Origin of the sequence: Wenzhouxiangella sp. 15190 (assembly GCF_003417465.1) — a bacterium.
Classification (GTDB): Bacteria; Pseudomonadota; Gammaproteobacteria; order Xanthomonadales; family Wenzhouxiangellaceae; genus Wenzhouxiangella.
This window is the reverse complement of record NZ_QVMV01000020.1, coordinates 1-115343: the sequence shown is the minus strand read 5'-3', so window position 1 is coordinate 115343 and position 115343 is coordinate 1. Positions and strand designations below refer to the sequence as shown.

The following is a 115343-nucleotide window of genomic DNA, read 5'->3' as shown; positions in this document are numbered from 1 at the left end:
CTGGACCGCCGCCTGGCACCTGATGCAGTCACAGGACCTGGAAAAGCCACCCTGCACGGTCACGATGGAATACGCCGTCAAACTGAGAAAACCCACACCCTCGGACGGCCCGCTGCATCTGGAAGCCTGGGTGACCGACACCGACGAGAAAGGCATCGTCAGCGTCGAGGCGGAACTCACCGCCGGCGGCGAAGTGTGCGACCGGGCGACGGGGAAGTTCGTCGCCGTCAAGCCGGGACACCCGGCCTACCACCGCTGGTGATCAAAATTATGTAACCACGGAAAACACGGAAAAACACGGAAAAAAAAACCGCGTCCGTAAAGAATCTTCCTTTTCCGTGTATTCCGTGTCTTCCGTGGTTTCTTGCATGTTTTCAGGCCAATTCCCGCAAGCGGGAACAATCCACCGCATGGCCGTTGACGATGCAGCTAGCGGATCTCGATGCCATAATCGAAGATTCCACGATACGCGGAGATTGCAATGTTGGTTACGAACCTGCTTCGTTTTTGCCTGGCCCTCATCATCGCCTGTGCGCTTGCTGCCTGCCAGGAGCAGGCTCCGGAGACAACCGAAGATTCGCCGGCCGAGGCCGTGGAAAGTGAAGAAGTTGAAACGGACAATGGCGACAACGACTCCGCCGAGGGCAAGGACATGACCGAAGCCAAAGTTGATCGAATGGGCCTGGAAGAAGCTCTGCAAGCCGCCCGGCGGGATCTGGCCGAGCGTAGCGGTGTCGAGGCCGATGATATTGGCATCGTCAAGGCGAGGGCGGTGACCTGGCGCGACGGCGCGTTGGGCTGTCCCGAGGAAGGCATGATGTATACCCAGGCCCTCGTCGATGGCTTCTACATCGTGCTCAGCGACGGCGACGATGAACACGCCTACCACGCCGGCCGCGACGGCAAGCCCTTCTTCTGCCCCGCCAAGCGCAGCCAGCCGCCGATGGACGACGCCGACGACAAAGCGGACATGTAGCCGGCTTCTGCCGCCAGCGAGCCTAACCCGCTCAGCCCAGTTGATGCATGCCGGTACCGCCGGTCATGGTGCCGGCGGTCAGGATCAGCCCGAGGATGATCTGAATGATCGCGGCAGCCACGATGGTGACGATGAAGTGCGTCGCCCGCTTGCTTTCGGGAACGTCCACCGCCAGCGGAATGATCTTGTAGAGAAACACCAGGCCGGTGATCATCCCGGCGAGTTGCAACAGGCTGCCGATGAACGGAATGCCGCTGACGGCCGCGCCGAGCCAACCGGGGATGATGGCCAGCGACACGCCGGCAAAGGCGCGGTCGAAATTCGACTCGCCGCCGAATCGCCCGGCGAAGAAACCGACGAGAAAGCTGAGCACGGTCACGCTGATGGCGGCCGCGATCAGTCCGAAGACCAGTGCGAACACGGCACCGCGACCGTAACCGAAGTAGAAATACCCGCCCAGCAAAATCGACAGCAGCCAGCCAATCACAATGGCCACGACGATCAGCGGCACCGTCAGTTCCATGGCGGTCCGCTGCCAACCGGGGTTCTCGCCCAGATAGGATTCCCAGGTCGCGCGCGGATTGCTCAAGCTGCCGGATACCAGCTCGATGGTCTTGCTCGGATTGAACATGTCATCCTCCCAGGTTGCAAAGTGGCCCTCTTGCGCCACCAGTGTACAAAATCGATCCCCCAGGCGATGGGGTGGGCAAAAAAAACCCCGCGCGTGGCGGGGTTTCCGTTACCTTTTGTGAAGTGGTTCGCTTCAGGCGGGCTGCACGTTGGCAGCCTGCGGACCCTTCGGGCCTTCCTGGATATCGAAAGTCACTTTCTGACCTTCGGCCAGCGTCCTGAAGCCGCTGCCCTCAATCGCGGAGAAGTGAACGAAAACGTCCTTGCCGCCATCGTCCTGGCTAATGAAACCGAAGCCCTTGGCTTCGTTGAACCACTTGACTGAACCTGTTGCCATGATCTTGTTACCTGTATGAAAAATAGAACAAACGTGCCGGGGAAATGAAGGATGGGATTTTGGCGATGTCCTGCCAGAAGGGAGGGGTCGACCAGAATTCGCAAGCGCCATTTACCGCAGGCAAAGTCCATTGTACGCCCGCTTTCAGGCAATTTCTACCGGAATATTCATCCGCCGAAACACCCCCTCCCGGTGCCTGTTTCGGTAACGATCAGCCTTGTTCGCCACTCACCGGGTCCTCCGCGGCCCGTTCGTCGAGTTCACGCGCCAGCTCGGTCAACGCACTAGCGCGCGAGTTCGACACCCCGCCATCGGCATTGAGGGCCGACCAGCGCGGATGATGGCGGGCACGCCGGACCGTACGCGGCAAACGGCGATCCAGCGCCTGTCCGGTGCGTGCACGGATGCGTGCGGGATTGCCGTGACCGCGCCGCACGAGGGCGGCGAGCAGTTCCATGGAGCGGGCCATGAGCAGCCGCACGACGGCATCGTCCACCTGCAGTCGCTCGCGACCGCGCAGTTGGTTGACCAGGCGCGAGCCGGCACTGCGCACGAGACCTGCTCCGGCACCGATTGCCGCCCCGGTCATCGTTCCCGCACCCAGCGACAGCCCGCCCGTTCCGACATCGATGGCCGCGCCGGCACCCGCGCCGAACGCCGCATAGCCCGAAGCCCGGATGCCATAGTGACGAAGCGTCTCGGGATCGAACAGGTCGGCTTGCCAGCGCCCTTCGCTGACGGGCAGTTGTTCGTCGTCGTAGTCCTCACGGCCGAAGCGATAGAGCTCGAGCAGGGTATCCACGCAGGCCTGTTCGCGGCGATGGATGGTCTCGCGCATCTCGCGCCAGGTTCGTTCTTTCGCCGCGTCGTTGTCGGAGTCCACCTCACGGACGAAGGCGGCGACGTCCAGCAGCAGACTCGCCACGGCTTCCAGCGCCGCCTGCCGGCGGCGGTGTTCTTCCGCCCGTCGAAAATCAAGCCAGGCCGAAAGCACGTCCGCATGACGGTCGAGCTGACTTTTGAGCTTCTCAAACAGCGCCAGTTCCGTGGCCGGATCGCGCACGGCGGCATCAAAGGCCAGCACGGTATGCAATTGCACCCGCGCCAGGGCATCGCGCCACTGTGCCTCACGACTGTCGGTCGAGGCCGTGAAATTGAGCACGGCCACGATGGGCCGGGCGCACAGACCGAGCACGGCCAGTTCGTCCTGGTACTTTTCCAGGACGGGTTCGCGCGCATCGATGACGTACAGGGCGACATCCACATCCAGCATCAGTTCGAGCACGCGCGATTCGTGGTCGAATCGCACGGCAGCGTCCGGATCGTCGATCAAGCGGCGGATGCGGGCCGGGCCGTCATGCCGATCGCCGGCCTGACGGTCCAGCCAGTCGATCAGTTCGGGCGCGTTTTCCAGCCCGGGTGAGTCGAACAGCTCGATGCGTGCGCCACCGTCGGCGACCAATTCGCTCGCGACGATCCTTCGCGTCGTGCCGCCCCGGTCACGCACCTCGCCGAACGCCCGGTTATGGGTGAGTGTGCGCACCAGGGAGGTCTTGCCGGTGTTGGTGTGGCCGACCACCGCGATTCGCAGCTTCCCGACACTCATGCCCCGCCCTCTTCTTCGCTGAGCCCGCCATGCAAGCGCGCCAGCTCACCCGCCTCGGGCGCATCGCGGTCGATGAAGACCGCCTGCCCGCCGGCGCGTTCGGCCAGGGCCTGCCAGTCGCGGCGACGGGAACCGACATCGCCCCCGCGCGCTTCGAGCCGGCCGCCCTCGTCGAGCACCAGCCACAACGGCGCCCCGGCCGCTTCGGCCAGCTGCGCGAGAAAACGCTCGGTGCCGGCATCGGGCGTCCTGAGCATGGAACATACGCCCAGCACGGCCGCAGCGGGGCGACTCAGCCGCTGGGCGGTTTCCAGGGCGGCATTACGCCCTGCCCGGTCGTCAGCGCTGCCCAGATCGATGACTTCGATGCCGGGCACCAGACCGGCAAGATCCGCCTCGTCCCGCTCGAGTTCGATGGCGACCGCCAGGATACCGACGGCATTCGATCGTCTTCGACGCCGGGGGCGTTCCGCCACATCCGGCAGCGGCCGGCCGAGGGTTTCCGACCCGGTTCGCGCCGGCGACAGATCGGCGGCCAGGCGCAGGTAGCCGGGATGGGTGGTGTCGAGATCCATGCGGCGACCGGCCACGGCGGACACGATCAACGAAACGACGGTGAGCACCGCCCGCGGAACGATGGCCCAGGCGGCGATCATTGCCAGCAGAAAGCGCGCCCACTGGGCCCGGGCCGAGGCGTCGCCGGTCCCTTCACGGCCGGCCGCGATCCAGGCCTCGTCCGCCCCGGACATGAAGCCGAGCCACTCGGGCCACCAGGCCAGCCACTCGACCAGGCTTATCACGCTGCGATCGCTCAACAGTGTGGTACCCCAGGTGAGTTCGTACTGGACGACGGAGAAGAACACGAACAATGTCGCAAAGGCACCGACTGCATACGCCAACCAGAAGCCGTGTGAAATGGCGCTCAAGCGCCAGCGCCCCCATCGCGTGGCCGCGGTACCGGCAAAGGCAGTCATCACGTCGGCGGCATGGGGTGAGGAAAGCAGGCGCGGCCCGAGCCAGCGCAGCGTGCCGAACGCCACCCCGCCGGCCAGGCTTCCCGATCCGCCGCGTCGTTCACCCAGCAGCATGACGACGCACCAGACCACGAGCATCTGGCTCGGCACCAGCAGCAGCGCGGCGGTCGCCAGGAGAATGTCGACCTGGCGGTCGGCGATGGTGGCACGCGCAGCGATGGCACCCGCCACGATCCCGACAACGGCCAGCCCGATGGCAAGCCATCCCAGTGCTCGGCGCAGGCGGCGAATGTCGGCGCGCACTGCCGGCGCCTGCGCCAGTGCCGCGGCCCGGGTCCGGAGGCGTCCGGGCAGGTCGCCGCCGCGGTCGCGTGCAATCGCAAGGGCCGCTTCGTCGGGCTGGCGCCCCACGCGCTCCTCGAGACGCCGGAAGGACTCGGCCAGCAGCCAGTCGTTAACGGTCAGGCGACTCATGCGAAGCTATAGGGAACAGTGTGCGTAAGGATTCATCGCGGCAATCATACCGCCTGCGCCCTGGTTTGATTCTGATCAAGATTCAACGTCTGACAATATCGATAATCCGCAGCACCCCGACCAACAACAAGGAATCCACGATGGCGCATTCCACCACCTATAACGACCGCGTGGTCCGGCAGTTTGCCTGGGTCACCGTGATCTGGGGCATCGTCGGCATGCTCGTCGGCGTGATCATCGCCGCCCAGCTGATCTGGCCCGAGCTCGGCGCCGGCATCCCGTGGCTCAGCTACGGCCGCCTGCGCCCCCTGCACACCAACGCCGTGATCTTCGCCTTCGGTGGTTCAGGCCTGTTCGCCACCAGTTACTACGTGGTACAGCGAACCTGCCACGCCCGCCTGTTCTCCGACAAGCTCGCGGCCTTTACCTTCTGGGGCTGGCAGGCCGTGATCATCGGCGCCGTTGTCACGCTGCCGCTGGGCTACACCATGAGCCGCGAGTACGCCGAGCTGGTCTGGCCGCTATCGGTCCTGGTCGCGCTCGTCTGGGTCGCCTACGCCATCGTGTTCTTCGGCACTATCGTCAAGCGCCAGGTACGCCACATCTATGTCGCCAACTGGTTCTTCGGTGCCTACATCCTGACGATTGCCGTGCTGCACATCGTCAACAACCTGGCCATCCCGACCAGCTGGATGCATTCCTACCCGGTCTATTCCGGCGCCGTCGACGCCATGGTGCAGTGGTGGTACGGCCACAACGCGGTCGGCTTCTTCCTGACCGCCGGCTTTCTCGGCATGATGTATTACTTCGTGCCCAAGCAGGCCGGTCGCCCGGTCTACTCCTACCGACTGTCGATCGTGCACTTCTGGTCGCTGATCGCCATCTACATGTGGGCCGGGCCGCACCACCTGCACTACACCTCGCTGCCCGACTGGGTGCAGTCGCTGGGCATGGTGTTCTCGGTAATGCTGCTGGCGCCGAGTTGGGGCGGCATGATCAACGGCATCATGACGCTGTCGGGTGCCTGGCACAAATTGCGCACCGATCCGATCCTGCGCTTCATGATCGTCGCGCTGTCGTTCTACGGCATGTCGACCTTCGAGGGTCCGATGATGTCGATCAAGACGGTCAACGCCCTGTCGCACTACACCGACTGGACCATCGGTCACGTGCATGCCGGCGCGCTGGGATGGGTGGCGATGATCACCGTCGGATCCCTCTACGGTCTGTTCCCGCGTCTGTTCGGGGTCGAAAAGATGTACTCCACCCGGCTGATCGAGTGGCACTTCTGGGTCAGCACCATCGGCACCGTGCTCTATATCGTCGCGATGTGGATCGCGGGCGTGATGCAGGGCCTGATGTGGCGCACCTTCAACGACGACGGCACGCTCACCTACACCTTCATCGAGGTGCTGCAGCAAACCGAGCCGTACTACATCCTGCGCCTGTTCGGCGGCCTGGTGTTCCTGTCGGGCATGTTCATCATGCTCTACAACGTCTACAAGACCTGGCAGATGCGTTCAACCGATGATCTCGAAGTGCCGGTCAAAGCACCGGCCCACGCCTGATCCGATACGGAGACTGACTCATGGCAATGCATGACAAGATCGAGAAACACGCCGGCCTGATGGCCGTCCTGATCGTGGTCGCCATCAGCTTCGGCGGCCTGGTCGAGATCGTCCCGCTGATGTTCAAGGCCGCGGTCGTCGAACCGGCCGACGGCGTGGAGCCCCACGGGCCACTGGAACTGGCTGGCCGCGATGTCTACGTCTCGGAAGGCTGCTACAACTGCCACAGCCAGCAGATCCGCCCGTTCCGCTCCGAGACCGAGCGCTACGGACACTACTCGGTGGCCGGCGAGTTCGTCTACGACCGACCCTTCCAGTGGGGCTCGAAGCGCACCGGCCCGGACCTGGCCCGGGTGGGCGGACGCTACAGCGATGCCTGGCACGAACTGCATCTGATGGATCCCCGCGCGGTCGTGCCGGACTCGAACATGCCGGCCTATCCCTGGCTGGCCGAGCGCTTCGTCGATCCCGAGTCGATCCAGGCGCGGATGCGCGTGCTCAAGGGCCTGGGCCATCCCTACACCGACGAGCAGATCGAAGCCGCCGCCGAAACAGTAGCAGGGCGAACCGAACTCGAGGCGGTGATTGCCTACCTGCAGGGCCTGGGCACCCAATGGACCGGCCAGGATGCCGCACCGCCATCATCCGGCGAGTCGGCGGGAGGTGACTCATGAGCAGCGGGCTGATTACGGCTTTTGCCATGATCGCCTTCGTGGCGATCGTCATCTGGGTGTTCGTGTTCAAGCGCAAGGAAGACTTCGACGAACAGGCCAACCTGCCGCTGGACGAAGACGATCGAAGCCGGCACGACACGGAAGAAAAGGACAAGGAGAGTTCATCATGAGCGCGTTCTGGCACTGGTTCGTCGTCATCATCACGCTGGGCTTCACCGCCGCCATGGTCTGGCTGTTCATTGCTACCGGCCGCGCGAAGGTCAACAAGCAACCGGGCGGCGACGAAGGTGAAACCACCGGGCACGTCTGGGACGAAGACCTGCGCGAGTACAACAATCCCATGCCGCGCTGGTGGCTTTGGCTGTTCTATCTGTCGGTGGCCTTCGCGCTGGGCTACCTGGTGCTTTATCCGGGGCTGGGCCGCTACGACGGCACGCTGGGCTGGACGCAGGAGAAGCAGTACGAAGCCGAAATGGAGCAGGCCGACGAGGCCTTCCGGGCACAGTTTGCCGAACTGGCCGATCAGCCGATCGAGCAGCTCACCGATAACGCCGAAGCCCTCCGCGTGGGACGCAACATCTTTGCCCATAATTGCTCGACCTGCCACGGCTCCGACGCCCGTGGCGCCGAGGGCTACCCCAACCTGACCGACGACCACTGGATCTGGGGCGGGGCGCCGCAGCGCGTGCTCGAGTCAATCCAGGCCGGCCGGCAGGCGGTGATGCCACCACTGGGCGACAATCTGGGCGAGCAGGAAGTCACGCGCACGGCCGTCTACGTGCAACAGCTGGCGGGCAAGCCGGTCGACGCCAGCATGGCCGCCGCGGGCGAGAAACTCTTCCAGCAGAACTGCGCGGCCTGCCACGGTCCCGAGGGCACCGGCAACATCCACCTCGGCGCGCCCGACCTGACCGCGGGCGTCTACACTTACGGTGGCGACCTCGACAGCATCCGCGAGACCATTCGGGAAGGGCGCAACGGGGTCATGCCGGCGCAGATGGAGCTGATCGGCGAAATCCGCACGCGTCTGGTCACCGCCTACGTCCTCAACCTGAGTCAGAACGACGATGCCGAGAACTGATCGCGACATTCCACCGCGTCCCCTGGCCCAGCGCCTGGGGGCGATCCTCTGGCCCTCGTTCTTTGCCGCTGGCGTGGCGACGATGGTGTTCTTCACCATCGTCGATCCGCTGATGCTGCGCGACATGACCTTTCCTGAACTCGAAATGAGCCGCATGGCCGGCTACACAATCGGCTTCTTCCTGTTCTGGTCGGCCACGGCCGCCTCCAGCCTGTTCACCTGGCTGCTTCTGCGACCGGCCAACCGCTTCAATGGCGGGATCGGAGAATGAGCAACGGCGCCAACACCGAAGCGATCCCGCTCTACGTCAAGCAGCCCAAGGTCTACCCGCGCGAGGTCAAGGGCCGCTTTGCCCGCCTGCGCGTGATTGCCGCCTGGGTACTGCTGGGCCTTTACTACGTATTGCCCTGGATCAGCATCAACGGGCAGCAGCTCGTGCTGTTCGACCTGGTCAACCGCCAGTTCCACATCTTCGGGATCACGCTTTGGCCGCAGGACCTGATCATCCTGTCGCTGCTGCTGGCCATGGCCGCGCTCACCCTCTTCTTCTTTACCGCCCTGGCCGGCAGGCTGTGGTGCGGCTATGCCTGTCCGCAAACCGTCTGGACCGAGGTCTTTTTGTGGATGGAGCGGGTCACCGAAGGTCGCCGCAACAAGCGCATCAAACTCGACCAGGGACCCTGGAACCGGGAGAAGATCGCGCGCAAGTCGGCCAAGCAGTTCCTGTGGATCACCTTCGCGCTGTGGACCGGCTTTACCTTCGTCGGCTTCTTCGTGCCGATCCGGGAACTCGGCATGCGCCTGATCGAGTTCAACCTGGGCGGCTGGGAGACCTTCTGGCTGTTCTTCTACTCCTTCGCCACCTACGGCAACGCGGGCTACCTGCGTGAGCAGGTCTGCAAGTACATGTGCCCGTATGCGCGCTTCCAGTCGGCCATGTTCGACGACAACTCGCTGGTCATCTCCTACGACGAAGCCCGCGGCGAGCCGCGCGGCCCGCGCAAGAAGTCCGACGACCGGCACGAGCTCGGCCTGGGAGACTGCATCGACTGCATGGGCTGCGTCCAGGTCTGCCCCACCGGCATCGATATCCGCGACGGCCTGCAGATCGAGTGCATCGCCTGTGCGGCCTGCATCGACGTGTGCGACGACGTGATGGATCGCATGGGTTATCCGCGCGGTCTCATCCGCTACACCACCGAGAACGCCCTCAACGACAAGCCGACACGCATCCTGCGGCCGCGCATCTTCATCTACATCGCCGCCCTGCTGGCCCTGGCCACGCTGATCGGCCTGGTGCTCACCGGCCGCGATCCATTGCTGGTCGACGTATTGCGCGATCGCACCGCATTGCACCGGGTCACCGATCAGACCCTCGAGAACCCCTTTACGCTCAAGTTGTCCAATCGAACCGATCGCGAGCTGGCGGTGCGTATCGCCGCCGAGGGCCTGCCCGGCCTGCGTGTCATCGAGCCGACGGCGCCGGTCAGCATTTCCCCCTCGCAGGTCGCCAACCAGCCCCTGACCATCGGCCTGCCGATCGAGCGGGCCAAGGCCGGCATGCACGACATCATGATCATCACCACCGATGCCGCCGGAGAGGTGCTCAACGAAACCGAAACGCGGTTCTTCATCCCGGCCCGCGCACTGGAGTGAAGCGATGGACATGACCGAAACGACAATACGGCCCTGGTACCGCGAGTTCTGGGTGTGGTTCATACTCGCCATTCTGAGCATGGGTGTCGCATCGGGCACCGGCGTGCTGGTCATCGGCATCAAGCATGCACCCCAGATGGTTACCGGCGACTACCAGCCCCTGGGCAAGGTCTTGATCGACACCCGCGAGCACGCCGAGCGGGCCTCGAGCCTGGGGCTTAGCGCGGAGCTGGCGGTCGGCGACGATCTCGCCGAACTGACGCTTCGTGCCCACCGCATCGATGCTCTGCCCGACCAGCTGTTGCTGCGATTCCAGCATCCCACCGATGCCGGACGTGACGTCTCGGCCGTGGCCCGCCGCGTCGACGCCGGGCGCTGGCAGGCCGACCTGGGCAGTATCCAGCCCCCCGGTCGTTCCCGGGTGATCCTCAGCGACCTGGAGCAGACCTGGTGGCTGGCCGGGCGCTATGCCGGTCGAGTCGCGGGCGAAATCGGGCTCGATCCGGAGCAGCTGTGAGCCACGCAGCATCGCCGTCGTGCTGGCACTGCGGCGAACCGGTGCCCGCCGGCGTCGACCTGCAGGCGACCGTCGGCGGCGAGGCTCGGCCGATGTGCTGCCACGGCTGCCAGGCCGTGGCCACCCTGATCGACCAGGCGGGCCTGGACCGCTACTACGACTTTCGCGACGCGCTGCCCCAGCGCCCCGACGCCGCTGCCCATCCCGACGACTACAGCGCGTGGGACCGCGATGCCATCGGGCGTCATTACGCTCGAACCGACTGCGACGGGATGTCGCAGATCACCCTGGTGCTCGAGAACATCCACTGCGCCGCCTGCGCCTGGCTGATCAAGCGCTTCGTCGGTGAACTCGAGGGCATAGCGGAAATCCAGGTCGACATCGGCGACGGGCGGGCCCGGCTGCATTTCGACCCCGAGCGAGCCGCGTTGAGCGAGATCGCCACCCGGCTGGCGGCACTGGGCTATCGCCCGCACCTCGACTCGCCCCAGGCGGGCGAACAGCGAGACCGTGCGGAACGCCGCCGCCTGCTCAAGGCCATTGTCGTCGCCGGTCTCGGCATGGTCCAGGTGATGAGCTACGCCCTGGCCGGCTACATCGGCGCCTTCCAGGACATCGACCCGACCAGCGAACGCTTCTTCCAGCTCGTCAGCATGATCGTGGCCGTACCCGTCGCGTTCTACTCAGGGCGGGTCTTCTACGCGTCCGCCTGGCGGACGCTGAGACAGGGACGCATGGGCATGGACGTGCCCGTCGCCGCGGCCATGCTGCTGGCACTGACGGCCAGCATTGTCATCACCCTGCTAGACGCCGGCGAAGCGTATTTCGATTCGGTCGTCATGTTCATCTTCTTCCTGTTGCTGGGCCGCTATGCCGTGCTGGTCACGCGTCAGCGGGCCGGTTCCGTTCACTCGGCCCTGGCGCGCTCCCTGCCGGCCGCCGCCCGGCGAATGAACACCGACGGCATGCTCGAGCCGGTGGCACTGGTGGAACTCGAACCGGGCGACCGCGTGCAGGTCAGCGCCGGCGAGACGGTTCCGGCCGACGGCCGCATCGTTTCGGGCCGGGCCATGATCGACGAGTCGCTGCTCTCGGGCGAGTCCAGCCCGCGCCGGCGCGGCGAAGAAGAGTCGGTTCTGGCCGGCTCGATGCTGCGCGACGGCCAGCTGGTGATCGAAGTCGGCGAGATCGGCCAGTCGACGGTCCTGGCCGGCATCGTGCAGATGCTCGAGCAGGCCCGCGACCACAAGCCGCGCCTGGCGCAGGTCGCCGACCGCATTGCCGGGGTGTTCGTCGCCTTCGTGCTGACCGGGGCGGCCGTCACCGCGCTCGCATGGTGGCAGATCGATCCGGGCCGGATATTGCCGGTCGTCATTGCCGTGTTGGTGGTCTCCTGCCCCTGCGCCCTGGCGCTCGGCACACCGGTTGCCCTGGCCTCTGCGGGGCGCGGGTTCGCGCGTCTGGGCATTCTCACGACCGGCAGCGACGTACTCGAAAAGCTGCCGAAGATCACCCACGTGGTCCTGGACAAGACCGGCACGCTGACCCAACCGGACATGAGTGTCGCCGAAATAGCCGTCGAGGACCGCGAGCTGGGACAAGCGGCAATCCTGCGGCTCGCGGGACGCCTGGAACGCGTCAGCCGACACCCGGTGGCCAGCGCCTTCGAAGGTCACGACGACGGCGGCGAGGTCGAACAGGCCGAGGCCGTCATGGCCGCCGGCGTGCGCGGCTCGATCGACGGCAGGGACCTGGCCCTGGGCAAGCCCGCCTGGATCGCCGAACGGCTCGGTCGCGAAATCACGCCGCCCGGTCCAGGTCAATGGATCGCCCTGGCCGATGCCGACCGCCTCCTCGCCTGGCTGCGGCTCGACAGTCCCCTGCGTGAAGGCGCAAGGGAACTGGTCGAGCAGCTGAAGGCGCGCAACATCAAGGTGATGCTTGCCTCCGGCGACCGGAGCGAGAACGTTGCGCAGATGGCCTCGCGGCTGGATATCGATCATTTCGAGGGTGATCTGAAGCCCGCCGACAAGCTCGAACGGGTCCGGCAACTGCAGGCCGAAGGCGCACGGGTGGCGATGGTCGGCGACGGCATCAACGACGCCCCGGTACTGGCCGGCGCCGACGTTTCGCTCGCCCTGGCCGAAGGCGCCGATATCGCCCGCACACAGGCCGACCTGGTGATCACCGGCCGAGGCCTGGACCGGGTCAGCCACGCCTTCGAGCTGGCCCCGCGCGTGGTCGGCGTGGTCCATCAGAACCTGGCCTGGGCGTTCGCCTACAACCTCGTCGCCCTGCCCCTGGCCGCCACCGGTTTCATCCCGCCCTGGGCGGCGGCCATCGGCATGTCGATCTCCAGCCTGCTGGTCGTCGCCAACGGCCGCCGTGCCGGTAAACTGCCCCGCCAAGTCGCACCCCTGCGAGAGACCAGGCGGGAGAGTGGTCCGACGAGTCCGGTGGCCGAAGTCTGAAGCGGGTGGTCTGTGGTCTGTGGTCTGTGGTCTGAAACCGGAAACCGGAAACCGGAAACCGCTATTTTCCCTGCCCCCTGAAACCTTCACACTTAACACTTAACACTTCACACTTTCAGACCAACACTTCACACTGACCCGGATGAACATCATCTACGTCCTCATTCCCCTGTCGATCCTGCTGATGATCCTGGCCATCGGTGCGTTCTTCTGGGCGGTGCGCAACGACCAGTTCGACGACCTCGACACCCCGGCGCTGGACATCCTCGACGACGACGAGGAGTTTGCCGCGGGCAAGCGATCGAAACAGGGCGCTGAGGCAAGTCATGACACGGAAGATCAAAACCTGAAAAACGCAAAGACGCAAAGCAGCAAAGAACGCGAAGAAAAGACGAAAAACCGATGACCGCGGAATGGGAGAATTTCCATTTCGAAATGAAAACGGGTATTCCGTGTCCCTCCGTGTCTTCCGTGGTTTTATTCTTTTTAACTTTGCGTTCTTCGCTGCTTTGCGGCTTTGCGTTTTAAAGGTTTTCATCTCCAATGCGCTCGACTGACTCCGCCCCATGAACGTTGAAACGGCACTGCTGACGGGATTGCTGGCCGGCCTGTTCGGGTCGACGCATTGCCTGGGTATGTGCGGGGGGATCGTCGGCTTGCTGCACGCGCAGATTCCTTCGGGGCGCGGTGCGCTGGCCATCGGTTTTCATGTCGGCCGTATCTCGAGTTACCTGGCCATCGGGCTTGTTGCCACCGGCCTCGGCATGCTGCCAGCCGCCGCCGTGCCTGACGCCGCCCCGCAAGTCATGCGCTGGATTCTCGGCGGCATCATCGTGTTGATGGCCGTCTACATCGCATTGCCGGGACGCTTCCGCGACGTTGTCGGCCAGCTCGCCGCGCCGCTGACCAGGCGCATGATGCCCGTGTTCTCGAAGTTCCTGCCGGTACGCTCGCTCGACAACGCCATCGGCCTGGGCCTGCTCTGGGGCCTGCTGCCCTGCGGCCTGCTCTACACCGTCATCGCCACCGCCGTGATGCTGGCCGACCCGCTGGCCACAACCGTCATGATCCTGGCCTTCGGCATCGGCACCGTACCGCTGCTGCTCGGCGGCGGGCTGGTGATGCTGAAGTTCCGCTCGGCCATCAATCGTCCGGGCCTGCGCTGGCTGGCTGCTTCGTTACTGGCGCTGACGGGGCTGCTGATCGCGGCCGGCCCCTGGCTGGCGCACGCGATCGACCACCCCTGGATGCAGTTCCTGGTCGAATGCGTCAGTTAGAGACGCTCTGGAGGTGAGCCGCACGCAGAGTTGCGGAGAACCAAAAACATTGAAACCACGGAAGCACACGGAATGTGAACTCTGATTCTTATTAAATTAGTTCCTTCTTCCGTGTCATTCCGTGCTTTCCGTGGTTAATGTCTTTGATTTTTTCTTCGCAGCTCGGCGGCTCTGAGTGAGTCAAGGCAAACCGACTACGACTCCGGATACAGGTGCTGCCACCACTCCGGCTCGTCCTTGAGCCACTTGTCGTACCAGGCCAGGATGCTGTCCCACCAGACGTAGCGCTTCTCGCGGTCGAGGATCCAGTGGTCTTCGCCCGGGAACTCGACCATCTCGACTTCGCGGCCGAGCAGCTTGAGCGCGGTGAACATATTGTCGCTCTCGCCCGGCGGCACGTTGGTGTCGGAGTCGCCGTGCAACAGCAGCAGCGGCGTGGTGATCTCGTCGGCGTTGTAGACGGGACTTTGCTCGACGTAGAGTTCCCGGCTATTCCAGGGGAAACTGCCCTGGCTGGCGATACCCGAGTAGGAATAGCCCCACCAGCCTTCGCCCCAGTAGCTGGTCAGGGCGCTGATACCGGCATGCGAAATCGAGGCGGCGAACAGGTCGGTCCGGGTGGCCAGGTACATGGTCATGAAGCCGCCGTAGCTTGCTCCAATGTTGCCGATACGCTCGCCGTCGACGAAGTCGTGAGCTTCGACGAACTTCCGCGTACCCTCGATGATGTCGTCTGCGGCATACTCGCCCCAGGCATTGACGTGTTTGGCCGAGAAATCCTGGCCGTAGCCGATGGCGCCCCGAGGCTGTACGACGTAGATCACGTAGCCGTTTGCGGCCCATAGATTGAACGGGTAGCGGCCCGTGAACTGGCGGTTCACCGGCATGGTGCCGCCGTAGTAATAGACGATCAGCGGGTACTGCTGCTCCGGATCGAAATCCGGCGGCAGGTAATAGCGGCCGTCGATTTCCACATCGTCGGCATTGGTGAATGTCCAGTCCCGCACTTCTCCCAGCACGACATCGGCGTATGCCGTCTCGCGCGAGTCGACCAGCACTTCGTTGCCGCCGTCGAGGCCGACGCGATGCACGCGTTGCGGGGCGTCGGCGTCGCTGCCACGCACCACCACCGTCGGCGGCGAGGTACGCGAGGCGACGAAGGACTCCATCACCGCGACGCCGCTGTCGACGATCCTCGGACCGTCGGCATCGCGGTCGAAATGAACCAGTACGGATTCCTCGCCGCTGACGGCCGACAGCAGCAGGTTGCCGTCGGCGAGGCGCTCGATACCGCTGAAGGCGGGATCGAAATCCCGGCTGACGCTGACCGCCTCTGTGCCGTCGACGGAGAGATGATAGAGTTGCGTGTCGTAGTCGTTCGGCGTCACGTCTTCCGCGGTCGTGTCGCCGTCGCCGATTGCCAGCCCGGGACCGGCCAGCAACCAGTAGCCCTCTTCGGCGTAGCGGATATCGTTAAACCGGCGCAGGCGGGCGATCTCGCGCCGCTGGCCGTCTTCGAGGTCGAGCTCGAACACGCGGGTCAGGCCATGCGGCGGCTCGGCATAGTCGATCACGCTGTGCGAAAGCAGAACGCGGCCATCGACGACATCGTGCAGATTCACCGAGTGCTCCTCGGCGGTCAGCGCCCGGACGATGCCGCTGTCGACATCGACCTGGTAGAGCTGGCTGATGTCGCGGAAACCGGCCCAGCGATCTTCCAGGGCGCGCAGGCGACGACGCTTGTCGGTATCGGTCTCGTCCTTCTTGACCCAGCTGAACAGGATGGAACGCGAATCCGGATGCCAGCGCCAGCTGCCGATGCCTTCGTGCTCGAGCAGCAGCGCACGGGCCCGGCCGGATTCCCGGTCGTGGAGCCACAGGCTCTCGCCCGTCTCCAGGGCCAGTTTCGAGCCGTCCGGGCTCCAGGCCAGGGCCGACGGCCGCTCGGCGGTCCACTGCCGCACGATGCGGTCGGTCTGAAGGTCGCGGATCTCGAGGCGGCGGATATCGGCATCGGCCGCTTCGTCGCGGCGATCATGGGCCAGGGCCAGGTAGCGGCCGTCAGGAGAAATGGCGAGATCACTGACGGTCTCGGCATTGGTCAGGCGCTGCGCGGAAACGCGGCGTTCGGACCGGGTATGGGCGACGGCCCAATCCTGTTCGGAACGCCCCTTCCAGGCCAGGGCGGGCTCGCCTTCTTCGGCGGCGCCTTCATGCACGATCCACACCTGGTGACTGCCGTTACGCAGATCCAGGGCATGGCCTTCCTCGCCCCCATCGACTTTGTCGCCGTCGACATAGACGGCGGCATTGCGCAGATCCTCGACCTTCAGGTGACCGCGCACGAAACGATCTGTCTCAAGCTGGAACCACCACAACTGCAGCGCCCGCTCCGAATCCAGCGTGTCGGGTGAGACGGGTTGCCACTCCCAGGTCTTGCCGAAGGCGGTTACAGACTGACCGTCACGCGGTAGCGCGCCTTCGCCGACCTGCCCTACCAAGGCCCGGCGCAGGTCATCGGCATGACCCGCCTTGTCCATCATTTCGACATCGACGGGCAGCGCTCCGAGTGCGAGGACTTCGTCGATGGCGACCGGTTCGGTTGCTGTTTCTTCGGCCAGAACGAGGGAAAACGGTAGCTGGATAATGAGGGCGAACAGGCAATATCGAATCACTGCGGGCTCCGGAATCGGCTTGAATGCAGCCGAGGAATGTAACAGAAGCGGTGGCCGACGGCATCGGACCTTTTTGACGGTAGTCAATTCGATGCCGCCGTTTCGGGACTAATCTGACGCCCTAATCGAATCAACCGCTTGCGGCAGAACCACCATGTCAGAATTGATGCGTCCCAACTTCGATGCCGAGCTGATCGAAAACTACGGCGGCGAGGGGCCCCGCTATACCTCCTATCCCACGGCCGTGCAGTTCAGCGAGGACTTCGGGCCGACGGAATACGACGCCGCCATTGCCGAGAGCAACCGGCTGCCGATCCCGGCCGACCTGTCGATCTACGTGCACGTGCCGTTTTGCACCAGCCCCTGTTTCTACTGCGCCTGCAACCGGGTCATCACGCGTTCGACCACCGCTGGGCAGGAATTCCTGGTCAACCTGGAAAAGGAATTCAGGCTCGTCGCACCGCGCTTCGATCGCGACCGGCCGGTACGCCAGCTTCATCTTGGCGGCGGCACGCCGACCTTCCTGCGCACCGACCAGATCCGCCAGCTCATGGCCCTGCTGCGCACGTATTTCCATTTTGCGCCCGACGCCGAGTTGGGCCTGGAGATCGACCCGCGCACCATCGACCCGGCCGGCATCCGTGAACTCAAGAACATCGGTTTCAACCGCCTTTCCGTGGGCATCCAGGATCTCGACCCGGACGTACAGAAGGCCGTCAACCGCGTCCATGACACCGCCATGGTCGGCTCAATCATCGGTGCCGCGCGCGGCGTGGGATTCGACTCGATCAGCGTCGATCTGATCTACGGTCTGCCGATGCAGACCACCGCCGGCTTCTCGAAGACGATCGAATCGATCATCTCGATGAACCCCGACCGGATCTCGCTGTTCAACTACGCCCACCTGCCGCACCTGTTCAAGGCGCAGCGCCAGATCGACATCGAACAGATGCCCAGCCCGGCGACCAAGCTGGCCGTCTTCCGCAACACGCTCTCGCGCCTGCTCGATGCCGGGTACGAATTCATCGGCATGGATCACTTCGCGCGTCCCGACGACTCGCTGGTCAAGGCCAAAAGAGACGGGACCATGGTGCGCAACTTCCAGGGTTACGCCACCCACGGCGGCCTGGACCTGGTCAGCTTCGGTCCCAGCGCGATCAGCCAGGTCGGCGACAGCTTCGCCCAGAACCACCGCAAGCTCGAGGACTGGACGGTGTCGCTCATCGAGGGCCGGCTTCCGACCGCCCGCGGATTGACGCGTAACACCGATGACCGCATCCGCGCCGACATCATCGAACGCATCATGTGCGACGGTGAACTCGTCTATCGCGACATCGAGCGCGACTACCAACTGGTGTTCCGGCGTTATTTCGCCAATGAACTCGAGCGACTCGAACCCCTGGCCGAAGACGGCCTGATCCAGTTCACCGACGGCGGCTTCAAGGTCACGGCCAATGGCCTGCTCTTCCTGCGCGCCATCGCCAAGGTCTTCGATGCCTACCTGGCTCCGGCAAGCCAGTCGCGCGGCCGTTTTTCACGCATCGTCTAGGAGCCACGTGAGCGCAAACAGCGACCAACCCAAGCTCGCGGGAGGGGAATCATCCTGCAACGATTGCGTCCTGTTCAGCCTTTGTTTCGCCCAGGATATCGACGCCGATGCGCGCGAGCGACTCAGCGATGTCATCCAGCGGCGGCAGGGTGTGCAGCGCAGTGCCCACCTTCATCACGGCGGTCAGCCCGCCCGGCAGCTGACAGTACTGCGTTCGGGCTCGATCAAGGCTTACGAGGTTTCACGCGAGGGCGATGAACTGGTCACCGGTTTCTACCTGCCCGGCGACGTCGTCGGCCTCGACGCCTTTTCGATGGGGCACCATGCCGGTTCGGCCGTGGCGCTTGAGGAATGCCGCCTGTGCGAAATTCCCGTTGCCGACTTCCAGAAGATGCTGGGCGAAAGCCCGCGGCTCAACCAGGTGATGCTACGCCTGCTGGCCGAGGAAATGGCCGAAGCGCGCAAGCTGCTGCTGGTCGTCGGCCGGCTGGATGCACGCACTCGCGTGGCCCTGTTCCTGCTCAGCCTCTCGCGCCGTTTCGAGCGACGCCAGCTCGACCCGGATCTGTTCCGCCTGTCAATGGACCGGCGAGACATCGCCAACTACCTGGGGCTGACCATCGAAACCGTTTCGCGCACGCTCTCGGCCCTGCAGCGCGACGATGTCATTCACATCCGGGGCAAGCATGTGCGCATCCTGGACCGGGAAGCGCTGGCCGAGCAGGCCCATGTCGAGGAAGCCAGTCCATCACGGCAGGCGGTGGGCTAAGCGGCCTTCCGTATCGTCCCGGCCGAAGAGCCGGGACCCCGCGCGCTTCAATCCTGCATGGCCCGTCCAAGTGTCGGTGCCCCGTTTCGCCGGGAGGTCCCGGATAGCCGCTACGCGGCTTCCGGGACGACAGGCTTGGCGGGTCATTCGTAGTCAGGCAGACGAGTCGGGGAGACAAGCTGACTGAAAAACAGCGCATTGGCGAACAGCTTCTCCCCACCGCGCCAGTAGCCACGGAACAAGGGTTCGTCGGCGATCCGCACCACCGTTCCGCTTCCGTGCCGGCTGACACTGATGGCCGGCGTACCCGCCAGGCCTTCGCGATTCTTTTCCGACAAATACCCGGCAGCCAGGGGGTCGTCGGCATAGACACCCACTTGGGCGTAAGCGTTGTCGACGGCCTTGAGCTGGTGCCGTCCCTGGCGGAACAGCACGAGTTCGTCGTCGGCATAACCCCAGGCCAGCGGATGGCTGCGATCGATGTCGACACGCAGGGCCGTGCCGCCGATCAGTTCACGGGCATGGTCCTGCCTGTAGTCGCCGTAGGGCTTGCGTTCGAGCTCGGCGTCTTCCTCCTCACCGTTTTCTTCGACCAGGTCCCAGCCGAGGTCCAGCGACTCGGCCATTTCAGCCGCCTCACCAAAGGCCACCAGGGTGCCGCCGCCGCGGACGAAGTCGACGATCGTCGACTTGACCGAATCACTCAACGAGCCGTACCAACCCGGCGGCACGATCAGGTGCGTCCGGTCTTCGAGATCGCCGCTGCTGAGGGAAATTGCCTCGATTTGACTCACCGGCTCGGCCAGGCGCGTATCGAACCAGTGCCAGACCGCACCGGCGGCGTAAGCGCTCACGCCGTGGCCGGTCAGTACGGCCGGGCTGACCGGTTCGAGCACGGGTACCGAGGGCGAGCCGAGATCCACGCCGTCGATGGCCATACCCTGCCCGGCAGCGATAACGTCGACAGCGTGTCTCTCCGAGAGCTCGGCCAGGCGCGGGCCCACCGGATCGAGCTTATCGGGCTGAATACCTGAATGAATCACCAGGCTGCCGCGCCCGAACGACCGTTCACCGGTTTCTTCGACCGCGACGGTCAACGGCTCGGTTGTCACCTGGACCCGGTAACCGTCGCCAAGCAGGTCGGCCAGCAAGGCGTCGGCACGATACTGGTTCCAGTGCACCAGCCAGGCCAGTGCACCGGTATCGACGGTGGCCGGTTGGTGCTGCGGCACCCCGGACAGGGATTCGCCCATCTCGGGCAGCCGACGCGCGGTCGCCAGGGGCAGGTCGTGGGCCATGGCCATCGGCCAGGCCGAGACGTCGTAGAAGGTTTCGACGTCCATTTCCGTGACCGCCTCGAATACCGACTTCAGCAGCAGATACGCGCCCTGCTCGGCCGGGATGACCCAGGCCGAACCCGGCTCGAAACTCTGCTCGCCGATCGAAACCGTCTCCTCGACCGGATGAACCGTGACATCGTGGTTGAGCAGCATGCCGATCAATGCGTGGGCGCGCGCGGGGTCCCCGCCGTCGCCCAACAGCCAGCCGGCCTGACTCCAGTCGCCGGCGCGCTCACGCGCGTCATCGAAGAAATCGCGCTGATAGGCGACCAGGTCATCGGCGCGAGCGAGTGAGCCGTCCAGCGTCGAAATACTGGTGCGTACCTGGTTAGCGACGGTCTCGGCAAAGCGCTTGAGCCCGTATTCGCTTTCCTGAACGACGCCGCGGCTGGAGCTCTGCTCGAACAGGATGCCGATGCCGCCGGTCACGTCCGGGTAGGTCGAGCCCTTGCCGATGTAGAAGTCGTCGAAGGATTCGCGGGCGTAGAAGGGCTGCCCGGCAGCATCCAGCTCGCGGCCATGGAACTCCGCGATGGCGCCGGTCAATTCCTGGTTGGCCTCGGAGATGAGCGGATTGGCGCGCTCGGGAATGCCGGGCTGGAAGAAGAAGGTGCTGTCATTCCCCATCTCGTGGTGATCGGTGATCACGTGCGGCCGCCACAGATGGTAGTGGCGCAACCGATTCTGTGAAACCGGATGAACCACCGGCAGCCAGTCGCGGTTGAGGTCGAACCAATAGTAGTTGGTGCGACCGTCGGGCCAGCCCTCTTCGTGTTCACGATCGTCCGAATCGGAGGAAGGATGCTGGCCGCGATGCATGTTGACCCAGTGCGCGAAACGGTCGATGCCGTCGGGATTGATCGCCGGCTCCATGACCAGAATCATTTCGTCGAGCCAGCGCGTTACGCGCTCGTCCTGCCCGGCCGCAAGGTACCAGGCCATGACCAGTGCCGCACTGGCACCGGAGGCCTCGTTGCCGTGAACCGAGTAGCCCATCCAGACCACCGGCGGGCCCTCGCCGTTGCGGGCGGCCTCGTGGCGTCCGTCACGGATTTCGTCGATTTCATCCAGGCGCTCGGGGCGGGCGAAGGTAAGCAGAATCTGTGGACGCCCGCCGTGGCTTTGACCGATCTCCTCGAGTTTCACTCGATCGGAGGTCTCGGCCAGGCGGCGCATATAGGTCACGATCTGGTCGTGTCGCGGATGGCGCTCGCCGGGCTCGAAGCCGAGCACCTCCGCGGGCGTGGGCACGGAATCGTCGATCTCCACGTCGTCGGGCAGGCCGGGCGCGGCAGAGACCGAAAAAGGCACGAGCAACAGGAACGGAATAAGCAGCTTCTTTGTCATCAAGGATCAGAACAGTCTTCGAGTGAGGCTGGTAAGCTTAAACCACATGGAATTCGCAGACCGAGAAGGAGTTCACATGCAGCTTCAATCCCAAGATCTCAGCGACGGTGCGCCCATCGATCCGCGCTATGCCTTCGCCAAACAGGATCCTGAATCACACATGGTGCTGTCGGACAATCTCAGCCCGCACCTGGCCTGGTCCGGGGCACCGGAAGGCACGCGTTCATTCGCCGTCGTCTGCATGGACCCCGACGTTCCCTCCGAGGCAGACGATGTCAACCAGGAAGGCAAGAGCCTGCCGGCCGACATGCCGCGCGTCGACTTCTGCCACTGGGCCATGGTCGACATCCCGGCCAATGTGACGGAACTGGCCACCGGCGAGTGCTGCGACGGCATCACGCCCAAGGGCAAGCAGGACCCGCCGGGGCCCGACGGGGCGCGACAGGGCCTGAACGACTACACCAACTTCCTGGCCGGCGATGCGGACATGGCGGGCAACTACTTCGGCTACGACGGCCCCTGCCCGCCCTGGAACGACGAACGCCTGCATCACTACGTGTTCACCGTCTACGCGCTCGATACAGAAAACCTGGATTTGCCGGAAACATTCACCGGCCACGATGTGGTCGAGGCCATCGAAGGTCATGTGCTCGACCAGGCCAGTCTCACCGGTACCTATTCCCTCAATCCGGCCGTATCGGGTTAGCGTTGGAAACGAGTGCGCTCAAATGTTGAACAAACCGTGGCCAAAATGTTCATACCCTGAACAACACTGAGTGTGCGGAGCCCGCAACGACGGGCTCCGCATCCTGGCACGGCACGTGCAACAAGGACGGCGATCCTTCACTTACACATTCGAAGAGGTAGCAAGCCGATATGGCCGCTGAAGACATCATCAAGAGAATCGCCGACGAGGAAATCCAGTTCGTCGACCTGCGCTTTTCCGACACCCTGGGCAAGGAGCAGCACGTCACACTGCCGGCTCACACCATCGACGAGGAATTCTTCGAGGAAGGCAAAATGTTCGACGGCTCGTCGATCGTCGGCTGGAAGGGCATCAGCGAATCCGACATGGTGCTGATGCCGGATACGGAGACCGCCTACGTCGATCCGTTCTCGGAGTTCGCCACACTCAACCTCACCTGCGACATCCTCGAACCGGACACCATGCAGGGCTACAGCCGCTGCCCGCGTTCCCTGGCCAAACGCGCCGAGGCCTTCCTGCAGTCCAGCGGACTGGCCGACGAGGCCTATTTCGGCCCCGAGCCCGAGTTTTTCGTGTTCGACGATGTACGCTGGAAGAACGATATCTCCGGCTGCTCGTTTGAAATCGATTCCGAGGAAGCCGCCTGGAACACCAACAAGACCTACGAGGACGGCAACTACGGGCATCGACCGCGCGTCAAGGGCGGTTACTTTCCGGTACCGCCCGTCGATGGCCTTGCGGACCTGCGCAGCCTGATGTGCGCAACGCTGGAAGCCATCGGAATCCCGGTCGAGGTCCATCACCACGAAGTCGGCACTGCCGGCCAGTGCGAGATCGGTACACGCTTCAACACCCTGGTGCGTAAGGCCGATGAAATGTTGATGCTCAAGTACGTGGTGCATAACGTGGCACACCGCCAGGGCCAGACGGCTACGTTCATGCCCAAGCCTCTCGTGGGCGACAACGGTTCGGGCATGCACGTCCACCAGAGCTTCTCCAAGGGCGGCAAGAACATGTTCGCCGGCGACGGCTACGGCGGCCTGAGCGAGACCGCCCTGCACTACATCGGCGGCATCTTCAAGCATGCCCGCGCCATCAACGCATTTGCCAACTCCACTACCAACAGCTACAAGCGCCTGGTGCCGGGCTTCGAGGCACCGGTTCTGCTGGCCTACTCGGCGCGCAACCGCTCGGCCTCCTGCCGGGTGCCCTGGGTGGGTTCCGACAAGGCCCGCCGCATCGAGATCCGCTTCGGCGACGCCGCCGGCAACCCGTACCTGACCTTCGCCGCCATGCTGATGGCCGGCCTGGACGGGGTGATCAACAAGATCGATCCCGGCGCGCCGATGGACAAGGATCTCTACGATCTGCCGCCGGAAGAAGAACGCGACATCCCTCGCGTGTGTCACGCCCTCGACCAGGCACTGGACGCGCTCGACAAGGATCGCGATTTCCTCAAGGCCGGCGACGTGTTCACCGACGACCTCATCGACGGCTACATCAAGCTCAAGATGGACGAAGTCACGCGCTTCCGGATGTCGACGCACCCGGTCGAATTCGATATGTATTATTCGAGTTGATGGGCACGAACTCCGTCATCGATGGGGGTCGCCGTCCGGCGTCCCCGACGGCTAGAATATCGACAGACTGGTCAATTGAGGTGTACATCATGAACAAGCTGCCGATCATCCTCGCCGCGTTGCTGGCAACGCTGGCCTTCACGACCAACGCCCAGGATGTTTATCGGGTCGTCGACGAAGACGGCAACGTGACCTATACCGACCAGAAGCCCGATGACAACGCCGAGCCGATGGAGTTGCCGGAACTCAATGTGCTCGAGGGCGATGCCGAATCCCTGCCCGGAACCGATAGCGACGATCCCGTGGCGCAGGGCGAAGCACAGCCCATGAATTTCCGTATCGAGCAGCCGGCCGACGACGCCGAGATTACGCCCGAAGGTCAAAGCATCAACGTAGTCATGGGAATCGACATCGAGGTGCCACCCACCGCCCAGATCACCCTCGTCCTCGACGGCGAGGAACTGACCCCGGTGCGGACGCTCGAGACCGATATCCCGGCACCGCAGCCCGGCGAGCACCGCCTGTTCGCCCGTCTCGAAACGCCATCCGGGCGCGTTCTGGGCACCACCGATCCGGTCACGTTCACCACGGTGGCCCCCGCCGGCGACTGAATGCAACACTTAATGACACCGTCATTGATCCTGCCACATTCAGCTTATCTCTCTCGGCGTTCGTCCAAAGCGTCGGTGCGCCAGCACAGGCAACGAGGGAGTGCGGTTTCGCGCAGCAAAGGAGCGCTCCTGAGGCGCCGTTGTGCGCGTAGCCGGACTCCTGAATGAGGCAGGATTAATGACGGTGTTAGTAGACCCGGACGAACTGGCTACCGGTCTGGTTCGGGTCGCCGCCGATGGGCGAATCGAGTGGTTCAACCGCTCGGCCAACGCCCTGCTGGCACCACCGGGCGCCAGCCTGAAGCAGCACAGCATCCAGCAGTTCTCTTCGGCCCTGGGCGAGTGGGTGCGCCAGGTCTGCACGCAGGGACGCTCGCTACACGCGCCCGAAGCCCTGCTCGAGGACGGCACGACCGTCGTCGACGCCTACCTGCACCCGGTGGAGCATTCCATCCTGATCGAACTGCACCCGATCGCCGAGCGCGTGCGCCAGCGAGAGATGGCCGAGCGGGCCGATCGCCAGCAGGCGCTGTCGCTGATGACCCGCCGCCTGGCGCACGAGCTGCGCAATCCACTCGCCGGTGTCCGCGGTGCGGCCCAGTTGATTGCCGCGCGCGGCAATGACGAAGCCAGCGGCCGGCATGCGGCCATGATCCAGCGAGAGGTCGATCGCATCACCGCCCTGATCGAGCGCTTCGCAGGCAACGGGGAACGACATGCCTCGCCGATCAATCTCCACCGCGTGCTTGGCGAGGCCGCCGAACTGGTTGCCGCCGAGCAACACGGCAGCCTGCGCATCGAACGCGATTTCGACCCCAGCATCCCCGAACTGAGCGCCGACGAGGGCCAATTGCACCAGCTGTTTCTCAACCTCCTTCGCAACAGCGCCCAGGCCGGCGCTGGCGTCGTTCGACTGACCACCCGCATCGAGCACAACTCGCCCCTGCTCGACCGCCCGGGCGGGTACGCCGTGCGTATCGACCTCGACGACGACGGCTCCGGCGTGCCCGGGACGCTGCGCGAGAAGCTGTTCCTGCCGCTGGTCTCCGGCCGCGACCAGGGCTCGGGCTTCGGCCTGGCCATCGCCCAGCAGATCGCCCGCAGCCACGGCGGCCTGGTCGAATACCGGCCGCTCGAACACGGCAGCCGCTTCCGGGTCCGCCTGCCGCTCGAGCCGGACGCCAACCCGTCCGACCAGGAAGACCGCGATGACTGAGCGAATCTGGATCATCGACGACGACCCCGCCATCCGCTACGTGCTGGCGGAATATTTCGACAGCCAGAACATGCAGGCCCGCAGTTTCGCCGATGGCGCCAGCCTGACTGCCGCACTCGACGAAGACGCGCCCGACCTGGTCATGGCCGATGTGCGTCTGGACGGTGAAAGCGGCCTGGATGTCATGCAGCGCCTGCGCGAGCGCCACCCCGATTTGCCGGTCATCGTCATGACCGCCTATTCCGACCTGGACTCGGCCGTGCGCGCCTTTCGCGGCGGCGCCTTCGAGTTCCTGGCCAAGCCCTTCGATCTCGACGAGGTCGGACGGCTGGTCTCCAAGGCACTCAGGCGCGCGCCGGAACCTCGGGAGACCTCGGCCGGCGACACCGAGTTGATCGGGTCCTCACCGGCCTTCCAGCACCTGGTGCGCATGATCGGCCGCCTTTCGGCCAGCGATGTGCCGGTGCTGATCACCGGCGAGACCGGCACGGGCAAGGAGCTGGTCGCCCGCGCGCTTCACCGTCATTCTCCGCGCGCCGAGCGGTCGTTCGTGGCGATCAATACCGCCGCCATTCCCGAGGATCTGCTGGAATCCGAACTCTTCGGCCACGAGAAGGGCGCCTTCACCGGCGCGGAAGGCCGTCGACCGGGCCGATTCGAGCAGGCCGAGGGCGGCACGCTGTTTCTCGACGAGATCGGCGACATGCCGCTGAAGCTGCAGACGCGCCTGCTGCGCGTGCTGGCCGAGGGCGAGTACTACCGCCTGGGCGGCCACGACCTGATTCGCGCCGATGTGCGCGTGATTACCGCCACGCACCGCGACCTGTCCGAACTGGTGCGAAAAGGGCGCTTTCGCGCCGATCTCTACCATCGATTGAAGGTCATCGAATTGAAGGTGCCGTCGTTGCGCGAACGCCGCGAGGACATACCCGCGCTGGCGAGTCATTTCCTGCAGGAGGCGGCAGCCGAGTTCAACCTGCCCGAGCGCAGCGCCGACCAGGCACTGATCCGGCACCTGGCCGCCCTGCCCTGGCCGGGCAACGTGCGCGAGTTGCGCCATCTCTGCCAGTCCCTGGCAGCCCTCGCCCCGGGCGAGGTCATCGGCACCGACGACCTGCCCGAGGAATACCGCCACGTCCAGTGCGGGACGGACACCGAATCGCCCGGCTGGACCCGGCAGATGGAGATGGCGTTACGCCAGCGCCTGGCCGGCGAGGAAAACGACCTTCACGGGCAATTCCAGGCGCAGTTCGAAGCCAGCCTCGCTCACACCGCCGTCGCCGCCTGCGACGGCAACCAGTCCGAGGCCGCCCGCCGTTTGGGCATCAGTCGGAATACGCTGGCGAGGATGTTGAAAGAAGTGTGAAGTTTTAAGTGTGAAGTGTTCAGTGTGAAGTGTTAAGAATCAATGAGATGGCTGTGCGCTAACACCTAACACGGAACATCTAACACGCCCACCGCAAGCCGCAAAATAGAAAACATGGCCCCCGGGGCCTAACGCCCGCCACTTCACACTTCACACTGAACACTTCACACTTATTCAATTCACCTCGATCCAGAACGTCACCGGCCCGTCGTTGACCAGCGCCACCTGCATGTCGGCGCCAAAGCGGCCGAACGCGCTGTTCGGCCAATCGCGTTTCACCTGTTCGGCGAGCGCCTCGAACAGCGCCTCACCCTCGGAGGGCGGCGCGGCGGGTGTGAAGCTGGGGCGGTTACCCGAATTCGTATCAGCCGCCAGGGTGAACTGCGGCACAACCAGCAGGCCGCCGCCGGCATCGCGCAGGCTGACGTTCATCCGCCCCTTGTCGTCGGCGAAGACACGGTAGTTGAGCAGGCGTTCGATAAAGCGCGGAATCCGTTCGGCCCGATCACCCTGGCGAAAACCGGCCAGGACCAGCAGGCCGGGGCCAATTCGGCCCACGGTCTCGCCATCGATCCTCACGGAGGCCTCGCTGACGCGTTGGAGCAAGCCGATCATCTCTCTGCAAGGTCTTTCGGAGGAATCACCCGCAATAGGATGACAGATCGCTGGTGACGGCTCGTTCCTCCGATTCACTCTGGAGCCATATTCCCTGGCTACGGCCATCCACCTCGGAAACCGTGCAGCGATACGTCACCTCCAGCATCTGACCACAGCTCGCATCGGTGGCGCGGGCCGTCCACTCGGCACCCGGACGCAGGCCGGAGCAGGTCGTTTCCGCAATCGCATCGGGGTTATCCGCAACACGGTTACGTTCAAGCTGAGAGGCGACTTGATCCACGAGATCCTTGAGTCCCGCAGGATTCGTTTGGGCCGTCTCGGAGAAGTTGTAAGGTATGTCGATAACAGCCGACGTGCTGTTCGCCTGCATCTCCTCGCGAGTCTGACCGACCGGCAAGCCTCGCATGGCGTCACCTTCCACCAACATCCGCCCGTCTTCGATCAGCGTCAGCTTGAAGTCGACCGCCAGCCCGCGGTGATGAGGTTGACCGATCGCAACCATGGCCCGAACGAGTTCAATCGGCTCCAGATGGCCCGCAAAACCACCGGGCCAGCCGGCGCCTGTCTGAGCCGTCGCCGGAGAACAGAAAAAGACGCCCGCCCACAGGGCCGCACACATCAAAATGGTCTTCATCAACAAACTCCTCTACCGTATCCCCTTGCGCTCCTCTTAGAATAGACTGCAGGATCGAAGCGGCGCAACAAGGACAATCCGCACCCGGCAAACACCGTGCGACTACGCCGATGCATCCCACAGAACTCGCCGTATGACCCGATTCTTCGCCATCGCCCTGCTTCGTTTGCTGTCCTGGATGCCGCTGCGCTTTCTGCATGCGCTGGCGGTGCCCTTGGCCTGGGGCATGCACTTCATGCCTTGGCGCGGTCACGCCGTCATCCGCAAAAACCTCGAGCTGTGCTTTCCCGAGTTCGACGAGGCCGAACGCGAGCCTATCTACCGCCACCACCTGGTCGAAACACTCCGGTTGGTCCTGGAGTCGGGCGCGATCTCCTACTGGTCGGCCGAACGGCTGAAGCGGCACGTGCCGACCGTCGAAGGCTGGGAGACGACGCGCGAACTCATCGACAGCGAGCGCGGCGTCATCATCGTCGGTGCGCACTTCGGCAACTGGGAAGTCCTGCCGCTGTGGCTCTCCATCCACCGCCCGCTCACGGCGCTTTACAAATCGCCGAAACGGCCCGAACTCGAGCGCCTGATCACCACCACCCGCAGCCGCTTCGGCAGCCGCATGATCCCCAGCGGCTCACCGTCGATGCGAAAGATGCTGGCCGCTCTGCGTGACGGCGAGATGATCGGCATCCTGGCGGACCAGCAACCCAAACAGGGCGAAGGCGTGTTCGTCGATTTCTTCGGCCGGCCGGCGCTGACCATGACGCTGGTCAATCGCCTCGCGCGCCGCACCGGCGCGGCCGTGGTTTTCATCAGCGCCGAACGCCTGCCGAAGGGACAAGGCTGGGCATTGCGACTGAATCCCGCTGACGAGCGCATCGCCGACGATGACCCGAAGACCGCCCTGGGCGTCATGCACCGCTGGCTGGAACACGAAATCCGCCGCAATCCCGCACAGTATCTCTGGAGCTACAAGCGCTTCAGCCTGCAGCCCGACGGGCAACCTTCGCCGTATCCGAAACGGAACGAGCGCTGAAAAGACGCCGCCTCAGTCGAGCCGTTTGAGGAAGACGGTCATGACCTTCTCGGCCTGCTTGTCACCGTTGTCGCGGGCGACCTCCAGACCCTTTTCCCAGGCGCCCCGCGCCGCCTCGTGGCGGCCCGATTCATTGAACGCCTTGCCCAGTTCCTGCCAGGCCGTGGTCTGTTCCGGCTGGTGGCCAGTGGCCATCTCCAGGTGTTCGATGGCCAACGCCAGGTCGCCTTCCTTCAGCCGCGCCTGTCCGGCCGCCAGGCGGGACTCGTATGTATCGCGGCCCTGGTCGATGAGTTTTTCGATTGCTTGTGGATCCATGGAGATAGTGTGAAGTATTAAGTGTGAAGTGTTAAGTGTTAAGAATCAATGAGATGGCTTTACGCTAAGACCTAACACGTAACACCTAACACGAACCACGCCACCCGCAAGCCGCAAAATACAAAACATGAACCACCAGTCTAACGCCCGCCACTTCACACTTCACACTGAACACTTCACACTCAATTCAGTGCTTCCAGTAGGCCGGCGTCAACAACACCAGGATGGTGAAGATCTCCAGCCGGCCGAGCAGCATGGCGAAGCTCATCAGCCACTTGGTGGCGTCGGCCAGGCCGCCGTAATTGGATCCAGCCTGGCCCAGCGCCGGACCGAGGTTGTTCATCGATGAAAAGACCACGGAAACGGCTGTGACCAGGTCCCGCTCGATGCCGGAGACGACCAGGGTCAACACCACCACGCACAGAATGTAGAGCGACACGAAGCCCCACACGGCGTTGGCTACTTCCTGATTCAGTGTGCGGCCGCCGAGCTTGAGCGGCACGACCGCGCGCGGGTGGACCAGTCGTTTGAGCTCACGGACGCCCTGCTTGGTCAGCAAATATACACGGATGATCTTGAAGCCACCCGTGGTCGCCCCGGCACAGCCGCCGAAGGCACTGATCAGCAACAGCAACAGCGGCAGCGTGCCTGGCCAGGTATAGACCTCGGCAGTGGCGAAGCCGGTGGTGGTCATATAGGAGACAGACTGAAAGACCGCGTGGCGCAGTGAATCCCAGAAACTCGCATACACATCCTGCTGCCACAACAGCAGCGTGGCCACTACCGAGATCATCAACAGCAGCAACACGAACAGCTTCAGTTCCGGATCGCGAAGATAGACCTGGGCCGTGGCACGACGCAGGGCCAGATAATGCAGGCCGAAGTTGAGGCTGGCAACGAAAATGAAGAAGACCACCAGCCAATCGATCAACGCACTGTCGAAATGACCGATCGAAGCATCGTGGGTCGAGAAACCGGCCGTGGCAATGGTTGAGAAACTGTGCCCGACAGCGTCGAACAGCGACATGCCCGCCGCCCAGTAGGCCGCCGCGCACAGAACGGTCAGGCCGATGTAGATCAACCACAGCGCCTTGGCCGTCTCGGCAATGCGGGGCGTAAGCCGGCTCTCCTTGACCGGCCCGGTGACCTCGGCCTTGTAAACCTGCATGCCGCCGATACGCAGCATGGGCAGGATGGCCACGGCCAGCACGATGATGCCCAGCCCGCCCATCCACTGCAATTGCTGGCGGTACCACAGAATCGATGTAGGCATCTCATCCAGCCCCGTGAAGACGGTCGCGCCCGTGGTGGTGATACCGGAGGTGGATTCGAACACCGCGTCGGCAACGGAAGCATCGATCGCCAGCACGAACGGAACGGCGCCCGCCAGGCACACTGCTCCCCAGCAGGCCACGACGACCAGGAATCCGTCGCGAATACGCAGATCACGGCGAGATTGCCGGACGGGCAAGTACAGGGCCACGCCGACGGCGGCAACGATGAAGAGGCTGATCGAAAATGCCGACAGCGTCCCGTCATCGGAGAACAATGCAAACAGCATCGGCGGCAGAAAGCCGAGGCTGAGAAAGATCAGGAGAACCCCGACGATGCGCTGGACCGGTGCGTAGGCGCTGACCTTCATTGTCTCTCGCTAGACGAACATGGCTTCGACGGCGAACAGCCGCTCGACGCGCCGGATGGATCGCTGATCGGCCACGAACAGGATGACGTGATCGTCGGTCTCGATGACCACATCATGGTGGGCGATGATCACCTGGTCGCCACGGATGATGCCGCCGATGGTCGTCGCCGGGGGCAGGTCGATTTCCTCGATGCGCTTGCCCACGACCTTCGACTGCGCCGGCGTTCCGTGGGCGACGGCCTCGATGGCCTCGGCCGCGCCCCGCCGGAGCGAGTGCACGCGAACCATGTGCCCCTTGCGGATATGCGTGAGCAGCGCACCGATGGTGACCTGCTGCGGACTGACGGCCACGTCGATGCGGTCGGACTCGACCAGGTCGACATAAGCCGGCCGGTTGATCAGGGTAATGACCTTGTCGGCGCCCATGCGCTTGGCCAGCATGGACGAAAGAATGTTGGCCTCGTCGTCGTTGGTCAGGGCGCAGTAGACGTCGGTCTCGTCGATGCCCTCCTCGTGCAACAGGTCCTCGTCGGCGCAATCGCCGACCAGCACGATGGCGGTGTCGAGATCCTCGGCGATCCGTTCGGCCCGGACCGGATCGCGCTCGATCAGCTTGACGTGATGGCTGCGTTCGAGCCGGCGCGCCAGGCTGGCGCCGATGTTCCCGCCGCCGGCAAGCAGGATGCGGTGCCCCGGTTCGGTCATTCGCCGCAGTTCGCGCATCACCACCGGAATGTCGTCGCGGGCGGCCAGGAAGAAAACCGTGTCGTCGACCTCGATGACGGTATCGCCCTCGGGGATGATCGGTTCGTCGTTGCGGAATATCGCGGCCACCCGCGCGTCGACATCGCTGGGCAGCTTTTGGCGAAGCGCGCGCAATTCGTGACCGACCAGCGGCCCGTCGTGGAAGGCACGGGTGCCGACGAGCTGGGCGCGACCATCGGCAAAATCGAGCACCTGCAGGGCGCCCGGGTACTCGATCAATCGCTGGATATGATCCGTAACCAGGCCCTCGGGACTGATGAGCACGTCGATGGGCGTGCTCTCCCGCTTGAACAGTTCCGGATGCGCCAGGTAGTCGGCGGCCCGCACCCGGGCCACCTTGGTCGGCGTATTGAACAGCGAGTAGGCAACCTGGCAGGCGACCATGTTGGTCTCGTCGGAGTTGGTCAGGGCGATCAGCAGGTCGGCATCCTCGATACCCGCGCGAATCAGCGTCTCCGGATGGGATGCGTGGCCGAGCACGGTACGGATGTCGAGCTTTTCCTGCAGCTCGCGCAATCGCTCGCTGTCCATGTCGACCACGGTGATGTCGAAGTTCTCGGCCGACAGGCTGCGCGCCATGCCGGTTCCAACCTGCCCAGCGCCGAGAATGATGATCTGCATGGCTCGCCTCGTTCTAGAACTGTTTGGGATCGATACCCAGTTGCTTGAGCTTGCGGTAGAGGTGGGTGCGTTCCATCTCGACGCTTTCGGCCAACTTGCCCACGCTGCCCTCCACCGACTGCAGTTTGAACGTCAGGTACTGGCGTTCGAATTCCTCGCGCGCCTCTCGCAACGGCAGGTTGAACAACGCCGGTGTCTTGCGGTCACCGACCGTCTCGCCGGTATCGGACTGGGCCATGGCCTCCTCGACCTCGGCCACCGTCACCTCTTCGCCCCCGCCCAGGATGAGCAGGCGCTGCACCAGGTTACGCAGTTCGCGCAGGTTGCCGGGCCAGTGGTACTGGCGCAGCCGATTCTGGACCGCCACCGGGAAATGCCGGTAGGGCGTGCCATCGCGACCGGGGTAGAACTCCGCGTAGAAACGGATCAGGTCGGGCACGTCTTCCTGGCGCTCGCGCAGGGGCGGAATCTCCAGCGGCAGTACGTTGAGCTGGTAGAACAGGGACTCGTCGAAGCGACCCTCGCGCACGAGTTTTTCCAACGGCTGGCCGGTACCAGCAATCACACGCAGGTCGAGTTCGCTGCTGTCGGCCTGGTCGGGGTCGACACGACCCGACTCGAGCACCTTCAGCAAGACCGTCTGCGCACCGCGGTCGAGGCGCGAGACATCGTCGATGAACAGCACGCCGCCCTGCGCTTCCGAAAGCAGGCCCTCGCCGCTTCGCTCGCCCATCAGCAGGGTCCTGAACGAAGCGCCGTCGAGGCGCGTGGCCGCGCTGACGAAAGGCCCTTCGCTGCGCGCCGAATGGGCGTGAATCCAGCGCGCGGCTTCCTGCTTGCCCACGCCGGGCTCTCCGGCGATCAGCACCGGCGCGTCGTGCTGGGCCACACGCTCGAGACGCTGGCGCAATTGCTGCACGACCGCCGAGCGGCCCAGCGGTTCGAGCACCGTCGGCTGGCTTCGCTTGAGACCCTCGTTTTCGCGCTTGAGCCGACCGGCCTCGAGCGCGTTTTCGATGGTGACCATCAGCCGCGCCATCGAAACCGGTTTTTCGACGAAATCGAAGGCCCCCAGGCGCGTGGCCTCCACGGCCGTTTCCACCGAACCATGGCCGGAAATCATGACCACCGGGCATCTCAGTACACCGGCGTCGCGCCACTCGCGCAACAGGCTGATGCCGTCGGTGTCGGGCATCCACACATCGAGCAGGATCAGGTCGGGAGCCGACTCGCGCAGGCGCGCGCGCGCTTCGGCGGCATTGCCGGCAAGTTCGGTCTCGTGGCCCTCGTCGCGGAGGATCTCGCCGATCATCTCGCGGATATCGGGCTCATCGTCGACGATCAGGATGCGTGCGCTGCTCATTGCTTCATTTTCGCACCGATTCGGGACCGAGAGGATACCCCACAGGGAGTCGGGTCAACCGGCCGGGAGCCAGATTCGCACCTCGGCGCCCCTGTGTTGTTCGACATTGTCCACGGAAATGACGCCGCCGTGATCCTCCACGATGCGCCTCACGATCGCCAGGCCCAGGCCCGAGCCGCGTGGCTTGGTGGTGACATACGGCTCGAAAATGCGCGAGAGAACTTCCTCGGAGAACCCCGGCCCGTCGTCACGAAGGACCACCTCGACACCTTGCTGGCCATTCCGGATCAAGCCCTCCAGCGCGATCCGGATCCGGGGCTGACCGTCGGGATGGGCCTCCTGCGCGTTTCTCACCAGGTTGATCAGCAACTGGCGGAACTGGCCGGGATCGGCCGTCAATGTCAGCGGCTCCTCGGGCGAAATCAGTTCGAACTGAATCGGGACGTCACCGCTGGCATACAGGTCAACGACCTCCTTGACGATCCGGAGCGGGTCGACCTGCTCGAGCTTGAGCCGGGCCGGACGGGCATAGTCGCCGAAGTTGTCCACCAGTCGGCGCAAGGCGTCGACCTGCGTGCGGATGGTCTGGGTGGCGCGCGAGAGCAGCTGGCGCTGCTCGTCTTCCAGCACCGGCTCGAGTTTCCAGGCCAGGCGCTCGGCTGCCAGCTGAATGGGCGTTAGCGGATTCTTGACCTCGTGTGCCAGGCGCCGGGCAACCTCCGCCCAGGCGGCTTCGCGCTGCGCCTGGTCGAGCACGGTGACGTCGTCGAAAACCACCACATGCCCACCGGTCTCGGCCGGCAGGTCGGATCCGCGACAGACGAGCACCAGCGGCTGCTCGGCCGAGCCCAGCTTGATTTCCTGGCGCCAGTCCGCGCCGGGCGCGGCGTGCCGGTCGACGATCAGATCGACCAGCGGGGCCAGATGCGGGTGGCGCTCGGCGAGTTCGGACAGAGTGAGCCGGCTGTCGATTTCGGGATCGAGCCCGAGAATACGCGAGGCCGAATCATTGAAAGCACTGATCCGGTCATCTTCGTCGATGGCCAGCACACCGGCCGAAAGCCGTCCCAGCACGATTTCGAGATAGCGCCGCTGGGCCTCGAGCTGCTGGCGGCTGCTGGCCAGCTCGTGCGTCATGGTGTTGAACGATTGCACGAGGAAACCCAGCTCGTCGCGCGTGGTGACCTCGAGATCGCCTGGAAAGCGGCCGGCGGCCAGCTCTTCGGTGGCCTGGGCGAGCTCGCGAATCGGCTGGGTGAGTCTGCGGGCGGCATTGAAGGCCAGCAGCATGGCCAGCAGGACGGTCAGCAGGAGGACCAGTGAAAGAATCAGGATCAGGCTCTGCTGCAGCCTCGCACGCAGGTAGGCGACGTTCTGGTAACGGTGATAGGCGCTCTCGATTCGCCCGGCGAGTTCACTGAATTCCTCGGGAAGCGGATAGATTGCCTGCAACAGGAGCGTATCGCCTCCGAGTGTGCGGTTGCCCAGGCTGTGCAGCACCCGGATGCGGATACCGTCCTCGGCCGGCTCGGCAGCAGCGTACTCTTCATCCTCGAGCGCCTGGCTGAGTGCGAAATCCCCGGGTCGCTCGGACAGGATCCTTCCCGGATCGATACTGGCGCTGACGGTCGATGAGCCCGAGGCGTCGACCACCGACAGGTCGGTGGGGCCGGCACTGGAGACATGGCGCAGGAGCTGGCGGAACATCCGGTCTTCGTCGCCGGTATCGAGCTGCTCGGCCAGGCGGCCGATCTCGTCGCGCACGTCCCGGGTACGCAGGTCCAGAAACAATTGCCCCAACTCGATCGAATCGGCCAGGGCCTGCTCGGCGCGGGTATCCATCCAGCCGTCGATCGTGTCGCTGAGAAACTGGATGGCAAACAGGTAGAGAATGACGACGGGGAGCAGGGTCAGTGCGACGAAAACCGCCACCAGACGGGCGGTGAGGCGCGCACCGGGCGCTTCGGCCCTGAGCCGGCCGAACAGTCGCACGGCCCGGCCGACGATCACACCGAGCAGCACCAGCACCGCCACACCGGTCAGGGCAAAGATCCACTGGGCCAGCCTGCCCAGCTGCGTGGCTTCCTGCTCGACCGTCGAGACCAGGTACAGCGCCGAAAGCAGCAGCACCAGGACGGCGGCAATGGGAATCGCACGCAGGATGCGCAATCGACCGCGCCTACCGATCATTCGCTTCCCCCACGGCATGGTCGGATGGATCATCGGGCGGCGTCAGCCGCAGCCAGTCGCTGTCGAGATGCCATTGTGCTTCGAACCAGGTCGGCAGGCGCATCGGCGAGGGCAGACGCGTACGGTCGAGCCGGATGCGGGCACGCACCAGCGACGCCGTCTCGTCCGGTGCCAGCGGGATGCTCCAGGAGCGCGGCTCACGCAGTGCCTGGATGAGCATGTTCAGCCTCGGGTATGTCGCACGCGTGGCATTGTGCAGGTCATCGAGCTGGTAGTGCCGACTCAGGGGCAGGTAGCTGATGCGGAATCGGTGGCGACGCCGTTCGTCCAGGCCCGGGAGCCAGATTTCGCCCGATGAAGCGCGCAGCGCGACCAGGAAAGTGATGCTCACGCCCCGCTCGAGCGCTTCGAGCATGGCCGGACTGGGATCGAGATCGACACCGGCGACGACCTCCAGCCCCTCCTCGGTCCGAATCAGCCGCGGCTCGATGAAGTCGACATGCCAGTCAGTCTCCTCCTCGCTGCGGCAGCCTGCGAGCGGCAAAGTAATAAAAACCATCGCAGCCATGCTCGCCAGGCAGAATCTGGCGGCCCGGCCGGGCGGGCCAACCGGGCTTGTCGTCGTTGTCGATCTCGCGGGCATCAGCATGGCGCTCCAGAAAGGCGCGGGCCTGTTCGTCGTTTTCGACCCTCAGGATCGAACAGGTCGCGTAGACAAGGATACCGTCCGGCTCGAGCAGCGGCCACAGGGCATCGAGGATGGCACGCTGGGTTTCGGCCAACCGGTCGATATCCTCGCTGCGGCGCAGCCAGCGGATGTCGGGATGGCGCCGTATGACGCCGGTGCCCGAGCAGGGTGCATCGACCAGGATGCGATCGAAGCGCCGCCCGTCCCACCAGTCCTCCGGCCGCGCGGCGTCGCCTTCGACCAGGCGGGCCTGCAGCCCGAGCCGCTCGAGGCCGCTGCCGACGCGGGCCAGGCGTTCGCCATCGATGTCCAGCGCGGTCAGTTCGACATCGGCCCGTTCGAGAATGTGCGCCGTCTTGCCGCCCGGCGCGGCACAGGCATCGAGTACCCGCTGTCCATCGCTCAAGTCGAGATCGTCGGCCACCCGTTGCGCCGCACCGTCCTGGATGGACACCAGCCCGTCTTCGAATCCCGGCAGATGACTGATCGCCATGCGTTCGGCCAATACCAAGGCGTCGTGAAAGCCGTCGGGGCTGTCTGCCTCGATCCCCTCGCGGACCAGCCTGTCACGGTAATCGTCGCGAGCAATGCGGCGCCGGTTGACGCGCAGCCACAGCGGCGGCGGCGCATTGCCGGCGGTCAGGATATCCGGCGCCCCGGCGCCATGGTCGTGCTCGATCACGCGCACCAGCCAGCCGGGATAGCCGAAACGAACAACGGGCGTGTCGGGCAGTTCGGCCAGCAGGGCGTCACGCCGTCGGCCGAAGTTCCTGAGCACGCCGTTGACCAGCCCGGTCAGGCGCTGCCCGCGCAAGGTCCGGGCCGCCGCCACGGCCGCATGCACCACGGCATGGTCGGGCTCGCGCCCATCGCGCAACTCGTGCAGGGCCACGGCGAGCAGAAAGTGCAGGCTGCGATTGCGGCCCTTCAGGGGCTTTTCCACGAGTTGCCCGATCAACCAGTCAAGCGCCGGCCAGTCGCGCAGCACGCCGTGGCTCAGGCGCCGGGCGAGTGCACGATCGCGCGCGTCACTCAGCGGCTCGAGCAGGCTGGTCAGGGCCGTGTCGAGCGCACGGCCGCCGTCGAGCACGGCCATGACCGCCTGCGCGGCCACCTGTCGGGACTCCGAGCCGTCGTGTTTCATGGGGCCACCGCTCGTTTACCCGATCATTGCTTGCCGCGCCGCGCGTTGAACCAGTCGCGTGCGCTCACCGGTTTGCGCCCCGGACCCTGGAGCTCGAGAATCTCGAGCACGCCTTCACCACAACCCACCGCCACCACGTCGGGGCCGCGATTCGTCACCAGTTCGCCGGGTTCGGCCCGCCCCGCTCCGGCACGGGCACGGTGAATGCGCCAGGTCTCGCCCTCGATTTCGCCGAAGGCCACCGGCCAGGGATGGTAGGCACGGACCATCCTGGACAGTTCATCGGCCGGGCGCGACCAGTCCAGGCGGGCATCGTTCTTGTCGATCAAGGGGGCGTACGTGGCCAGGGCCTCGTCCTGTGCGCTCGCCGCCGGGAGCGTGCCGCGGTCGAGCCGAACCAGGGCATCGACGAGCACCTCGCCGGCCAGATCGGCCAGGCGGTCGTGCAGCTCGCCGGCCGTCTCTTCGGCACCGATCGGCGTGGAACGCTGCAGGATGACCGGTCCGGTATCGAGACCGGCGGCCATCTGCATCAGGGAAATCCCGGTCTCGGCATCGCCTGCCAGGATGGCCTGGTTGATGGGGCTGGCGCCGCGCCAGCGCGGCAGCAGGGAGGCGTGCAGGTTCCAGCAGCCCAGCGCCGGCATGTCGAGAACGGCGCGCGGCAGGATCAGGCCATAAGCGGCGGTAACGAGCAGGTCGGGCCGGCAATCCGCCAGGGCGGCCCGGGCATCAGGATGCTTGAGTGAGGCCGGCTGCAGCACGTCGATACCGGCATCCACGGCCAAACGCTTGACCGGGCCGAAGCGTCGCTTGCGACCACGGCCCACGCCCCGGTCGGGCTGGGTCAGGACCGCCACCGGACGCCAGACCGCGCTGTCGATCAGCGCCCGCAACGCCGGCACCGCAAAATCCGGCGTGCCGGCAAAAACGACTCTCATATACGCACGCTGGTGCAATCTGCGGGCTACGCCGTGACTTTTTCGCGGCTGCTTTGCTGCTTGCGCAGCTTCTTGCCGATCATGCGGCGCTTGAGCGGCGAGAGGTAATCGATGAACATCTTGCCGTCGAGATGATCGATCTCATGCTGGATGCACACCGCCAGCAGACCGTCGGCGTCCACCTCGTAGGGCTTTCCGTCGATGTCGAGCGCTCGCACGCTCACGTTCTCCGGCCGCGTCACTTCGGCGTAGAAACCGGGTACGGACAGGCAGCCTTCCTCGCAGGACTGACTGCCGCTGCGATCGGTGATCTCGGGATTGATGAACACCTGCGGTTCGTCACGGTCCTCGCTGAGGTCCATCACGACCACGCGGATGTCTTCGTCGACCTGGGTCGCCGCCAGGCCGATACCACGCGCGTCATACATGGTTTCGAGCATGTCTTCGGCCAGCTTGCGCTCGCGTTCGCCGACGGATTCAACCGGCCGGGCGACGCGTCGCAGGCGGGGATCGGGGTATTCGAGAATCTTGAGTTTTGACATGAGAATTTAAGAAAACCACTTAAGGGTGCGTTTTGCAATGATAATGTTTATGATAGTCTGCGAAAAATCAAGCCTGTGGGCATTGCTGGAGGGAGTCGCTCCGTGAAACGCTTAATATTTCTGACCGTCATTATACTGGCGGCGTTCACTGTACAGGCTCAGGACGTGGAACTGCGCGAGGATCATCCTCGCGAGTATGTCGTAAAGGAGGGGGACACGCTCTGGGACATCGCTGGTCGTTTCCTGACCCGGCCGTGGCAATGGCCGGCCATTTGGGACGCCAATCCGCAAGTCGAGAATCCGCACCTGATCTATCCCGGTGACGTCATTTCGCTGTCGTTCGTCGACGGCGAACCGCGCCTGACGGTCGATGACTCGGTGCGACGCCTGTCGCCCGAAATCCGGCGCGAGCCGGTCGAGGGGCCGATCTCCACCATTCCGCTCGACGCGATCGAAACGTTCCTGCGCAACCCCAGGATCGTCTCGGCCGAGGCCTACGAACAATTGCCCTACGTCATCGCCAACAACGAACAGCGCGTGCTGTCCGGACCGGGCGACCATACCTACGTGCGGGGGCTCGACGACGTCGCGGTGGGCGAGGAAGTCATGCTGGCGCGCGTCAGCCATCAATTCGAGGACCGTAGCGCCAATCCGAACAACGACAAGGATCTCCGGGTCAACCGCATCCAGTCGCGCGGTGGTGCGGTCCGCTCTGACATGCGCCCGATGAGTTCTTTCTGGCGAGGGACCATCGGCCAGATCGATCGTTTCAACTACCCGATCATCGGCTACGAGCTCTGGGAAACGGCGCGCGCCCGTGTCGTGAAGACCGGCGACCCGACCACCCTCGAAATTCTCTCCGGTCGCAAGGCAACGATGGCGGGCGATCGGGTACTGCCGATCGACAATCACGTCTACGACGCCACTTTCCATCCGCGGGCCATGGATTCGATCCCGGACGACGGGCGGGTGATCGCGATCGCCAACAACCGCTACGGCGCCGGGCACTACCAGATCGTGGCCATCAACAAGGGCACGGCTGACGGTGTCCAGTCCGGCCACATGTTCTCGGCCTTCCGCCCGGGTGAACGAATCCGGGACGAAAGAAACTACCCGCTGATGAGTCGGGCGGCCTTCCGCGAGCCGGAAAAGCGCTACGTCGACCTGCCCGACGAGTTCGCGGGCCGGATCATGGTCTTCCGCCCCTTCGAGCGGGTCAGTTATGCCATCGTGCTCGAGGGTAGCGCCAACACGATCAAGGTCGACGACATCCTCGCACACCCCGACCGGAAACTCTGATCCAGAGGCCGTGCCCGCACCGGAGCATGCCCGGGACTGGCTGAGCCTCGTCCTCGTCGACGGGCTCGGGCCGAAACGTTTCGCCGCGCTGGAAGAACGCTTCGCCAGCCCGATCGACTGGCATGATGCCAGTGACCAGGCATTGCGCGAGGCCGGATTGTCCGGCAAGTATATCGAGCAACTCCGTCGCCCCGACGAGGACAAACTGGAGCACTGCCTCGACTGGCTTTCCGGCGATCGGCGGTGGCTGGTCACCCGCGACGACCCGCTCTATCCCCCCCTGCTCAAACGCATTCCCGACGCGCCCATCGCCCTGTTCGTCGCCGGTGACGCCAACGCCCTGGTCACCCCCCAGATCGCCATCGTCGGCAGCCGCAACGCCAGTTCGGGCGGCCTTCGGCATGCCCGCTCCTTTGCCGCCACCCTGGCGAGGACCGGCTTCACGATCACCAGCGGGCTGGCCGAGGGCGTCGACGGGATGGCACACGCCGGCTGCCTGGATGCCGGGGGTGCGACGATTGCCGTGGCGGGCACCGGGCTCGACCAGGTCTATCCGGCCCGGCACCGCGACCTGGCGCGCCGGATCGCCGAATCCGGAGCCCTGGTCAGCCAGTTTCCGCCGGGCATCGGCCCGCTGAAAGGCAACTTTCCGGCGCGCAACCGCATCATTTCCGGCATGAGCCTGGGTGTACTGGTGGTCGAAGCCAGCCTCAAGAGCGGATCACTGATCACCGCCCGACTGGCCAATGAGCAGGGACGCGAGGTTTTCGCCATCCCCGGCTCGGTCCACAACCCGCTCTCGCGCGGCTGTCACCGGCTGATTCGAGACGGGGCGCGGCTGGTCGAGACCGCCGACGAGGTCGCCGGGGACCTGGCCCCCTTGGCGCGGGAACTGGCCGAGGAGATCGAGCATCTGCTGGCGCCACAGCCGGCCGATGTGCGCGTTGGCCTTGAGGAATCGTCCAAGCCACCGCATATGAAGGATGATCCCGAATACGAGCGACTGCTCGAAGCCGTCGGATTCGACCCCACCCCGGTTGACGAAATCATCGAGCGCTCACAGTTGACGCCCGCGGCGGTATCCTCGATGCTGCTGATGCTGGAACTGGACGGTCAAGTCAGCGCACACGCCGGCGGCCGCTACAGTCGCAATGCCTGAGGAAGGAAGTGAATGAAGGAAAACGTGCTCGACCTGCTGATGTATCTCTTCGAGAATTACATCTATGATGAACCGGAGGAGGAGCCCGACCGCGATTCCCTGAGCGAAAGTCTCGAGGAAGCCGGCTTTTCGGGCGCAGAGATCGATCGCGCTTTCGCGTGGCTCGACGGACTGGCCGAGCAGCGCAGGCTGCCCGAACTGGGCGGACACGAGAGCAACCCCATCCGGGTCTTCACCGAGGACGAGAGCCGGCGCCTGGACGTCAACGCCCGCGGATTCATCCTGTACCTGGAAAATGTCGGCGTACTCGACCCGCTTCGTCGCGAAATGGTCATCGACCGCTTGTCCGCGCTGGAAACCGACGACATCAACCTCGAGGATGTCAAATGGGTCATCCTGATGGTGCTGTTCAACCAGCCGGGCCAGGAAGCCAACTACGCCTGGATGGAAGAAATGATGTTCGACGAGGAGGGAGAGTATCGGCACTGAGGTCGGGCACCTTGCCGTGCCGGGGCCATGGCTGGATTTGCCGCCCTCGCCGAGTTGAGGAGAGAATAGACACGAGAAAATAGTAAATAGAAAATAGAAAATAGATTTGCTTCGAAGAGCCAATTGACGCCGGGAAGTGACTTGGCACCTTTCAGCGCAATAGGCGACTTCCCGGGAATAACCATCAGGCCTCCCGAAAGCCACCCTCTATTAACTATTTTCTATTTTCTATTTTCTTCCCAAGGGGCAAGGGCCCTCCACTGATTTCGCCGCTGGCCCGTAACCGGCACTAGCGCAAACAGAAAGAACCACATGTCAAAAAATCTGCTGATTGTCGAATCGCCCGCCAAGGCGACCACCATCAACAAGTACCTGGGGCCCGATTTCCAGGTACTGGCTTCCTATGGTCACGTGCGCGACCTGGTGCCCAAGGAGGGCGCGGTCGATCCCGAAAACGGGTTCGCCATGCGCTATGACATCATCGAGCGCAACAAAAAGCACGTCGACAAGATCGTCGCGGCCGCGAAGAAGGCCGATGCGGTCTATCTCGCGACCGACCTCGACCGAGAAGGTGAAGCGATCTCCTGGCATATTGCCGAGATCCTCAAGCAACGCGGCGTCAATTCCGGCAAACCGGTCAAAAGGGTCGTGTTCTCCGAAATCACCGAGCGCGCCATCAAGAAGGCGCTGGAAGAGCCGCGCGACCTGGCCGAATCCCTGGTCGACGCCCAGCAGGCGCGACGCGCGCTCGACTACCTGGTCGGCTTCAATCTCTCGCCGCTGTTGTGGAAGAAGGTGCGCCGCGGGCTGTCTGCCGGCCGCGTCCAGTCGCCGGCGCTGCGCATGATCGTCGAACGCGAAGAAGAGATCGAGAAGTTCGACCCGCAGGAATACTGGACCATCGAGGCCGACCTCGGTGAGAACGAGGACGAAGCATTCAACGCCAACCTGGTCAAGCTCGACGGCAAGAAGCTCGAACAGTTCGACATTACCGACCAGGAACAGGCCGGCAAGCTCAAGACGCAGGTCGAGTCGGCCGCCGACGGCCGCTTCAAGGTCGCCCGCGTCAAGAAGAGCCAGCGCCGGCGCCGACCGCAGCCGCCCTTCATCACCTCGACGCTGCAGCAGGAAGCCGCGCGCCGACTGCGCTTCACGACCCAGCGCACCATGCGCATTGCCCAGCAGCTCTACGAGGGGGTCGACACCGGCAGCGGCAGCCAGGGCCTGATTACCTACATGCGAACCGACTCCGTTTCGCTCGCCGGCGAGGCGATCAACGAGATTCGAAAGACCATCGCCTCGGAATTCGGCGAAAAGCTGGCGCCTGAGAAACCCAATTTCTACCAGTCGAAGTCCAAGAACGCGCAGGAGGCCCACGAGGCCATCCGGCCGACATCGGCGACGCTGACCCCGATCAAGTTGAGAAACTACCTCAGCGATGACCAGTACCGACTCTACGAGCTGATCTGGAACCGTGCCGTAGCCAGCCAGATGATTCCGGCCGTCTACGATACGGTCAGCGCCGAGTTAGACGTCGGCGACACCACCTTCCGCGCCTCAGGCTCGACCCTGATCGAACCGGGCTTTTTGAAGGTCTACGGCGACTCGCGTACGGAGGCCGACACGCGCCTGCCCGAGATCAACGAGGGCGACGAGATCCCGCTTATCCGGGTTCGGACCGAACAGCATTTCACCGAGCCGCCGCCGCGCTTTTCCGAAGCCAGCCTGGTCAAGACGCTGGAGGAATACGGCATCGGCCGACCTTCGACCTATGCCTCGATCATCCAGACCCTGAAGGATCGCGAGTATGTCGAGCTCGAAAACCGGCGCTTCACGCCGACGTCCACCGGTCGGGTAGTAGCCAAGTTCCTGTCGCAACACTTCGACCGCTACGTCGACTACGACTTCACCGCCCGGCTCGAGGATGAACTCGACGCCATCTCGCGCGGCGAGCACGACTGGGTGCCGCTGCTGGAAGAGTTCTGGCAGCCGTTCATCGATCGCGTCAAGGAAAAGGACGAGACCGTCAGCCGCAAGGAAGCCCAGCAGGCGCGGGAACTCGGCACCGACCCCAAGACCGGCAAGCCGGTCATCGTGCGTCTGGGCCGCTACGGACCCTTCGCCCAGATCGGCAGCGCCGAGGACGATGAAAAGCCGCAATTCGCCGGCCTGCGCCCGGGCCAGAAGATGGACACCATCACGCTCGAGGAAGCGCTGGAGCTGTTCAAGCTGCCGCGCCACCTGGGCGAGACGCCCGAGGGCGAACCGGTGCAGGCCAATATCGGCCGCTTCGGCCCCTATATTCGCTATGGCCAGCGCAACTTCGTCTCGCTCAAGGAACACGACCCGCACGAAGTGACGCTCGACCAGGCCTTGGAACTCGTTGCCGAACACAAGCAGCGGATGAAGGAACGCATCATCCAGGAATTCAGCGACGAGGGCATCCAGGTGCTCAAGGGCCGCTACGGTCCGTTCGTGACCGACGGCAAGCGCAATGCCAGCGTACCCAAGGACCAGGAGCCGGAGAAACTGACCCTCGAGGAATGCCAGAAGATGCTGGCCGAGGCGCCTCCCAAGGGCAGCCGCGGCAAGTTCGGCAAGAAGGGCAAGAAGAAGGCCGGCGGCAAGAAGTCGGCGGCCAAGAAGACCGGCAAGAAGAAAGCGACAAAGAAAAAGTCTTCGAAAAAGAAGAAGAAGACCGCAAAGAAGAAGGCGTCGGCGTAGGTCGCGGTTACATCCGCGACGGACAACAGACCGGCCCTGTTCGCACACAACTACGCGTGATCAACACCCGGAATGACCTACAACGAATCCAACGTCGGCGCGGTCAAGAATTATCTCCTCGACCTCCAGGAACGCCTGTGCGACGCCTTCGAGGCCAGCGATGGACAGGCCCGGTTCCACGAGGATGCCTGGGATCGACCCGAAGGCGGTGGCGGCCGCACGCGGGTGATCCAGGACGGCGCGGTATTCGAAAAGGGCGGCGTCAACTTTTCGCATGTCCATGGCACCGAACTGCCGGCGGCAGCCAGCGCACGCCGTCCCGAGCTGGCCGGTCGCAGCTTCCAGGCGCTGGGCGTGTCGGTGGTCATGCACCCGGTCAACCCCTACGTCCCGACCAGTCACGCCAACGTGCGCTTTTTCATTGCCGAGAAAGACAACGAGCCGCCGGTTTGGTGGTTCGGCGGCGGCTTCGATCTCACGCCCTACTACCCATTCGACGAGGACTGCCGCTTCTGGCATCGAACGGCGCATGAACTTTGCGCACCCTTTGGCGAGAACGTCTATGCCGAACACAAGCGCTGGTGCGACGAATACTTCCATCTCAAGCACCGTGACGAAACACGCGGCATCGGCGGGCTGTTCTTCGACGACCTCAACGACTGGGACTTCGACACCTGCTTCGCCTACATGCGCGCCGTCGGTGACGGCTACCTGGCCGGTTATCGGCCGATCGTGGAAAAGCGCAAGCACCTTGATTACGGACAGCGCGAGATCGACTTCCAGCGCTACCGCCGCGGCCGCTACGTCGAGTTCAACCTGGTCTACGATCGCGGCACCCTCTTCGGCCTGCAGTCCGGCGGGCGCACCGAGTCGATCCTGATGAGCCTGCCCGCCGTCGCCCACTGGCGCTACGACTGGCAACCGGAACCTGGGTCACCGGAAGCTGATTTGAATGATTACCTCAAACCCCGAAAGTGGCTATGAAGGTCTTTGCACGTGCCGCCCTGGCATTTCTCCCGATTCTCATGCTTGCATCCGTGCCTTCGCATGCGAGCGAACAACCCACCACCGCACCCACGTCAATAGGCGACCTGCCATCGCACGGCGTGATCGTCTTCGGCGAGCTGCACGGCACCAGGGAAATCCCCGCTTTCTTCAGCGAGCAGGTCGAAACCTTGCTGGAGACGGGGCACGGTGTCCATGTCGGACTGGAAATGAGCGCTTCCGAACAGGACGATCTTCTGGCCGCCATGACGCTGCCTGAAGCAGCCCAGCACAGAGCACTCCTGAAGCTTGATCAGTGGCGAAACGGCAAGGACGGTCGCAACTCGGTGGCCATGGCAAAGATGCTGAGACACCTGGGCCACCTTGGTGCCCGTTTTCAGGGTCGCCTGTCGGTATTCAGCTACGACATACCTTCCGACTGGCGGGGCGAAAGCAACGACCGGGATCGGTTCATGGCCGACACCATTGGCCGGAAGCGAGATCGCGCTCCCGATGACGAGTACCTGCTCGTGCTCGCCGGCAATGCGCATGCTTTCGGCGTTCCGGGAGCCCCCTGGGATCCAGATTTTCGCTCGATGACCGTGCAACTCAAGGAAAGCTATCCAGTTGTCTCCCTGCGAAACCTTCAGTCCGGTGGCGAAGCCTGGATCTGCACGCCCGAATGCGGCGCAAAGACGATCCAGGGACTGGGCGAGTCGCGATCCCGGGGAATCTTTCTGGAACCGTTCGCCATGGACTGGTCGGAAGAGCCGGTTCACGATGGCGTGTATTTCCTGGGTGAACTCTCGGCATCCAAACCGCTGCCGGCGGACGCCGGGCTGGGGGAGAGTCCATCTCTTCGGAATTGAAGTCGGCAGGACGAGAGCTCGTCCATCGAGAATGCGGCGCCGACCTACACATCCGCGGGTTGCTGCCGGGAACACTCTAGTCGGTCATGGCGGCTGACACGATACTTGCTGCCAGGCGTTTGATGCGATCGAAGTCGCCGCCCCGGGATGGCGGGGTCGGGTCGGAGGTGATCACAATGGTGAGAGCCACGTCGGGGATCACGAACAGGGCCTGCCCGCCGTAGCCGCGGCCGTGGTAGGAGCGATCACCGGCGAGCTGCGTGATGAACCAGCCATAGCCGTAGCGATCACCGCTCCAGGGCGAGCGGCCCCTCGGCGTCCACGACGCTTCGATCCACCATTCGGGAATCACGCGCCGGCCGTCGATCACACCCCCCAGGCGATAGAGTTCGCCGAAACGAGCCAACGCCCGTGGGCTCAGCTTCATTTCGTTGCCACCGAAGTGGATGCCTTGCGGGTCCTGCATCCAGTCGGGAACTCGAATATTCAGTGGCTCACCCAGCCAATCGCGCGCCAGCGCCAGAAGTGAACGGCCGCTGGCTTCGACCAGCGCTGCGCCAGCCAGATGGCTCGATCCGGTGGAATAGATCATTCGCCCGCCGGGTGAATCGACCATCGGACGCGTCAGCGCATGCGCGACCCAGTCTTCGCTTTGCACCCAGGCGCCATAATAACGCCCGGAGGTTTTTCGCAGGCCGGTCTGCAGCGAGAGTGCATGGCCAAAGGTGATGTCACGAACCTCCGGTGCTACTTCATCGGGCACCCGTGAACCGAGCAGTTCTACAAGCGGCTGATCGGTGCCGTCGACCAGTCCGCGTTCGATGGCGATGCCGGCCAGTGCCGATAGCACGGTCTTGGACAGGGACTTGATGTTGGCCGGCGTCGACAATCCCGGCCCGGTGCGCACATGTTCGACCACGGCTTCGCCTTCACGCAGCACCAGCAGGCTGTGCAGCCGGGAAATCGAATCCGCACGGTCAACGATGGCCTGCCGCTCGGTCGCCGAAATTTCGCCAGCCTGAACCGAGCCCGCCAGACCCAGCGATAGAATGAAGCAAAGGCCAAGTAATTGCATGGCCGCCTGGTTTCGGTAGCTAGTGAAATATTGCATGGGTACGAGCATGACCACCTCCGGTCAACTTTTTGACAACGTCGACACGAGGGGTTCGGCCGAACGTCTCTCCGAAGGCGCCGTGTTGTTTCACGGACGCATCACCGAGCAGGCCGAAGCCGTCGTCGAGACAATCCGCGAAATCAACCGGCAGGCACCGTTTCGTCACCTGATCACCCCGGGTGGCCACAAGATGTCGGTATCAATGACCTCCTGCGGGGAACTCGGCTGGATGACGGACCGCAAGGGTTATCGCTACACCTCGACCGATCCGCGAAGCGACCAGCCCTGGCCGGCGATGCCCGGGCTTTTCAGCGAATTGGCGCGATCTGCCGCAGAAGACGCCGGCTTCCCGGGCTACGAGCCGGATGCCTGCCTGATCAACCGCTACCGCCCCGGCGCCAAGTTGTCATTGCACCAGGACAAGGATGAGCGGGACTACGCCCATCCGGTGGTGTCTTTTTCACTCGGCCTGCCGGCGACCTTTCTTTGGGGTGGGTTCCGCAGGAAGGACAAGCCCGATCGGCTCCTGCTCGAACACGGCGATGTCCTGGTCTGGGGCGGCCCGGACCGCCTGCGCTACCACGGTATCCTGCCGCTGCCCGAGGGCGAGCACCCGCTATTGGGCGCCCAGCGCATCAACCTGACCTTCCGCAAGGCGGGCTAGGGGTTGGTGAGGATGGTGGGTGGGGGTGGCTTTTTCGGGCAGTGCAGCGAACGCGCTCGTCGAGCCCTTGGTTATCGGGGGCTCTTGGGTGCCGACCACATATCCACATCGCAGCTTTAAGGAAATAGGCTCCGATTGGCCGGTGCAACCTCTTGAAATACGGGGAGCGCGATGCCCGCTTCCGCGCTGCGCTGCCCGAAAAAAGCCACCCCCACCCACCATAGGGGAGGATTGGATGTTTATAACACCTTTCAGAACGGGTGGTGCCGGGCCGGGCGTGAGCGGGCAGAAGTCGGCCCGGCGGCGGGCACCGTTACAACCGCATTCGCGGATGCGGCAAGGCAGGATAGATAGCTGCGATCGAGGCTGGGCACCCAGTCAATCTTGCCGGTACCAAAGCGCCACCTTGCTTAAAGCAGCTGCGGGCGCCGTTGGCCGACTGGCGCCCGCTCACGCCCGGTACTGCCCGTTCCACTCCCACACCTTCACGCGCCGGCGTCTCAGTCGAGATCGGCCGGATAGGCGCCGTCTTCGCCGTGGACTTCGCGGCCGGAGACCGGCGGGTTGAACACGCAGACCATGCGCATGTGCGAGCCCTTGTTGGCGCGCAGGATGTGCTTGTCGTGCTGGTCGAGCGCATAGATGGTGAAGGCTTCCAGCGGATAGACCTTCCCGTCCTCGACCGTCTCGATCTCGCCCTTGCCTTCAATCAGATAAACCGCCTCGAGATGGTTCTTGTAGTGCATGTGCAGCTCGGCGCCTTCCTTGATGATGGTGTCGTGCACCGAATAGCCCATCCCGGCGTCCTTCAACAGGAGCCTGCGGCTGTTCCAGCCTTCGGTATCGACGTCGTCCTCGGTGCCGAGAATGTCCTGCAGTTTCTTGACGATCATGTTTGTTGCCTCCTGAAATTGGATAAAAAATAAGTCGCGCCGGGGTTCCCCCGACGCGACTATTGCAAGTTGACTTGCGTCGAGCGAGACGGCTCGGTGCCGCCTCCAAAAGCGGGTCAGGCCACTTTCTGATCCGGCGCGGCGCCGTTCGCTACCTTCGTTACCGCTTCCTCGATGATCGACAGGCCCTTCTCGAGGTCCTCGTCGGAAATCGTCAGCGGCGGCAGCAGCTTGAGCACCTGGTCGTCGATACCGGCGGTCTCGATCACCAGTCCGTGCTCGAAGCACTCTGCCGAGGCCTTGCCGGCCAGCTCGGCATCGTCGAAGGCGATACCCTGGATGAAGCCGCGACCGCGAAGGGTGGCATCGACCGGGATGCGCTCGACCAGCGCGCCCAGGCGCGACTCGATGATCCCGGTCTTGCGCTTGACCTCTTCGGTCAAGTCGTCATTGGTCCAGTAGTCCAGCGCCTTGGTGGCGGTCACGAAAGCCAGGTTATGCCCCCGGAACGTGCCGTTGTGCTCACCCGGCAACCACTGGTCCAGCTCGGGCTTGAACAGCGTGACGGCGAACGGCAGGCCGAAGCCGCTCAACGACTTCGACAGGCAAACGATATCGGGCTTGATGCCGGCCGGCTCGAAACTGAAGAACGGACCGGTGCGGCCGCAACCGACCTGGATGTCGTCGACGATCAGCAGCACGTCGTGACGCTTGACGATCTCGGCCAACTCCTTGAGCCACTCCATGCGCGCGACATTGACGCCGCCTTCGGCCTGCACCGTTTCGAGAATGACGGCCGCCGGCTTGTCGACACCCGAACCCTCGTCACCGAGGATGTGTTCGAGCAGTTCCAGGCTGTGATCGCTGCCCTGCTCCAGATAGCCGTCGAACGGCATCTGCGAGGCGTTGGCCAGCGGCACGCCGGCCCCGGCACGCTTCATGGCATTGCCGGTCACCGCCAGGGAACCGAGGGTCATGCCATGGAAACCGTTGGTGAACGAAATGACGTTGTGGCGCCCGGTGACCTTGCGCGCCAGCTTCAGGGCCGCCTCGACCGCATTGGTGCCGGTCGGCCCCGGGAACTGGACTTTGTAGTCCAGCTCACGTGGCTTGAGGATGACTTCCTCGAAGCGCTCCAGGAACTGCGCCCGCGCTGTACTTGCCATGTCCAGGCTGTGGACGATGTGGTCCTCGGCCAGGTAGTCCATCAATGCGGACTTGATCTCGGGGTTGTTGTGACCATAGTTGAGCACGCCGGCACCGGCGAAGAAGTCGATGAATTCTCGGCCGTCTTCGTCAGTCAGGCGGGCGCCACGCGAATGCGTGAACACGGTCGGGAAATTGCGCACGTAACTGCGCACTTCCGATTCGAGTCGATTGATGGTGTCTAGATGATGACTCATGGTTGTTTTACTCACTACTTCAGATTGAATTCGGTTCAGTTGGATTCAAATGGTCCGATTCGGAACAACTCTTCCGGCTCGTGACCGTCCGGAAAATGCTCGGCCAGCATGAATATACTCACCTGGCAGTCGACGCCGTGATCGCGGGCCACTGATCGGAACAGCTTGCGCGAGGCCGTATTGCTCGGTGTGACCGAAGCTTCCAGCCAGCGTGCATCCGGATTCTGCGCCAGAAATGCTTCCAGCAGACGGCGCGCCATGCCCCGCTTGCGCATGAACGGCGCCACACCGACCTGCCAGACAAACACCGTGTCCTGGCGCTCCGGCGGCCGATGACCCAGCACGAAGCCGGCCATCTCGCCCTCGACCTCGGCGACCACGCAGGTTTCGGCAAAGTCGATGCAGAACAACACATAGAAATAGGCAGTGTTCAGTTCAAGACCGCCCATCTCCTTGACCAGCTCGTACATGCGGGCCCCGTCTTCGGGACGCGCCTTGCGAAACACCGGTTCCGCCAGTGCTTGTGCGCCTTTAGGCGACATCGGCCACCTCGGTGTCGGTGATCTCAAAACGATCATGAAAGATCTGCATGGCACGCTCCACGGCATTGCAATCGATCAGGCAGGTCACCGCGTGCTCGAAACGCATGACCTCGTGTACGGCAATGCCCTCGGATTCCAGTTCCTTGCGGGCAATCTCTTCCGCACCTTCCTCGCTGCCGGCCTTGTAGCCAACGGCCGAAACACTGGCAATCGGTCCGCCCACGACCACGCCGGTATCGAATTCGTCGCGAATCGACTGGGCCAGCCCCTCGTCGTCGGCCAGCTGGCCGATGGAGATCAGGTAGCGACCGGATTTTCCTTCAGCCAATTCGGGCACGAAGATGTCGAGGTCGTCCAGGCGCTCGGCCAGGTTGGTGTGGTCGGCCGACTCGTCGAACTCCACCTGCAGCAGTTCGTCGTGGCAGGCCACGCCGACGATGCGCGAGCGGCCCAGCCCCGGTTCGGCGCGGACGATCGTCTCGCCGCCTTCACCGTGCGCCTTACGGCAGACGATGGTCACGTCGTGCTCGATGGCATAGTCGATGGCGCGTTCGTTGAGCACACCGGCGCCGTGATGGGCCAGCGTCTTCATCTCGGCCAGGCTGATCATGCTCAGGCGCGTGGCGTCTGGCACCTTGCGCGGGTCGGCGGTGTAGACACCGTCGACGTCGGAATAGATCTCACAGCGCCCGGCGCCAACCGCCGCGGCCAGGGCAACGGCCGTCGTATCCGACCCGCCGCGACCAAGCGTGGTGATGTCGCCTTCCGGGCTCTCGCCCTGGAAGCCGGCAACCACGGCAATCTTTCCTTCCTCGAGGGTCTCGAGCATGCGCTCGGGATCGACGCACTTGATGCGCGCATTCATGTGCGCATCGCAGGTCTTCACGCCCGCCTGCGGACCGGTCAGGGACACGGCTTCGTGACCCAGATCGTGCAGCGCCAGGCTCAGCATCGAGGCCGAAGCCTGCTCACCGGCGGCGAGCAGCATGTCGAGCTCGCGATGCTCGGGATTCGAGTTCAACTTGCCGGCACGCGCCAGCAACTGGCTGGTGGTCTTGCCTCGCGCGGAGACGACAACCACCACGGCCTTGCCTTCTTCGCGGCAGCGAGCCACGCGTTGGGCCACCGCCCGGAGTTGTCCGTCTTCCGCAAGCGAGGATCCGCCATATTTTTGAACGATGATATCCATCTTTTCCAACGTCTTTATGTATTTGAGTGTAAGAAGTTCGTTTGATTCAACTCTTGCCCGGATGCATCGGCGACAGGGCGGAGCCCTCGTCCTTGGTATGCAGGATGTCGACCAGCGCCTCCAGGCCTTGAGTGAGCTCATCGAGCTCGTCCTCGCGCAGGCGAGTGAGCGCGTCGAGCAGCGCACCCTGGGCCGGCAACGGCGCGGTCGCGAGCAAATCGGCACCTTCATCGGTGACGAATAGCTGCACCACGCGTTGATCCGGACCCTGACGCGATCGGGTCAGCAGGCCCTTGCCCTCGACCTTGTCGAGCAGGTTGCTGGCCGTCGCCGGCTTGATCGACAGGCGGCGTGCGATCTCGGAGACGCTCATGCCGGGCGAGCGATCCACTTCCCACAACGCCCACAACTGAGCGGCACTGAGACCGCACTGCTTTTCCACCCAGGCCGAATGCGCCTGCACCGCGCGAACGGCGACGCGGAAATTCCGCACCACGCCCATCACACGCGGGTCGTCGGGTTCATTGACCAACGGCCCGTCCGTCGCGGTCTTCAGCGGCGGGCGGGTGCCGTTGGCTGCAGTCTTGTCGTTTTCGTTTGATCTCATTTGCGGCTAATTATATGCCAAAAAACAAGTTTGTGGCTAAAGATTTGCCAAAAAACCAATTTCGATCACCGAAAATGGAGATAAAACCGGAAAATTCAAGTGGATAACGCAAGTTCCCTGCTGCGGGCCCTTGTTCAAGACGGCGGCCCGGGGGCTTCCGGCTGCTCCCGACGCCCCTTCAAGGCCGCGCCCTATCGCATTCGGCTACGCCGGCTGCCCCAATAGAGAATCAGGCCGAAGCCGAACAGCATGCCGCCGAGGTGGGCGAAATGCGCCACACCGGCCATGGTGCCGGTCATGCCGAAAAACAGCGTCAGCAACCCGTAGCCGATCACGAAGTACTTCGCTTTCATGGGAATGGGCGGAATGAGCAACATGATGGTGCTGTTGGGAAACATCATTCCGAAGGCCAGCAGCAGGCCGAACACCGCGCCCGAGGCACCGATCGTCGGATAGACTTCGCCGGTAACCGCGGCAACCGTCAGCTGGATAACCGCCGCACCGATCATGCAGACGAAGTAGTAGACGAGAAATCGACGCGCTCCCCACACGCGCTCGACCGGCAGACCGAACATGTACAAGGCGAACATGTTGAAGAAAAGGTGCCCGATCCCGCCGTGCAGGAAACCGTAACTGACCAGTTGCCAGGGCGCGAAGCCGGTCGCCATCGTGTTGCCATCGCCGAAGCGAATCAGATCGGGCGTGGCAAGCGGCCACAGGGCGAACAGACGAATCACGTCGCTCATCGCCGTCATCTGCACGAAATACATCACCACCGTAATGCCGAGCAGAATCATCGACACCGGCGGATTGCTCTGGCGCTGGAACGGGAACGGCTGATTCATGGCAACTCCTCGAGCATAAGATCGACGTCTTCCCGGCCTTCGGGCATCTGCCGGCCGGCCAGCACATTTCTCAAGCCGGCCACGTCCTCGCCGGTCCAGGCGATGTCTTCATCCGACCAGCGAGCCTTGAGGTAGCGCACGATTTCGGCTACCTGGTCATCGTCGAGATGCTGCATGGGCGGCATGTAGCCGGCATAGGCCCGGCCGGCCACCTCGATTTCACCGCGCAGCCCCAGCAGGATGATGGCGGTCAGTCCCTCCGCCGGCAGGTCAAGCCACTCGGAGTCTGCCAGTGGCGGGAAGTTCGGCGGACGGCCCTGACCCTGCATCCCGTGACAGCCGGCGCAATGCGGGCCGAAGGCCGCCTCTCCCGGCGACGCGTTTTCGTCGGAGCCGTTCTGTTCTCCGCAACCGGCCAGCAAAACCGTCAAGAGCAGCGCGGCGATCGCCGTCTGTTTACAATGAGCCATCATTATCGACCTTCGTAATCCGAGTCCATTCATGTCCATCAAGAGCGTAACGGTCTATGCGGCTTCCAGCCAGGCGCTGGAGCCGATCTACATCGACGCGGCCGAGCGCCTGGGTCGAACACTGGGCTCGGCCGGCCTGCGTATCATCTACGGCGGCGGCAGCACGGGCCTGATGGGCGCGATGGCCGATGGTGCACTGGCCGAGGGTGCCGAAGTCCTCGGCATCATCCCCGAGTTTCTCACGCGTGTCGAGCGCGGGCATCAAGGACTGCGTGACCTGGAGGTCGTGTCCGACATGCGTATTCGCAAGGCACGCATGCTCGATCAGGCCGATGCGGTCGTCGCCCTGCCCGGCGGCTGCGGTACGTTCGAGGAACTGTTCGAGGCCATGACGCTCAAGCGACTGGGACAGTTTCTGGGCCCGATCGTGCTGATCAATACGGAAGGCTACTACGATCGCTTGCTGGATTTTCTCGGCCACAGCGTAAAGGAACGATTCATGAACCATACCCACCTGGACATGTGGCAGACCGTCGAGCAGCCCGAGGATGCGCTCCGTGCCATGCGCGAGGCCGTGGCCTGGTCAGCGCACGAGGCACTCGAATCAGCCGCGGTGCGCCGTACGCCATGAGTGCTCCTGACTACAGAAAGCGCGGTTTCGCCGCCGGTCTGCGCTGGCTGCCGGCCGCCGCCGAGCTGTTGTTCTCCGGCTTTCGGCCACTCGCCGGTCTGGCTGCCTTGTGGCTGCTGGTGTCGATGATCGCCGTCGTTCCGATCGTGGGCCAGCTGGCCGTGATGCTGATCACCCCCCTGCTCACCGCCGGTGCCATCGCCGCCTTCGCCCAGCTCTCAGCCGGCCGCCGGCCGGCGCCGACCATGCTGTTTGCCGCCTGGGGCCGGCCGGAACTGCGCAATCGCCTGTTCGCCCTGGGCGCCTTCGGAATCATGGGCAGTCTCCTCGTGCTGCTGGTGGTTGCCAGCTGGCTGAGCGGCCAGGTGACGCCCGATCAGATCCAGGCTGCCCAGCAATCCCAGCAGGCGATGGCCGAAATGCTCGAGCAGATCTCGCTGGGGCCGATGCTGCTGGTCGCCGCCGCTTTGCTTGCCGTCGTGATGGCGGCGATGTACTTCGCCATTCCGCTGGTCATGTTTCGCGATATCACCACTGCCAGCGCCCTGGCCGGGAGCCTGCGGGCGGTCGTCGCCAACTGGTCGGCCTTTCTGGGCTTCGGCCTGGCGGTCATCGCGATGGTCGTCGGCCTGGGCTTCGTGTTCGGTATCGTCCTGATGACCCTGGGCCTGGCTCTGGGCACCACCGCCCAGATGATCGCTCAGGTCGTCTTCATGCTCGTGGCGATGCTGGTCCAGGTGTTGATGGCCGGCAGCCAGTGGGTGGCCTTTACCGATGTATTCGGATCGCCTGGCGGGAACCGCCAGGAACCCGACGATCAATTACTGGCCTGATCGTCGGACTCGGCCGAGCGTTTCACCAGCACACGTGAGGCGATGATACCCAGCTCGAACAGCAGCAGCACCGGCAGCGCCAGCAGCGTTTGCGAAATCATGTCCGGCGGGGTGATCAGCATCGCGACCGTGAAAGCACCGACGACCACGTAGCCGCGCATCCGGCCCAGCGCCTTGGGCGTGGTGATGCCCAGGGCGACCAGGATGATCGTGGCCACGGGCACCTGGAAGGCAAGCCCGAAAGCGATGAACAGCGTCAATACGAAATCCAGGTAGCGGTTGATGTCGGTCATCATCGCCACGCCCTCGGGCGCCATGGAGGCGAAGAAGGCGAACACCACCGGAAACACGACGAAGTAGGCGAATGCACAGCCGACATAAAACAGCAAGACGGCCATCCCCAGCAGGGGGCGGGCCAGGCGCTGCTCCTGGCGATACAGGCCCGGCGCGACGAAGGCCCAGAGTTGGTAGAGGACGTAGGGCATGGCGATGAGCAGCGCCAGGATCAGCACCAGCTTGAACGGCGTGAGGAAGGGCGAGGCCACGTCGATGGCGATCATGCTCGCGCCTTCGGGCAGATGACGAACCAGCGGTTTGGCGAGAATGCCGTAGAGCTGCCGGGCGAAGGGGGCGAGAACCAGCAAAACGACGATGATCGCCGCCACCGCCCGCAACAGTCGGCTGCGCAACTCGACCAGGTGATCGATCAGGGACAGTTCGGGATCAGTCCGCGTCGTCTCTTCGCTCATGCGGTTCCCGTTCGAAGCATTCGGACTGCTTGTGGGCCTCCGTGGCCTCGAGAATGCGCCGGTTGTGGTCGCGGTCCATCTCGTCCTGGAATTCGGACTTGAGGCTGGCCCAGGCGCTGCGCGCGTGGCGCGTCCAGCGGCCGACGGTACGTGCGATCTCGGGCAGACGCTGCGGCCCGACAACCAGAAGCGTGATCAGGGCCAGCAGCAGCAATTCGCTGAAGCCGACGCCGCCCACCGATCAGTGCTCCCGCTTGGAGGTTGAATCGTCCTGCTCTTCGCTTTGTGACGAGGACTTTTCCTGCGAGTGGTCGTCTGCAGACTTTTCGTTTTCGTCCTCGTCCTCGTTCTCACCCACGCCCTTTCGGAACTCGCGAATCGCGCCGCCCAGATCGCTGCCGATGTTGCGAATGCGCTTGGTGCCAAAGATGAGCAGCACGATGACGAGAATGACCAGGATTTGGGGCCAACTGATGTTGCCGATACCCATGCGCTAGACCTCTGATACTGGGCCGTATCGGCCCGATAGGGGAAAACTGAAAGTCTATCAGTTCGCGCCGAGCCGACGAAGGGGCACGGCGGCCAGAGCCAGTACTAGCAGGACCAGCGTCCACAGTGCCGGCGCGGAAAGTACGGGAACGGGAATTGCACCGGTCCCGGCGAGCGCGCCGCGACCACAGTCGTCCGGCGGCGCGATGGCCAGGGACTCGAGGCCGATCAGGCTGCCGCCGTCATCGGTCGAAGAAACGTCGGCCACGCGCTCGGCCTGGCCGGTGGCCGGGTCGATGCGGAGCACCTGGCTCGAACGGGAAGAATCTCGATCCGATTGCTGGCGCCGGTCCGTCACGGCCCAGAGCGTCCCGTCCGAATCGGCGGCCAGTCCCGCCTTGTTGTAAAGGCCAGCCTCCTCACCCAAGGCGCCGACCAATTCGGCTCGACCGGTCGCGGTGTCAATCCGATAGAGATTGGGGGCGGCCCCGTTGGCGTCGGTTGCCATACCCCGGCCGATACCGTAGACATGGTTACCCAGGCTGGTCATGTCGACGATGGGCGCGCCGAGGTCGCCGATCCGCTCGGTCTGCCCGGTCTCGGGATCGGCCTCGTAGAGCGACAATCCGAGCGACTCGGAATCGGTCGATATCAGCAATCGGCCTTCGCAGGTGAAGGTCATGCCGAAATCGTGATTGCCCGAAGGCAGTCCAAGGTTGCCCATTTCCTGATTGACGGCAATCGCGTTGCCGCTCGAGGTACCGATGCGAATCAGGGTATTGGTGTCGTCGTCGATACCGTAAAGCTGCCTGTCCAGGCTGAACGACAGACCCTCGATGTCCAGAAACTGCTGGATGCGCGAGCGATCCTCGAGTCGGGCATCGCCGCTGGCAAGGTCGAGTTCCCAGAGCGCGCCGATCTGGTCTTCCTCGGAGAGATAATCGCGGGAATTGATGACCCATCCCTGCGGTTGCGCCCACACCCAGACGCTGGCTGTCAGGGTGACGGCCAGAACCACACTTCTCCACCAGAGAGGCGTGCGAGGGCGCATTCTTTTTGTAATCCTTTTACTCCGACAAGCAGCATCATAGCAAAAAAGTCCAGAAATCCCCAGTCGCGACCGCACCACCCTGCGTGATCACTGACCGGTCACGCCGCGGAAGGTACAATTTCGAACAACCATTCTTCTTCCAAAGAGCGCTTCATGTCCGCTTCCCCAGAACATCACGTCGAAACGGTCGACGCCACACGCCAGGTCACAGCCCACCGTGAGGCGGCGCGTGCCGCCGTGCTGATGGTCAACCTGGGCACCCCCGAGGCACCCACGGCCAAAGCACTGCGCCCCTACCTCAAGCAGTTTCTCTCCGACCGGCGCGTTATCGAGGCGCCGAAACTGATCTGGTGGTTCATCCTCAACGGCTACATCCTGCCGTTTCGCTCGCCGCGCTCGGCCGAAGCCTACGCCCGGGTCTGGACCGAGCACGGCTCACCCCTTCTGGTCGACAGCCGCAGCCTGGCCCACAAGCTCGAGTCGGACTTCAAGGAGGATCTGCCGCGCGTGAAAGTGATGCTGGCAATGACCTACGGCCAGCCCGACATCGATTCGGCCATCGACCGGCTTCGACGCGAGAACATCCAGCGAGTCCTCGTACTGCCGATGTATCCGCAGTACTCGGCCACGACCACCGCCTCGGTCTTCGACCGGGTGACCGAATCGCTGCGGCGCCTGCGCTGGCTACCGGAAGTGCGCTTCATCAACAACTTCCATCACGACGAGAACTGGCAGGCGGCCGTGGCCGAATCGATCCGCCGTTTCCGGAAGACGCGCGAAAAACCGGACAAGCTGCTGTTTTCCTTCCACGGAATTCCGAAGAAAAATCTGCTCGCCGGCGACCCGTACTACTGCCAGTGCCAGGCCAGTGCCCGGCAGATCGCCGAACGCCTGCAACTCGGCGACGAGGAATGGATGGTGACGTTCCAGTCGCGCCTGGGACGGGCCGAATGGCTCAAGCCCTATACCGACAAAACCCTCGAGGAACTGGGCAGACAGGGCGTGAAGAAGCTGCAGGTCGTCTGCCCCGGTTTTTCGGTCGACTGCCTGGAGACCCTGGATGAAATCGCCGTCGAGGGCCGCGACGAGTTCATGGCCGCCGGCGGCGAATCACTGGAGTACATTCCCTGTCTCAACGACTCGCCCGAACACGTGAAAGTCCTGAGCGCCCTGTGCCGGAAGCACGGTCAGGGATGGCCGGAATTCGCCGGCGGCCGCGATGCGGGTGAGACGGAACTGGAAGCGCGCGTCGAGCGCTCGGCAGACGCCGCCAGGCGTCTCAATCTGGGGTGAGTCTGGAGTGCGGCGCTTCGGCAACTACCTAGAGACGACCGCGGCAGGGCCTGATAGCGTGATCGGTCCATGTCAACCACGTTCATTGAATCATGAAGAAACATCTGGGCATTTCCCTATTCATCCTTCGCGTCAGCGTGTTCATCGTGATGGCGATGTGGTCGCTCGACAAGCTGCTCAACCCGGGGCATGCCGCCGCCGTATTCGAGAACTTCTACTTCCTCGCCGGCATGGGCAGCACCGTGCTGCTGGTGATCGGCCTGGTTCAGCTGGCGATCGAAATCGCCTTCGTACTCGGCTTGTGGAAGTTCTGGACCTACGGTTTTGTGCTCGTCACCCACACCATCTCCACGATCTCGTCGTGGCAGCAATACATCGATCCGTTCAACAACATGCTGTTCCTGGCTGCCATCCCCATGCTCGGGGCATGTATCGCCCTGTTTCTGCTGCGTGACGACGATCAGTATCTGTCACTGGGTTAGCGGGGACGCAAAGACCGCTTCGGTATCCGATTCACTCGCCCACCCACTCCGGACTCTTGGGCTCGCTTAGCCGGATCGCCGTGCTCCAGGCGGCGGCCACGCTGGCCCTGGCGGGTGCGCCGGTGTTCTGGCTTCAGGGCCGGAACGTTCGCCGACGGACAGCCCGGCTCGAGGAAGCGAACGGCGAACGTGCGGGAACCCTGGCCGGGGCCGCCCCGGCCCTCCGGATCATTGGACTGGGAGAATCTCCGATGGCCGCCGTGGGACTGGCGGACCAGTCACTGGGTGTCATCCCGCGGCTGGTCGCTGAACTGGCTGCCGCATCGGGACAGCGGGTCGAGTGGCAAACGGCCGCGAAAAGCGGCGCCACCGCCCGATTCACTACTGAAAAACTGCTGAGGCGAGTCGATAAGGGCCCGACGGACCTGGCGGTCGTCGGCCTGGGCGTCAACGATTGCCTCGCACTGCATTCGGCAAGACGTTGGCAGCAGGACCTGCAGCAACTCCTCGATGCCGTTCGTCGGCGGCTCGAACCGAATCGGATCATTCTTACCGGCATCCCGCCGATGCAGCATTTCCCGGCACTGCCGTTTCCGCTCTCCTCGATGCTGGGCTTGCGCGCCGCCCTGCTCGACTCGGTCTCGCAGCGAGTTGCTGAACACGAATCCGACGTGGTGCACGCACCCATGAACTTCACCGAACGAGCCGGCGGCATGTTCTGTTCCGACGGCTTTCATCCCGATGCGACCGCCCACGAAGCATGGGCGCGGCAACTGGCGCGACTGCTCTAGGGAACCTCTGAATAACTCTGCGCGGGCGCGCCGGGTCTTTGCGGGAGGCTCCGGTCCGGCTTCGGCGAGCGCGGTTTAGTGGTTCCAAATGAGTGAGCCGAAACGGGGCGGAGACCCCGCAAAGGCCCGTCCCGAAAGGTTTTGCCGGAGAAGCCGCATCTCGCGCGTTGCGCCACTCGGCCGTAGCTACGGCTACTGTCACTCGCGTCGCACCACACGATCTGCGGCTTCCCCGACAAAACGCGCTCCGTGCAGAGTTGTTCAGAGGTTCCCTAGGTAAACCCGTAGCCGGGCTTCCGGTATCCTGTGTGCTGCGATAATAGACTGGGCCGACATGAGCGACACCGAGCGTTTTCAGCCCCCGCCCCGATCCAGCAATACCGACGGTTCGACCCGTCGCGTGGGTATCGAGATCGAGATGGCGGGGTTGCGCCCGGAGCAGGTGGCCGAGGCGGTCACCGACAGCATCGGCGGCAGCGTCGAAGTCGACAGTGCTTTCCTGACGCGAATCCGGGGCACGGAATTCGGGGACTTTCATGTCGAACTCGACGCCGATCTGCTCAAGAGTCGGCAGTATCAGAAGCTGCTGGCCGAGCTGGGCATCGATATCGGCGAAGGCGATGAACGCGAACACATCGAGTCGCTGATCTCGCGCGTGGCCGGCCTGGTCGTTCCGCTCGAGCTGGTCGGCCCGCCCGTTCCCTGGACCGAACTCGAAACGCTCGACGGTATCCGCGAGCGACTCCATCGGGCTGGCGCGCGTGGCACACAATTCTCGCCGCTTTACGCCTTCGGCATGCAGCTCAACATCGAGGCGGCGAGCCTGCGAGCCGACTACCTGCTGTCGATCATCCGTGCCTTCCTGCTCAGCTACGACGAGCTGATCGAAGCCGAACGCGTCGACCTGTCCCGGCGGATTACCCCATACGTCCAGCCATTTCCCGAGGAGTACCTGGCCCACGTTCTCCAGCCCGACTACTCGCCGGAGTTGGAGGAACTGATTGATGACTACCTGTACCTGACCCCGACGCGAAACCGGCCGCTCGATCTACTGCCGCTGTTCGCCTTCCTCGACGAAGCTCGGGTCATGAACGCGCCGGTGGAGACCCACCTGATCAAGGCCCGGCCGGCCTTCCACTACCGGCTGCCCAATTGCCTGATCGACCAGCCGGACTGGTCGCTTGCCACGGCCTGGAACCGCTGGGTCAAGGTCGAGCGCCTGGCCGACGACAGCGAGCGACTGGAGCGCAAACGGGTGCAACGACTGTCCAGTTCCAGTTCCCTGCGCCGCTGGCTCTCGCAGGCCTGGCGCAAGCTGCGCCGATGAGCCGTCGACCGGTGATCGGCATTACCGGCCCGGACCGGGGCGGGCTGGCGGCGTGGTGGTTCTCGGCGCTGGCCGTCAGGCGAGCCGGCGGTCGACCCGTTCGCATCTGTCCCCGCCGACCCGCGGAAATCGAGCAGCTCGACGGCCTCATCCTCGGCGGCGGCGCGGACGTCAGCCCGGGACTTTATGGGCAACAGCACCAGCCGCGGCCCCGGCACATGACCGACCAAAGCGCCCGGGGCTGGCGTCGCCTGCTCGGACTCGTCCTGTTCCCGCTGGTAGCCGGCATTCGGCGGTTGCTCACGACCAAGCACGGCGGACCCGACCAGGCCCGTGACGAGCTCGAATACAGCCTGATCAGACAAGCGCGCGAGAAAGGATTGCCGATGCTCGGCATCTGCCGCGGCATGCAGTTGATCAATGTCGCGCACGGCGGAAGCCTTCACCAGCACCTGGTCGGCTTCTACGACGAGTATCCGGCCGTCCGTTCCGTGCTGCCCCGCAAGCGAGTGAAAATCGAACCCGGGACCCACATCGCCGATCTGCTCGGGGAAGGACCATGCTGGGTCAATGCGCTGCACTCCCAGGCGATCGATCGACTCGCCGACGACCTGGTCGTCGGCGCCGTGGAGGCCAACGGCATCATTCAGGCCACCGAACGCCGCAGCGAACCGTGGCTGATGGGCGTACAGTGGCACCCGGAATACCTGCCCCAGCGAAAACGGCAGCAGGCCCTGTTCCACGCCCTGGTGGAAGCAGCTCGCCTGGACAAGACTTCATGAAACGAAAGCTTCAATCAATCGATTCGGACCTGCTTCGCTCGCATTGCCGCTTTGTGGCCGAGGCCTGGCGGCGATTCGAACAGGCACCCGATCCGGCCGAAGCGGTCGAAGCGCCCGGTCCCGAAACGATGGCCGCCGACCCGGCACGGGCCATCCGCCGTTTCCGGCAACTTCAGTCGGTCCACCTCCTGTGGCGCGATCTATCCGGCGAAGCCGGCATCGCCGAAACGGGGCAGGGGCTGTCCGCTCTGGCGCGAACGTGTATCGAACTGGCCCTGTCGGCCGCCGAACGCCAGGTTGCCGAACGGCACGGCTGGGTCGAGGACGAGCAGGGCGAGCGGGCGCGACTGATCGTATTCGGCCTGGGCAAGCTCGGCGGCGACGAACTCAATTTCAACTCCGACATCGACCTGGTCTTCGCCTACGATGCAGAAGGCCGCAGCAGCGGCCCCAGGCGCGTCGATGCGGCCGACTGGATGAAACGCGTTGCGCGCGAACTCATCCGGCTGCTCGATACCGTCGATGAAAACGGCCGGGCCTGGATCGTCGACGCGCGTCTGCGTCCATTCGGTGAATCCGGCGCCCTGGTCTGGTCCGTGCCTGCAATGGAACAGTACTTCCTCAGCGAAGGTCGCACCTGGGAACGCTACGCCTGGCTCAAGGCCGCGCCGGTGGCCGGCGATCTCGCAGCCGGCCGGAAACTGATCGAGGCGTTGCAGCCGTTCGTGTTTCGCCGCTATCTCGACTACGGCATCTTCGAGAGCCTGCGCGAGCTGCACCGGCGAATCGACGCCAATGCCCGGGCCCGCAGTGACCGCGAAGACATCAAGCGCGGCCGCGGCGGCATTCGCGAATTGGAGTTCCTGGTCCAGAGCCTGCAGATCCTGCGCGGCGGGCGTGAGCCGCGATTGCGCCAGACCGGCTTTCTGCCGGCCCTCGAAGCCTGCGCCGACCTGGGCGTGATGCCTGCCGAGGAAGCGGAAGAACTGCGCTGTGCTTACGGCTTCCTGCGCATTCTCGAAAACCGCTTGCAGGCCATGACCGCGCGCCAGGGCCACGAATTGCCGACCGACCCCGAAGACCGGCAGCGACTGGCCGAACTGATGGACTTCGACGACTGGGGCGAGCTGACCGAGAAACTCGGCGAGCACCGGCAAACCGTCACCCGCCATTTCAGTGAGCGCTTTCGCGACCCGGACGCCGGCTCGTCCGAACCGAGCCCGCTCTGGCCGCCCGGAGACGACATCGTCCAGCGCCTGGACGAAGCGGGTTTCCAGCGACCCGAGGAAGCGGCCGAACACCTCGAACGCAGCCACGCCGAGCTCGAGCGGCGAGCGCTCAGCGCCGAGGGCCGGGAGCGGCTCGAGCGGCTGATGCCCGGTCTGATCGAGGTCGTCGGCCGCCAGCGCCCACCGGATACCGGCCTGACCGACCTGCTGCGGCTCATCGACCAGGTTTCGCGCCGGTCGGCGTATCTCGCCCTGCTGCGGGAGCGTCCGGAAACGCTGGAGCGACTGGTGCGGGTGTTCCACGTCAGCCAGCGCGTGGCCGAGTGGATCATCGCATCGCCGCAGCTGCTCGACGATCTGCTCGATCCCATCAACGGCTTTGAGCTACCGGCCGCCCCAACGCCCGATCCGAACGACAAGGAAGCCAGTCTCTGGGCCCTGTCGCGCTGGCGTCAGGCCGGCTTCCTGCGCACCGCCCTGGCCGAGCTCGACGATCGACTGGATGCCGTCGACGCCGGACGACAGCTGAGCGCAATGGCCGACACCATCGTCGATCGTGCGCTGGCGCTTACCGGCGGGGGTGATTCGGATATCGCGGTGATCGGCTACGGTAATCTCGGTGCCAGCCAGCTGCACTTCGAGTCCGATCTCGATCTGGTCTTTCTGCATCGCTCCGGTGAGGCACCCCACCGCATCGTCCAGCGTTTGGTCAGCGCGCTGCAGATGCCGCTGCCCGGCGGGCGATTGTTCGAAATCGACACGCGGCTGCGCCCGAACGGGCGCGCCGGAATGCTTGTGTCGACGCTGGACAGCTTTGACGACTACCAGCGCAACAAGGCCTGGACCTGGGAACACCAGGCCCTGATCCGGGCACGGTGGATCGCCGGGGATCAGGCGCTCGAAGATGCGTTCGAAGCCATCCGCAAGCAGGTGCTCACGCAGCGCCGCGATGACCGCAGCGTCGCAGAGGATCTGGCCGGGATGCGCGAACGCCAGCGCCGTGAAAGGCGCGAGTCGCCCGTCAAGCGGGCCTTGACCGACCTGCAGTTCCTGGCCGAACTGGGTGTGCTCACGCAGGCGGCCGACCATCCCGCACTGGTCGATCATCGTGACACCGGCGCGCAACTGGAAGCGCTGGCGCAAGCACGATGGATCGACGATGAGCAGGCTCAGGAACTGGCCGAAGCCTGGCGGAAACTGCTTCAGGCCCGGCACCTGGACTGGCTGCGACGCGAGCCGGCATCCTTCGACACGGAGAACTTGCGCCCTGTGATCGACGCGGCCTGGACCACCCATTTCGACCGCTCAACGAACGGGAAGGACTAGTGCCGGACACCCAGATGACCTCGCGGATCGACACGCAAGCCCTGAAGGAGCGCCAGCGGCAGCTGGCGAGACAGGTCATCGACCAGGATGACCTGCGTCTTCCACCGCAGCTGGTGGCGGGGGTGGACGCCGCTTTTCCCGACGGGGGGCGCACGACGCGGGCAGCGGCAGTGCTGATGCGGTTTCCCGGTCTCGAACTGATGGACGAGGTCGTCCACGAACAGCCAACCGAATTGCCCTATATCCCCGGGTTCCTGTCTTTCCGCGAACTGCCGGCCATCCTCGGAGCACTGGAACGGTTGTCGGTGCCGCCTGAACTGGTCTTTTGCGACGGCCAGGGCCGCGCCCATCCACGCCGGTTCGGCATCGCATGCCACCTGGGCGTAACAACCGGTCTGGCCACCATCGGGGTCGGCAAGAGCCGCCTGTGCGGCCGACACGAAGAGCCGGGGCCCGAAAAGGGCGATGCCGTGGCTTTAAGCGACGATGATGAAGTGATCGGCCGGGTCCTGCGGTCACGGTCGCGCGTGCGACCGCTCTATATTTCGGTGGGCCACCGCGTCAGCCTGGAAACGGCTGTCGAACTGGTGCTGGCCTGCACACCGACCTATCGGCTACCGGAACCCGTGCGCCGTGCCGACCGCCTCGCCGGTCATCGCTGAACAGAAAGGCCCATCAGCAGGCGATTTCTCAGTCTTCGCCGAGATGCTCGCGATAGGCTTCGGCATCCATCAGATCGTCGAGCTCGCCGGAATCGTCGAGCTTGACCGAAAACAGCCAGCCGTCGCCGTAGGGGTCGTTGTTGACGATTTCCGGCGTGTCGGCCAAGGCCTCGTTGACCACGGTCACCTCACCGGATACGGGGCAATAGATGTCGGAGGCCGCCTTCACGGATTCAACCACGGCGCAGGCATCGCCCCGTCCGAAGGTCTCGCCTTCTTCCGGTAGTTCGACGAAGACCAGGTCGCCCAATTGTTCCTGGGCATGCTCGCTGATGCCGACCTTGACCACGCCTTCTTCTTCCTGGCTGACCCACTCGTGGCTTTCCGCGTAGCGCAGATCGGAAGGAATGTCGCTCATGAAGCCGTCCCTTGAGAATTTGCGAAGATTCTATCAGCAAATCCGCGGCCTGCCGAGCCGCGCGAACCAGTTACGGGGCAGGCTGTAGACAGACCCCGCGTCCACGCCGCAGATTGAGCCAGTGCCCGACGACCAGGGTCACCCCGCCCACCGAGGTTACCGCCGATGCAGCCAGCGGCGAGAGCACCGTCGCCTCGAGTACGGCGGCTGCCAGCACCAGGGCGAGCCCGGCCAGGCCGGTCAGCAGCAGACCCAGGCTGCCGTGACGGCGATAGCCCAGCCAGAAGGCGGCCACACCGATCGGCAGGATGACCGAGAGCAGAAGTCGATGGAACAGGTCGCTGCCAAAGATACCCAACGAAACCACGGGAGCAAGCACGATCACCAGACTCAGGGCCAGGCATTGCAGCAAGCACAGCACGGACACGCAGATACCGGCCCGATCCAGCAGGCTGGCTGCCATACTCCGCTCCGGGGATTTGAAAACTGCGGCCATGGTCACGGTCGAGGATTGCCTGAAAAGCGTATGATATAACATTTTTGGTTCACGGTGAACCCGTGTATAGAATGGCGGCTTTTCCACCCAGGGGCGCATGAGCGACTTCACCCTATCGGCGATCGAGCCGGCGCAGATCGACTGGCAAGGCGATACGCCCCATGCATCGCCGTATGGTGACAGCTACTTCATGCCCGGCCATGGCATGGCCGAAAGTCGCGCCGTTTTCATCGAGGCCAGCGACCTTGCCCGCCGCTTCGTCGCCCTGCCCGGCGACGGTGTGTTCGTGGTCGGGGAGACCGGATTCGGCACGGGGCTGAACGCGCTTCTGACGGCCGAGTGTTTTGCGCGTCATGCCCCGGCGACCGCGCATCTGCATTTTTATTCGGCCGAGCTGCACCCGCTTCCGAGGGAAGACCTCGCCCGGGGGCTGTCGCACTGGCCCGAACTGGAGCCATACGGGCGTCGCCTGCTCGAAGCCTGGCCCCTGCCCGCGCCGGGCTTCCATCGCATCCGCCTGAGCGATCGCATCGAGTTCACGCTGATGTTCGGCGACGCGGCAACACTGTGGCATGCCGGACCCCACGGGGTCGACGCCTGGTTCCTCGACGGCTTCGCACCGTCGCGCAACCCGGACCTCTGGACCAACGGTTTGTTCGAAACAATGGCCGCCCGTTCCCGACCCGGAACGAGCGTTGCGACATTCACCGCCGCCGGTGCGGTTCGGCGCGGCCTCTCGGCCGCGGGATTTGCCGTCGAGCGCCGCCAGGGATTCGGAGACAAGCGCCATCGGCTTTCCGGCGGCATACCCGGCCGCTGGAAACCGCAACGGCTCAAGCGAGGCAGGGCCGTCGTGGTCGGTGCGGGATTCGCCGGCTGCGCCACGGCCAGGGCACTGGCAGAACGCGGCTGGCACGTCCACGTCGTCGACCCCATGCTGGCCCGGCCGGCGCCGCCCGAACTGGCGGCCGTGCTCTATGCCACGGCCAGTCACCATCTCAACGCGCAAAACCGTTTCTATCTCGGGGCCCTGCTTCACGCACAACGTTGGCTCGAAGACCTGGGTTTTCCGCGCAACGCATCCGAGGGCCACCTCGACGGCGTCATTCAACACCTAGTCGATGGGCGAGTGGCCGAGAAGACACGGCAGGCGATGGACACCGGCACCTGGCCGCAGGAGTTGCTGTCTTCGGAAGGGGGCAATCGGGTTCGTATCGAGGGCGCTGGCTGTCTGCGGCCGAGCCACTGGTGCCGCTTTCTGCTCGATCATCCCGACATCACGGCAACGGCCGATCGGGTCGGGTCGATCAGCGGCGGGAAGTCGGCCGTACTGGAACTGGAATCAGGCGATACGCTCGAGGCCGACGCCGCCGTCTTGTGTACCGCCGGCGCCACCAGCCGGTTCAGCGGCCTGGGCTGGCTGCCGCTTCGCCTCGTTCGCGGCCAGGTCACTTTCTGTCGCGCGACCGAAGCCAGCAGCCGCTGGCGCGAGGCGCACTGTCACGCCGGTTACGTCACCCCGGCGTTCGACGGGGTTCATTGCGTCGGTGCCACCTTTGATCGCCAGCGCCAGTCTCCAGTGATCGACCCCATCGACGACGAGCGGAATCTGTCCGAACTGCAGCGCAATGTTCCGTCGCTTTGGGAGGATCTCGGCGGCAGCGCGATCGAAGTGGTCGGTCATCACGCCGGTCTCCGCTGCCAATCAGGTGACTGGCTTCCCCTGGTAGGCCCCTGCCCGGATCCGTCGAGCAATCCGTACACCCTCGACGAACGCATCTGGCTCAACATCGCCCATGGCTCGCGGGGATTGACCCACACACCACTGTGCGCGGACCTCATCGCCGACCGACTCTCCGGCCACCCGGCGGCCATCGATACCGAAGTCATGGCATCATTCGCTCCCGAACGCTTCATCGAGCGCTGGCGCCGGCGCGATCCCGACTGGAGGCCCTGACATCACTGGAACCCCGGCTTTCCGACCTGCTCCGGGCGTTGCGGCACCTTCTCGAGAAGGGAGGCATCGAATCCGCGCGCCTCGAGCATACAGAGCAAAGCTGCGTAGCGCTCATCGGAAAGCTCGCGCTCGCGCGCCATGATCCAGGCATACTCCCGCGAAGGATGCCCCACCACGGTCCATTGATAATCGTCGTCGAGCGCGATGATGTAATAACCGAAGCGGATCGGCCAATAGAACTGGACTTTCCACTCGGCGTTGGTCTCGGTGTCGACCACCCAGGCCACACCGGTCATTTCTTCCACAGGGGCATCAAAGCTGGCGTCCCGGTACCGATAGATATCATCGATGCGACCGTCGTCACGCATGCGATAGATCGCCCGGCCGGCCACATTGCCGCGCTCGCCGAAATACGGAATATTGGCGATCACGTACCACTCGCCCATGTAGCGTTCGAGATCGACCCGCTCGACCGTCTCCAGCGGCGGCCCGCCGCGCATCATGGCGCAACCCGACAGCGCCAGCAGCGCGATCGTGCCGAATAAATGTCTCATTGCGATGCTCCGTTCCACGAGTGCTGCGAAACGTAGCGCCTGGACCGTGAAGGAAGCTTCAGGGGAAGGGAGGTGGTGCCGGCTGAGGGAGTCGAACCCCCGACCCTCTGATTACAAATCCCGTTCAGCAGTGTCCAGCACAATCCGAAGAAATCTATCTTTTTTCGCATCTCACTGATTATGCTGCGTAAGCAGTCTAACAAGGTCTACCAAGGACCATTGCAAGCCGGCGCAAAGTAGACCAGAATTAGACCAAAGTAGACCGTCTGCCCAACGCCATGCCCAGAAGACAAGCTACCACCATTACCGTTCGCCAGCTGGAGAGCCTGAAGCCAGGCCGGGCACTCAACGAGCCATTGGGCTACGGCGCGGGCGCACTTCAAGCCAGGGGCACAAAGAAGGGGCCACGCTTCTACTACCGCTATGGAACACCCCAGCGGAGAATTCCACTTCCAATGTACGACTCGGAGGGCCTCCCGTTGAGCCTGGCCGAGGCCCGGAAAGTCGCACGTCAGCTCTCGTCCCGCTATCTCGAGTTGCACGCCGAAGGCAAGGATCTTGCCGAAGTACTGGAGAGAGAGCGCCAGGAGGCAGCTCGGCGCAACAACTCTGAGCCAGACGAAGACTCCCGAGCCAGAACCTTCGGCGCTCTGATGGAAACTTACGTCAGAGAGCTGCAGTCAGCCGGCAAGGCCAGTGCTGACGATGTAGAAAACACAGTGGAAAACCACATTGCTCCCCACATCGCGATCTGGCAGAAACCCGCCGCCGAACTGTCTCTCGATGACTGTCTGGAAATCCTGGAGCCGCTGACCACATCGGGAAAGCTGACGACTGCTCGAAAGGTGAGAGCCTATATTCGTCGAGCCTACGCACTGGCCCTCCGCTCACGGACCAGCGCCCAAGCCAGCGGATACCGCCAGTTTGGCATCGACCACAATCCGGCAGCCGACGTTGCAACCATCGAGGGAGCGAGCAAACCACGTGAGCGCCACCTGAGCCTGGGCGAGCTACAGGCGCTGTGGCGACGAATCAGCTTGCCGGACGAACCCGCTGGGCCGCTACTACGGGCCCACTTGCTCCTAGGAGGGCAGAGATTGGCGCAACTTCGCCGGGCGACGATCGACGACATAGCCGACGGCCAGTTGACTCTGTGGGACCGGAAAGGAAAGCGACAACAGCCCCGACGGCACATGGTCCCAGTTCTGCTCGAGGCGCAAATGGCGATCGACGAAATGCGCGGCGCGAACATGGGACCGTACCTGTTTACGTTTACTCACGGGGAGAGCCCGGCCGACCCAAGTCGGGTCGGAAAGCTAATTAGGAAATTATCTGCGCGGATGCTAACCGAAGGAGAACTGGCGGCCCCGTTTTCCCTGGGGGATTTGCGCCGAACCGTGGAAACTCGGCTCGCAGCCGCGGGACTGCACTCCGACACGCTCGCCCAGCTTCAGAGCCATGGTCTCTCAGGTGTTCAATGGCGCCACTATAACCGCCACGACTACTACGCGGAAAAGCTCTCAGCACTAACGACACTCCGCAACCTGATGACGAGCTATAGCGAACACAAAACTAAATCTTAACCCATCTAGATAGGCATCCAAGATGTCACAGACATCTGCACTTTCTCGAAATGTCGTTAGCGGAGAAGCCTGCGGGCGCATCAGGAATATCGCCTGAAAGATCGAACGCCGGCTCAAGCACTGCGTGATGTAGTGGACCGAACTAAGTTGCCGCCGATCGTTCCGAAGGAGCCCACACCCGAGGTTGCAGAGGCGGCGCAATCAGAGCTCTCAGAGACCCCGACCGTCGGGTAATTACCCAACTTGTACACTTGTACATCGTGGGCGAGTGATTTCACGATATCCTATATATTTCTGTTACTCAACCTGTACGCAGGGTGTCTTGGCCTATCACGCTCGAAGACCATCAAGTTCCCTTTTTAGCGCGTCATTTAAACGACCGATTTCTTCACACGTGCTCACAAGTAGATCAATCGTCGTTTGAGCGTTGCTCCCACTTTTTCTAATCTCTTCTTCTCGTTCTCGAAGTTCAGCTGCTTGATCACTAAGCTTTTGAATATTATGGAACAAGGCTTCTGATAGTTGCATAGATCATCCAATTGGTGAGTCTCAAAATGCTAATCGTATAGCATTACTCTAAGCATCTGTCTTGATATATATAACGAGTAATCTGAACAACCGACTTGGAGCCACTAAAGCCAAGCACGCTACAAACATGTGGTCGAGTTATTGCACATGTTAGGTGTCAATTCTATGACTCGTGTGGAGTCAGGTCCAGATATTTGAGGCGAGGTATCCGAAGATCCGTTCCCGCTCAATGCATTACTCGAAATAGCCACTCCAGCAGACCCATTTAGATTCGAAATATAAATACCTTGACTGCTATTTTTCCGGATCACATTGCCTTCCAGGCTGCTGCCAGCAGCATCGCCACCTAATCGGATACCAATGGAGTTGTCGGAAATGAAATTGTCCTTTGCAAGCAATGGCCCATTGGCATGGATGCCACTGGAACCGTTGTCATGAATCTGGTTACGCTCCATAATCACCCGGCGATCATCCGTATTGACTTGAACGCCATTAACTATATTATCCACAGACGTTGAGTGTCTCAATATTGCTTCACCAGTTATATCGATCCCATAGCGATTGTTATAGCTTCTTACTCTTTCTAGTACCGCACCTCGACCAGCACCCGTACCGGCAAAACAATTTGAAAGCGTTAGATCGGCCCCATATCCCGCGAATCCAACACTCATGCAATAGTTGCCGAACCCATCGATCTGTCCGTTGGCGATATGAATCCCCTTTCGATCTGCAAAGTCCGCAAGCTTGATCCCGCGACCCCCGCCACCCGGACTGCATGTTTCGGTTTCCATATCACACACATTTGGCCCCTGAATCGTATTACCTCCCAAATCCAGTCGGACATTGTCTACTAAAATGTGGATTGCATGGGTATCAGTGTCAGCAACGTTGATGCTGCTAGTCAGGGAATAATTACCTGATGATGAAATTTCAATGGGAAACCCCGAACTGTCTCCTTCAAAACATCCGTCTTCCACGCACGCCTGATTGATCTCATAGCTTCCACTATCCGCCACTGACGCCATTGGTACGATCAAAATCAGGATTAGTACTAGTATGGATCTTTGGTATTGCATTTCACACCTCGACAGTCAGTTGCGAAAGTAGTCTTTAAAAATCGTATCCATCGACGTTTCAAGTGCAAGTGCATTTACATCACATGGATTGCATTCAAGTCCTAGTTGGTCGCGCCTAATGGCCGTGCTCCATGAGTCGCTGTTTGGAATGAACTCGATTACATCACCAGGCATGGCAGAAATGCCATCAACAACGCCTCCGGATGAAAAAGTTAGATAAATAGTTCCCGTCTCTGTGCGATCTACTGCTGCAACTCGCATTGCATCCGGAAGCCCATGCTCGCTGAGTGAGTGAAGGACAGATACTACCCCTGAATCCACTTCTAGAATATCCGAATGCTTGACCTTTACCCCTGCGATTTCCGCGTGCATATCCAGCGCAATCAGAATTTCTCCGTTATCAACAGACAGCCCAGAGATGCGCGCTTTTTCATCAAGACCGATATTTTCGCCATGCAAAAATACTTCTCGGCTACCGTCAGCTGCAAGCTTTACAATGTCCCTAGGGGTGACCAGAGCATCATTCATTCGCCACATCACTGCAGTGGAAAAATAAGTATCATCTCCATCGATGGATAGTGCTGATATGGGAATGCGTTGCGACAGGCCCAGGTCGACGATATGCATGGAACCTGAATCGTGTTTAACGAAGATCTGCTGTCTGCCGAGCGCGCCAAGTGACGTGCTTTTGGCCGTGGCGAATGCGAGGTGGGCGCGCTCAACCCATGCGGTTTGTCCTGTTGCTATCGCGCACGAAAAGCTCCCTGCAATCAGTGCAGCGCAGTTCAGCATAAACATCGTTCGTTTCATGCGCATACCCCCACTCGATTATGCACTGTCTTCAGCGATTGAGACGGCCGTCGGCCGATTTCGTCACTAATCCAATTCTTGGGAACGGCAAATTAAGAAATTACTTGGAAGACGGTAAGATGTTGGAATTGAGCCTATCCCCTCGCATCAAATAATACGGCAGCAAAGCGCCCCGTGTCAATTGAAGACAGCCTAATATACTGTCCATCTTTGGGAGGATTCTTGGTTCAAGTGACCGTACCCCAAGGCTAACTGTCCGCAGCCAATGAGAGGTCTCCTGAGGGGCTCCGAAACGTAGTCCATTAGCCCGCCAGTGAATCAGGCGCGCCCAAGGGACCAAGAACCGCTATCACTCGGCGCTCGGATCTTCCGAGGCGCCAAGGCCGAATGCTGCAGACCTGGGCCAGCAGTGGTTTAATGGCGTTTGGGGAAGCTCGGGCTCACATAGCTGCGAGAACAGCCAATACTCTCGTATCTCCTTTGGAACTTGGAGTCAGTGGAAAAGCGACAGAAGCCACGCCAAAGGTGGGTGATTCTGATCACCCACGCTTACAGACCTACAGTTCGCAGGCTCCTGGAAAAGCTTCAAGCATCCTTTCTGTCAAGGCGCGTGTGACAAAGCACTCCGCTTCTTCCAGGTTCTGAAACAGCTCCGGCTGGGTCTCGATGAGACCGAAAATCCAGTTCCTGAGTACTGCGTGCACGGTTGATCCGTCGCTGTTCAGGACACCTCTCAGGACACGAGGCTCCGCGTGTAGTTGGCCCTGCTGGACGATCTGGCTTGCGAGCTGATCGGAGATTCGCAGTCTATCGACAAGACCGATGACTTGTTCCGTGACGTGGTCCATCTTGGTTTCTCGGTGTTGATTAATCTTCACCATCGGCCACGATTGTGGATATACAAGGCTCACCACGCGCCGTGATCCAACTTCAGTTGCTCTTGAGCCCCTCATCCCTTCAATGTTTGTTTTCGCAATGGCCCAACCGGATGCAGCGGCGCTCAAAGGGCGGCTCCCTGGATCTTTCTCCATGGTAAGCGGCGGGCGAGACAGGCGCTCTAGGGGGTGCAGGTGCGTGGCGGAATTCAGATCAGGGAGCAGTGGGCTGTGCCCCGTTCAGAGCCGGTAACGCAGTGGGAGCTATTCGGGGAAATGTGCCAAAAGGTTGGGAGTGATCAATTGCCGTAGGCGTCATCATACAAAGGGCCAGTGTGCAAGGCAGAAAAAAGTTGTGACTCTTAGATGTGTATTGACTTAGGATCCTAGATTTTCCCGCAGAGCGCGTTGCGCTAAGCGAGCGGGGGGTCAGTCGAGCACTTGACCTTACCTCGACGGCGCTGGCTTTGGGAAAGTTGGCAATGGTCGCTTCATCGATTAACATGGCAGCCGCGAATTGCGGCCTGCGGAGAGAGCATTTATGAAGAATAACTTTGCCGACTTAGTCTTTGGGCAAGCTAGCCGTGAGCACCTCTCATCGGTCGTCGACCGCTTGTTTCGCTTGTTCCTCAATTCACTCATCGAACACGAGACTGGCGAAGACGTCGATGATTTCGTATTTATGCTGTCGGAGCTTGATAGATCCCCGGAAGGCGATCTGGGCGTGAGCCTCAATCGCTTTACGATCGCACGATTTCTTGCACCTGGAGACAGACCTCTCCAACTCCGACCACGTCAACACTTGAGACAACTTAGGGCTGTTGATCCCCAATCGGCTGCAGCATGGGGCGAAATGTGCTCCCTTTGCTCGCTGCTTCTGGAATATCGAAATAGCCATCAGCACCATCCCAACAACAACCCCACACGCACACGCGACCTCTTGTTGGTTGGAGCGATAGTCCGTGTCCACGAGCTAGGCGAACAGTTGCTGTCCCCCGATGACAATTCCCTTCTTGGTGACCCATCCTTCTACAGTGAAATGCTAGCGCAATTATCAGCAGAAGATCAGGTTCGACCGATAGATGCATCTAACGACGGCGGTACGTCAGGCGAACTCAACATCCCACAAGAGGCCCCCGGAGAGTCAGAGGGCTCGACCTCAGATATTCTGAACACACTTTCGCGGCTTCATGCCCCGGGCTGCGTGCGTCTACTCGATGCTGTTTTTGGTAGAACAGACACCGAGCCTCACTACACAAAGGATTCCTCGAGTGACTTAAAAGCGAAAATGAAATCCACTGTTGCGGAGGTTCTATCTTCACTTGAGGCGGAGTTTCGCACTCCTCTTATTCAATATTTTTTCGATGTGAACGATCTCGATGATGCGTTTGACGAAGAGGCAATGATGAAGGCGCTTAGAAAGTTACGGCATCCAAGTAGATCGGAAAAGCTAAGGCCACTTCTTTTTCCTAACGAGTACTAGGTCGAAACAAATCACCTGGACTCACCTAGGACGACTAAACCTATTATCTCGAGCCCTGGCTTAGCTTTGCTGGCGAGGCACCAGCCTACCCGAGGTGCCTACGAAATCCGGGTCGATTCAGTCTGAATCGCCCAGCATCCTCTAGACACTCTGGAGCTCAGGAAACGAACAACATTGTGACTTCCCATCGTTTTTTTCTTCTACCTCGACGTACGATATTGATCCGCCCTCGCCGTAACACGTTCGCCATTCCTTGTAAAATTCATAATTGCCGAAAAACGGGACTCTACAGGCACAAAGGAAATTGGATCATAAAGCGTATACCCCCGCCCCATAGTGGAGAGATTATGGTTTGCCGACCCGGGAGGTGCATCTAAAAAGGTTTCCACCACAATGACTCTTTCACCGTTCACGAAGCTCCACCCTTTCACTTCGCTTTCAATCTCAAAATCTTGCAATTCTTTGATTTCATCCGGAATCGAAAAATCTGGTGGCACCCACGTAGAACCAGTTTTTACGGATCCATTAGGTAGCTCCAAGGTCCGCGCCAAGCCTCTCGCTTCTTCAGTGAATGCTTCAATAAACCACTGCTGGCGATATTCGTTCGGCAGCTCAGTAATGTCCAACTGCACATTAGAGGGGACACCATCCTCCGACGCGTCCCATGCGGTCGATATAATCGATTCATTCGATTCAAAGCCTTGGCCATTTATCAGGTATGTGAGAATATCTGCCGTAGCAGAAATATTTCCGTCAAGGCCACGCTCCAGCGTCTCTCTATACTCCACCTCCCACTCCAGGGTCTCGAAGTGGCCACCCTCTCTCATCTGAAACTTTCCGCCCGTCTTCACTAATCGTGAATTTGGAGATAGAGTAGGATCAATTTCTGTCCGCATAGGGAGCACCTCTCCGCTATAGCTTGGAAACGAATCTTGAATCTCGGGCGACCCGGCGCATGCAGCAAGAACAAAGACAAGTAAAGCAAGAAATAACTTCATAAACCCCTCCAGTCCGGATAGGACTTTCCTAAGCCGCAATGGGCAAGACGGACTAGGTATCGCCTATCCATCGTGGACCCTACTCTATAAATCAAATCGCTGCAATCGCCCTAGCTAGCGCCCCGCTGACTAGTGGAGAAAAGCGCGGGCTATAAGATAGCCCCCGTTTTGGCCGGCCTCTCTCTCTATTTCTTCTTTTTGCCAACGCCGAAGCCGCCCCCGGAAACGACATTTGGCAGGTCTAGAAAATCAGGAGGGTCATCGTATTCCGGGCCATACGGATCACGCTTCGCTTGACTCCGGTCCTTCTCCGCATTCTTATGGACGCGCTGTTGGTGCTTCTTATAGTTAACCTTTTTAACATGCACTCCGCAGGTTGGGCAGGTCTTCCAGTCTGGCGACGAGTGCGTTGTCTCGGGGAGAATCAACGGTTTTCTTAGCCACTCATACAGATCTTTCTCCGAGTGGAATACTCGCATTCTTGCACCCGCGAGCAGTAGTTGCTCTGATTTCGTACCCGAAACAGCCTTCTTCTTTCCCTTGCTCGTAACGAGCCCATAGAAGCGCTGCTTATTACTCCGTGGCGTCGAAGGCATTTCTCTCATCCCGGAACCGCTCCCCTAACTCTAAACAAGTCGAGAGACTTAGATCAAGGTCCCGAGACGGGTTCCACCCCGACCTGGCGGACACTCTTGTTAAGACTTTTTCTTCCATTCAGGTGCGATCTAAGCCCGCGCCAGTGGCAGAGGAAAAGGTCTTACCGAAAGCCACCGTGCTGTCGGGGCAGAACCCAGTGGAGCGCCTCGTTAGGGCAATTACCGCTTACATAGTGTATTGATCCTTTCATTACCCACTTCTCTCGGCCTTTTGGGATTGCGTGAACGCAAAGGGCGTTTCGCACTTGGTACACACCGGCTTACTAAGACTCGGTGGCCTCTTGAACCGGCGCTTGCCACAGGAGGGACAGGCAAACTGGTCGCGGAAATACTGAAACTCCTCCCACCTCGCCATTTCATCGCCGATTGACGCATTCTTGTAGGGATTGTCGGAGAAATGACTGGCGAAATTTTCAACTACACCTTTTTGAAGACTACTGATAAAAGTATTGGACATACCAGGGACTTCTGGCGGAAGGATGCCGACGCCCTTCAAGAAGCTGGCGAGGGCAGCTGCCATTTCGCCACGCTCAAACTGGTAAGGCCGATGGACGGGTCGAATGACGACCTTCACGCCGAAGCCCCTGCAAATGTCGAGCAACCACTCCTCTTCAGCCTGCCGCATAAGGCTTGCGGCACTTTCATTTGCATCAAACTTGGCCTGAATGGCTTCATCCGATGTCCGGTGGTCGTGAAATTGGGGGCCAAAGTTGGGTTCGACCTTTGTGATTCTGCGGAACAACCATTTTGCCGTGGAAAGGTGGTCCTGTAGAAGGTTAAAAAACTGTTCATCGTGAGTGGCGAGAATAATTTGGAAGTCATTAAAGTGCTTTGCCAAGACCGCCGCAATGTTCTTGCGGTGATCTGCATCATACGACGTCACCACATCGTCGAGAACGATAATGCGGGCCCCATCGTTGAACATGCGAATAGCGGACAAACGTAACGCCAATGCCAGTGTATGGATCTGGGAATCGCTAAGATAGCCGCTCGGGACCACACCCTTCCGGTTCTCTGAGAAGTCGATGAGAAGTTGAATGCGTTGCTGATTGAGATCATCTTCTCCCGGAAGCTCGAAACGGATGGGCGGTGCGTTCCCACCACCGCCCTGAATGTCCTTGTAAAGGTCATCCACACTCCTCTGGAGCGTTCCGATGAGGTCTTGGACGTGCTCAACGATCGCTTTGTTAATGACCAGGGCTTGCCTGCTGAGATTCAGCTGAAGTGTCTCTAGCTCGGCCTTGACCCGCTGAATCCTCTCCAGGTGGGATTTGATTCGAATGAGCTCGTCGGCGACCTTGAGGGTGCTGGCGTATGTGTGTTCCCCTTGTCGCTTCTTGATACGCTCTTGTTCCCGGGAAACTGACGTAAGCAAAACAGTCAGTTCCGTCACCACCTTCTCAGAGGGTGGCGCTTTGTCTCCAACCTTCCAGGACTTAAGTTTATCTAGATAGGCAGCGATCCGTTTCGCTTTGCCCTCATAGCCCGCATCCTTCAAGCTAGAAATCGCACTTTCAAGTTTGACTTTTACGTCGCGCAAAGCATCTTGGAGGACCTTGGTAGCCTTTTGCAGATCCATTTCAGCGGCACGGTACGCGCCCAAGTCAGCAAGCTTGGCTTCCAGGCCGGAAAGGATTTTCTCTCGTGAGCCGTGGGGGCTAGACGTGAGTGCCGTGTCACAGACAGGACAGCTCTGAAAGTTGGTTTCCTCGTTTTCGAATACTTTCTTAGCAGACACCCACAATTCATTAAAGACTGCCTGGCTCGCCTTAGATCGTTCCTCGGATTCGCGCGCGACAGCGGTCGTGTAACCTGAGACGGCGCTTTCAAAGGCGAAAATATTACCTTTTGGTTTTTCCCCTTCTTTTACCGGAGCCAAGAAGAGCCCTTCAATGCGAGCGGACAGCTGCTTGAGCACGCCAAGCCCAAGCCGTTCATCCTCGGCGGCTTTTCGGTTGACCAGTTCCTGGTAACCGGTATCTGCCTCAGAAAGCTCGGCCAGCGACAGGCCTTCATCTAAGTGGGCAAGCAAAGTATTAAACCAACTGCAGATTTTGGCCTCATCCCAGGCAGTGATAGCATTATTTGTGATCTGTTTTAGATCCCGGAGTCGTTCATTTTCCTCCGTCTTCGACTCGGCTATCTTTTTAACGTCCCGCCGCAGGGCGCGAAGATTCTTCTGAATGCGTAAAAGCGGATCAAGCGCAAACCAGGAGGCAACATCTTTGTACCGGTCTTCCGGCGTATACTTTTCAACGAATCCTCGTAGCTCGTATCCCCGAATAATGAAAGGAAGCTTTGTATTAGATAGAACGCGCTTGGCTGAATCCGGTAAGGGAGGAGCTGTTTTTACGGATTTAGAAACATGCCGAGCTTCGTCGAACTTGTCACCACCTTGCTTGAACCAGAGATGGACACCCGGTGTGACCCCGTATTTCTCCGCATGGACATGCTCCATCGCAAGGGGGCCTGCATGAGTCTGTGCTTGACGCCTACCTAGTCGGGCCAGCGTCGCGTCTTCAGAAAAATAGTACTCGAAGGCGTCCACTAGGCTTGACTTGCCTTTGGCATTTGGTGCGAACACAGCAAGGCTGAGCGATGCCTTTCCGCGGCAAAGAGTTATGGTTTGCGGCTGAAGGTATGCTCGGAAGCCTTCAAGCCTGAGGGCCTCAATCGTGATCGGCATGGCCATCTTCAGGCTCCTCAGATCTCTTCTCGGCAATCTCTTCAATTTCCCGCACGGCGTCGCTCACCGCAGTGCTTTTGGGGTTGAGCCTTACAATGTGTGCGGACAGCACCTTTAGTAATGAGGAATCTGTCTTGTCATCACCTTCTAGAAGCGAAATTGTCTTCTCGATCAGCTGTTCATTTGTTTCTGGCATAACAATCGAACCATCGTTGTAGATACACATATCTTAATATGTGCCATATTTTGAATTGCGAGCCCTAGTGAGTAACATAAACGCGGCCGTGGAGCGCCACATGGAATGTCGGTCGGAGATAGCGCTGTTGTTAAAGCGCGAATCAGTTTCTACGCTTCACTGCCTGAATCATTTTCAGGTTGTGTTCTTGCTTCGCGACGTTCCCTCGATGCTCGCACCTTTGCAGGCATGATGAATGTGTAAACTAAAAATTTGGAGAAAAAGTCGTGAACTTCTAGGACATCATCTCGATCTACGTTCTTCAATTGATCCTGATCAGGGTGGGCTCCCCAATTGCCAAATATTCGTATTTGGTGCGACCAGTCCCTGATATCCGCCGGCAAGCTATAAAGCGAATCAATCTGGCTAATTAGGTTTTCTTTCGCTTTTGCGCCTAATAGGACTAGAGCTGACTGAAGCGCACGCCGGAACATTGCACAACTTGCTTTATCCGCGCCAACGGACTTGCAGCGCAACGCCTCCTCATAGTCCTCCAGCACCTCAGTAGGGACATGCTCTTTTTCATCAGGACCTAGATGCTCGTCTAAAATCATGGGGAAAGTGTCTTTCCACCCTCTCATCGTTAGATTTTCTTGTTGGCTATACCGATTTTGCTCAAAGTAGAGTGTCTTTAATATCAATTTTCTACATGGCCGACATCTGAATATCACGTAAAACTCGGCATCGCCGTTGCGGTACTTATGGCATTCATTCCACTGGGCCTCGATATGAGACTTCGCGCCGCAATGAGGGCACTGGTCAATCAGGTCTTTTACATGCTCAGAGATACTTTTACGCGCATCATTCAAATTCATCGGCAAGATCCCCCTACTGGTCGATCGGGTTCTATCTGAAAACTTGGATTGAGAAATGGATTTTAGTGAGAGAAACTTTGATTCCGCTCCCTAAATCTCTAGTTTTTGGTCTCCTGATCACTAGTCTATTAGTTGACGCGATTTCTAGATTTTCGGGCATGTTGCTATGCGCGGATAGTTCATATAGTCCTGAAACCTCCTACTTCGGGGAGTGCGCCTACGTGTTGGCGCGCTCCAGCCGTTTCTAGTAGGCAATATGCCACGGACCTTTCCTTCGGGGCAACCAAGGCGGGAGAGTGACGGACGCCGGGCCAAGAGCGGGTAATTCTGAGCACCCACGCATGCAGACTTACAGTTCGCAGGCGCCTGGAAAAGCCTCGAGCATGCTCTCTGTCAGGGCGCGTGTAGCAAACCGCTCCGCTTCCTCCAGGTTCTGAAACCGCTCCGGCTCGGCCTCGATGAGAGCGAAAATCCAGTTCTTGAGCACGGAGTGCACGGTTGATCCGTCGCTGTCCAAAACACGGCTGAGAACGCGCGGCTCCGCGTGTAGTTGACCATGCTGGACGATCTGGCTTGCGAGCTGGTCGGAGATTCGCAGTCTTTCGACAAGGCCCATGTCTTGTTCCGTGATGTACTCCATCTTGGGTGCTCGGTGCGAATGAATCTCCACCTTCGGCTACGAATGTCGATCCGCAAGGCCCGCCAGGCGTCGTGCTCCAACTTCATTCGCTCTCGATTCCCTCATCCCTGCAGCTCTGCGGGCAGACTTGCCCAATCGGATGCAGTGGCGCGCACGGAGCTACTCCGTGGGTTTGTGGTCCTGGACTGGTGTCCAAATATGCTCACGGGGAACAATCAGGACCTCCACCCCGTTGGCTGATTTTCAACCGGAGTGCGGCTACTTGACAGAGAGGGGGCTTCTTGGCAATGTGGTGATCAGCTAGGCGGGAGCTGCGTAAATCTCGCCCACGCGATAGGGCCAACCAAAAAACGACGGGCCCGAGGCGCACAGGATTGGTATAACTTGCGAATCCGTAACTTTCCGGGAAGCAACCACCTCGCCGATCAGAAATCTCTGCGGCGATCATCTGATTAGTTGCTGACCTTCGAATTGACCGGCCTCGGCTGGTCTTTCCATGCTCGCTACTCGCGAGCCTTCCCATGCCCCGCACGGGGTTTTCAAATGGCCTAGGCCTGAAGCTTGTTCTTCGGCACGGTCGCGTATTGACTCGGTCAATACCCCAAAAGCGACACTTGGGCGGACTGCAGGTGCAGGACGCCCCGTGGTGTTCGCCCGTCTCTTTTGCGCGCGAGTGCAAAGAGACGGGCGACACGTGTCGCACGCGAATGCCCGGAGACTCAATGTTTCCGGGCATTCGCCGCGCGCGAAAACTGCGCGCGAAAACCACTTGTGCCGCATGGATGCGGCGCAATGTGTGGCGAGAAAACAGGGCCTGGAGGCCCTGTTTCAACGGCCCTGCGTCGACAGCAGGGGGCAGCAGGTGACAGCAGGTGCTGTCACCTGCTGCCAGTTGCGGCGCGCTCAACAGCAGAATGTGGCATCAGAATGCCCCCGAGCCTGGCATCTCGGCAGACATCTGCTCCCTCCGAGCCGCCCCTCGCCACTGTCAAAGCAACCCGCAACGCCGATATGCGAAGCGGAATACGCACCCATCCACGCAGTGCCGGCCACTGCACTGCACGCGACCCCCGCCATCCGGAGCACCGGAGACACAGTCGTGGAGATGGACGAAGCGTCACAACGGGGCTGACAGGTCCCCAGTACACACCTGTCGACGCAGCCATGGGCGGCATCATGGCACCTCATCGGTCGCTGGCACCGCAAGCCCAGTTATCACTTACCAACTCCTGGCGGGAGAATGAGGTGCTTGCCCTGGCTGCACGATCGATGTCGCGGCGTAGTGACCTTCTACGCCACAGGTCCACTCTCAATGTTCTGGAGGCCTGCAATGGCTGGGAAATACAGCGCGGCCGGGTCGAGCCGCAATTTCGGGTACGGCCGAGATCTGGCGTATGCGGGTCGAGAGGCCCTGATTGACTACTACGGCGACGGTCATTTCGCGACCGTTGCCACACATGCAAGTCGATTCGGCCAGTTTTCGGAATGGGCGAGGGAGCAGGGAATCCGCGACCTCGCGCGAAACGATCCGGAGAGACTTCTGCGGGATTTCTCCGAATACGTGGGCCAGCAGGTGTCTTCCAAGAACCTAGCTGTCGCCTACGGACAGAACCTGATCTCCAGTGCGCAGGTTGTCCTGCGCGCAATGACAGGGGACAGCGGGATCAAGGTCAGCCCTTCGGACTACTGCGGATCTCGCAGCAATGTCCGTAAGGATAGACCCGGCAGCCTCGATCGAGCCCAAGCGGCGAAAGCTGCCGCCAGCATGCGCGCTGCTGGCCGTGACCGCGCTGCCTCGGTGGTCGAATTGGCTCGAGAGCTAGGTCTGAGAGAGCGCGAGGCGACGTTGGCCGACCTTCCGCGACTGGAAAGGGAAGCCCGAGAGACGGGTGTAGTGAACATCCAGGAGGGAGCCAAAGGCGGCCGGACCGCAGATCGGCTGGTGCCGGTCTCCCAGGAGGCCTATAAGGCACTCCGAACGGCACTGGACACGAGCCCGGAAGGCAGCAGAAATCTCCTCGCTGCCGGCGAATCCTATCGCAAATTTGTCGATGGCGAGCTCCGAGAGGGGCGCCAGGAACTCAAAGCGGCTGGGATTGCCGGCTACCACGATTGTCGAGCCGCATATGCATGCGAGCGCTATACGCAGCTGACCGGACATGAGGCTCCTGTAGTGACTGGAAGCCGAATAGCCCCTCGAGACCTAGACATGACCGCTCGGGCGGAGATTTCGCAGGAATTGGGCCACGTCCGTGTCGATGTCGTTGGCAATTACATAGGAGGCGTCAAATGAGGACAAGCATTGAACAGATTCTTCGCCGGTCCCAGCCGGGTTCCTCTGGTGCCGTCAGAGGTCACATCTCTCGCGCTCGACAAATTTCTGAGGCGATCGGCGCCCGCTGGGGTGCCGGCCGCTCGCACCCCTATCACTGGAAGCTGAAGCATGTTCGGTGGTACTTGGAGGTAGCATGCCGGGATTTAGCGCCAGCGACACGATACGATCATTGGAGGACTATCCGCGCTGTACTGGCGGCGCTGGGGAAATGGCCCGACTGGCGGCCCCGACTGAATGGGCCGTGGCGCCATCGCACCGGAGTGCCAGGAAAGGGACTTGGTGGTCGGCCTGCCAAACTTGCGTTTAGAAGTCGGGAAACCACCGGATAATGCCGCCAGCTCCATAAGAAATCCGCCCAGGCAGTCCCTGGGCGGATCGAGAAGGCGCCGCCGTCATCGAGTTCACTGAGCCTCTGGCTGCACTCTGACTCAGGTGGTCGACCTATCGGGACAAATTGTGGTGGTGGGAGCCAACGGTGTCTGTAGGAAATTCCCTATTCGGGATGTAAGAATTCTTAGACAACCAACCTGACCACTCCCACCGTGGGCAGACTGCCCGCCCGCGGAATAGACGACAAACCGCTTAAGAGGAATGCCGCCTGAGTCACTGGAGTAACGCTACCATCGCTGCCCCATCGCGCGCCCATAGCTCGTTCGACAATTTCTCAGCAAGAGCACTGTCAGCCACATCTATGCCAAATCTTCGATCTGCCATGACCGGCACAGCAAGGGGACTAGGCGCAGCGTGATAGAAGTGTTTCCCACCGACAGAGGCACGAACGATGACTTCGTTAGTCTCGATGGCACCAAATACCGTCCACTGAATTTCCTCGAATTCCTTATCCGCGCTAGATAAGAATTCTATTACCTTCCCTGATTTAACAATGCCATGAAGTCGATTGTCTTCTGTGCTCACTGGTCCTCCAATCTCATCGGTGAGAGTTGTGATTTCCAGTAAATCGTCGCGCACTGTGCACTTTACGCAATACCGTTCCTGTGATCGCCCCACCTAAGAGGCGCCTCGAACCGGCATGAATTGCCCACGAATCGCTAGTACTCCAGGTGTCGGAAAAACGCCCCGAGGACGGATTTCGTGATTCTTAAGTGACTTACGATACCGTTTCGCCCCCGAAGTACGAAAACAGAGCCTCATGATACTTTTCCCACCTTTCGCGCCGGGCGTGCCAGCGCCACCAGCCCCGAGGTTTAAGCCCATCTACCCCCATTCCCCAAGCTTCACAAGCCAAGATTATCTCTGGAGAATCTGAGAAATCGTCGATTTTGCTGTAAGCCCAGAGCTGAGCCCTTACGTTCGGCCAACAGTCTGATGGCAGTGTGGCCCGCGACCACTTCAGCTCTACGATCAGAATCCTCCCTGTGGCCCTTTCTCTGAAGACGATATCTGGCTTTCCCCAAAGCGACTTTCCTTCAACCAGAAGCGAGGAAATTGACTTTGATGACTGTGCCTCGGGCCCGTAGCCTACATACAGGAGATCCCAGACTCCTTTTGGAGGTTTGGGCTGATCTAGCTGTGCGAGTCGGCGCTCCAGCTGCTTACCCTGTTCAAGGCTCGAGGAACGCGCACGAGACTGGTAAAGCGAATAAATCCAACCGGTAAAGGACGAAACCGTGTTTCCGGTTTTCTTTGGTGGACGGGCCTCTGCCCTTCGCAGCAGTTCTGCTGGGGTGATCCGGTACGGCTCTCGCTCTGCGTGCTCGGGTGGGGCTTCCAGAATTTCATGCCAGCGCTTGTTCTCCTCCCACCCTGCCCGCAAGTCTTTCTGCCAAGGAGGTTCTGACGGCGGGGGAAAGAACTTACGTTCTAGGTGTCGTTTCTCGCGAGCAGAAAATTCGTCTTCAGGAAGATTCTGGATAAACTCCCGTGAAAAGACCATAGCGCCCTCCTGACTGAGAGATACCCTCGGGCGCTAGTCCTCTAGCGCCTTGAAAACAGCATCTGCCGCGTCCGCATAGAATTCGATCTTGATCTTCGTCCACATCTCGTCCGGCAGGTCATTGAGTGCCCGCCGGGCCGAAACTGGCATGAGCAGGGTGTTGGCCTGCTTCTCGACGGCCAGTTCTGCGATGGAAACCGGGTTGGTGAGCATTTCGACTGAACCGCCCAGATTCAATGAGCCGACGACTAGTGTGGCGCCGCGGGAGTTTCGTTCGAGCAATGCGCCGGCCAGGGCGACTACTACACCCATTCCGAGACCTGTGCCGGATTTGTCATTGTCCAGTGAGCGGAGCTGGATCGAGAATTCGTGGTCGCGGGGGCTGCGGTTGCCGACCAATTCCTCGGCCCGGGTATAGAGGTTCTGCTCCCCAACTCGAACGCTTTCCCGGAATGCCGGCGGCACCGGGTGGTTCAGGATCTTTACACCGCTTCCCGGACCGATCGTGACTTCGATTCGGCACAGGCCCGGGCCGCCCTCCGCGCCAGGTGTGACTGCCCAGACTTGGCCGGGCGGCAAAGGGTCACCGTCAATGGCTTCGTCGCTGTGAAGCTCCGGGGTGGCAACGAACTGCTCTATGCCATCCACGCCCAAGGTGAAGCTGAAGTGGGTGTTTCGGAACTCGCTCTTCATGCAGCGCTTTTGCTGCTCCTTCACGCGCCGGCGTGACTCCAGAGCCAGGCGCACAATCCATTCCAGTTCTTCATCCGGTATTGGCATTTCCGGATCGGGGAAGGTCAGCTTGATGAGACCGCTTACGGTCTTGTGAACGGCCTCGATGTCACGGCCGCTCAGCGCGCCGCCCCAGAAAACTCGGTTCTGCAAGGCAGAGACCCGACTGAGGCTCCGTGACTGGCTCCAGCATTCACTCAGGAAGTCGCTGACCATCCCGAAATGGTTGGTGAGGTGCTGGTTGGGGTTGAGCTTGGGGAAATCCCACCCCGGTGCGTAAGCGTGAATTCGATCGTGGAAGGCAGTGTCATCTCGCATTTCCTTCGGCAGAGGGCTGAGCAGATGGCCGATCCGCTGTTGCTGCTCAACGTCCACATCGAAATTGCCCACCATGACAATGCCGCCTTCCCCTCGGATGCTTTCCTTGCCTCGGCTGAACTCCCCCGAGGCCATGTAGCCTTTCATGATGTTGACGCCGTCTTTCTGGTCAAACGAGATACCAGCCACCTCGTCGAAACAGACCACGTCGTACTGGCACACCAGACCGCGCTGGCCGTTGGCCATGTTGACGAACATCTTGGCGACCGTCGCCTTCCCGCCGGAAATAAGGTGTGAGTAGGGCGAGATCTGCTGGTAGATATGGCTCTTGCCGGTTCCGCGAGGGCCGAGCTCCACAAGGTTGTAGTTGTTTTCAACGAAGGGGACCATTCGGAGCAGTACAACCTGCTTGGCGCGGTCATCCATCGAGGATGGCTCCAGGCCGACGGAGCGAATCAGGAAATCGACCCACTCCTGGGTCGTGAACTTTTCGCGACCCTTGGCGAGCGTCTCGAGTACCTTGGGCTGCGACATCTGGATAGGGCGCAGCATGGAAATTCTGAATGGGCGCCCATTCTTTTCCTGCGCAACCAAGGGGTCATACTCCACCGTTACTTCGGCATAGAAGCCGTCGGTAAGCATCCGCTCGTTGTCCCGGACCAGTGAATCGGCAATTTCCACATCCTTGAGGGCCAGGCTTGGTAGTTCGGCGACGTAGCAGTCATTCTTGGCGTCCAGTTTGGCGCGAACGATATCGATCACGCGGACTGAGCCAACTTCCCTGGCCTTGGATTTGAACAACTCCTCCGTGCCGGTTCGCACGGTCTTGCCATCCAGCTGTTTCTCGACGACGGAGATGCCTTCCGCAATTTCTTCATCATCGATACTGGCGCAGTATCGTCCCAGCAGGAACTCGACCACGTAGGTCGGCACCGGGTACTGCTGTGAATACCTTCGTACCAGGTCCTTGCGCACAAGGTAGCCTTCGAAGGCTTCCGCCGCGATGCGGTCCAGGTGGTCCATCTCTGTGACGGTATTCATCCAGCGTGTCCTACCTTTGTATGCTTGTGGGCCAGAACCTGCTCGTCTTCATCCAGCAGCACTACGACCAAATCGGCGTCCTCGTGCTCGTCGTCCGGCAGCAGCAGGCTTGCAGTGCCCTCTTCGTCCAGCTTTTTGGGAGTATTAGCCACAGATACTCCATTGACTCGGCCCAAACGCAAGTCGGCCGTGACATTGCCGCCGGCACTCGCGGCTTCGATGAAACAGCGCAAACCGTGCCAGCTGATCGATTCCAGGCGCACGTCCGGCTGACCGACTGCCGAGTCGCGAGTAACCGCAATATCCGGAATGACGCACTCCTGCAGGCTCACGCCGCCGTGTGCATACGCTGGCGCCGCGTTGAAGCAGCTGATGCCAGGTGCGTAGGCAAATCGGGCTTCCCGGTTCCAGTACCAGGGGGCGGTTGGCGCGTCCGGCTCCGAGGCGCCGGATATGGCCGCACAACGCGCCCAGCGGCTCTGTGTCAGGTGTTTGGGGAGATGTGCTTTGGGTAGCCCGCCGGGCAACAGAAGCCAGCCGTGATCGGTCACGATCCGTACCTTTTTCCAGCCGGCATCGAACAGTTTTCGGATGCGATTGGCGAGTCGCTCGAGTTCACTGGGAAGCTGTCGAGCCAGGTCTGCTTCCAGCTTGTGGCCCAACTTGTCGATATTGGCGGTTTCCAGCCATCCGCGAGTGTGATCATCCGCTGGTGACGATGCGTCCTCGTCACTCAGTATCTGGTAACCGCGCGTCTCCAGATCGGCCCGCAGATTTCGCGCGACAACTGACTTCTCGCCGTCGACGAAGTTCGGCGCAAAGTCCTCGCCGAGTTCGGCGCCACGGATACCTTTCGCTGCCGGAGTCACCGCGGGCTTGCCGGTGGCGGTAACCGATGGCAACGCCGACCAACGATGTCTTACCTCGGCCTCGCAGCCTTCATCGCGCAATCGGTCGACAAGGCTCATGCCAATATCAAAACGGAGCCCATCGACGAAGACCAGGCATTCTCCGGGCGCCACAGCCACTAATTCCTGCTCGCCGGCCAGAGGCAGCGGATGATCGTGGGTCAGTTCTTGTAGCAACCGGGCAGTAGACTCCAGCCATGGTTCCAGCAGGGCGCGCAGTGCCGCATGCACCACCTGGTCATCAGTCACGCCGCTAATCACCATGGCCTGCCAAGCTGCCTGGTCCGCCTGCCACAGCCCATCAACATACTTGCCTGCCAACTCATCGGGCGACTGGGCGGTAGGGACTTGTTGACAGAATTGGGCGACCGTGGCGAGGGGAGTCAGCACCTTTGCCATCGGGCTCTGATCGAGCGCAGCCCACACCCATCCGCGGCGCCCACCATGTTTGCGCTCGAGCTCCAGCAGGCGCTCACAGGCCTCGGCATGGGGCAGGTCTGCAAGTGCCTCCAGTTCCTTCCTCAGTTCTTCCTCACGATCCCGATTGACGCCGGGCCAACGGGAGCCGTCGAGCAGCAGCTCATTGGGCTGACTGCGCGCCAGCAATTCGGGAATGCCCTTATAGGCCTGGGGTGCCTCAGCGAAGCGTTCCCACACCGATTCCCAGGCCCCATCGGCACGGCCGAGTAATTCCCCAGCCGTGGTGACATCGTCCGTGGCCGGATCCAGACCGAACTTTTCCTGAACCTGGCTGCAAAAGGCGGCCCAGGTTTCCCTACCCATGCGGGTTTGAGTCAGTTCGGGCTCTCCCATCCACCGCAGCAGATCGCGAATGGTATCGCTGCTCAGCAGGCGATCGAAATCATCGGCCGTCAGCCGCCGGCCCTTCAGCGACGAGATCGAGGTTACGGCAAGCTCTGGCAAGGCGCGCAGCAAAGCTTGGCGTGTGGTTTCATGACGGCCAAGCTCCAAGTCTAGCGTACGGGATGAACTGAGAAAGGCCGTCACCGTCCAGTCTTGGCCCTTGTTCAGCCACATCGTCCCCCGAAACTGCAGTTCTACCAACGGACTGAGTTTCCACGGCACTTCGTCACCCCTGCGCAAGTCCTGGCGACCCACGCCGGGTAAGTAGAGGATCGGGGTTCGGCCCTCGGTTTCCGCATCCAGCGAAATGCCACCATCGACCACACATCGCAACCAGACCGCGGGGCCGGTGCGACGCTCCGGGTCATACTCCCCCAAAACGAGTAACTCCGGCAAAATTTCCAGCAATTGGGGAACCAGGCTGCGCCAGAAACCTTCCGGATCGGTCCAGAGGATTGCCGCCGGCGCCTCCACTGCATCCGGGGTACTGGCACAGCCACTAAGCTGGCTGCAAAGTGCGTCGAGAAGCGTATCGAGCGAGTCGCTGGGCATGCAGCTCAATCCTTCTGATTGTGAGCGACACGTGCAGCTTCCCGGGCAGCTCGGCTGTAGTGCAAATTGTTCCAGCGCAGGCCGTCGAATTTCTTGCCCGCCGGCACGGCATCCGGCAAGGGTGCGCCAAAGTCGATCAGATGCTCGCTGAGTTTTTCCGGATCGCAACTCCAGAACCAGGGGAATTGATCCCGGGGCCGCATGAAATCGACTTCTTTGCCGCGGTCCTTGACGCCAATTTTCTTGGCGTTGGTCCAGGTCTTATCGACGATGCTGCGCAGAATGCCGGCACCCTTGCGGCCCAGGTCCTGGGCTAACACAAAGGGCCGTATGTTCAGGCGCACGCCGTCGTTGATGTCCGGGTTCCAGCCCAAGGGCTGCTCGTGCAGCGGTTTCCAGCGGATGAACAGATCGTAAGGAGGCTCACCTTCGAGAATCTTTTTGAGCTCCCCTTGAAGCATTAGTGCCGCAGCCAGACGGGCATCCGAGCCTTCCACGTCATTCTGCTGATCGGAACGCTGGCGGTCGATCCACTCACCCAGGTAGCTGTAGGTCAATGCCTCGAGTGTGCGCCGACCCTGGCCGTTGGGGCCGGAGAGCTTGTGGTAGTTGACCAAGGCGTGGAAACCATCCTTGCGCCCATCCCAAATGTGCCAGATGAAAGGTCGGGCCTGAAACAGTTTGCAATGCTGCTCGAAGAACTGTTCGCGCAGCCACTGGTCTAGCGATGAAGGCGCTTTTCCATGGCCGCTTGATGCCGCCAGCAACTCTCGTTCGGTGGAGGCGGACCAAGTGTCGCCATAGGCGGCCTTCAGAAGTTCACGGAGCCGATCGGCCGCTGCTGACTCACCGCGACCTGGGGGGAGACAAACGATACCGTCCTCGTCGGCGAAGGGGAGCAGTTCTTTACAACGGTCAACCCACTCGCGCTGCTCATCAGCCAATTCCATGGTTGAACTCAGCTCGGCGGGCCATTGGTAGCCGAGCAAGCGTGCAACAGCGACTTGGAGTACTGACACGTCGCATCGGCTTGGGCTGCCTCTGGTCCATTTTTTTTCTTCATCCCAGACCACTGACCCGCAAGGATGCCCGTGAAACAGCCATTGCGTCGGATCGTCCGAATAGGGTTCTGGAAGGCCATTTGGATATTTCTGTACAGCAATCTTTGTCCAGTATTCAAGGTCGAATGGAACTTTTATCAATGTCCCGTTTGCAACGATGATCTTTTTGTCAATTTTCCGAACGGCTGCGAGAAACTCGTCGCTAGAACAGAAGCTGAATACTGAAGCACTACAAGTTGCATCCAGTGGTATTAGAGCTGCAAGCGATTTATCGAAAAGCGATCCACTGTAAATTGTCACCTTCAAGTTGCCACTTAATGCTACAGCAATTCCATTTTTATCCCACGCTTGCTGCCCACTTTGATCCTGATTATGTATTTTCTTTCGATGGAAAGGATCCATTCCGCGAACTCTTCTTTCTTCCGAGTCCCATGCAACGAGGTAAGAGTTGCCGCCATAGTGTCCCTGCTGCTCGGGGGCACATTGAATTCTCTCCCAGCCTTCGGGTAGGGAGGAGGGAAACTCCCAAAAGTTTCTCCCAAACTTTGAAAAATCACCTGTGCCTAGCCCAAGGAAGGAGTTCGCAGAATTGGATAAGAGGGATAAGGAGACCTTATCGCCTAAATGCACCCTAGCATCTGGATTCTCTAGTTGGTCCTTTTGCAATACTGATGCTACATCCTCGCTAATTAAACCAGCCGCTTTTTTTCGAGGATTTGAGTACTTAGTTAGATCTACTCCTCGAAAAACCCAATCAGGTGCGGGCCTTTCTGCCGCCTCGGTTGACTTAAGAGCAATTAAGCAGATATTCACTGCATTACCAGGCCCGCACTCAAAAGCTTCAGCGCCCCCGCCTAGATTTACTAGAAAATTCCAGCGAGCGGAATTTAGTAACTTAGTTCTTTGTTTAGTATAGGTATATAGAAAAAGCCAGTTTTCAGGCATTACAACCTGAGTTAGCCCACGTTCATTTGGCTCCAAAAACTCCAAACATCGTTCAAGAAATACATTGGCAAGATCAGCCTTTCCGTCGGGATAATGTTTCTCTGCATATTGGCGAAGCACCTTGCTTTGCCTCCCGGCACCCAAATAAGGCACGTTCGTAATCACCCAATGAAACTTGTTCTGTAAAATCGTAGCGGCGTTGCTAAGCCCTTCAGCGACAACCCCCATTTCCGCTTTCTCTTCATCCTTCTGTTTTGCCAACGCCTTGGTCAGTAAAGGGCCGGCCTCTTCCCACTTCAACTCGAAAAGTGACCCCTTTCCCAAACTTGTTTCAGGGTTGATCAAGCTACCGAGTGCCGGTGCATCTAAAAACTGTTTGTACAGCTCTCCTAGTGCGAGTCTAAGATTGGTATTGTCCCCAGCCAACTCCAGCCAATCCTCCTTCTTCACGCTGATTGAGAGGCCAGTGCAGGCGACATTAAGTCCCGGTAAAACACGGTAGCCGCCAGAATTTGGATATTTCCATGCGGTCAACGCAAGCGCAAAAGCAGCCAACTCTACGCAGCGTTGGTCCAGCTCCAGGCCGTGCAGGTTTTCCCGCAGCACGGCGTCGGCTGCTTCGCGAGCGTTCAGCCCATCGAGCTGCATCCGCATGGGTACCAGCATCAGGAACACCGCGACCAGAAAATGTCCGGAGCCGCAGCAAGGATCGAGCACCTTCAGTTCAGCCAGTTGGTCTGGCCAGCGCTCAAAGGCGCCGGCGGCTGGCGTCCAGGCTCCGTCTTCGGTGCGGACGAAGCGCAGATACTCCAGCGGCACCCCAGGAATGGCGGCCTTGTCGCGTAGTTCCTGCTCGGTGTCAGCGTTTCTCAGATCGTCCGCCGACAAGCGCTGGGCAGCCCACCAGGCACCCAGCGCGTTGTCGAGCAGAAAGCTGACCATGTAGGGTTCGGTGAACAGCTGGGTGACCACCGGTAATTCACGGGCACCGATCTTGTTGCCAGTGGCGTTGATCTCATCCTTTCGGGCGGTCTGCCAGAACTGGTAAACCCAGCCGAGCGCGTCAGAGGCATGGAAAGATTCGGCCGGCAGTTCTTCCAGCAAGCGCACCAACCGCAGCTGGTGCTCCGGAGGCAGACTCAGCTCAAAGGCTGGTGAGTCGTCCCGAAAAATCTGGGGCAGCATGGCCTGTGCCAGGCCAGCGGCGAAGTCCCAGGGATCCTCTCCCTGCTCTCGGGCCAGTTCCTCACATTCGGCAAAGGTGATCGGAACGTTGTAGCGCGTCTCGATCAGCAGTTCGTTCTCTGCCAGGAAGCGAGCAAACAGCATTCGGTGCCAGAATTCGTAGGCCACTTCCTCACTCAGGCGCTCCAGACGCTGGCGGCCGGACTGCGGATCACGCTGGTCCCCTAGCTGTCGGCCATGGGCGCGCAATCGACGACGCAGCTGCCGTTGCTCGGCATCCATGGAGCCCCACGGCTCGTGGTTGTGCACGGCGAGCGCCTCCAGCGCCTGTTGAGCACCCTGTTCGGCGGCGACACGAGCCTGCTTTACGGCCCTTTCAAGTTGATTTCGAAGCGGTTTGCTCAGCGTGGTCATGTCTGGCTCCTAGCCGATGATGACGGGGCCGTGGCGGACCGCATCCAGAAGGTTCTTTTCTTGCTCGGCCAGCCAGTCCCGGACCTCTTCTTCTGAAGACAGGGTGGCTGGTTTCAGGCTCACCCGGCGGGCTTCCGGCGTATTGGCGCGGGCTGCCGCTTCCAGCGCCCTCGTGACGCGGTCGGGCACTGCGCTGATAGCATCGGCGCGGGCATCCAGGGAGCGATGGCTCAACTCCCGTAGCAGATCGTCCGTAGTTTTGAGAGCCGGGGGTTGGGGCTCCGCAAGCGCGACCTGCTTCAGGATTGCCTGTTGGTCATCCGGAGACAGCTCCTTCCAGCGATCATCGGCTTCCAGCGTCTGCTTGGCTTGGTCATGGGCCTCTTGCAGCTCGATATGTAGCTGCGTGAGCCTGGAACGCAACGCCGAACCTAGCTTAGACTCCAGAGCTGGCACCGGGTCATCGCCTTCAAGGAGCGCGCGAGAATCGCGGATCGCAGACATTTCCTCTGCGACGGCCTCAACCTCTTCAAGTCCGTGGCAACGTTCGAGCAGTCGCTCCAGGCGCTCCCAGGCCGGCAGGCGTTTTTCTACCTGGTTTGCGATTTCGGGCCAGGATTGGAGATGCTCAGCGAGCTGCTCGCGGGCTTCCAGCATGGCGCTGAGGCGTTCGTTGCCGGCCAGGTCCAGCAGCCTTTGAATGTGTTTGGTATCGGGCGGTTCGGGCAAGGGCGGCTCACCACCGGCCCGGCGGGCAAGATCCTGCAGGTGCGTCAGGAACTGATGGGAAGCCGGCACCTCTTCCCCAGCCCTGGCAGGTAAACCTGCCTGGGTAATCAGGCCGCGGATGGCAATCTTCTCGCTCATGCCCAGCGGCGTTGTTTCCGGGCGGAAGTCCGTCTTGGGAATCTTGTTCTGGTCCAACTCCCCCGCGCGCAATGGCCGGGCTTCCAGCGTGGCCGTGAGAACGCCGGCGCGATGCAGGGCGATCAGGGCGGCATCGATCGCGTCGCGCGGCCAGCCGAAAGGCGCCGACTGCAGGTGCTTGCGCACTTCGCTGCCCTTGGCGCCTCGGCCAATGGCATTCTGGACTTCGCGGCTGACAGGGTGGTCGGTGAGTTGCCGATCCCAGCCGACTGCACGGAATGGTTCATCGCTGCCTTCCCGAGCACGTTTCAACGCCAGCTCCCAAGCGCGAGAGTCGGCTTCCTGAAATCGGGGAAACAGCCGTGCCAGTGCATTTTCCACGGCCTGCTCCAGCTTGCCCTCGAGGCTGTCTCCAAAAACTTCGGTGCCGCCTCCAAGGTAGACGTGGGCGGCCAGCACGATCTCGCGGGCCAGGCGATCTCTGCCGTCCTCTGCGCTCGCCCGGCGACTGCGCATGCTCTCCATGGCTTCCTTACCCTCCGGTGCGGAAGGGACCCCCTTGGTGTCGAGAACCTGGCGAGCCGCTTCGGCCTCGATGATGCGGTTCTTTAGGTCGTCGTGGGCTTTGCGGGGCAGAAATACATGGATGACCGGGTCGGAATGACCGCGCCGGCGAGCTTCGTTCTCAACTTCACTCTGCGAGGCATTCCAGCCATCGCGCAGCCAGATCACGAGTTGATCGCCCTCCAGCGAGGGTTCAGCCTCCTCAGCATGTAGCCTCGCCGAGCGTGGCAGCCTGGCTTCGCCGTGTTTGGGACGTAGCCCGGCCACGCTCGCTTGAACAATGCCTGCCAGCGAATCGTGGCGCCGGGCGGCAATTTCGGCTTCCTGCTGTCGCAACGCAGCGCAGCGCTCCCGGAACGCGCGATCCCATTCCGCGCCTTCGGTGGTCTGGATGCGGTACTCATCCTCGACAACCATCAGCACACCGTTGTCGGCCAGGGACTCGAGGGCTTCCTCAACCGACTTCCGGAACGGCCCGGAGTCGCCGTCGAGTTCAGCGATCATCAGGTCGGCGATGTGTGCAGCCGTAGCGCGAACACCCTGGTCAGCTGCCTCGTCTCTCGGTAGCTTGTTGATCAGGAAGACCAGCCCGCAGATCCTGCTCTTGAGGCGGCCTTCCTCGGTTCCATCGTCGAGCGACTTGATTCGCGTGTCGATCTCGTTGAGCAGCACGCCTGTATTGACCATGTTGGGCGAGATGAAGGTGTAGAGCAGGTCGCCCGGGATTACGGTGCCCAGGTCTTCGTCGGCAATCCGCTTGAGTGCCTCGTGCAGGATCTGAAGTTGAGAACGTAGCTGGCTCTGTGTACCGCCGGCGTCGACAACTCGGAAGCAGTTTTCCCAGAAACGGCGGCGCACGGGGAGCAAGGGATAGTCGTCAACGATGATGTCGCGGTCCTCAGGGCGAGCCGCAATCTTGGTGCCCTGGAGCTGCTTGTCTACTTCGCCAGCGTTATTTTCGAGCAGATCGCGTACCGGCTCGACCGCCTTCGCCTTTTTCTTCAGTAGCACTTTGCGGGTGACGGCCTCGACATCGGTCTCCGAGAGCTGCACGGGGATTCGGAAACGGTCACGAAGTCGCTGAAGTAGCGGCGTGCTGGAAAGCGCCGACTGCCCGGAGCCGACCATGAGCACCCGACTGTCGAGTTGGGTCTGGACTGCCTCTGCGACTTCGGTGATCAACACGGCCCGATCGGTGGAATCACCGATGTACTGCTGAATTTCGTCGAGAACCAGAACGGTGTGCGGGATCTCTCCCTCGGGCGCCAGGGCTTGTCGTATGGCTTCGATGAATTCCGAGGTCCCGATATCCGTGGTGGTGTCCGGGAACTGAGCCCGAAGCACTTCTCGGACGTCCTTCTTTTCCTTGGCCAGGCCTGGGTCCAGTTCCATCAGTGCGTCGGCAATCGGCCGACTGACGTACATTCGGCCAAACTCCTTCAGGAAGTCCTTTCCGGCATCCTCGACGGCCTGACGAACGGTTTCCAGGTAGCCCTGCTCTCGCAGCCAGAAGTAGAAGCTGGCCTGGGCATACGTGGTTGGCAGCTCTTGGGACTGCAGCACGACAGAAAGCACGGTCTTTCGCACGTGATCGCCGCTACCCGCCGGCAGCGTGCCTACTGCTGCGACCTGGGGCTTGCCGAGGCGCGTGGCCTTGCCGTCCAGCTCCTTCAAGAGGGCCTGGGCCTCGTCGGACAGACCATGCACCAGGTTGCGAGCCGAAGTGCCGTCCGGGAAGTCGGTGTCCTTCCACAAGTGGCCCAGCATTTTCAGCAGATGTGATTTACCGCTGCCGTAGAAACCGCTGACCCAGGCCGAGACCTGGCGCGGCTGCTCGAGCTGAGCCAGGTAGCCCCCTAGGATTCGCTCGATCGCTTTGCCGTATTCCCCGTCGCAGACAAAGGTTTCCAGTTCGGCACGCAGCTCCCGTACCGCCCTGTCGTCCGTGGCCTGGGTAATCCTGGCCTGACCGTTGTTGGCCAGACCCTGTTCGAGGGGGTTGCGTTGCAGGATATTCTGGATTTTCAAGATCTTGCTCCAGTGCTGTCTAGGCTGACCGATCGGGCCAGGTAGTTCCATCCGTCGCGGGCGTCCAGCAGTCGGTAGTTGTTGCCGTGCCGGGAACCCGGGAAAAAGACAATGAGCCGACCGCGAATCTCGTTTTCGACCTCCCGGATCAGCTTGGAAATATGCAGAAAACCGTACAGGGAAGCGATGCCCGATACCGCGACCACCGTGTTCTTGTCGGCCTGACGGAGGCGTTCACTCAGGGTCTGAATGACCAGCGGTTCAAATTCACTCTCGATGGCCGAGCGTAGATCGTCGGGCTCCTCGAAGAAGGATTCGCGATCCTCGTCCCGACCCAGCCACTCGGAGAACAGGCGCGTGCAGTCAAAATGATCCCAGTCATGCCCGGAGGCGCGGGTCCGCTGCTCGAACTCCCCGAATTGACCGCGCAGATTGCGCTCCATCTCCTTGTCGTAGACGACCACGATGACTCGCTGGGCTCCCGCGATGGTTTGCGACCAATCGCCCTGAATCGTTTCCGCGTAAAGATTGGCGAGCTGCTCAATTCGAGTCATGCCCTCATCTCCTCGGCCATGGGATCGAGCATGCGCGGATCAATCTCGATGACATCGCCACCGACCACAGCATGAATCAGTCCGGCCTGTCGAGCGCTCAGTGCCAAGTCGACCAGGCGTGGTCGAGTGGCGTCCAACACCCTGGCCCAGGCGGAATCGAGCAGGCTACTGCCAGCCAAGCCCTGTGTCCCACCTAGCCAGTAAGCCAGTGAAGCCGGCCCCACTGTTGGAGAAACAAGTTGGCGTTTCTTCCTGACCCTTCCGGTCAAGTGGCCAGACTGCGTCCACGAGCTGCCGGCATTGCGCGCAACCTTGTCCAGGATCGACTCCTTGAGCCGGCCACCGGTCTCCGTCTGCAGGCCTCGGATCATCTCGGAGCGCGACAACTCCGCACCCGAGGTCATCGAGAGGACCACGGCGGCGGAGGAGCGCAGCAATGGGTCGCGGGCCAGTGCGCACAAAATCGCCATCAGGGGCCGGCCTGGTCGATCGATATCCCAAACACGGCGCAGCACCCGATAAATAGGAACGGCTGGATCGAGCCCGTAGAGTTCGGACAATCGCTGGAAGGTCAAGCGGCGGTTCGAGTACGTCTGCTTGCCAAGGACGTTGTCATCGACCACAGCGGCCCGAAAGTCTTCGCGGGTCGCGTCAGGGCCCGTCTCGGCCAGTAGATCCGAGAGCTCGGCCAACATCATGGTCCGGCTCGTATGCGTACCACGGTCGCCGAACCGGAATCCGGCGCGTACTTGATGGGGCTCCGGTGTGGAGCCATCCCACTTCAGATGAGTAAACGACATGCCGCCTCCACTTCGCCGGCAAACTTGCCGGCGATCCCGCGAAATCCTAGCATTTTCCCTTCGGGGGAGGAACCCTGAGGACGGGCAGTGGGCAGTCGGTCACGGCGGGTCGTGTGTTGGCGACCCTGAAGGGTGTGCCACGTGGCACGTTAGCAGCGGGATGGGGCGGAATTCCCAGGGATCATTCGCGCGCCCTACCCCGCAAGCTCTCCCGGGGCTAGAAAATCATCAGGGAAGTGAAGCTGCGTTCCGGTGCGCCGTCGTCTTCTGAACGACATTCAATACTGTTTCAAGGTGGTGACGCATGGATAGCAATTTGACGGGGCCTAGACCTGGGAAGTGCCCTATCGCGTGGAGCTTGCGAAACCCCCTGATCGCTGAAGTCTCCAGTATGGGGAGGGCGCCGTCGTCGAGGTCGGTCACAAGCTTCGCTAACGCTTCCGCGAACTTTCCCGCCGGATTCTCGGGCCCGTCATTGCTGTCTGATAAATAGTGGTGAACCCGCAACTGGCCATCGGATGCCCAGTAGGTAATATGGATTGCTACGGCGTGGGGTCGGCCACCACCCTCCTGGTATTCCCGCCCGACGATCAGATAGTCTCCCCACCCTGAGGCGTCCCGCAAGTCAAGGTGGCCTGGCCCAGAGTGAAATTCCTCATCCGCCGGATAGTCGGCATTTCGTCGACGCTCAAAACCGTCGCGCAAGAGGATTCGCGTCCCCAAATGATGCTCCCCTTGCCCGGGGGCGACTTCGGAATCATTGATGCGGTACGCAATGCGTTCAGGGCTGCCCATTAGATTCGCCCTGATCTCATGGCAAGGAGGCCCATCGTCGATCAAGGCAAACTTCTCGGCCCTCTCGAGCCTGTTCCAGGCTATGCCGCCGAAGCTGGATCTAGCCACAGGGAAAACCCAGGAGGTACGACACAGCTGTTCCCCAGTCCTGATTAGTAGGTGCTCTGGCGACTCACTGAAATCGCCGACCGCCGGGTTGATGATTACCCCGAGCGGGAACTTATATTCAACGTAGTACTTGATCACGCGCTCGAGCATGGCTGTCTTGGCTGAAACGGGCTCGATGACGGGCACGACGGGGGAACCTTGGATGAGCGTAGAGGTGACTAGCAAAAGTCTGAGTTCATTCTCCTTGCCGCGCAGCAAGGGCATGTAGGTCAGCGATCGCAAGCTACTGCTCCAGCACGTAGGAAAGTCGCAGCAGCTCGGATTGGTCCAGCTTTCCGGTCAATGCCAGCGCCCTCAGGGGACGCGGCAATCGCCAGGCCTGATCTTCCTCACGAGATGGCCGGGATTGACGGCGGCACAAGGTCTCCACGACCAGCTCTTGGGCGCTGGCAGCATCGAGCCGCTGGAATTGCTGGAGGCAGACCCCGTAGATCTGCGTGTTCGGCACCTTGGGAATAGCGCCGAATTTAGCCCCAATGAGGTGGAGGTATTCCTCCTTCCGAAGTAGTGAGAACAGCCGGTCAAGGCGGATCAGATCCAATCTCTCCCTTGCCGGGCGCAGTTCCTGGATACCGTCGCGAGACACGGAGAGCACACCCACCGAGGCAGGTGAATCCTCCATGACTCTGGGGACGTGGTTGTGATCCGTCACGACGTAGCTGTGGGAAAAGACCTGCTGGTAGGTCCGTAGCTGGGCCTGAAGCCGATCCAGGCGATCAAATCGTGATTTGATCTCGTAGCCTCGGGAGTGCCCGGCGGGCGAGAAAATTGACAGATCTGCCTTGCTGCCAGCGACGGCCTGCTCACGATAGGCGACAACCGAATCCACCCCGGATACCTGGGCGCACAAGCATTCGTTGATCAGGACGTACTCGGCGGGGTAGGCCCTGCGGAGGACGCTGTAGGCCTGTTTGAATACGTCTCTGATTGGGCAGTCAGGATCAACCAGGGAGATAGATACGAGCGCTCTTCGAGCGTCATCAACCCTCGGGGACGAGCCAAAGACCAAGAGCTCCCGCAAAACTCGGGCCGTGAAGATGGGGAGCAGGTGGACTTTGGCCACTTTGAAATGAGGATCCATTTCCATCTAATAATTACTATGGTATAAACGATATAATCATTTATACCATATATTTAATTTGGATGATAGAAATGGCCTATATCGTTACAATCACGAATCAAAAGGGCGGGTGCGGCAAGACTACGGTGGCAATGGGGTTGGCTGGCACGCTCGGTCTGCGCGGCCACAAGGTATTGGTCGTGGATGCTGATGTGCAGGCAACAGCGAGTCGTTGGGCCTTTGCGGCGGAGGAAGGTAAGCCATTTCCTGCCACGGTGACCGGACTGGCTGCCGCGGGCTCAAAATTGCACCAGCAGGTGAGAAAGTACGTGGGAGATTACGACTACATTGTCATCGATACTCCACCGGCCGTTGAGTCCTCGGCGCCGCAGAGCGCGCTGCTCATATCCGATTTGGCGATGATGCCGGTTATCCCGTCGCCGCCCGATCTCTGGGCTGCCCAGGGCATCCTGCGCCTGATTCAGGCGGCCCAAGTCGTCAATGATCAGTTGGAGGCTCTCCTGCTTCCCAATATGGTCCCGCGCACGGTCTTAGGTCGCGAGGCGCTGGAGGCGCTTGATGCCTTTGAATTGCCCGTTTTCGAGACTGGGCTTGGGCAGAGAACTGCCTATCGAGAGGCCAGCATCAGTGGGGTTGCTATCCAGGCCTTGGGCCGGCGTGCATCCCAAGCCACCATGGAGCTTGACGCTCTGTCTGACGAGGTTGAACGGCGGGCCGCATGAGCCGTAAAAAGAAGTCCAAATTTGGCGACCAGTTTGAGAAAACTTTGAGCGACGAGAAGCGCGAGGTCGGCGAGCGCTTCGAGCGGGCGGATGTTGCGCTGAGTGGCAGCAGCAGCGACAGGGCTGACGAACGTGAAAAGCAAATCTCATCAGGAAGCACAGTCGTCAGGGACGCCTTTTCCATGCCGGATGAGGATTATCAACTTATCGAGGCAATCCGTCAGCGGCTTATTAAGGAGCACGCGCTTGTTCGAAACAAGTCGGAGGTGTTGAGGGCCGGGCTGCGTGTGCTCTCGGAAATGTCGAGCGAGGAGTTGTTATCTGCACTGGAAGAAGTTCGTGTTCTCAAGCCAGGCAGAAAGCCTCAGCGCTAACCTGATATTCGTTCGCACAACGTGGCGAGGAGCCTTGACCCATGCACTCACTGGAGCGAATGGCGCGCCAGGATGTGTCAAACATCCAAGATGTGTTGCCTGAGGACGCCAAAGCAGCCGAGTCTCTTTTTGCGTCAATGATGCCAAGTGACTGGGACATATTGCAGTCGTTGGTTCCGGGGCAATCGCCGAATTCTTCATTGGCGCCGTTTCTGACAATACGCACGTGGCTGGCCAGCTCCCCGCTTCCGGTGGACTCCGGCCAACCCGAATACTCGATGCCAACCGCGGAATTGCGGGAACAGGCGAAGAATTTAGCAAAAAGATTTCGAGATCTTGCTCAGGAAATGGAAGCCCTCTTTCCAGAGCTGTCATCCAAACAATCTCTCGAGATCGTCATTCAGCCGAAAACCTGGCTGGAGAAAACTAGAAGTCTCGAACCAACGATGCAGGAATGCATCGAGGAGGCCAGGGAGAATTCGGCGCGACGTGATCGTACTCCGAGTCATAAACCGGCGGTACTCGACGTGCTGGCGGCCATGGCGAAGGCCTCCGGCAGTGAAGCTGAGGCCGTGGAAACCTATCGGAATTGGCATGAGGCAGCGCAGTCGGTGGAATCAGGAGTAAAGGGTTTCTGCCGTGTCGGAATTGCGCCGCCTGTAGTAGGGGACGGCAGTGTGTTGGAGCAACTCGAAGGATATATCTCGGAGCGAGCCCACCTGAAGAAGGCGCCTAGAAAGCCGAGAAATAATCCGAGCTGGTGTCGGCACTTTTGCCATGAGCTAGACAAAAAGCTCCAGTCTGCACCTCTTCTAGCCAACCTAAAGCGCTCCCAAAAGCTCCGCGTCATCGAGTTTTCGCTGCATGCCCATGCGCGTTACCAAGGGCTCCAGGTCCCCGACTCCTGGGGGATACGAGAGATCGAACGCTCGTTGACCTGATTACCGGATCACGCCCTTACAAAAAGCAGCTCCCCGCGTCAACCCTATAAAGGCAATTTTCTGCTGGCATTACAGGAGTGTCTATCACAAAAGACGCCTCTAGTCTTTGTGTCACCTCATCAGACCACAGGTGACATCAATGGAATCCAACTCTTTGCCGTCCTCCGGCCTCGTCCGCCTCGGCACCATCATCGGAACCCCTCCAGGGACCGGCCCGATACCGGTCAGCCGAGCAACTTGGTACTCCTGGATCCAACAAGGAATTGCCCCGCGACCGGTCAAGCTCGGGCCACGTACCAGTGCCTGGCGAGTTGAGGACATTAAGGATTTTCTCGAGAGCCTTAGCGAGAAGGATCCGACGTAGCCCTAAGGCATATCCCCAAAAAGAAACGGCCTCGCCGGGCAAGGGCGAGGCCGCGACACAAGACTTTACGCAGGAAAGCCTATGAGTACTCCAAAGTATAGCAATCTTGCTTCGATCCACAAGCCCATTCAACGTAATGAAGCCATCACAGGATTCCGTGAGGCGATCGAAGCTACCGGCATGACCCCACCGAATCATATCGAACCGGGCACTATTCACCGATTCCCTGGCGCCGGTAAAGGTGCCAGCAATTGCGCCGGCTGGTGCATCCTATTCGATGACGGCGATGGCGGCGTATTTGGCGACTGGTCTACCGGTCTGAATGAAACGTGGCAAGCCCGCAAACCGGCCGACGAAGCCGAGCGCAGGCGGTGGGCAGCCAAGATCAGCAAGGCTAGGCACCAGGCCGAAGAACAACGCAAGCGAGCCCAAGACGAAGCCGCCGCCGAATGCGCCGAAGTCTGGAGCAAAGCCGAGCCGGCGCCGGCCGATCACTCATACCTGATTGCCAAGGGCATCGAACCGCACGGCACCCGCATCGAAGGTGCCCGGCTACTAGTGCCGATCAGGAACGCGGCCGGGAACATCCGGTCACTTCAACGGATCGACAGCGAAGGCGGCAAGCGGTTTCACCCCGGCGGGGAGATCACGGGCAATTTCTACGCCATCGGCCAGCCTGGCGAGCTGGTGATCGTTGCGGAAGGACTCGCCACGGCGGCCAGCATTCACCAGGCGACCGGCTACGCAGTAGCGGTGGCCTTCAACGCCGGCAACTTGAAGCCGGTCGCCGAGGCGATCCGCGCCAAGCTGCCCGACGCCCGCATCATCATCGCGGCCGATGATGACCGGAGAACCGAAGGAAATCCCGGCATCACCAAGGCCAGCGAGGCAGCTCAGGCGGTTGGTGGTGTAGTCTCCTTGCCCGGCCAGCCTGGCGACTTCAACGACCTGCACAGCTCCAAGGGACTGGAGGCGGTAGCCCAGGCAATCGAGCAGGCCGTATTACCACCAACAGACCCGAAGGCCGAAGTTGCTCGCCTGGCGAAACTGGACGCGCTCGGGTATGACCAGGAACGCGAGGCGGTGGCCAAGGCGCTGGGAGTGCGAACCAGCACCCTGGACACCGTGGTAAAGAAGGCTCGCGCCGAAGCCGAGGCAATCAACGCGTCCGGCGCTATGGACTTCGAGGACGTGACCCCTTGGCCCGATCCTGTCGAAGGTGCGGAGCTGCTGGACGAAATCGAACAGAGATTACAGCGCTACCTAATCACGGCTGACCATGCCCCGACGGCAATCGCTCTCTGGTCTGTTTTCACCTGGTTCATCGAAGCGGCCCGCGTGGCACCAGTTCTCGGAATCACCAGCCCGGAAAAGCGGTGCGGCAAAACTACGATGCTGGAATTTCTCCTGAAAGTGACGCGTAAGCCGCTATCCACCTCGAACATATCGCCGGCTGCCGTCTTCCGGGCACTTGAGAAATGGACGCCAACTCTGCTGATCGACGAAGCGGATACCTTCATTCGCCAGAATGACCAGTTACGCGGAGTCCTGAACAGCGGACATACCCGCTCAAGTGCTTTCGTGATTCGCACGGAAGGCGACGATTTCGAACTCCGCCGGTTTTCGACATGGGGCGCCAAGGCGGTGGCGATGATCGGCCACCTACCCGACACGCTGGCAGATCGCGCCGTACCCGTCGCCATGCGCCGGAAGCTGCCAAGCGAAAAGGTGGCCCGGCTTCGCGGCGATCCGTTCAAGGAACTACGCCAGCGAATCGCGCGGTTTGCCCACGACCACCAAGAAACCATCCGGCGGGCAGAACCGGAGATCCCGAGCGGCATCAATGACCGCGCCGGGGACAACTGGGAGCCGCTACTGGCCATCGCAGACCAGGCCGGCGGTGACTGGCCGGAGAAAGCCCGGACGGCCGCCTTGGCGCTATCAGGGGCACCAGCAGAAGCCGAGAGCATTCGCACCATGCTACTGGCCGATATGCGCCGGCTGCTGATCGAACACAAGGCCCTTTCCTCAACAGACCTTGCCGAGAAGCTGGCGGACATGGAGGAACGGCCCTGGCCGGAGTTTGGTAAGGGCAGCAAGCCGATCACCCCGGCAAAGGTGGCCCGAATGGTGGGGCGATTTCAAATCAAGCCGGAGAAGCTGCCCAGCGATTCGGGATATAGCCGAGGTACTCGGGGCTATACCTTTGAAAGCGCCCGAGATGCCTTCGACCGCTACTTACCCCCCATTCAAAGTGCCGAAGTGCCACGAGCCAATGGCGGCGAGGCTTCCGGCGATTCTCAAAGTGCCACGCCACCCCAGCCCGTGGCACTTTCGAAAACGACGAAAGCCAATAACGGCGCGGCTTGTGGCACTTCGGCACTTTCAACCGTCCCCCGAGAAGAGATTCTCGCGATGGCCCGCGATGCTTGCGACGGCCTGACCGTAGATCCATCCGAGCTGGCTGACTTTATCGCGAGGCAAAACGACCCCGACCTGCATAATCCGACCGCCGTCCGGCGATGGGCCGAGGTGATCGACCAGCGAGGGGGATTCCCCAGTGACTGAGTGGAAGTCCGGAGCCCCTTCCGGCGAACAGGTCTCCATGCGCCTCGAGAACCACCAGGCAACAAGCGCGTGGTGGCCGCCCAGTCGATAGAACCCCTGAAACCTGGGCCGAAAGGCCTGCTGAACCAACCCCCAAGGAGATAGCAATGCAAATTCTGAATGAAGTAATCGCCCAAATCGAACGCCACCCTCATGGCAAGAGTAGCCGGATCCTCGCCCAGGCAGCCCTCTCTGCTTGCAGCGACGCCTTTCCGGGACCTCCCCTGATCAAGGTGGCGACAGCCCTGGACCGGGAGAATTATCATCGGTACTGCCGTCTTGCGTGGATCGCCTACGAGCCTGATTTCAGCAACCCGGATCAGGATCGGGCGATGAGAATTCTCAAACCGTATTTGGGCGTGACGACAGCCTGAAGTGAGCCAAGGTTGCCTGGCGATAGCCTATTATTAACGGCCCGGGCAGGTCTTCAGCAAGGGGGGAAGCGCAACCCGGCCGAACTTCCAACTTACTGTCCGCACAGATGCAATAACTGGCTAACTCACTCCTCACTGGGCTGCGGATCTCTCTACACAAAACCCCAATGGGACGGAGCGATTCTTGCGTTTGACGAATAGACAATTATCCAGGGGCAGCCACATTGGAAAGGACGCATACATTTTCCCTATCACGGTCAACTTGTGCCTTTCTGGCCATGGCCCCCAGTCAGGGCGTTACGGCTCTGGCGACACGAAAGCCGATGTAATACCTTCTGAGGTCGCGGGAGACCCCGGAACGAAAGCTGGAACGCATCTTCTCGCCGGGCATGCCCCAGCTGCCGCTGCGCAAGATCGCTTTTTCGCAGTCGCCGGTCATCCAGGCACTGCCGTCGGTGGGCGCACCTTCGTAGCCAAAGTTGTAGCAATCCTGCGTCCATTCCGAGACGTTACCGTGAGTATCGTACAGGCCGAATGCGTTAGGCAGAAAGCTCCCCACCGATAATGTCTGTTCGCGGTAGACGCCGCTGGGGCAACCCGGGTAGGGAAAATAGCCGAGGAAATTGGCCTGATCGGTTGTGATGCAGTTCCCGGTGTTGAATCGCCCCGTGGTGCCGGCACGCGTGACGTATTCCGACTCTGATTCACTGAGCAGGCGATAGCTATGGCCGGTCTCGTCGCTGAGCCAGGCGAGATAGAGCTGAGCCTCGTGCCAACTCACGTTGATCACCGGCCGATCGCCACGACCCCAACCCTCGTCGTCTGGGCTAAAGTAGCAGCCGCCGTCTGCCACGCAGGCGTCCCACTGCTCGAAGGTCACCTCGTGCACACCCACAGCGAATGCTGGCATGTCAACTGTATGTTGCGGGCGCTCGGTGTTGTGGGCCTCCGGCTCGTCGGGCGGGCTGCCCATCACAAAGCTGCCCCCCGGAATCATGACCATCGTCGGGCAGTCGGGACAGTCCTTAAATTCTGGTCCAAAACGATCCTGAAAGATGACCTGGCCGAAGGCCATGCTTGAGCTGCTGGCACCTAACACCAGCAGGAGCCCGAACGAGAATGCGGCGCGGATGCCGGTCGAACGCGAGGTTCGAAGTGAGCGACTAATCATGAGCCCCCTTTTTGCTCTGTGTTGCTGCGGTCAGTATTAGCCAATGAACAGATCGGAAAACAGAACATTCGCTACCAAATGGACCAATAATAGACCAGAAATTAGGGATTGGTTTAGCATGCTATCGAGCTTAGGCAGATGACTCCCCACATAAGATACTGTTTTTATTGGTCTAATTAAATGGTGCCGGCTGAGGGATTCGAACCCCCGACCTGCTGATTACAAATCAGATGCTCTACCTACTGAGCTAAACCGGCAACAGGGTCAAATGAACTGCTACCAATGACCCGGAAATCAATTCTAATCGTTCCGGTGGTGCGGTTTTCAAGCGAAGCTTGAAAGAAGCGCTGCCGGGACACTTCAGCAGCTCTACCTACTGAGCTAAACCGGCAACTAGGCATATTCTAACCAAACCCGCCGCTCGAATCCGGAACATCGACTGTACAGGCGCGACCCATAAGAAGTATACTGAATGCATGATTAGCGTCCATGACAGAAACGGCTTCAAGTTCGGGCTGCGCCCGCCGGGCCGGCGATTGGTGTACCTCTCGCTGGCCTACGGATTCGTGGGCCTGGGCGCCATCGGCGCCGTTCTGCCAGTCATGCCGACCACGCCGTTTCTGCTGGTCGCACTCTGGGCGGCGACCCGCTCATCGCCCCGACTGCGATTCAGGCTCTACCGGCACCCGCGCTATGGACCGGGCCTGCGTGCCTGGCAACGCCACGGTGCGGTACCGATGCGCGCCAAGCAGGCTGCCTGCCTGCTGATGATCGCCAGCCTGCTTCTGTTGTGGCTGATAGGCACGGCGCCCTTCATTCTCTCGATGGTGGGGCTTTTCTTTACCGCCGTGGCCGGCTTCATCCTCACCCGGCCCACTCACCTTGCACCCGTCGTCGAGCCGCAGCGATGCAACCCGAATCACTGAGCGTCGCCCGCCCGGCCGGCCTGGCCGTTTGGGCCTGTCCTTTTCGTCCGTTCTTCCTGGCGGCCGCGGCCTATGCCGTTTTGTCGCTGGTGGGCTGGCTGGGTGTGCTGCTTTCCGGATGGCCCCTGGCCGGCGGTTACACGCCGATGCAGTGGCACAGCCATGAAATGCTGTTCGGTATGGTTGCGGCGGCCGTCGCCGGCTTCCTGCTGACGGCCATGTGCAACTGGACCGGCGCGACACCACTGTCCGGTTCGAAGTTGCAAATGCTGTTCGGATTGTGGCTGGCCGGCCGGATCGGCATGTGGCTGTCGAACTGGGTGCCGCTCGAACTGGTCGCGTTGATCGACCTGACTTTCCTGGCAGCGGTCGCCGTGTACGCGGGCCGCGTCATCATCGGATCGGGCAACTACAGAAATCTGCCCCTGGTGGCCGTCGTCAGCGTCCTGTGGCTGACCAACCTGCTGTTTCACGCCGGGGCGTGGAGCGGCGATACCGGGCTGGTGCGCCGTGCCGAACTGGGCACGATACTCCTGATCGTGATGCTCATCGTGATCATCGGCGGCCGGATCATCCCGGCGTTCACGCGCAACTGGTTGATGCGCCATCAAAAAGACCCTAAACCGGTAAAAACCCGGGCCTGGGTCGAGGTCGCCAGCATCACCAGCACCGCCCTTCTGGCACTGCTTCTCCTGGCCGGCGCCCCCTCGCCCATCATCGCGGGCATGGCCGCGCTGGCCGGACTGGCCAACGTGATCCGGCTGCTGGCATGGAGCGGCTGGCTTGCACACCAGGACCCGCTGGTGTGGATCCTGCACGTCGGTTACGCCTGGGTGCCGCTGGGCCTGCTGCTCATGGCGGTGTCCCATGGTGGTTTCGATGTCGCCGGCACGGCCTGGCTGCATGCGCTGGGACCCGGCGCCATGGCCGTAATGATCGTGGGGGTCATGACGCGCGTCGCGCTCGGTCACACCGGGCGTTCGCTGGAACTGCCGCCGGGCGCCGTCGCCAGCTACGTCCTGATTCTCGTCGCGGCCCTTGTGCGACTGACCACGGCGCTCGGCTGGGTGCCCTGGAAGTTCGGGGTCATGACCACGACCGTTACCTGGGTGGCCGCCTTTGTGATCTTCCTTTGGCTCTATCTGCCGATTCTCATACGACCGCGTGTCGACGGCCAACCCGGATGAGGGCCTCGAGATGCGTCTGACCCATCACGCCGATCTGGCCATGCGCGTGCTCATGCACCTGGCATTGAGCGGTGAGCGCCGGCTGACCATTCGTGAGATTTCCGATGCCTTCGGTATCTCGCGCAATCACCTGATGAAAGTTGCCCACAAGCTCGCCGGCCTGGGCTACATCGAGTCGACCCGCGGCAGCGGCGGCGGCATCCGTCTGGGTCGCCCACCCGAGTCCATCAACATCGGTCACGTCGTGCGGGACATGGAGCCGGACTTCGGGCTGGTCGAGTGCTTCCGCCCCGAAAACCGTTGCATCATCACACCGGCCTGCATCCTGCCCCGCATGCTCGACGAAGCGCTGCGCGCTTTCCTGGCCGTGCTGGACCAGTACACGCTTGCCGATCTGGTCACGCCGAAGGCGGGCCCTGAAATGGCGCGCATCCTTCGAATCCGAATTGACTGACTGATCGATCCGGATTCCGAAGGCGGTACAATTCCGCGCCATGGAATGGATCGATATCGGCTGCAACCTCACCCACGACGCCTTCGACTCGGACCGTAAGACCGTCATCGAGACGGCCCGCGAAGCCGGCGTGACCCGCATGATCGTCACCGGGGCGACCGAGGCGGGAAGCGTGCAGGCGCGGGAACTGGCCGATGACTGGCCGGGCGTGCTTCATGCCACCGCCGGTGTGCACCCCCATCATGCCGAAGAAGTCTCCAGCGAGACGCTCAGCGTGCTGGCCGAACTGCACCGGGCGGACAATGTTGTCGCCGTCGGCGAATGCGGGCTGGACTACTTCCGGGATTTCTCACCGCGGCCCGCGCAGCGCCGGGCTTTCGAGCATCAGCTCGAATTGGCGGTCGACTGTGGCAAGCCGGTGTTCCTGCACCAGCGCGACGCCCATGACGACTTCGTCGCGATCTTCCGCGAGTTTCGTCCGCACCTGGCCGGCGCGGTGGTGCACTGCTTTACCGATACCCGCGAGGCGTTGCTCGAGTACCTCGATATGGACTGCCACATCGGCATTACCGGCTGGATCTGCGACGAACGTCGCGGCTACCACCTGAAGGAATTCGTGAACGAGATTCCGGCCGATCGCCTGATGCTCGAAACCGATGCGCCCTATCTCAAGCCGCGCAACATGAAACCCAAGATCAAGACCCGCCGCAACGAACCGCAGTGGCTACCCTGGATCGCCGGCACTGTCGCCGCCTGCCGCGGCGTCACACCCGACCAGCTGGCCGAGGAGACTACGGCCACTGCGAGGCGCTTCTTTCGACTGACCGACTAAGGAGACCTCGTCCGTCGGGGACGTATCCCTAAGCCGCCGCTTCGGCAGCGGCCTGGCGCAGGGTGGCCAGGCGGCGGGCCTGCATCTTGAGGCGGTATTCGAGTTCGCGGTAGCGGGTGGACAACTCGGTGCGGCGCCACTTATCGCGCAGCGCGGCCTTGCCGGCGCTAACGCGATCGGCCTGGACGGCCTGCCACTGTGCCACGGTGTCCTTGAACTGCTGATATTCACGTTCGACCGTCTCGGCCCAGCTTCTGGCCGCGGGATCGCCGGCCAGGCGCTCCTGCAGTTCCTGGAACTGCACCTGCAGCCGGGCGCGGCGAATCTTGAAGCGTGGCGTGCTGCGCAGATCGTATGCCAGGCCCAGCCAGGAAGCTGCCGCGATCAGCCACTTGCCCGGATCGAAGTGCCACCAGTGAATGCCGTTGCGGTAGTCAGCCTGGAAGGCGTGATGGAAATTGTGATAACCCTCGCCCCAGGTCAGCAACGCGACGACGCCGCTGTCGCGCGCCGTATTGTCAAGATTGTGGTTGCGCTTGCCGAGCGTGTGGGCGAGCGAGTTGATGAAGAACGTGCAATGCTGGGAAAAGGCCAGGCGGAAGGCGCCGGCCAGCAGCACCATGCCGACGATATCACCGATCATCCAGCCGATCAGCAGCGGCAGACCCAGGTTCATGGTCCAGGTCAGCGGCCAGTAATTGCGGTGCTGCCACGCTACGATCGGATCACGCTCCAGATCGCGAACCTGATCGAAGTCGATCTCGCTGGTCGGCCACTTGCGCAACATCCAGCCCATGTGGGCATGCCAGAAACCGGTCTTGATCGAGTGCGGATCACGCTCGACGTCGTCGACATGGCGGTGATGCACACGGTGGCGCGCCGTCCAGACCAGCACTGAATTCTGCAGCGACTGGGCACCGAAGACGGCGAAAAACAGCCTCAAGGGCCAGGCCGCCTTGTAGGTACGGTGCGACCACAGACGGTGATAGCCGGCGGTAATCGACAGGCCGCTGAGCAGCCAGAAAATTCCGGCGAACAGCCAGGTCCAGCCGCTGAATCCGTAGAGAAGGCCCCATACGGGTGCGGCCACGAATCCGAGCAACGTGATGGCGATGAAAAAGGCCAGGTTTTCGTAGACCAGGCCGGGCTTTTGTTGAGACATGAGCGGTTTCGTTTTCCTCACGCCGGCGCCGGTTCACCCACTACAGGGGCGAGCGGTGTTGACGTTTTCATTTAAAGAACTTGATCGATAGCGGATAGGGCCAGACTTCACCTTCGGACGCCTTGACGCCGCCGATGATGGGGAAGATAAGGCTCACGAGAGCCAGTGCCATCAGCAGGAATCCGCCGATGACGATAATCATCAGGATCATGCTGATGATGGCGTAGATGACCGCGCTGATCATCCAGTTGAACACGACATGTCCGTGCGGCACCAGCCCGGGCAATTCATCCTTCTTGAGCAAATAGATGACGATGGGCACGATCAGGCCGGCCAGCGGCACCACCAGGCCCGACAGCATCGACAGGTGCAGAATCATCGCCCAGGTTCGGGTGTCCTTGTCGTCCGGGGCCACTTCGGTCTCCGGGGAATATTCTTCGTTCATCGAGGGCTCCTTTCTAGTCGGCCGAAGTTCATAGCGCTACTGGCTTTCGGTGGCCACTGAAACATTGCTGATACCGACCACGTTGGCCGAATCCAGCGCCTGCACCAGCGCGTTCGTGCTCGCATCTGGATGGGCGGCCACGATCAGCGGCGACTGCGGACTCTGCGCGTACTGGCGCTCAAGGTTGGCGCGCAGGGCGTCCGGCTCGACGCGGCGCTTGTTGACCGTGATCATGCTGGTCTGGTCGATGCGCACGACGATAGGCAGGTCCTCGTCTTCCTGCACGGTCTTCTGCTCACTCTCGGACGGGCGGGAGATGTCCAGCCCCTGCTCGCGGACGAACGAGGTGGTGACGATGAAGAAGATCAGCATGATGAACACGATGTCGAGCATCGGCGTGATGTTGATCTCGCCTTCGTCCTCTGGTCGATGGCGTTTTCGCATTTTGAATCGGAATCTCTGGCGAAAAACTGGAAGGTGACGAGAATACCGCAGGCACGGTCCTCCCGCCAACTCCGGTTCAGGTTTTTTTCTTGTTGACTTCGGGTCGCTTCCAGCCCGGCACGCTACGCTGGCGGGCTCTCGCGAGGGTTAACTGTCCGGGTGGGGCGTCAGCGGAAATCACGCTGCCGGCGCCAATGGTGGCTTCACTGCCTACTGAGACAGGCGCAACCAGGGAAGAGTTCGATCCGATGAAGGCCCCCTCACCGATAATCGTTTGGTGCTTGTTGACGCCGTCGTAGTTGCAGGTGATGGTGCCGGCGCCGATATTGGCCCCCGGGCCGACTTCTGCATCGCCGATATAACTCAAATGCGAGGCCTTGGCGCCGGCGGCCAGCGCCGCTTTCTTGGTTTCGACGAAGTTGCCCACCTTCACGCCCTCGGCCAGCTCCGTTCCGGGCCGCAGCCGTGCGAAAGGGCCGACCGAGCAGGTGCCGGTGGTGCGCACACCCTCGAGCATGCTCATCGGCTCGATTCGGGTCCCGGCGGCCAGGTCACAGTCGCGAACCACGCAGCCGGGCCCGATGATCACGCCGTCGCCGAAACGGTTGCACCCCTCGAGCACGACGTTGACGTCGATCATTACATCACGACCGCACTCCACGGGGCCGCGAATCTGCACGGAATCGGGGTCGAGCAGGGTCACCCCGTCGGCCAGAATGGCGCTCCGCGCCCGAGACTGGAAGACGCGCTCCAACTCCGCGAGCTGGGCGCGGTCGTTGGCGCCCAGCACTTCCCCGGGATCTTCCGTGACCACTGCAGCCACCTCGCACCCCTGGTCGGCGGCAATACCGATGCAGTCGGTCAGGTAATACTCGCCCTGGGCGTTGTCATCGCCGACCTGCCCGAGCCAGTCGGACAGATCCCCCGCACCGGCACAGAGCACGCCGCTGTTGACCTCGTCGATGCGGCGCTCGTCCTCGCTGGCATCCTTTTCCTCGCGAATGGCCGTCACCCGGCCCTCGCTGCGTACGATCCGCCCGTAACCGGTGGGGTTTTCGGGAACGAAACTGAGCACGGTGAGGTCGGCCTGGCTGTCGAGCAGGCGAGTCAGGGTCTCGGCACGAATCAGGGGCATGTCGCCGGGCAGTACCAGCACGCGTGACTTTGCATCGACGCTCGGCAGTGCTTGGACCACGGCATGACCGGTACCGCGGCGCTCGTGCTGCATCACCCAGTCAATGTCTGCGCCACCAATGGCCTCGCGAACCTGGTCGGCCCCGGAACCGATGACGATGCGTATTGCCGCCGGATCGAGCCGTCGCGCGGCCTCCACCAGGTGCGCCAGCATCGGCTGCCCGCCCACGGGCTGCAGCACCTTGGGCCGGGCCGAATTCATCCGCTTGCCCTCGCCGGCGGCGAGAATGATTACTTCCAGCATGGAAAACAGGGGTTCTGTGGAAAGGCGCCAGTATATCGCCGCTGATCCGGGCCGAGAAACAGGTAGGCGCAGTCGCCGACCTTTTCCTGTGGTCCGTGGTCCGTGGTCCGTGGTCTGTGGTCTGTGGTCTGTGGTCTGTGGTCTGTGGTCTGTGGTCTGTGGCCAGGGTTCAGGGTTCAGGGTTCAGGGTTCAG

General features: G+C 61.6%; 105 protein-coding genes, 1 tRNA gene and 1 pseudogene (1 of these 107 running past the window's edge). 50 read left to right on the top strand and 57 right to left on the bottom strand.

Annotated features, from left to right (window positions below; all coding sequences use genetic code 11):
- Positions 1 to 262, top strand: the 3' portion of a protein-coding gene (locus tag DZK26_RS05290; RefSeq protein WP_116898443.1) for a PaaI family thioesterase. Its footprint begins 206 nt before the window's first position; only the last 262 of its 468 coding nucleotides appear in the window; its start codon lies beyond the left edge, outside the window; the stop codon is at positions 260 to 262.
- A 219-nt stretch (positions 263 to 481) separates the two neighbouring features.
- On the top strand, positions 482 to 976 hold the full coding sequence (locus DZK26_RS05285) for a hypothetical protein (RefSeq protein ID WP_116898444.1): 495 nt from the start codon (positions 482 to 484) through the stop codon (positions 974 to 976).
- Positions 977 to 1007: 31 nt separating this feature from the next.
- On the opposite strand, the gene DZK26_RS05280 is transcribed toward DZK26_RS05285, so the two are convergent.
- The 4 genes from DZK26_RS05280 to DZK26_RS05265 form a co-directional block, all read right to left on the bottom strand.
- A complete protein-coding gene (locus tag DZK26_RS05280) occupies positions 1008 to 1607 on the bottom strand; it encodes a Yip1 family protein (RefSeq protein ID WP_116898445.1) in 600 nt (199 codons plus the stop codon).
- A gap of 132 nt (positions 1608 to 1739) precedes the next feature.
- A complete protein-coding gene (locus DZK26_RS05275; RefSeq protein WP_116898446.1) occupies positions 1740 to 1943 on the bottom strand; it encodes a cold-shock protein in 204 nt (67 codons plus the stop codon).
- A 211-nt stretch (positions 1944 to 2154) separates the two neighbouring features.
- The gene (locus tag DZK26_RS05270; protein ID WP_116898447.1) at positions 2155 to 3549 is read right to left on the bottom strand and encodes a GTPase/DUF3482 domain-containing protein; all 1395 of its coding nucleotides are present in this window, start codon (positions 3547 to 3549) and stop codon (positions 2155 to 2157) included.
- Positions 3546 to 4997, bottom strand: a complete 1452-nt coding sequence (locus tag DZK26_RS05265) for a DUF2868 domain-containing protein (protein ID WP_116898448.1) — start codon at positions 4995 to 4997, stop codon at positions 3546 to 3548. The genes DZK26_RS05270 and DZK26_RS05265 overlap by 4 nt, the downstream gene beginning before the upstream one ends.
- Positions 4998 to 5137: 140 nt before the next feature.
- Here DZK26_RS05265 and ccoN point away from each other — a divergent pair, with 140 nt between their 5' ends.
- The 10 genes from ccoN to DZK26_RS05215 all read left to right on the top strand — a co-directional run bounded on the left by ccoN (position 5138) and on the right by DZK26_RS05215 (position 14241).
- Positions 5138 to 6565, top strand: coding sequence for a cytochrome-c oxidase, cbb3-type subunit I (ccoN, locus tag DZK26_RS05260; RefSeq protein ID WP_116898555.1), 1428 nt, complete (start codon positions 5138 to 5140; stop codon positions 6563 to 6565).
- A 26-nt stretch (positions 6566 to 6591) separates the two neighbouring features.
- Positions 6592 to 7239: a cytochrome-c oxidase, cbb3-type subunit II gene (gene ccoO / locus DZK26_RS05255; RefSeq protein ID WP_404976183.1), complete on the top strand. Its 648-nt coding sequence runs from the start codon at positions 6592 to 6594 to the stop codon at positions 7237 to 7239.
- The gene (locus tag DZK26_RS05250; RefSeq protein WP_116898450.1) at positions 7236 to 7409 is read left to right on the top strand and encodes a CcoQ/FixQ family Cbb3-type cytochrome c oxidase assembly chaperone; all 174 of its coding nucleotides are present in this window, start codon (positions 7236 to 7238) and stop codon (positions 7407 to 7409) included. Before ccoO ends, DZK26_RS05250 begins: the two co-directional genes overlap by 4 nt.
- Positions 7406 to 8320 (top strand): cytochrome-c oxidase, cbb3-type subunit III, encoded by a 915-nt coding sequence (gene ccoP / locus DZK26_RS05245; RefSeq protein ID WP_116898451.1) that lies wholly within the window; start codon positions 7406 to 7408, stop codon positions 8318 to 8320. The genes DZK26_RS05250 and ccoP overlap by 4 nt, the downstream gene beginning before the upstream one ends.
- A complete protein-coding gene (locus tag DZK26_RS05240) occupies positions 8307 to 8591 on the top strand; it encodes a hypothetical protein (RefSeq protein WP_116898452.1) in 285 nt (94 codons plus the stop codon). Before ccoP ends, DZK26_RS05240 begins: the two co-directional genes overlap by 14 nt.
- A complete protein-coding gene (ccoG, locus tag DZK26_RS05235; protein WP_116898453.1) occupies positions 8588 to 9976 on the top strand; it encodes a cytochrome c oxidase accessory protein CcoG in 1389 nt (462 codons plus the stop codon). Before DZK26_RS05240 ends, ccoG begins: the two co-directional genes overlap by 4 nt.
- A gap of 4 nt (positions 9977 to 9980) precedes the next feature.
- Positions 9981 to 10493 (top strand): FixH family protein, encoded by a 513-nt coding sequence (locus DZK26_RS05230; RefSeq protein ID WP_181918404.1) that lies wholly within the window; start codon positions 9981 to 9983, stop codon positions 10491 to 10493.
- Entirely contained in the window at positions 10490 to 12964 is a 2475-nt protein-coding gene (locus DZK26_RS05225; RefSeq protein WP_147306667.1) for a heavy metal translocating P-type ATPase, read from the top strand. Before DZK26_RS05230 ends, DZK26_RS05225 begins: the two co-directional genes overlap by 4 nt.
- A gap of 142 nt (positions 12965 to 13106) precedes the next feature.
- The gene (ccoS, locus tag DZK26_RS05220) at positions 13107 to 13370 is read left to right on the top strand and encodes a cbb3-type cytochrome oxidase assembly protein CcoS (protein ID WP_116898456.1); all 264 of its coding nucleotides are present in this window, start codon (positions 13107 to 13109) and stop codon (positions 13368 to 13370) included.
- 160 nt (positions 13371 to 13530) lie between these two features.
- On the top strand, positions 13531 to 14241 hold the full coding sequence (locus tag DZK26_RS05215) for a sulfite exporter TauE/SafE family protein (protein ID WP_116898457.1): 711 nt from the start codon (positions 13531 to 13533) through the stop codon (positions 14239 to 14241).
- 194 nt (positions 14242 to 14435) lie between these two features.
- On the opposite strand, the gene DZK26_RS05210 is transcribed toward DZK26_RS05215, so the two are convergent.
- On the bottom strand, positions 14436 to 16916 hold the full coding sequence (locus DZK26_RS05210; RefSeq protein WP_116898458.1) for a prolyl oligopeptidase family serine peptidase: 2481 nt from the start codon (positions 16914 to 16916) through the stop codon (positions 14436 to 14438).
- Between the two features lie 154 nt (positions 16917 to 17070).
- Here DZK26_RS05210 and hemN point away from each other — a divergent pair, with 154 nt between their 5' ends.
- Positions 17071 to 18465 carry an oxygen-independent coproporphyrinogen III oxidase gene (gene hemN, locus DZK26_RS05205; RefSeq protein ID WP_220337174.1) on the top strand — a complete coding sequence of 465 codons (1395 nt, stop codon included), beginning with the start codon at positions 17071 to 17073 and terminating at the stop codon, positions 18463 to 18465.
- A gap of 7 nt (positions 18466 to 18472) precedes the next feature.
- A complete protein-coding gene (locus DZK26_RS05200; protein WP_181918405.1) occupies positions 18473 to 19234 on the top strand; it encodes a helix-turn-helix domain-containing protein in 762 nt (253 codons plus the stop codon).
- A gap of 143 nt (positions 19235 to 19377) precedes the next feature.
- On the opposite strand, the gene DZK26_RS05195 is transcribed toward DZK26_RS05200, so the two are convergent.
- Positions 19378 to 21921, bottom strand: a complete 2544-nt coding sequence (locus DZK26_RS05195; protein ID WP_116898461.1) for a M14 family zinc carboxypeptidase — start codon at positions 21919 to 21921, stop codon at positions 19378 to 19380.
- Positions 21922 to 21997: 76 nt separating this feature from the next.
- On the opposite strand from DZK26_RS05195, the gene DZK26_RS05190 reads away from it, so the two are divergent.
- From DZK26_RS05190 to ntrC, 5 genes are all read left to right on the top strand, one after another.
- Positions 21998 to 22627 carry a YbhB/YbcL family Raf kinase inhibitor-like protein gene (locus tag DZK26_RS05190; RefSeq protein WP_116898462.1) on the top strand — a complete coding sequence of 210 codons (630 nt, stop codon included), beginning with the start codon at positions 21998 to 22000 and terminating at the stop codon, positions 22625 to 22627.
- A gap of 170 nt (positions 22628 to 22797) precedes the next feature.
- Entirely contained in the window at positions 22798 to 24207 is a 1410-nt protein-coding gene (gene glnA / locus DZK26_RS05185) for a type I glutamate--ammonia ligase (RefSeq protein WP_116898463.1), read from the top strand.
- A gap of 89 nt (positions 24208 to 24296) precedes the next feature.
- Positions 24297 to 24818: a DUF4124 domain-containing protein gene (locus DZK26_RS05180; protein ID WP_181918406.1), complete on the top strand. Its 522-nt coding sequence runs from the start codon at positions 24297 to 24299 to the stop codon at positions 24816 to 24818.
- A gap of 178 nt (positions 24819 to 24996) precedes the next feature.
- Positions 24997 to 26034, top strand: coding sequence for a nitrogen regulation protein NR(II) (locus DZK26_RS05175; RefSeq protein WP_116898465.1), 1038 nt, complete (start codon positions 24997 to 24999; stop codon positions 26032 to 26034).
- On the top strand, positions 26027 to 27400 hold the full coding sequence (gene ntrC, locus DZK26_RS05170) for a nitrogen regulation protein NR(I) (protein WP_116898466.1): 1374 nt from the start codon (positions 26027 to 26029) through the stop codon (positions 27398 to 27400). Before DZK26_RS05175 ends, ntrC begins: the two co-directional genes overlap by 8 nt.
- A gap of 174 nt (positions 27401 to 27574) precedes the next feature.
- Here the strand turns inward: ntrC and dtd are convergent, their stop codons facing one another.
- Positions 27575 to 28015, bottom strand: a complete 441-nt coding sequence (dtd, locus tag DZK26_RS05165) for a D-aminoacyl-tRNA deacylase (protein ID WP_116898467.1) — start codon at positions 28013 to 28015, stop codon at positions 27575 to 27577.
- 25 nt (positions 28016 to 28040) lie between these two features.
- A complete protein-coding gene (locus tag DZK26_RS05160) occupies positions 28041 to 28652 on the bottom strand; it encodes a hypothetical protein (protein WP_147306668.1) in 612 nt (203 codons plus the stop codon).
- Between the two features lie 133 nt (positions 28653 to 28785).
- Between DZK26_RS05160 and DZK26_RS05155 the strand changes: the two genes are divergently transcribed.
- The gene (locus tag DZK26_RS05155; protein WP_116898469.1) at positions 28786 to 29682 is read left to right on the top strand and encodes a lysophospholipid acyltransferase family protein; all 897 of its coding nucleotides are present in this window, start codon (positions 28786 to 28788) and stop codon (positions 29680 to 29682) included.
- Between the two features lie 12 nt (positions 29683 to 29694).
- Here DZK26_RS05155 and DZK26_RS05150 read toward each other — a convergent pair whose 3' ends face one another.
- The 9 genes from DZK26_RS05150 to def form a co-directional block, all read right to left on the bottom strand.
- Positions 29695 to 30000 carry a tetratricopeptide repeat protein gene (locus tag DZK26_RS05150; RefSeq protein WP_116898470.1) on the bottom strand — a complete coding sequence of 102 codons (306 nt, stop codon included), beginning with the start codon at positions 29998 to 30000 and terminating at the stop codon, positions 29695 to 29697.
- 187 nt (positions 30001 to 30187) lie between these two features.
- On the bottom strand, positions 30188 to 31642 hold the full coding sequence (locus tag DZK26_RS05145) for a TrkH family potassium uptake protein (protein ID WP_116898471.1): 1455 nt from the start codon (positions 31640 to 31642) through the stop codon (positions 30188 to 30190).
- 9 nt (positions 31643 to 31651) lie between these two features.
- Positions 31652 to 33028: a Trk system potassium transporter TrkA gene (gene trkA, locus DZK26_RS05140; RefSeq protein WP_116898472.1), complete on the bottom strand. Its 1377-nt coding sequence runs from the start codon at positions 33026 to 33028 to the stop codon at positions 31652 to 31654.
- A gap of 13 nt (positions 33029 to 33041) precedes the next feature.
- Positions 33042 to 34391: a sigma-54 dependent transcriptional regulator gene (locus tag DZK26_RS05135; RefSeq protein WP_116898473.1), complete on the bottom strand. Its 1350-nt coding sequence runs from the start codon at positions 34389 to 34391 to the stop codon at positions 33042 to 33044.
- A 54-nt stretch (positions 34392 to 34445) separates the two neighbouring features.
- Positions 34446 to 36581, bottom strand: a complete 2136-nt coding sequence (locus DZK26_RS05130; protein ID WP_147306669.1) for an ATP-binding protein — start codon at positions 36579 to 36581, stop codon at positions 34446 to 34448.
- A complete protein-coding gene (locus tag DZK26_RS05125) occupies positions 36571 to 37140 on the bottom strand; it encodes a DUF4390 domain-containing protein (RefSeq protein WP_181918407.1) in 570 nt (189 codons plus the stop codon). Before DZK26_RS05125 ends, DZK26_RS05130 begins: the two co-directional genes overlap by 11 nt.
- Positions 37088 to 38413 (bottom strand): 16S rRNA (cytosine(967)-C(5))-methyltransferase RsmB, encoded by a 1326-nt coding sequence (gene rsmB / locus DZK26_RS05120; protein WP_116898476.1) that lies wholly within the window; start codon positions 38411 to 38413, stop codon positions 37088 to 37090. Before rsmB ends, DZK26_RS05125 begins: the two co-directional genes overlap by 53 nt.
- A gap of 23 nt (positions 38414 to 38436) precedes the next feature.
- On the bottom strand, positions 38437 to 39354 hold the full coding sequence (gene fmt / locus DZK26_RS05115; protein ID WP_116898477.1) for a methionyl-tRNA formyltransferase: 918 nt from the start codon (positions 39352 to 39354) through the stop codon (positions 38437 to 38439).
- 26 nt (positions 39355 to 39380) lie between these two features.
- Complete coding sequence (def, locus tag DZK26_RS05110) at positions 39381 to 39896, bottom strand: peptide deformylase (protein ID WP_116898478.1); 516 nt, start codon at positions 39894 to 39896, stop codon at positions 39381 to 39383.
- 102 nt (positions 39897 to 39998) lie between these two features.
- Here def and DZK26_RS05105 point away from each other — a divergent pair, with 102 nt between their 5' ends.
- The 6 genes from DZK26_RS05105 to DZK26_RS05080 all read left to right on the top strand — a co-directional run bounded on the left by DZK26_RS05105 (position 39999) and on the right by DZK26_RS05080 (position 47420).
- A complete protein-coding gene (locus tag DZK26_RS05105; protein WP_181918408.1) occupies positions 39999 to 41195 on the top strand; it encodes a LysM peptidoglycan-binding domain-containing protein in 1197 nt (398 codons plus the stop codon).
- A gap of 10 nt (positions 41196 to 41205) precedes the next feature.
- Positions 41206 to 42354 (top strand): DNA-processing protein DprA, encoded by a 1149-nt coding sequence (gene dprA, locus DZK26_RS05100; protein WP_258870876.1) that lies wholly within the window; start codon positions 41206 to 41208, stop codon positions 42352 to 42354.
- A 12-nt stretch (positions 42355 to 42366) separates the two neighbouring features.
- Positions 42367 to 42843 carry a DUF494 family protein gene (locus tag DZK26_RS05095; protein ID WP_116898481.1) on the top strand — a complete coding sequence of 159 codons (477 nt, stop codon included), beginning with the start codon at positions 42367 to 42369 and terminating at the stop codon, positions 42841 to 42843.
- Positions 42844 to 43155: 312 nt separating this feature from the next.
- A complete protein-coding gene (locus DZK26_RS05090) occupies positions 43156 to 45567 on the top strand; it encodes a DNA topoisomerase I (protein WP_116898482.1) in 2412 nt (803 codons plus the stop codon).
- A 72-nt stretch (positions 45568 to 45639) separates the two neighbouring features.
- Entirely contained in the window at positions 45640 to 46551 is a 912-nt protein-coding gene (gene hemF / locus DZK26_RS05085; RefSeq protein WP_116898483.1) for an oxygen-dependent coproporphyrinogen oxidase, read from the top strand.
- Entirely contained in the window at positions 46548 to 47420 is an 873-nt protein-coding gene (locus tag DZK26_RS05080) for a hypothetical protein (protein WP_116898484.1), read from the top strand. The genes hemF and DZK26_RS05080 overlap by 4 nt, the downstream gene beginning before the upstream one ends.
- A gap of 76 nt (positions 47421 to 47496) precedes the next feature.
- Here DZK26_RS05080 and DZK26_RS05075 read toward each other — a convergent pair whose 3' ends face one another.
- Positions 47497 to 48531, bottom strand: coding sequence for a serine hydrolase (locus DZK26_RS05075; protein ID WP_220337176.1), 1035 nt, complete (start codon positions 48529 to 48531; stop codon positions 47497 to 47499).
- On the opposite strand from DZK26_RS05075, the gene alkB reads away from it, so the two are divergent.
- Entirely contained in the window at positions 48530 to 49198 is a 669-nt protein-coding gene (gene alkB / locus DZK26_RS05070) for a DNA oxidative demethylase AlkB (RefSeq protein WP_258870877.1), read from the top strand. The two genes, DZK26_RS05075 and alkB, sit on opposite strands and share 2 nt — an antisense overlap.
- Before the next feature lie 500 nt (positions 49199 to 49698).
- Here alkB and DZK26_RS05065 read toward each other — a convergent pair whose 3' ends face one another.
- The 7 genes from DZK26_RS05065 to DZK26_RS05035 form a co-directional block, all read right to left on the bottom strand.
- Complete coding sequence (locus DZK26_RS05065) at positions 49699 to 50091, bottom strand: ectoine synthase (RefSeq protein ID WP_116898486.1); 393 nt, start codon at positions 50089 to 50091, stop codon at positions 49699 to 49701.
- 116 nt (positions 50092 to 50207) lie between these two features.
- Complete coding sequence (ectB, locus tag DZK26_RS05060) at positions 50208 to 51494, bottom strand: diaminobutyrate--2-oxoglutarate transaminase (protein WP_116898487.1); 1287 nt, start codon at positions 51492 to 51494, stop codon at positions 50208 to 50210.
- A gap of 35 nt (positions 51495 to 51529) precedes the next feature.
- On the bottom strand, positions 51530 to 52036 hold the full coding sequence (gene ectA / locus DZK26_RS05055) for a diaminobutyrate acetyltransferase (RefSeq protein ID WP_116898488.1): 507 nt from the start codon (positions 52034 to 52036) through the stop codon (positions 51530 to 51532).
- On the bottom strand, positions 52026 to 53225 hold the full coding sequence (locus tag DZK26_RS05050; protein WP_181918409.1) for an aspartate kinase: 1200 nt from the start codon (positions 53223 to 53225) through the stop codon (positions 52026 to 52028). Before DZK26_RS05050 ends, ectA begins: the two co-directional genes overlap by 11 nt.
- Before the next feature lie 46 nt (positions 53226 to 53271).
- Positions 53272 to 53832, bottom strand: a complete 561-nt coding sequence (locus DZK26_RS05045; RefSeq protein WP_116898490.1) for a MarR family winged helix-turn-helix transcriptional regulator — start codon at positions 53830 to 53832, stop codon at positions 53272 to 53274.
- Positions 53833 to 54023: 191 nt separating this feature from the next.
- Entirely contained in the window at positions 54024 to 54677 is a 654-nt protein-coding gene (locus DZK26_RS05040; protein WP_116898491.1) for a rhomboid family intramembrane serine protease, read from the bottom strand.
- Positions 54674 to 55147: a cytochrome c gene (locus DZK26_RS05035; protein ID WP_181918410.1), complete on the bottom strand. Its 474-nt coding sequence runs from the start codon at positions 55145 to 55147 to the stop codon at positions 54674 to 54676. The genes DZK26_RS05040 and DZK26_RS05035 overlap by 4 nt, the downstream gene beginning before the upstream one ends.
- 31 nt (positions 55148 to 55178) lie before the next feature.
- On the opposite strand from DZK26_RS05035, the gene DZK26_RS05030 reads away from it, so the two are divergent.
- Together DZK26_RS05030 and DZK26_RS05025 are read left to right on the top strand one after the other, a co-directional pair.
- Positions 55179 to 55778, top strand: coding sequence for a TIGR00730 family Rossman fold protein (locus tag DZK26_RS05030; protein WP_116898492.1), 600 nt, complete (start codon positions 55179 to 55181; stop codon positions 55776 to 55778).
- Positions 55775 to 56611: a BPSS1780 family membrane protein gene (locus DZK26_RS05025; RefSeq protein ID WP_116898493.1), complete on the top strand. Its 837-nt coding sequence runs from the start codon at positions 55775 to 55777 to the stop codon at positions 56609 to 56611. The genes DZK26_RS05030 and DZK26_RS05025 overlap by 4 nt, the downstream gene beginning before the upstream one ends.
- Here DZK26_RS05025 and tatC read toward each other — a convergent pair.
- From tatC to DZK26_RS05005, 4 genes and pseudogenes are all read right to left on the bottom strand, one after another.
- Positions 56602 to 57360 (bottom strand): annotated as a pseudogene (gene tatC / locus DZK26_RS05020) (twin-arginine translocase subunit TatC); the annotation flags it as partial. The gene DZK26_RS05025 and the pseudogene tatC sit on opposite strands and share 10 nt — an antisense overlap.
- Positions 57335 to 57598 carry a Sec-independent protein translocase protein TatB gene (tatB, locus tag DZK26_RS05015; RefSeq protein WP_116898495.1) on the bottom strand — a complete coding sequence of 88 codons (264 nt, stop codon included), beginning with the start codon at positions 57596 to 57598 and terminating at the stop codon, positions 57335 to 57337. The gene tatB and the pseudogene tatC, both read right to left, overlap by 26 nt.
- Before the next feature lie 3 nt (positions 57599 to 57601).
- Complete coding sequence (gene tatA, locus DZK26_RS14645) at positions 57602 to 57850, bottom strand: twin-arginine translocase TatA/TatE family subunit (protein ID WP_116898496.1); 249 nt, start codon at positions 57848 to 57850, stop codon at positions 57602 to 57604.
- A gap of 57 nt (positions 57851 to 57907) precedes the next feature.
- Complete coding sequence (locus DZK26_RS05005; protein ID WP_147306670.1) at positions 57908 to 58900, bottom strand: DUF6923 family protein; 993 nt, start codon at positions 58898 to 58900, stop codon at positions 57908 to 57910.
- Positions 58901 to 59053: 153 nt separating this feature from the next.
- Here DZK26_RS05005 and hemH point away from each other — a divergent pair, with 153 nt between their 5' ends.
- From hemH to nfi, 7 genes are all read left to right on the top strand, one after another.
- On the top strand, positions 59054 to 60193 hold the full coding sequence (gene hemH / locus DZK26_RS05000; RefSeq protein WP_116898498.1) for a ferrochelatase: 1140 nt from the start codon (positions 59054 to 59056) through the stop codon (positions 60191 to 60193).
- 92 nt (positions 60194 to 60285) lie between these two features.
- Positions 60286 to 60675: a hypothetical protein gene (locus DZK26_RS04995; RefSeq protein WP_116898499.1), complete on the top strand. Its 390-nt coding sequence runs from the start codon at positions 60286 to 60288 to the stop codon at positions 60673 to 60675.
- Positions 60676 to 60731: 56 nt separating this feature from the next.
- Positions 60732 to 61466, top strand: a complete 735-nt coding sequence (locus DZK26_RS04990) for an SGNH/GDSL hydrolase family protein (RefSeq protein WP_116898500.1) — start codon at positions 60732 to 60734, stop codon at positions 61464 to 61466.
- Positions 61467 to 61800: 334 nt separating this feature from the next.
- Positions 61801 to 62793, top strand: coding sequence for an amidoligase family protein (locus DZK26_RS04985; protein WP_116898501.1), 993 nt, complete (start codon positions 61801 to 61803; stop codon positions 62791 to 62793).
- Complete coding sequence (locus DZK26_RS04980) at positions 62790 to 63575, top strand: gamma-glutamyl-gamma-aminobutyrate hydrolase family protein (protein ID WP_116898502.1); 786 nt, start codon at positions 62790 to 62792, stop codon at positions 63573 to 63575. The genes DZK26_RS04985 and DZK26_RS04980 overlap by 4 nt, the downstream gene beginning before the upstream one ends.
- Positions 63572 to 66130: a bifunctional [glutamate--ammonia ligase]-adenylyl-L-tyrosine phosphorylase/[glutamate--ammonia-ligase] adenylyltransferase gene (gene glnE / locus DZK26_RS04975; protein WP_116898503.1), complete on the top strand. Its 2559-nt coding sequence runs from the start codon at positions 63572 to 63574 to the stop codon at positions 66128 to 66130. Before DZK26_RS04980 ends, glnE begins: the two co-directional genes overlap by 4 nt.
- 14 nt (positions 66131 to 66144) lie before the next feature.
- Positions 66145 to 66792, top strand: coding sequence for a deoxyribonuclease V (gene nfi / locus DZK26_RS04970; protein WP_116898558.1), 648 nt, complete (start codon positions 66145 to 66147; stop codon positions 66790 to 66792).
- Positions 66793 to 66820: 28 nt separating this feature from the next.
- Here the strand turns inward: nfi and gcvH are convergent, their stop codons facing one another.
- Both gcvH and DZK26_RS04960 read right to left on the bottom strand, forming a co-directional pair.
- Positions 66821 to 67210 (bottom strand): glycine cleavage system protein GcvH, encoded by a 390-nt coding sequence (gene gcvH / locus DZK26_RS04965; protein WP_116898504.1) that lies wholly within the window; start codon positions 67208 to 67210, stop codon positions 66821 to 66823.
- 70 nt (positions 67211 to 67280) lie between these two features.
- Positions 67281 to 67673 (bottom strand): MerC domain-containing protein, encoded by a 393-nt coding sequence (locus DZK26_RS04960; RefSeq protein WP_181918411.1) that lies wholly within the window; start codon positions 67671 to 67673, stop codon positions 67281 to 67283.
- A 130-nt stretch (positions 67674 to 67803) separates the two neighbouring features.
- Here DZK26_RS04960 and mnmC point away from each other — a divergent pair, with 130 nt between their 5' ends.
- Positions 67804 to 69663, top strand: coding sequence for an FAD-dependent 5-carboxymethylaminomethyl-2-thiouridine(34) oxidoreductase MnmC (gene mnmC, locus DZK26_RS04955; protein ID WP_116898506.1), 1860 nt, complete (start codon positions 67804 to 67806; stop codon positions 69661 to 69663).
- Positions 69664 to 69665: 2 nt separating this feature from the next.
- Here the strand turns inward: mnmC and DZK26_RS04950 are convergent, their stop codons facing one another.
- Positions 69666 to 70217: a lipocalin family protein gene (locus tag DZK26_RS04950; protein ID WP_220337178.1), complete on the bottom strand. Its 552-nt coding sequence runs from the start codon at positions 70215 to 70217 to the stop codon at positions 69666 to 69668.
- Positions 70218 to 70696: 479 nt separating this feature from the next.
- Between DZK26_RS04950 and DZK26_RS04945 the strand changes: the two genes are divergently transcribed.
- Positions 70697 to 71800: a phage integrase central domain-containing protein gene (locus DZK26_RS04945; RefSeq protein ID WP_147306672.1), complete on the top strand. Its 1104-nt coding sequence runs from the start codon at positions 70697 to 70699 to the stop codon at positions 71798 to 71800.
- 330 nt (positions 71801 to 72130) lie between these two features.
- Here the strand turns inward: DZK26_RS04945 and DZK26_RS14145 are convergent, their stop codons facing one another.
- The 4 genes from DZK26_RS14145 to DZK26_RS04930 all read right to left on the bottom strand — a co-directional run bounded on the left by DZK26_RS14145 (position 72131) and on the right by DZK26_RS04930 (position 75218).
- Entirely contained in the window at positions 72131 to 72328 is a 198-nt protein-coding gene (locus DZK26_RS14145; RefSeq protein WP_147306673.1) for a hypothetical protein, read from the bottom strand.
- A 119-nt stretch (positions 72329 to 72447) separates the two neighbouring features.
- Positions 72448 to 73404, bottom strand: a complete 957-nt coding sequence (locus DZK26_RS04940) for a right-handed parallel beta-helix repeat-containing protein (protein ID WP_116898508.1) — start codon at positions 73402 to 73404, stop codon at positions 72448 to 72450.
- 15 nt (positions 73405 to 73419) lie between these two features.
- Complete coding sequence (locus tag DZK26_RS14140) at positions 73420 to 74214, bottom strand: hypothetical protein (protein ID WP_147306674.1); 795 nt, start codon at positions 74212 to 74214, stop codon at positions 73420 to 73422.
- 557 nt (positions 74215 to 74771) lie between these two features.
- Positions 74772 to 75218: a hypothetical protein gene (locus DZK26_RS04930; protein WP_147306675.1), complete on the bottom strand. Its 447-nt coding sequence runs from the start codon at positions 75216 to 75218 to the stop codon at positions 74772 to 74774.
- Positions 75219 to 75630: 412 nt separating this feature from the next.
- On the opposite strand from DZK26_RS04930, the gene DZK26_RS14135 reads away from it, so the two are divergent.
- Positions 75631 to 76572 (top strand): hypothetical protein, encoded by a 942-nt coding sequence (locus DZK26_RS14135; RefSeq protein WP_147306676.1) that lies wholly within the window; start codon positions 75631 to 75633, stop codon positions 76570 to 76572.
- A gap of 200 nt (positions 76573 to 76772) precedes the next feature.
- On the opposite strand, the gene DZK26_RS04915 is transcribed toward DZK26_RS14135, so the two are convergent.
- The 6 genes from DZK26_RS04915 to DZK26_RS04895 all read right to left on the bottom strand — a co-directional run bounded on the left by DZK26_RS04915 (position 76773) and on the right by DZK26_RS04895 (position 82602).
- Positions 76773 to 77570, bottom strand: a complete 798-nt coding sequence (locus tag DZK26_RS04915) for a hypothetical protein (protein WP_147306677.1) — start codon at positions 77568 to 77570, stop codon at positions 76773 to 76775.
- 185 nt (positions 77571 to 77755) lie between these two features.
- Complete coding sequence (locus DZK26_RS14130) at positions 77756 to 78166, bottom strand: hypothetical protein (protein ID WP_147306678.1); 411 nt, start codon at positions 78164 to 78166, stop codon at positions 77756 to 77758.
- Between the two features lie 250 nt (positions 78167 to 78416).
- Complete coding sequence (locus DZK26_RS04910; protein ID WP_116898514.1) at positions 78417 to 80918, bottom strand: chromosome segregation protein SMC; 2502 nt, start codon at positions 80916 to 80918, stop codon at positions 78417 to 78419.
- A complete protein-coding gene (locus DZK26_RS04905) occupies positions 80896 to 81108 on the bottom strand; it encodes a hypothetical protein (protein ID WP_181935612.1) in 213 nt (70 codons plus the stop codon). The genes DZK26_RS04910 and DZK26_RS04905 overlap by 23 nt, the downstream gene beginning before the upstream one ends.
- Positions 81109 to 81257: 149 nt before the next feature.
- Entirely contained in the window at positions 81258 to 81962 is a 705-nt protein-coding gene (locus DZK26_RS04900; protein ID WP_117238629.1) for a DUF4145 domain-containing protein, read from the bottom strand.
- A gap of 349 nt (positions 81963 to 82311) precedes the next feature.
- Positions 82312 to 82602: a hypothetical protein gene (locus DZK26_RS04895; protein WP_116898517.1), complete on the bottom strand. Its 291-nt coding sequence runs from the start codon at positions 82600 to 82602 to the stop codon at positions 82312 to 82314.
- A gap of 1330 nt (positions 82603 to 83932) precedes the next feature.
- Here DZK26_RS04895 and DZK26_RS04890 point away from each other — a divergent pair.
- Positions 83933 to 84895: an integrase domain-containing protein gene (locus DZK26_RS04890; RefSeq protein ID WP_181918412.1), complete on the top strand. Its 963-nt coding sequence runs from the start codon at positions 83933 to 83935 to the stop codon at positions 84893 to 84895.
- Positions 84896 to 85540: 645 nt separating this feature from the next.
- On the opposite strand, the gene DZK26_RS04885 is transcribed toward DZK26_RS04890, so the two are convergent.
- The 9 genes from DZK26_RS04885 to DZK26_RS04845 all read right to left on the bottom strand — a co-directional run bounded on the left by DZK26_RS04885 (position 85541) and on the right by DZK26_RS04845 (position 101714).
- Positions 85541 to 85906 (bottom strand): hypothetical protein, encoded by a 366-nt coding sequence (locus DZK26_RS04885; protein WP_147306679.1) that lies wholly within the window; start codon positions 85904 to 85906, stop codon positions 85541 to 85543.
- Between the two features lie 958 nt (positions 85907 to 86864).
- Positions 86865 to 88922, bottom strand: coding sequence for a protease Lon-related BREX system protein BrxL (gene brxL, locus DZK26_RS04880; protein WP_116898520.1), 2058 nt, complete (start codon positions 88920 to 88922; stop codon positions 86865 to 86867).
- The gene (gene pglZ / locus DZK26_RS04875; protein ID WP_116898521.1) at positions 88919 to 91246 is read right to left on the bottom strand and encodes a BREX-1 system phosphatase PglZ type B; all 2328 of its coding nucleotides are present in this window, start codon (positions 91244 to 91246) and stop codon (positions 88919 to 88921) included. The genes brxL and pglZ overlap by 4 nt, the downstream gene beginning before the upstream one ends.
- A gap of 5 nt (positions 91247 to 91251) precedes the next feature.
- On the bottom strand, positions 91252 to 94851 hold the full coding sequence (locus DZK26_RS04870; RefSeq protein ID WP_116898522.1) for an Eco57I restriction-modification methylase domain-containing protein: 3600 nt from the start codon (positions 94849 to 94851) through the stop codon (positions 91252 to 91254).
- A 9-nt stretch (positions 94852 to 94860) separates the two neighbouring features.
- Positions 94861 to 98310 (bottom strand): BREX system P-loop protein BrxC, encoded by a 3450-nt coding sequence (gene brxC / locus DZK26_RS04865; RefSeq protein ID WP_181918413.1) that lies wholly within the window; start codon positions 98308 to 98310, stop codon positions 94861 to 94863.
- Positions 98307 to 98864: a BREX protein BrxB domain-containing protein gene (locus tag DZK26_RS04860; RefSeq protein ID WP_116898524.1), complete on the bottom strand. Its 558-nt coding sequence runs from the start codon at positions 98862 to 98864 to the stop codon at positions 98307 to 98309. The genes brxC and DZK26_RS04860 overlap by 4 nt, the downstream gene beginning before the upstream one ends.
- Positions 98861 to 99664, bottom strand: coding sequence for a hypothetical protein (locus tag DZK26_RS04855; protein ID WP_147306680.1), 804 nt, complete (start codon positions 99662 to 99664; stop codon positions 98861 to 98863). The genes DZK26_RS04860 and DZK26_RS04855 overlap by 4 nt, the downstream gene beginning before the upstream one ends.
- A gap of 228 nt (positions 99665 to 99892) precedes the next feature.
- Positions 99893 to 100849 carry a sce7725 family protein gene (locus DZK26_RS04850; RefSeq protein ID WP_116898526.1) on the bottom strand — a complete coding sequence of 319 codons (957 nt, stop codon included), beginning with the start codon at positions 100847 to 100849 and terminating at the stop codon, positions 99893 to 99895.
- Between the two features lies 1 nt (position 100850).
- A complete protein-coding gene (locus tag DZK26_RS04845; RefSeq protein WP_116898527.1) occupies positions 100851 to 101714 on the bottom strand; it encodes a sce7726 family protein in 864 nt (287 codons plus the stop codon).
- A 65-nt stretch (positions 101715 to 101779) separates the two neighbouring features.
- On the opposite strand from DZK26_RS04845, the gene parA reads away from it, so the two are divergent.
- The 6 genes from parA to DZK26_RS04815 all read left to right on the top strand — a co-directional run bounded on the left by parA (position 101780) and on the right by DZK26_RS04815 (position 107090).
- Positions 101780 to 102430: a ParA family partition ATPase gene (gene parA / locus DZK26_RS04840; RefSeq protein ID WP_116898560.1), complete on the top strand. Its 651-nt coding sequence runs from the start codon at positions 101780 to 101782 to the stop codon at positions 102428 to 102430.
- Positions 102427 to 102804, top strand: a complete 378-nt coding sequence (locus tag DZK26_RS04835) for a hypothetical protein (RefSeq protein ID WP_116898528.1) — start codon at positions 102427 to 102429, stop codon at positions 102802 to 102804. Before parA ends, DZK26_RS04835 begins: the two co-directional genes overlap by 4 nt.
- Before the next feature lie 41 nt (positions 102805 to 102845).
- Complete coding sequence (locus DZK26_RS04830; RefSeq protein ID WP_116898529.1) at positions 102846 to 103745, top strand: hypothetical protein; 900 nt, start codon at positions 102846 to 102848, stop codon at positions 103743 to 103745.
- Positions 103746 to 103884: 139 nt separating this feature from the next.
- Complete coding sequence (locus tag DZK26_RS14700) at positions 103885 to 104109, top strand: AlpA family transcriptional regulator (protein WP_116898530.1); 225 nt, start codon at positions 103885 to 103887, stop codon at positions 104107 to 104109.
- A gap of 81 nt (positions 104110 to 104190) precedes the next feature.
- Positions 104191 to 106677, top strand: coding sequence for a DUF3631 domain-containing protein (locus DZK26_RS04820; RefSeq protein WP_116898531.1), 2487 nt, complete (start codon positions 104191 to 104193; stop codon positions 106675 to 106677).
- 146 nt (positions 106678 to 106823) lie between these two features.
- Positions 106824 to 107090 (top strand): hypothetical protein, encoded by a 267-nt coding sequence (locus tag DZK26_RS04815; protein ID WP_116898532.1) that lies wholly within the window; start codon positions 106824 to 106826, stop codon positions 107088 to 107090.
- Positions 107091 to 107379: 289 nt separating this feature from the next.
- On the opposite strand, the gene DZK26_RS04810 is transcribed toward DZK26_RS04815, so the two are convergent.
- Together DZK26_RS04810 and DZK26_RS04805 are read right to left on the bottom strand one after the other, a co-directional pair.
- Positions 107380 to 108093, bottom strand: a complete 714-nt coding sequence (locus tag DZK26_RS04810) for a formylglycine-generating enzyme family protein (RefSeq protein WP_181918414.1) — start codon at positions 108091 to 108093, stop codon at positions 107380 to 107382.
- A 349-nt stretch (positions 108094 to 108442) separates the two neighbouring features.
- Positions 108443 to 108518: transfer RNA gene (locus DZK26_RS04805), tRNA-Thr, on the bottom strand.
- 219 nt (positions 108519 to 108737) lie between these two features.
- On the opposite strand from DZK26_RS04805, the gene DZK26_RS04800 reads away from it, so the two are divergent.
- The 4 genes from DZK26_RS04800 to DZK26_RS04785 are packed head-to-tail and all read left to right on the top strand — an operon-like array spanning position 108738 to position 111660.
- Positions 108738 to 109187: a YbaN family protein gene (locus DZK26_RS04800; protein ID WP_116898534.1), complete on the top strand. Its 450-nt coding sequence runs from the start codon at positions 108738 to 108740 to the stop codon at positions 109185 to 109187.
- Entirely contained in the window at positions 109169 to 110374 is a 1206-nt protein-coding gene (locus DZK26_RS04795) for an NnrS family protein (protein ID WP_116898535.1), read from the top strand. Before DZK26_RS04800 ends, DZK26_RS04795 begins: the two co-directional genes overlap by 19 nt.
- 10 nt (positions 110375 to 110384) lie before the next feature.
- The gene (locus DZK26_RS04790) at positions 110385 to 110828 is read left to right on the top strand and encodes an Rrf2 family transcriptional regulator (RefSeq protein WP_116898561.1); all 444 of its coding nucleotides are present in this window, start codon (positions 110385 to 110387) and stop codon (positions 110826 to 110828) included.
- Between the two features lie 40 nt (positions 110829 to 110868).
- A complete protein-coding gene (locus tag DZK26_RS04785) occupies positions 110869 to 111660 on the top strand; it encodes a TatD family hydrolase (protein ID WP_116898536.1) in 792 nt (263 codons plus the stop codon).
- 28 nt (positions 111661 to 111688) lie between these two features.
- Here the strand turns inward: DZK26_RS04785 and DZK26_RS04780 are convergent, their stop codons facing one another.
- From DZK26_RS04780 to glmU, 4 genes are all read right to left on the bottom strand, one after another.
- A complete protein-coding gene (locus tag DZK26_RS04780) occupies positions 111689 to 112822 on the bottom strand; it encodes a fatty acid desaturase (protein ID WP_116898537.1) in 1134 nt (377 codons plus the stop codon).
- A 67-nt stretch (positions 112823 to 112889) separates the two neighbouring features.
- Complete coding sequence (locus tag DZK26_RS04775; protein ID WP_116898538.1) at positions 112890 to 113267, bottom strand: DUF4870 domain-containing protein; 378 nt, start codon at positions 113265 to 113267, stop codon at positions 112890 to 112892.
- 36 nt (positions 113268 to 113303) lie between these two features.
- Positions 113304 to 113711, bottom strand: coding sequence for a biopolymer transporter ExbD (locus DZK26_RS04770; RefSeq protein ID WP_116898539.1), 408 nt, complete (start codon positions 113709 to 113711; stop codon positions 113304 to 113306).
- A 76-nt stretch (positions 113712 to 113787) separates the two neighbouring features.
- Positions 113788 to 115149, bottom strand: coding sequence for a bifunctional UDP-N-acetylglucosamine diphosphorylase/glucosamine-1-phosphate N-acetyltransferase GlmU (gene glmU / locus DZK26_RS04765; protein ID WP_220337180.1), 1362 nt, complete (start codon positions 115147 to 115149; stop codon positions 113788 to 113790).
- Positions 115150 to 115343 lie beyond the last annotated feature (194 nt).

Bases quoted from the DNA above. Each gene is read 5' to 3' on its own strand.
- DZK26_RS05250 (WP_116898450.1), top strand. From the start codon at position 7,236: ATGAGCAGCGGGCTGATTACGGCTTTTGCCATGATCGCCTTCGTGGCG.
- DZK26_RS04835 (WP_116898528.1), top strand. From the start codon at position 102,427: ATGAGCCGTAAAAAGAAGTCCAAATTTGGCGACCAGTTTGAGAAAACT.
- DZK26_RS04870 (WP_116898522.1), bottom strand. From the start codon at position 94,851: ATGACCACGCTGAGCAAACCGCTTCGAAATCAACTTGAAAGGGCCGTA.
- DZK26_RS05160 (WP_147306668.1), bottom strand. From the start codon at position 28,652: ATGAAGACCATTTTGATGTGTGCGGCCCTGTGGGCGGGCGTCTTTTTC.
- DZK26_RS04770 (WP_116898539.1), bottom strand. From the start codon at position 113,711: ATGCGAAAACGCCATCGACCAGAGGACGAAGGCGAGATCAACATCACG.
- DZK26_RS05130 (WP_147306669.1), bottom strand. From the start codon at position 36,581: ATGATCGGTAGGCGCGGTCGATTGCGCATCCTGCGTGCGATTCCCATT.
- DZK26_RS04895 (WP_116898517.1), bottom strand. From the start codon at position 82,602: ATGGAGTACATCACGGAACAAGACATGGGCCTTGTCGAAAGACTGCGA.
- DZK26_RS14135 (WP_147306676.1), top strand. From the start codon at position 75,631: ATGAAGAATAACTTTGCCGACTTAGTCTTTGGGCAAGCTAGCCGTGAG.
- DZK26_RS05240 (WP_116898452.1), top strand. From the start codon at position 8,307: ATGCCGAGAACTGATCGCGACATTCCACCGCGTCCCCTGGCCCAGCGC.
- glmU (WP_220337180.1), bottom strand. From the start codon at position 115,149: ATGCTGGAAGTAATCATTCTCGCCGCCGGCGAGGGCAAGCGGATGAAT.
- DZK26_RS05175 (WP_116898465.1), top strand. From the start codon at position 24,997: ATGACGGTGTTAGTAGACCCGGACGAACTGGCTACCGGTCTGGTTCGG.
- DZK26_RS04815 (WP_116898532.1), top strand. From the start codon at position 106,824: ATGCAAATTCTGAATGAAGTAATCGCCCAAATCGAACGCCACCCTCAT.
- DZK26_RS05275 (WP_116898446.1), bottom strand. From the start codon at position 1,943: ATGGCAACAGGTTCAGTCAAGTGGTTCAACGAAGCCAAGGGCTTCGGT.
- DZK26_RS05135 (WP_116898473.1), bottom strand. From the start codon at position 34,391: ATGAGCAGCGCACGCATCCTGATCGTCGACGATGAGCCCGATATCCGC.
- DZK26_RS05035 (WP_181918410.1), bottom strand. From the start codon at position 55,147: ATGGCTCATTGTAAACAGACGGCGATCGCCGCGCTGCTCTTGACGGTT.
- DZK26_RS05025 (WP_116898493.1), top strand. From the start codon at position 55,775: ATGAGTGCTCCTGACTACAGAAAGCGCGGTTTCGCCGCCGGTCTGCGC.
- brxL (WP_116898520.1), bottom strand. From the start codon at position 88,922: ATGAATACCGTCACAGAGATGGACCACCTGGACCGCATCGCGGCGGAA.
- parA (WP_116898560.1), top strand. From the start codon at position 101,780: ATGGCCTATATCGTTACAATCACGAATCAAAAGGGCGGGTGCGGCAAG.
- DZK26_RS04905 (WP_181935612.1), bottom strand. From the start codon at position 81,108: ATGCCAGAAACAAATGAACAGCTGATCGAGAAGACAATTTCGCTTCTA.
- DZK26_RS05280 (WP_116898445.1), bottom strand. From the start codon at position 1,607: ATGTTCAATCCGAGCAAGACCATCGAGCTGGTATCCGGCAGCTTGAGC.
- DZK26_RS05125 (WP_181918407.1), bottom strand. From the start codon at position 37,140: ATGGTTTTTATTACTTTGCCGCTCGCAGGCTGCCGCAGCGAGGAGGAG.
- DZK26_RS05005 (WP_147306670.1), bottom strand. From the start codon at position 58,900: ATGCGCCCTCGCACGCCTCTCTGGTGGAGAAGTGTGGTTCTGGCCGTC.
- hemN (WP_220337174.1), top strand. From the start codon at position 17,071: ATGTCAGAATTGATGCGTCCCAACTTCGATGCCGAGCTGATCGAAAAC.
- dtd (WP_116898467.1), bottom strand. From the start codon at position 28,015: ATGATCGGCTTGCTCCAACGCGTCAGCGAGGCCTCCGTGAGGATCGAT.
- DZK26_RS05090 (WP_116898482.1), top strand. From the start codon at position 43,156: ATGTCAAAAAATCTGCTGATTGTCGAATCGCCCGCCAAGGCGACCACC.
- hemF (WP_116898483.1), top strand. From the start codon at position 45,640: ATGACCTACAACGAATCCAACGTCGGCGCGGTCAAGAATTATCTCCTC.
- DZK26_RS04910 (WP_116898514.1), bottom strand. From the start codon at position 80,918: ATGGCCATGCCGATCACGATTGAGGCCCTCAGGCTTGAAGGCTTCCGA.
- DZK26_RS05155 (WP_116898469.1), top strand. From the start codon at position 28,786: ATGACCCGATTCTTCGCCATCGCCCTGCTTCGTTTGCTGTCCTGGATG.
- trkA (WP_116898472.1), bottom strand. From the start codon at position 33,028: ATGCAGATCATCATTCTCGGCGCTGGGCAGGTTGGAACCGGCATGGCG.
- DZK26_RS04780 (WP_116898537.1), bottom strand. From the start codon at position 112,822: ATGTCTCAACAAAAGCCCGGCCTGGTCTACGAAAACCTGGCCTTTTTC.
- DZK26_RS05095 (WP_116898481.1), top strand. From the start codon at position 42,367: ATGAAGGAAAACGTGCTCGACCTGCTGATGTATCTCTTCGAGAATTAC.
- mnmC (WP_116898506.1), top strand. From the start codon at position 67,804: ATGAGCGACTTCACCCTATCGGCGATCGAGCCGGCGCAGATCGACTGG.
- DZK26_RS05040 (WP_116898491.1), bottom strand. From the start codon at position 54,677: ATGAATCAGCCGTTCCCGTTCCAGCGCCAGAGCAATCCGCCGGTGTCG.
- tatA (WP_116898496.1), bottom strand. From the start codon at position 57,850: ATGGGTATCGGCAACATCAGTTGGCCCCAAATCCTGGTCATTCTCGTC.
- DZK26_RS05285 (WP_116898444.1), top strand. From the start codon at position 482: ATGTTGGTTACGAACCTGCTTCGTTTTTGCCTGGCCCTCATCATCGCC.
- DZK26_RS04960 (WP_181918411.1), bottom strand. From the start codon at position 67,673: ATGGCAGCCAGCCTGCTGGATCGGGCCGGTATCTGCGTGTCCGTGCTG.
- DZK26_RS04940 (WP_116898508.1), bottom strand. From the start codon at position 73,404: ATGCAATACCAAAGATCCATACTAGTACTAATCCTGATTTTGATCGTA.
- DZK26_RS04830 (WP_116898529.1), top strand. From the start codon at position 102,846: ATGCACTCACTGGAGCGAATGGCGCGCCAGGATGTGTCAAACATCCAA.
- DZK26_RS05080 (WP_116898484.1), top strand. From the start codon at position 46,548: ATGAAGGTCTTTGCACGTGCCGCCCTGGCATTTCTCCCGATTCTCATG.
- ccoG (WP_116898453.1), top strand. From the start codon at position 8,588: ATGAGCAACGGCGCCAACACCGAAGCGATCCCGCTCTACGTCAAGCAG.
- alkB (WP_258870877.1), top strand. From the start codon at position 48,530: ATGGGTACGAGCATGACCACCTCCGGTCAACTTTTTGACAACGTCGAC.
- DZK26_RS14145 (WP_147306673.1), bottom strand. From the start codon at position 72,328: ATGCAACTATCAGAAGCCTTGTTCCATAATATTCAAAAGCTTAGTGAT.
- DZK26_RS04845 (WP_116898527.1), bottom strand. From the start codon at position 101,714: ATGGAAATGGATCCTCATTTCAAAGTGGCCAAAGTCCACCTGCTCCCC.
- ccoS (WP_116898456.1), top strand. From the start codon at position 13,107: ATGAACATCATCTACGTCCTCATTCCCCTGTCGATCCTGCTGATGATC.
- DZK26_RS04915 (WP_147306677.1), bottom strand. From the start codon at position 77,570: ATGAAGTTATTTCTTGCTTTACTTGTCTTTGTTCTTGCTGCATGCGCC.
- def (WP_116898478.1), bottom strand. From the start codon at position 39,896: ATGTCAAAACTCAAGATTCTCGAATACCCCGATCCCCGCCTGCGACGC.
- DZK26_RS04775 (WP_116898538.1), bottom strand. From the start codon at position 113,267: ATGAACGAAGAATATTCCCCGGAGACCGAAGTGGCCCCGGACGACAAG.
- DZK26_RS04900 (WP_117238629.1), bottom strand. From the start codon at position 81,962: ATGAATTTGAATGATGCGCGTAAAAGTATCTCTGAGCATGTAAAAGAC.
- DZK26_RS04890 (WP_181918412.1), top strand. From the start codon at position 83,933: ATGGCTGGGAAATACAGCGCGGCCGGGTCGAGCCGCAATTTCGGGTAC.
- DZK26_RS05045 (WP_116898490.1), bottom strand. From the start codon at position 53,832: ATGAGATCAAACGAAAACGACAAGACTGCAGCCAACGGCACCCGCCCG.
- DZK26_RS04790 (WP_116898561.1), top strand. From the start codon at position 110,385: ATGCGTCTGACCCATCACGCCGATCTGGCCATGCGCGTGCTCATGCAC.
- DZK26_RS04820 (WP_116898531.1), top strand. From the start codon at position 104,191: ATGAGTACTCCAAAGTATAGCAATCTTGCTTCGATCCACAAGCCCATT.
- gcvH (WP_116898504.1), bottom strand. From the start codon at position 67,210: ATGAGCGACATTCCTTCCGATCTGCGCTACGCGGAAAGCCACGAGTGG.
- glnA (WP_116898463.1), top strand. From the start codon at position 22,798: ATGGCCGCTGAAGACATCATCAAGAGAATCGCCGACGAGGAAATCCAG.
- DZK26_RS04800 (WP_116898534.1), top strand. From the start codon at position 108,738: ATGATTAGCGTCCATGACAGAAACGGCTTCAAGTTCGGGCTGCGCCCG.
- nfi (WP_116898558.1), top strand. From the start codon at position 66,145: ATGACCTCGCGGATCGACACGCAAGCCCTGAAGGAGCGCCAGCGGCAG.
- DZK26_RS05065 (WP_116898486.1), bottom strand. From the start codon at position 50,091: ATGATCGTCAAGAAACTGCAGGACATTCTCGGCACCGAGGACGACGTC.
- DZK26_RS05190 (WP_116898462.1), top strand. From the start codon at position 21,998: ATGCAGCTTCAATCCCAAGATCTCAGCGACGGTGCGCCCATCGATCCG.
- DZK26_RS04855 (WP_147306680.1), bottom strand. From the start codon at position 99,664: ATGTCGTTTACTCATCTGAAGTGGGATGGCTCCACACCGGAGCCCCAT.
- ccoO (WP_404976183.1), top strand. From the start codon at position 6,592: ATGCATGACAAGATCGAGAAACACGCCGGCCTGATGGCCGTCCTGATC.
- DZK26_RS05145 (WP_116898471.1), bottom strand. From the start codon at position 31,642: ATGAAGGTCAGCGCCTACGCACCGGTCCAGCGCATCGTCGGGGTTCTC.
- DZK26_RS05150 (WP_116898470.1), bottom strand. From the start codon at position 30,000: ATGGATCCACAAGCAATCGAAAAACTCATCGACCAGGGCCGCGATACA.
- DZK26_RS05270 (WP_116898447.1), bottom strand. From the start codon at position 3,549: ATGAGTGTCGGGAAGCTGCGAATCGCGGTGGTCGGCCACACCAACACC.
- DZK26_RS14700 (WP_116898530.1), top strand. From the start codon at position 103,885: ATGGAATCCAACTCTTTGCCGTCCTCCGGCCTCGTCCGCCTCGGCACC.
- ccoP (WP_116898451.1), top strand. From the start codon at position 7,406: ATGAGCGCGTTCTGGCACTGGTTCGTCGTCATCATCACGCTGGGCTTC.
- DZK26_RS05050 (WP_181918409.1), bottom strand. From the start codon at position 53,225: ATGGATATCATCGTTCAAAAATATGGCGGATCCTCGCTTGCGGAAGAC.
- pglZ (WP_116898521.1), bottom strand. From the start codon at position 91,246: ATGCCCAGCGACTCGCTCGATACGCTTCTCGACGCACTTTGCAGCCAG.
- ccoN (WP_116898555.1), top strand. From the start codon at position 5,138: ATGGCGCATTCCACCACCTATAACGACCGCGTGGTCCGGCAGTTTGCC.
- DZK26_RS04860 (WP_116898524.1), bottom strand. From the start codon at position 98,864: ATGACTCGAATTGAGCAGCTCGCCAATCTTTACGCGGAAACGATTCAG.
- DZK26_RS04980 (WP_116898502.1), top strand. From the start codon at position 62,790: ATGAGCCGTCGACCGGTGATCGGCATTACCGGCCCGGACCGGGGCGGG.
- ntrC (WP_116898466.1), top strand. From the start codon at position 26,027: ATGACTGAGCGAATCTGGATCATCGACGACGACCCCGCCATCCGCTAC.
- DZK26_RS04795 (WP_116898535.1), top strand. From the start codon at position 109,169: ATGCAACCCGAATCACTGAGCGTCGCCCGCCCGGCCGGCCTGGCCGTT.
- hemH (WP_116898498.1), top strand. From the start codon at position 59,054: ATGTCCGCTTCCCCAGAACATCACGTCGAAACGGTCGACGCCACACGC.
- DZK26_RS04810 (WP_181918414.1), bottom strand. From the start codon at position 108,093: ATGGTCATGATTCCGGGGGGCAGCTTTGTGATGGGCAGCCCGCCCGAC.
- DZK26_RS05075 (WP_220337176.1), bottom strand. From the start codon at position 48,531: ATGCAATATTTCACTAGCTACCGAAACCAGGCGGCCATGCAATTACTT.
- DZK26_RS05230 (WP_181918404.1), top strand. From the start codon at position 9,981: ATGGACATGACCGAAACGACAATACGGCCCTGGTACCGCGAGTTCTGG.
- glnE (WP_116898503.1), top strand. From the start codon at position 63,572: ATGAAACGAAAGCTTCAATCAATCGATTCGGACCTGCTTCGCTCGCAT.
- DZK26_RS05215 (WP_116898457.1), top strand. From the start codon at position 13,531: ATGAACGTTGAAACGGCACTGCTGACGGGATTGCTGGCCGGCCTGTTC.
- DZK26_RS05265 (WP_116898448.1), bottom strand. From the start codon at position 4,997: ATGAGTCGCCTGACCGTTAACGACTGGCTGCTGGCCGAGTCCTTCCGG.
- ectB (WP_116898487.1), bottom strand. From the start codon at position 51,494: ATGAGTCATCATCTAGACACCATCAATCGACTCGAATCGGAAGTGCGC.
- DZK26_RS05030 (WP_116898492.1), top strand. From the start codon at position 55,179: ATGTCCATCAAGAGCGTAACGGTCTATGCGGCTTCCAGCCAGGCGCTG.
- DZK26_RS04995 (WP_116898499.1), top strand. From the start codon at position 60,286: ATGAAGAAACATCTGGGCATTTCCCTATTCATCCTTCGCGTCAGCGTG.
- DZK26_RS04785 (WP_116898536.1), top strand. From the start codon at position 110,869: ATGGAATGGATCGATATCGGCTGCAACCTCACCCACGACGCCTTCGAC.
- DZK26_RS05195 (WP_116898461.1), bottom strand. From the start codon at position 21,921: ATGACAAAGAAGCTGCTTATTCCGTTCCTGTTGCTCGTGCCTTTTTCG.
- ectA (WP_116898488.1), bottom strand. From the start codon at position 52,036: ATGTCGCCTAAAGGCGCACAAGCACTGGCGGAACCGGTGTTTCGCAAG.
- DZK26_RS05180 (WP_181918406.1), top strand. From the start codon at position 24,297: ATGAACAAGCTGCCGATCATCCTCGCCGCGTTGCTGGCAACGCTGGCC.
- fmt (WP_116898477.1), bottom strand. From the start codon at position 39,354: ATGAGAGTCGTTTTTGCCGGCACGCCGGATTTTGCGGTGCCGGCGTTG.
- DZK26_RS04950 (WP_220337178.1), bottom strand. From the start codon at position 70,217: ATGAGACATTTATTCGGCACGATCGCGCTGCTGGCGCTGTCGGGTTGC.
- rsmB (WP_116898476.1), bottom strand. From the start codon at position 38,413: ATGAAACACGACGGCTCGGAGTCCCGACAGGTGGCCGCGCAGGCGGTC.
- DZK26_RS04985 (WP_116898501.1), top strand. From the start codon at position 61,801: ATGAGCGACACCGAGCGTTTTCAGCCCCCGCCCCGATCCAGCAATACC.
- DZK26_RS14130 (WP_147306678.1), bottom strand. From the start codon at position 78,166: ATGCCTTCGACGCCACGGAGTAATAAGCAGCGCTTCTATGGGCTCGTT.
- DZK26_RS14140 (WP_147306674.1), bottom strand. From the start codon at position 74,214: ATGAAACGAACGATGTTTATGCTGAACTGCGCTGCACTGATTGCAGGG.